At 72.9% G+C, this 112,906-nt stretch carries 102 protein-coding genes, 5 tRNA genes and 2 pseudogenes (2 of these 109 cut by a window edge); 63 read left to right on the forward strand and 46 right to left on the reverse strand.

What is annotated here, in order from left to right:
• Nucleotides 1–230 carry the 3' portion of an ABC transporter ATP-binding protein gene (locus HDG69_RS02190; RefSeq protein ID WP_171782146.1) on the forward strand. The gene continues 604 nt to the left of window position 1, outside the view, so 230 of the gene's 834 nt are visible here — the last part of the coding sequence; the start codon falls outside the window, past its left edge; it ends in the stop codon at nt 228–230.
• A gap of 51 nt (nt 231–281) precedes the next feature.
• Here HDG69_RS02190 and HDG69_RS02195 read toward each other — a convergent pair whose 3' ends face one another.
• On the reverse strand, nt 282–842 hold the full coding sequence (locus tag HDG69_RS02195) for a DinB family protein (RefSeq protein WP_343036210.1): 561 nt from the start codon (nt 840–842) through the stop codon (nt 282–284).
• A gap of 40 nt (nt 843–882) precedes the next feature.
• Here HDG69_RS02195 and HDG69_RS02200 point away from each other — a divergent pair, with 40 nt between their 5' ends.
• Both HDG69_RS02200 and HDG69_RS02205 read left to right on the forward strand, forming a co-directional pair.
• The gene (locus HDG69_RS02200; protein ID WP_171782148.1) at nt 883–1,257 is read left to right on the forward strand and encodes a sterol carrier family protein; all 375 of its coding nucleotides are present in this window, start codon (nt 883–885) and stop codon (nt 1,255–1,257) included.
• A 179-nt stretch (nt 1,258–1,436) separates the two neighbouring features.
• Nucleotides 1,437–4,268: an ExeM/NucH family extracellular endonuclease gene (locus HDG69_RS02205; RefSeq protein ID WP_171782149.1), complete on the forward strand. Its 2,832-nt coding sequence runs from the start codon at nt 1,437–1,439 to the stop codon at nt 4,266–4,268.
• Nucleotides 4,269–4,331: 63 nt separating this feature from the next.
• Here the strand turns inward: HDG69_RS02205 and HDG69_RS19510 are convergent, their stop codons facing one another.
• Nucleotides 4,332–5,150 (reverse strand): CPBP family glutamic-type intramembrane protease, encoded by an 819-nt coding sequence (locus tag HDG69_RS19510; RefSeq protein WP_171782150.1) that lies wholly within the window; start codon nt 5,148–5,150, stop codon nt 4,332–4,334.
• A 102-nt stretch (nt 5,151–5,252) separates the two neighbouring features.
• On the opposite strand from HDG69_RS19510, the gene HDG69_RS02215 reads away from it, so the two are divergent.
• From HDG69_RS02215 to purM, 3 genes are all read left to right on the forward strand, one after another.
• Nucleotides 5,253–5,618, forward strand: coding sequence for a histidine kinase (locus HDG69_RS02215; RefSeq protein WP_171782151.1), 366 nt, complete (start codon nt 5,253–5,255; stop codon nt 5,616–5,618).
• 43 nt (nt 5,619–5,661) lie between these two features.
• The gene (purF, locus tag HDG69_RS02220) at nt 5,662–7,209 is read left to right on the forward strand and encodes an amidophosphoribosyltransferase (protein WP_171782152.1); all 1,548 of its coding nucleotides are present in this window, start codon (nt 5,662–5,664) and stop codon (nt 7,207–7,209) included.
• Nucleotides 7,210–7,278: 69 nt separating this feature from the next.
• The gene (purM, locus tag HDG69_RS02225) at nt 7,279–8,382 is read left to right on the forward strand and encodes a phosphoribosylformylglycinamidine cyclo-ligase (RefSeq protein WP_171782153.1); all 1,104 of its coding nucleotides are present in this window, start codon (nt 7,279–7,281) and stop codon (nt 8,380–8,382) included.
• A gap of 79 nt (nt 8,383–8,461) precedes the next feature.
• Here the strand turns inward: purM and HDG69_RS02230 are convergent, their stop codons facing one another.
• Entirely contained in the window at nt 8,462–8,665 is a 204-nt protein-coding gene (locus HDG69_RS02230; RefSeq protein ID WP_171782154.1) for a DUF3073 domain-containing protein, read from the reverse strand.
• 413 nt (nt 8,666–9,078) lie between these two features.
• Here HDG69_RS02230 and HDG69_RS02235 point away from each other — a divergent pair, with 413 nt between their 5' ends.
• Nucleotides 9,079–9,327, forward strand: coding sequence for a BldC family transcriptional regulator (locus HDG69_RS02235; RefSeq protein ID WP_171782155.1), 249 nt, complete (start codon nt 9,079–9,081; stop codon nt 9,325–9,327).
• A 34-nt stretch (nt 9,328–9,361) separates the two neighbouring features.
• On the opposite strand, the gene HDG69_RS02240 is transcribed toward HDG69_RS02235, so the two are convergent.
• The 5 genes from HDG69_RS02240 to HDG69_RS02260 all read right to left on the reverse strand — a co-directional run bounded on the left by HDG69_RS02240 (nt 9,362) and on the right by HDG69_RS02260 (nt 10,673).
• Nucleotides 9,362–9,688: a DUF3618 domain-containing protein gene (locus HDG69_RS02240; protein ID WP_171782156.1), complete on the reverse strand. Its 327-nt coding sequence runs from the start codon at nt 9,686–9,688 to the stop codon at nt 9,362–9,364.
• Nucleotides 9,685–10,101 carry a phage holin family protein gene (locus HDG69_RS02245; RefSeq protein WP_171782157.1) on the reverse strand — a complete coding sequence of 139 codons (417 nt, stop codon included), beginning with the start codon at nt 10,099–10,101 and terminating at the stop codon, nt 9,685–9,687. Before HDG69_RS02245 ends, HDG69_RS02240 begins: the two co-directional genes overlap by 4 nt.
• A gap of 161 nt (nt 10,102–10,262) precedes the next feature.
• Nucleotides 10,263–10,335, reverse strand: a tRNA-Phe gene (locus HDG69_RS02250).
• A 56-nt stretch (nt 10,336–10,391) separates the two neighbouring features.
• Nucleotides 10,392–10,465: transfer RNA gene (locus HDG69_RS02255), tRNA-Asp, on the reverse strand.
• 135 nt (nt 10,466–10,600) lie between these two features.
• Nucleotides 10,601–10,673: transfer RNA gene (locus HDG69_RS02260), tRNA-Glu, on the reverse strand.
• 59 nt (nt 10,674–10,732) lie between these two features.
• On the opposite strand from HDG69_RS02260, the gene HDG69_RS02265 reads away from it, so the two are divergent.
• The gene (locus HDG69_RS02265) at nt 10,733–11,095 is read left to right on the forward strand and encodes a metallopeptidase family protein (RefSeq protein ID WP_171782158.1); all 363 of its coding nucleotides are present in this window, start codon (nt 10,733–10,735) and stop codon (nt 11,093–11,095) included.
• 17 nt (nt 11,096–11,112) lie between these two features.
• On the opposite strand, the gene HDG69_RS02270 is transcribed toward HDG69_RS02265, so the two are convergent.
• Complete coding sequence (locus HDG69_RS02270; RefSeq protein WP_171782159.1) at nt 11,113–12,288, reverse strand: D-alanyl-D-alanine carboxypeptidase family protein; 1,176 nt, start codon at nt 12,286–12,288, stop codon at nt 11,113–11,115.
• 253 nt (nt 12,289–12,541) lie between these two features.
• On the opposite strand from HDG69_RS02270, the gene HDG69_RS02275 reads away from it, so the two are divergent.
• Nucleotides 12,542–13,123, forward strand: a complete 582-nt coding sequence (locus HDG69_RS02275; protein ID WP_171782160.1) for an antibiotic biosynthesis monooxygenase — start codon at nt 12,542–12,544, stop codon at nt 13,121–13,123.
• Nucleotides 13,124–13,181: 58 nt separating this feature from the next.
• Nucleotides 13,182–14,906, forward strand: coding sequence for a mechanosensitive ion channel domain-containing protein (locus HDG69_RS02280; RefSeq protein ID WP_171782161.1), 1,725 nt, complete (start codon nt 13,182–13,184; stop codon nt 14,904–14,906).
• A 10-nt stretch (nt 14,907–14,916) separates the two neighbouring features.
• Here HDG69_RS02280 and HDG69_RS02285 read toward each other — a convergent pair whose 3' ends face one another.
• Nucleotides 14,917–15,699 (reverse strand): glycerophosphodiester phosphodiesterase, encoded by a 783-nt coding sequence (locus HDG69_RS02285; protein WP_343036211.1) that lies wholly within the window; start codon nt 15,697–15,699, stop codon nt 14,917–14,919.
• 141 nt (nt 15,700–15,840) lie between these two features.
• Here HDG69_RS02285 and HDG69_RS19280 point away from each other — a divergent pair, with 141 nt between their 5' ends.
• A complete protein-coding gene (locus HDG69_RS19280; protein ID WP_171782163.1) occupies nt 15,841–17,550 on the forward strand; it encodes an acyltransferase in 1,710 nt (569 codons plus the stop codon).
• A gap of 29 nt (nt 17,551–17,579) precedes the next feature.
• Here HDG69_RS19280 and HDG69_RS02295 read toward each other — a convergent pair.
• A tRNA-Lys gene (locus tag HDG69_RS02295) sits at nt 17,580–17,652 on the reverse strand.
• Between the two features lie 249 nt (nt 17,653–17,901).
• On the opposite strand from HDG69_RS02295, the gene HDG69_RS02300 reads away from it, so the two are divergent.
• Nucleotides 17,902–18,189 (forward strand): iron-sulfur cluster assembly accessory protein, encoded by a 288-nt coding sequence (locus HDG69_RS02300; protein WP_171782164.1) that lies wholly within the window; start codon nt 17,902–17,904, stop codon nt 18,187–18,189.
• Between the two features lie 82 nt (nt 18,190–18,271).
• Here HDG69_RS02300 and HDG69_RS02305 read toward each other — a convergent pair whose 3' ends face one another.
• Genes HDG69_RS02305 through HDG69_RS02315 form a run of 3 tightly spaced genes read right to left on the reverse strand, consistent with a single transcriptional unit; the run spans nt 18,272 to nt 19,814 of the window.
• The gene (locus HDG69_RS02305; protein ID WP_171782165.1) at nt 18,272–18,514 is read right to left on the reverse strand and encodes a DUF6510 family protein; all 243 of its coding nucleotides are present in this window, start codon (nt 18,512–18,514) and stop codon (nt 18,272–18,274) included.
• The gene (locus tag HDG69_RS02310) at nt 18,514–19,224 is read right to left on the reverse strand and encodes an FAD-binding oxidoreductase (protein WP_343036212.1); all 711 of its coding nucleotides are present in this window, start codon (nt 19,222–19,224) and stop codon (nt 18,514–18,516) included. Before HDG69_RS02310 ends, HDG69_RS02305 begins: the two co-directional genes overlap by 1 nt.
• The gene (locus tag HDG69_RS02315; protein WP_171782166.1) at nt 19,221–19,814 is read right to left on the reverse strand and encodes a molybdopterin-dependent oxidoreductase; all 594 of its coding nucleotides are present in this window, start codon (nt 19,812–19,814) and stop codon (nt 19,221–19,223) included. The genes HDG69_RS02310 and HDG69_RS02315 overlap by 4 nt, the downstream gene beginning before the upstream one ends.
• A gap of 139 nt (nt 19,815–19,953) precedes the next feature.
• Here HDG69_RS02315 and HDG69_RS02320 point away from each other — a divergent pair, with 139 nt between their 5' ends.
• Nucleotides 19,954–20,775 (forward strand): DUF1206 domain-containing protein, encoded by an 822-nt coding sequence (locus HDG69_RS02320; protein WP_171782167.1) that lies wholly within the window; start codon nt 19,954–19,956, stop codon nt 20,773–20,775.
• 18 nt (nt 20,776–20,793) lie between these two features.
• Here the strand turns inward: HDG69_RS02320 and HDG69_RS02325 are convergent, their stop codons facing one another.
• Nucleotides 20,794–21,543 carry a M50 family metallopeptidase gene (locus tag HDG69_RS02325; protein WP_171782168.1) on the reverse strand — a complete coding sequence of 250 codons (750 nt, stop codon included), beginning with the start codon at nt 21,541–21,543 and terminating at the stop codon, nt 20,794–20,796.
• Between the two features lie 233 nt (nt 21,544–21,776).
• On the opposite strand from HDG69_RS02325, the gene HDG69_RS02330 reads away from it, so the two are divergent.
• The 3 genes from HDG69_RS02330 to HDG69_RS02340 all read left to right on the forward strand — a co-directional run bounded on the left by HDG69_RS02330 (nt 21,777) and on the right by HDG69_RS02340 (nt 24,374).
• A complete protein-coding gene (locus HDG69_RS02330) occupies nt 21,777–23,165 on the forward strand; it encodes a DEAD/DEAH box helicase (RefSeq protein ID WP_343036213.1) in 1,389 nt (462 codons plus the stop codon).
• Between the two features lie 62 nt (nt 23,166–23,227).
• Nucleotides 23,228–23,632: a peptide-methionine (R)-S-oxide reductase MsrB gene (gene msrB, locus HDG69_RS02335; RefSeq protein ID WP_171782170.1), complete on the forward strand. Its 405-nt coding sequence runs from the start codon at nt 23,228–23,230 to the stop codon at nt 23,630–23,632.
• Between the two features lie 16 nt (nt 23,633–23,648).
• A complete protein-coding gene (locus HDG69_RS02340; protein WP_171782171.1) occupies nt 23,649–24,374 on the forward strand; it encodes a tyrosine-protein phosphatase in 726 nt (241 codons plus the stop codon).
• Here the strand turns inward: HDG69_RS02340 and HDG69_RS02345 are convergent.
• A complete protein-coding gene (locus HDG69_RS02345) occupies nt 24,343–24,879 on the reverse strand; it encodes a MarR family winged helix-turn-helix transcriptional regulator (protein WP_171782172.1) in 537 nt (178 codons plus the stop codon). The two genes, HDG69_RS02340 and HDG69_RS02345, sit on opposite strands and share 32 nt — an antisense overlap.
• A 239-nt stretch (nt 24,880–25,118) precedes the next feature.
• Here HDG69_RS02345 and HDG69_RS02350 point away from each other — a divergent pair, with 239 nt between their 5' ends.
• A complete protein-coding gene (locus HDG69_RS02350) occupies nt 25,119–26,009 on the forward strand; it encodes an aldo/keto reductase (RefSeq protein ID WP_246255950.1) in 891 nt (296 codons plus the stop codon).
• A 21-nt stretch (nt 26,010–26,030) separates the two neighbouring features.
• Here the strand turns inward: HDG69_RS02350 and HDG69_RS02355 are convergent, their stop codons facing one another.
• From HDG69_RS02355 to HDG69_RS02365, 3 genes are all read right to left on the reverse strand, one after another.
• Entirely contained in the window at nt 26,031–27,638 is a 1,608-nt protein-coding gene (locus HDG69_RS02355; RefSeq protein WP_171782174.1) for an MDR family MFS transporter, read from the reverse strand.
• Nucleotides 27,635–28,087: a MarR family winged helix-turn-helix transcriptional regulator gene (locus tag HDG69_RS02360; RefSeq protein WP_343036214.1), complete on the reverse strand. Its 453-nt coding sequence runs from the start codon at nt 28,085–28,087 to the stop codon at nt 27,635–27,637. The genes HDG69_RS02355 and HDG69_RS02360 overlap by 4 nt, the downstream gene beginning before the upstream one ends.
• A gap of 139 nt (nt 28,088–28,226) precedes the next feature.
• On the reverse strand, nt 28,227–29,681 hold the full coding sequence (locus HDG69_RS02365; protein ID WP_171782176.1) for a sugar porter family MFS transporter: 1,455 nt from the start codon (nt 29,679–29,681) through the stop codon (nt 28,227–28,229).
• 143 nt (nt 29,682–29,824) lie between these two features.
• On the opposite strand from HDG69_RS02365, the gene HDG69_RS02370 reads away from it, so the two are divergent.
• The 4 genes from HDG69_RS02370 to HDG69_RS02385 all read left to right on the forward strand — a co-directional run bounded on the left by HDG69_RS02370 (nt 29,825) and on the right by HDG69_RS02385 (nt 32,440).
• Nucleotides 29,825–30,424, forward strand: coding sequence for a hypothetical protein (locus HDG69_RS02370; protein WP_171783127.1), 600 nt, complete (start codon nt 29,825–29,827; stop codon nt 30,422–30,424).
• 220 nt (nt 30,425–30,644) lie between these two features.
• On the forward strand, nt 30,645–31,265 hold the full coding sequence (locus HDG69_RS02375) for a DUF47 family protein (protein ID WP_171782177.1): 621 nt from the start codon (nt 30,645–30,647) through the stop codon (nt 31,263–31,265).
• Between the two features lie 2 nt (nt 31,266–31,267).
• Nucleotides 31,268–32,272, forward strand: coding sequence for an inorganic phosphate transporter (locus tag HDG69_RS02380; protein ID WP_171782178.1), 1,005 nt, complete (start codon nt 31,268–31,270; stop codon nt 32,270–32,272).
• A gap of 30 nt (nt 32,273–32,302) precedes the next feature.
• Nucleotides 32,303–32,440: a hypothetical protein gene (locus HDG69_RS02385; protein WP_171782179.1), complete on the forward strand. Its 138-nt coding sequence runs from the start codon at nt 32,303–32,305 to the stop codon at nt 32,438–32,440.
• Between the two features lie 88 nt (nt 32,441–32,528).
• On the opposite strand, the gene HDG69_RS02390 is transcribed toward HDG69_RS02385, so the two are convergent.
• Complete coding sequence (locus HDG69_RS02390) at nt 32,529–33,161, reverse strand: TetR family transcriptional regulator (RefSeq protein WP_171782180.1); 633 nt, start codon at nt 33,159–33,161, stop codon at nt 32,529–32,531.
• Nucleotides 33,162–33,258: 97 nt separating this feature from the next.
• Between HDG69_RS02390 and HDG69_RS02395 the strand changes: the two genes are divergently transcribed.
• Entirely contained in the window at nt 33,259–34,179 is a 921-nt protein-coding gene (locus HDG69_RS02395; protein ID WP_171782181.1) for a CPBP family intramembrane glutamic endopeptidase, read from the forward strand.
• A gap of 194 nt (nt 34,180–34,373) precedes the next feature.
• Here HDG69_RS02395 and HDG69_RS02400 read toward each other — a convergent pair whose 3' ends face one another.
• Complete coding sequence (locus HDG69_RS02400) at nt 34,374–35,147, reverse strand: IclR family transcriptional regulator (RefSeq protein ID WP_171782182.1); 774 nt, start codon at nt 35,145–35,147, stop codon at nt 34,374–34,376.
• 84 nt (nt 35,148–35,231) lie between these two features.
• On the opposite strand from HDG69_RS02400, the gene hutH reads away from it, so the two are divergent.
• Genes hutH through hutI form a run of 5 tightly spaced genes read left to right on the forward strand, consistent with a single transcriptional unit; the run spans nt 35,232 to nt 42,279 of the window.
• Entirely contained in the window at nt 35,232–36,800 is a 1,569-nt protein-coding gene (hutH, locus tag HDG69_RS02405) for a histidine ammonia-lyase (protein WP_171782183.1), read from the forward strand.
• Between the two features lie 25 nt (nt 36,801–36,825).
• Complete coding sequence (hutU, locus tag HDG69_RS02410; protein WP_171782184.1) at nt 36,826–38,499, forward strand: urocanate hydratase; 1,674 nt, start codon at nt 36,826–36,828, stop codon at nt 38,497–38,499.
• Nucleotides 38,496–39,707 (forward strand): allantoate amidohydrolase, encoded by a 1,212-nt coding sequence (locus HDG69_RS02415; protein ID WP_171782185.1) that lies wholly within the window; start codon nt 38,496–38,498, stop codon nt 39,705–39,707. The genes hutU and HDG69_RS02415 overlap by 4 nt, the downstream gene beginning before the upstream one ends.
• Nucleotides 39,704–41,056: a formimidoylglutamate deiminase gene (locus HDG69_RS02420; RefSeq protein ID WP_171782186.1), complete on the forward strand. Its 1,353-nt coding sequence runs from the start codon at nt 39,704–39,706 to the stop codon at nt 41,054–41,056. The genes HDG69_RS02415 and HDG69_RS02420 overlap by 4 nt, the downstream gene beginning before the upstream one ends.
• The gene (gene hutI, locus HDG69_RS02425) at nt 41,053–42,279 is read left to right on the forward strand and encodes an imidazolonepropionase (RefSeq protein WP_171782187.1); all 1,227 of its coding nucleotides are present in this window, start codon (nt 41,053–41,055) and stop codon (nt 42,277–42,279) included. Before HDG69_RS02420 ends, hutI begins: the two co-directional genes overlap by 4 nt.
• Here the strand turns inward: hutI and HDG69_RS02430 are convergent.
• From HDG69_RS02430 to HDG69_RS02450, 5 genes are all read right to left on the reverse strand, one after another.
• Nucleotides 42,242–43,288 (reverse strand): NUDIX hydrolase, encoded by a 1,047-nt coding sequence (locus HDG69_RS02430; RefSeq protein WP_171782188.1) that lies wholly within the window; start codon nt 43,286–43,288, stop codon nt 42,242–42,244. The two genes, hutI and HDG69_RS02430, sit on opposite strands and share 38 nt — an antisense overlap.
• Nucleotides 43,289–43,297: 9 nt before the next feature.
• Nucleotides 43,298–45,535 carry an RNA degradosome polyphosphate kinase gene (locus HDG69_RS02435; RefSeq protein WP_171782189.1) on the reverse strand — a complete coding sequence of 746 codons (2,238 nt, stop codon included), beginning with the start codon at nt 45,533–45,535 and terminating at the stop codon, nt 43,298–43,300.
• A 186-nt stretch (nt 45,536–45,721) separates the two neighbouring features.
• Complete coding sequence (gene mshD, locus HDG69_RS02440) at nt 45,722–46,681, reverse strand: mycothiol synthase (RefSeq protein WP_343036215.1); 960 nt, start codon at nt 46,679–46,681, stop codon at nt 45,722–45,724.
• A gap of 115 nt (nt 46,682–46,796) precedes the next feature.
• Entirely contained in the window at nt 46,797–48,803 is a 2,007-nt protein-coding gene (gene acs, locus HDG69_RS02445) for an acetate--CoA ligase (protein ID WP_171782190.1), read from the reverse strand.
• 438 nt (nt 48,804–49,241) lie between these two features.
• Nucleotides 49,242–50,072: an HAD-IB family hydrolase gene (locus HDG69_RS02450; RefSeq protein ID WP_171783129.1), complete on the reverse strand. Its 831-nt coding sequence runs from the start codon at nt 50,070–50,072 to the stop codon at nt 49,242–49,244.
• A 145-nt stretch (nt 50,073–50,217) separates the two neighbouring features.
• Here HDG69_RS02450 and HDG69_RS02455 point away from each other — a divergent pair, with 145 nt between their 5' ends.
• The 7 genes and pseudogenes from HDG69_RS02455 to HDG69_RS02485 all read left to right on the forward strand — a co-directional run.
• Nucleotides 50,218–51,051: a CpaE-like family protein gene (locus tag HDG69_RS02455; RefSeq protein WP_246255953.1), complete on the forward strand. Its 834-nt coding sequence runs from the start codon at nt 50,218–50,220 to the stop codon at nt 51,049–51,051.
• A gap of 20 nt (nt 51,052–51,071) precedes the next feature.
• On the forward strand, nt 51,072–52,253 hold the full coding sequence (locus tag HDG69_RS02460; protein ID WP_171783131.1) for a TadA family conjugal transfer-associated ATPase: 1,182 nt from the start codon (nt 51,072–51,074) through the stop codon (nt 52,251–52,253).
• Entirely contained in the window at nt 52,238–52,903 is a 666-nt protein-coding gene (locus tag HDG69_RS02465; protein ID WP_343036217.1) for a hypothetical protein, read from the forward strand. The genes HDG69_RS02460 and HDG69_RS02465 overlap by 16 nt, the downstream gene beginning before the upstream one ends.
• Entirely contained in the window at nt 52,900–53,526 is a 627-nt protein-coding gene (locus HDG69_RS02470) for a type II secretion system F family protein (RefSeq protein ID WP_246255956.1), read from the forward strand. Before HDG69_RS02465 ends, HDG69_RS02470 begins: the two co-directional genes overlap by 4 nt.
• 100 nt (nt 53,527–53,626) lie before the next feature.
• The gene (locus HDG69_RS02475; RefSeq protein WP_171782191.1) at nt 53,627–53,836 is read left to right on the forward strand and encodes a DUF4244 domain-containing protein; all 210 of its coding nucleotides are present in this window, start codon (nt 53,627–53,629) and stop codon (nt 53,834–53,836) included.
• Entirely contained in the window at nt 53,833–54,183 is a 351-nt protein-coding gene (locus HDG69_RS02480) for a TadE family type IV pilus minor pilin (protein ID WP_171782192.1), read from the forward strand. The genes HDG69_RS02475 and HDG69_RS02480 overlap by 4 nt, the downstream gene beginning before the upstream one ends.
• Nucleotides 54,180–54,533: pseudogene (locus tag HDG69_RS02485) on the forward strand (Rv3654c family TadE-like protein); the annotation flags it as partial. The gene HDG69_RS02480 and the pseudogene HDG69_RS02485, both read left to right, overlap by 4 nt.
• 54 nt (nt 54,534–54,587) lie before the next feature.
• Here the strand turns inward: HDG69_RS02485 and HDG69_RS02490 are convergent.
• On the reverse strand, nt 54,588–55,454 hold the full coding sequence (locus tag HDG69_RS02490; protein WP_425484004.1) for an HpcH/HpaI aldolase/citrate lyase family protein: 867 nt from the start codon (nt 55,452–55,454) through the stop codon (nt 54,588–54,590).
• 16 nt (nt 55,455–55,470) lie between these two features.
• A complete protein-coding gene (locus tag HDG69_RS02495) occupies nt 55,471–58,044 on the reverse strand; it encodes a DEAD/DEAH box helicase (RefSeq protein ID WP_343036218.1) in 2,574 nt (857 codons plus the stop codon).
• A gap of 219 nt (nt 58,045–58,263) precedes the next feature.
• Here HDG69_RS02495 and HDG69_RS02500 point away from each other — a divergent pair, with 219 nt between their 5' ends.
• Together HDG69_RS02500 and HDG69_RS19285 are read left to right on the forward strand one after the other, a co-directional pair.
• Nucleotides 58,264–59,157: an LPXTG cell wall anchor domain-containing protein gene (locus HDG69_RS02500; RefSeq protein WP_171782194.1), complete on the forward strand. Its 894-nt coding sequence runs from the start codon at nt 58,264–58,266 to the stop codon at nt 59,155–59,157.
• Between the two features lie 217 nt (nt 59,158–59,374).
• Complete coding sequence (locus HDG69_RS19285) at nt 59,375–60,181, forward strand: transglycosylase family protein (RefSeq protein WP_216645135.1); 807 nt, start codon at nt 59,375–59,377, stop codon at nt 60,179–60,181.
• A gap of 20 nt (nt 60,182–60,201) precedes the next feature.
• Here the strand turns inward: HDG69_RS19285 and HDG69_RS02510 are convergent, their stop codons facing one another.
• Nucleotides 60,202–61,524: a M18 family aminopeptidase gene (locus HDG69_RS02510; protein WP_171782195.1), complete on the reverse strand. Its 1,323-nt coding sequence runs from the start codon at nt 61,522–61,524 to the stop codon at nt 60,202–60,204.
• A gap of 152 nt (nt 61,525–61,676) precedes the next feature.
• Here HDG69_RS02510 and HDG69_RS19290 point away from each other — a divergent pair.
• Both HDG69_RS19290 and HDG69_RS19295 read left to right on the forward strand, forming a co-directional pair.
• Nucleotides 61,677–61,817 (forward strand): annotated as a pseudogene (locus tag HDG69_RS19290) (DUF4184 family protein); the annotation flags it as partial.
• Nucleotides 61,808–62,143 carry a DUF4184 family protein gene (locus HDG69_RS19295; RefSeq protein ID WP_171782196.1) on the forward strand — a complete coding sequence of 112 codons (336 nt, stop codon included), beginning with the start codon at nt 61,808–61,810 and terminating at the stop codon, nt 62,141–62,143. The pseudogene HDG69_RS19290 and the gene HDG69_RS19295, both read left to right, overlap by 10 nt.
• An 11-nt stretch (nt 62,144–62,154) precedes the next feature.
• Here HDG69_RS19295 and HDG69_RS02525 read toward each other — a convergent pair whose 3' ends face one another.
• Genes HDG69_RS02525 through HDG69_RS02535 form a run of 3 tightly spaced genes read right to left on the reverse strand, consistent with a single transcriptional unit; the run spans nt 62,155 to nt 65,098 of the window.
• Entirely contained in the window at nt 62,155–63,117 is a 963-nt protein-coding gene (locus HDG69_RS02525; protein WP_171782197.1) for a TRC40/GET3/ArsA family transport-energizing ATPase, read from the reverse strand.
• Nucleotides 63,108–63,374 (reverse strand): cory-CC-star protein, encoded by a 267-nt coding sequence (locus HDG69_RS02530; protein ID WP_171782198.1) that lies wholly within the window; start codon nt 63,372–63,374, stop codon nt 63,108–63,110. Before HDG69_RS02530 ends, HDG69_RS02525 begins: the two co-directional genes overlap by 10 nt.
• Entirely contained in the window at nt 63,374–65,098 is a 1,725-nt protein-coding gene (locus HDG69_RS02535) for a carbon starvation CstA family protein (RefSeq protein ID WP_171782199.1), read from the reverse strand. The genes HDG69_RS02530 and HDG69_RS02535 overlap by 1 nt, the downstream gene beginning before the upstream one ends.
• A gap of 216 nt (nt 65,099–65,314) precedes the next feature.
• On the opposite strand from HDG69_RS02535, the gene HDG69_RS02540 reads away from it, so the two are divergent.
• Both HDG69_RS02540 and HDG69_RS02545 read left to right on the forward strand, forming a co-directional pair.
• Entirely contained in the window at nt 65,315–67,603 is a 2,289-nt protein-coding gene (locus tag HDG69_RS02540; RefSeq protein ID WP_171782200.1) for a sodium-translocating pyrophosphatase, read from the forward strand.
• 127 nt (nt 67,604–67,730) lie between these two features.
• Nucleotides 67,731–70,391 (forward strand): M14 family zinc carboxypeptidase, encoded by a 2,661-nt coding sequence (locus HDG69_RS02545; RefSeq protein WP_171782201.1) that lies wholly within the window; start codon nt 67,731–67,733, stop codon nt 70,389–70,391.
• A 6-nt stretch (nt 70,392–70,397) separates the two neighbouring features.
• Here HDG69_RS02545 and HDG69_RS02550 read toward each other — a convergent pair whose 3' ends face one another.
• The 4 genes from HDG69_RS02550 to HDG69_RS02565 are packed head-to-tail and all read right to left on the reverse strand — an operon-like array spanning nt 70,398 to nt 75,809.
• Nucleotides 70,398–71,285, reverse strand: coding sequence for an energy-coupling factor transporter transmembrane component T family protein (locus HDG69_RS02550; protein ID WP_171782202.1), 888 nt, complete (start codon nt 71,283–71,285; stop codon nt 70,398–70,400).
• Entirely contained in the window at nt 71,282–73,072 is a 1,791-nt protein-coding gene (locus HDG69_RS02555) for an ABC transporter ATP-binding protein (RefSeq protein WP_171782203.1), read from the reverse strand. Before HDG69_RS02555 ends, HDG69_RS02550 begins: the two co-directional genes overlap by 4 nt.
• On the reverse strand, nt 73,072–74,049 hold the full coding sequence (locus HDG69_RS02560; protein WP_171782204.1) for a DUF8171 family membrane protein: 978 nt from the start codon (nt 74,047–74,049) through the stop codon (nt 73,072–73,074). The genes HDG69_RS02555 and HDG69_RS02560 overlap by 1 nt, the downstream gene beginning before the upstream one ends.
• A gap of 59 nt (nt 74,050–74,108) precedes the next feature.
• Nucleotides 74,109–75,809: an HAD-IA family hydrolase gene (locus HDG69_RS02565; RefSeq protein ID WP_171782205.1), complete on the reverse strand. Its 1,701-nt coding sequence runs from the start codon at nt 75,807–75,809 to the stop codon at nt 74,109–74,111.
• 144 nt (nt 75,810–75,953) lie between these two features.
• Here HDG69_RS02565 and HDG69_RS02570 point away from each other — a divergent pair, with 144 nt between their 5' ends.
• The gene (locus HDG69_RS02570; protein ID WP_216645136.1) at nt 75,954–76,934 is read left to right on the forward strand and encodes a substrate-binding domain-containing protein; all 981 of its coding nucleotides are present in this window, start codon (nt 75,954–75,956) and stop codon (nt 76,932–76,934) included.
• 141 nt (nt 76,935–77,075) lie between these two features.
• On the opposite strand, the gene HDG69_RS02575 is transcribed toward HDG69_RS02570, so the two are convergent.
• Together HDG69_RS02575 and HDG69_RS02580 are read right to left on the reverse strand one after the other, a co-directional pair.
• Entirely contained in the window at nt 77,076–78,632 is a 1,557-nt protein-coding gene (locus HDG69_RS02575) for an endo-1,4-beta-xylanase (protein WP_343036219.1), read from the reverse strand.
• A 248-nt stretch (nt 78,633–78,880) separates the two neighbouring features.
• Entirely contained in the window at nt 78,881–79,450 is a 570-nt protein-coding gene (locus tag HDG69_RS02580) for a DinB family protein (RefSeq protein WP_216645242.1), read from the reverse strand.
• Nucleotides 79,451–79,517: 67 nt separating this feature from the next.
• Here HDG69_RS02580 and HDG69_RS02585 point away from each other — a divergent pair, with 67 nt between their 5' ends.
• The 3 genes from HDG69_RS02585 to HDG69_RS02595 all read left to right on the forward strand — a co-directional run bounded on the left by HDG69_RS02585 (nt 79,518) and on the right by HDG69_RS02595 (nt 82,746).
• On the forward strand, nt 79,518–80,546 hold the full coding sequence (locus tag HDG69_RS02585) for a hypothetical protein (protein ID WP_171782207.1): 1,029 nt from the start codon (nt 79,518–79,520) through the stop codon (nt 80,544–80,546).
• A 92-nt stretch (nt 80,547–80,638) separates the two neighbouring features.
• Nucleotides 80,639–81,166, forward strand: a complete 528-nt coding sequence (locus HDG69_RS02590) for a hypothetical protein (protein WP_171782208.1) — start codon at nt 80,639–80,641, stop codon at nt 81,164–81,166.
• Nucleotides 81,163–82,746, forward strand: a complete 1,584-nt coding sequence (locus HDG69_RS02595; RefSeq protein ID WP_171782209.1) for a DUF7059 domain-containing protein — start codon at nt 81,163–81,165, stop codon at nt 82,744–82,746. The genes HDG69_RS02590 and HDG69_RS02595 overlap by 4 nt, the downstream gene beginning before the upstream one ends.
• 3 nt (nt 82,747–82,749) lie before the next feature.
• On the opposite strand, the gene HDG69_RS02600 is transcribed toward HDG69_RS02595, so the two are convergent.
• Nucleotides 82,750–83,508: an alpha/beta hydrolase family protein gene (locus tag HDG69_RS02600; protein WP_171782210.1), complete on the reverse strand. Its 759-nt coding sequence runs from the start codon at nt 83,506–83,508 to the stop codon at nt 82,750–82,752.
• A 96-nt stretch (nt 83,509–83,604) separates the two neighbouring features.
• On the opposite strand from HDG69_RS02600, the gene HDG69_RS02605 reads away from it, so the two are divergent.
• Entirely contained in the window at nt 83,605–84,558 is a 954-nt protein-coding gene (locus HDG69_RS02605; RefSeq protein ID WP_171782211.1) for a LysR family transcriptional regulator, read from the forward strand.
• A gap of 87 nt (nt 84,559–84,645) precedes the next feature.
• Nucleotides 84,646–85,548, forward strand: a complete 903-nt coding sequence (locus HDG69_RS02610) for a CAP domain-containing protein (protein WP_171782212.1) — start codon at nt 84,646–84,648, stop codon at nt 85,546–85,548.
• Nucleotides 85,549–85,572: 24 nt separating this feature from the next.
• On the opposite strand, the gene HDG69_RS02615 is transcribed toward HDG69_RS02610, so the two are convergent.
• Nucleotides 85,573–86,985: a TrkH family potassium uptake protein gene (locus HDG69_RS02615; protein ID WP_171783137.1), complete on the reverse strand. Its 1,413-nt coding sequence runs from the start codon at nt 86,983–86,985 to the stop codon at nt 85,573–85,575.
• 134 nt (nt 86,986–87,119) lie between these two features.
• On the opposite strand from HDG69_RS02615, the gene HDG69_RS19515 reads away from it, so the two are divergent.
• The 7 genes from HDG69_RS19515 to topA all read left to right on the forward strand — a co-directional run bounded on the left by HDG69_RS19515 (nt 87,120) and on the right by topA (nt 99,663).
• Nucleotides 87,120–88,160 (forward strand): phosphatase PAP2 family protein, encoded by a 1,041-nt coding sequence (locus tag HDG69_RS19515; RefSeq protein ID WP_343036221.1) that lies wholly within the window; start codon nt 87,120–87,122, stop codon nt 88,158–88,160.
• 182 nt (nt 88,161–88,342) lie between these two features.
• On the forward strand, nt 88,343–90,379 hold the full coding sequence (locus HDG69_RS02625) for a beta-galactosidase (protein WP_171782213.1): 2,037 nt from the start codon (nt 88,343–88,345) through the stop codon (nt 90,377–90,379).
• A gap of 122 nt (nt 90,380–90,501) precedes the next feature.
• Nucleotides 90,502–91,755 (forward strand): sugar ABC transporter substrate-binding protein, encoded by a 1,254-nt coding sequence (locus HDG69_RS02630; RefSeq protein WP_171782214.1) that lies wholly within the window; start codon nt 90,502–90,504, stop codon nt 91,753–91,755.
• 98 nt (nt 91,756–91,853) lie between these two features.
• Complete coding sequence (locus HDG69_RS02635; protein ID WP_171782215.1) at nt 91,854–93,455, forward strand: ABC transporter permease subunit; 1,602 nt, start codon at nt 91,854–91,856, stop codon at nt 93,453–93,455.
• Nucleotides 93,455–94,333: a sugar ABC transporter permease gene (locus tag HDG69_RS02640; protein ID WP_171783139.1), complete on the forward strand. Its 879-nt coding sequence runs from the start codon at nt 93,455–93,457 to the stop codon at nt 94,331–94,333. The genes HDG69_RS02635 and HDG69_RS02640 overlap by 1 nt, the downstream gene beginning before the upstream one ends.
• A 72-nt stretch (nt 94,334–94,405) precedes the next feature.
• Nucleotides 94,406–96,679, forward strand: coding sequence for a glycosyl hydrolase 53 family protein (locus HDG69_RS02645; RefSeq protein ID WP_171782216.1), 2,274 nt, complete (start codon nt 94,406–94,408; stop codon nt 96,677–96,679).
• A 158-nt stretch (nt 96,680–96,837) separates the two neighbouring features.
• Entirely contained in the window at nt 96,838–99,663 is a 2,826-nt protein-coding gene (gene topA / locus HDG69_RS02650; RefSeq protein ID WP_171782217.1) for a type I DNA topoisomerase, read from the forward strand.
• 82 nt (nt 99,664–99,745) lie between these two features.
• Here the strand turns inward: topA and HDG69_RS02655 are convergent, their stop codons facing one another.
• Nucleotides 99,746–100,042, reverse strand: a complete 297-nt coding sequence (locus HDG69_RS02655; protein ID WP_171782218.1) for a hypothetical protein — start codon at nt 100,040–100,042, stop codon at nt 99,746–99,748.
• 61 nt (nt 100,043–100,103) lie between these two features.
• On the opposite strand from HDG69_RS02655, the gene HDG69_RS02660 reads away from it, so the two are divergent.
• On the forward strand, nt 100,104–100,571 hold the full coding sequence (locus HDG69_RS02660) for a MarR family winged helix-turn-helix transcriptional regulator (protein WP_171782219.1): 468 nt from the start codon (nt 100,104–100,106) through the stop codon (nt 100,569–100,571).
• Nucleotides 100,568–101,638 carry a Gfo/Idh/MocA family protein gene (locus tag HDG69_RS02665; protein ID WP_171782220.1) on the forward strand — a complete coding sequence of 357 codons (1,071 nt, stop codon included), beginning with the start codon at nt 100,568–100,570 and terminating at the stop codon, nt 101,636–101,638. Before HDG69_RS02660 ends, HDG69_RS02665 begins: the two co-directional genes overlap by 4 nt.
• Before the next feature lie 34 nt (nt 101,639–101,672).
• On the opposite strand, the gene HDG69_RS02670 is transcribed toward HDG69_RS02665, so the two are convergent.
• Nucleotides 101,673–102,071 carry a pyridoxamine 5'-phosphate oxidase family protein gene (locus tag HDG69_RS02670; protein WP_171782221.1) on the reverse strand — a complete coding sequence of 133 codons (399 nt, stop codon included), beginning with the start codon at nt 102,069–102,071 and terminating at the stop codon, nt 101,673–101,675.
• A gap of 104 nt (nt 102,072–102,175) precedes the next feature.
• Between HDG69_RS02670 and tmk the strand changes: the two genes are divergently transcribed.
• The 5 genes from tmk (at nt 102,176) to HDG69_RS02695 (ending at nt 107,608) form a co-directional block, all read left to right on the forward strand.
• Nucleotides 102,176–102,844 (forward strand): dTMP kinase, encoded by a 669-nt coding sequence (tmk, locus tag HDG69_RS02675; RefSeq protein ID WP_343036222.1) that lies wholly within the window; start codon nt 102,176–102,178, stop codon nt 102,842–102,844.
• Nucleotides 102,841–103,989, forward strand: coding sequence for a DNA polymerase III subunit delta' (locus tag HDG69_RS02680; RefSeq protein WP_171782222.1), 1,149 nt, complete (start codon nt 102,841–102,843; stop codon nt 103,987–103,989). The genes tmk and HDG69_RS02680 overlap by 4 nt, the downstream gene beginning before the upstream one ends.
• A gap of 101 nt (nt 103,990–104,090) precedes the next feature.
• Nucleotides 104,091–105,800 carry an enoyl-CoA hydratase-related protein gene (locus HDG69_RS02685; protein ID WP_246255960.1) on the forward strand — a complete coding sequence of 570 codons (1,710 nt, stop codon included), beginning with the start codon at nt 104,091–104,093 and terminating at the stop codon, nt 105,798–105,800.
• A 41-nt stretch (nt 105,801–105,841) separates the two neighbouring features.
• On the forward strand, nt 105,842–107,392 hold the full coding sequence (locus HDG69_RS02690; protein ID WP_343036223.1) for an alpha/beta hydrolase: 1,551 nt from the start codon (nt 105,842–105,844) through the stop codon (nt 107,390–107,392).
• A 143-nt stretch (nt 107,393–107,535) separates the two neighbouring features.
• Nucleotides 107,536–107,608: transfer RNA gene (locus tag HDG69_RS02695), tRNA-Thr, on the forward strand.
• A 335-nt stretch (nt 107,609–107,943) separates the two neighbouring features.
• Here the strand turns inward: HDG69_RS02695 and HDG69_RS02700 are convergent.
• On the reverse strand, nt 107,944–108,786 hold the full coding sequence (locus HDG69_RS02700) for a hypothetical protein (RefSeq protein ID WP_171782224.1): 843 nt from the start codon (nt 108,784–108,786) through the stop codon (nt 107,944–107,946).
• Between the two features lie 240 nt (nt 108,787–109,026).
• Here HDG69_RS02700 and HDG69_RS02705 point away from each other — a divergent pair, with 240 nt between their 5' ends.
• Complete coding sequence (locus tag HDG69_RS02705) at nt 109,027–109,779, forward strand: hypothetical protein (RefSeq protein ID WP_171782225.1); 753 nt, start codon at nt 109,027–109,029, stop codon at nt 109,777–109,779.
• A gap of 45 nt (nt 109,780–109,824) precedes the next feature.
• Here the strand turns inward: HDG69_RS02705 and HDG69_RS02710 are convergent, their stop codons facing one another.
• Nucleotides 109,825–110,190: a DUF8129 domain-containing protein gene (locus HDG69_RS02710; RefSeq protein WP_171782226.1), complete on the reverse strand. Its 366-nt coding sequence runs from the start codon at nt 110,188–110,190 to the stop codon at nt 109,825–109,827.
• Nucleotides 110,191–110,309: 119 nt separating this feature from the next.
• On the opposite strand from HDG69_RS02710, the gene def reads away from it, so the two are divergent.
• The gene (gene def, locus HDG69_RS02715; protein ID WP_171782227.1) at nt 110,310–110,996 is read left to right on the forward strand and encodes a peptide deformylase; all 687 of its coding nucleotides are present in this window, start codon (nt 110,310–110,312) and stop codon (nt 110,994–110,996) included.
• Between the two features lie 15 nt (nt 110,997–111,011).
• Here the strand turns inward: def and HDG69_RS18640 are convergent, their stop codons facing one another.
• A complete protein-coding gene (locus HDG69_RS18640; protein ID WP_216645138.1) occupies nt 111,012–111,854 on the reverse strand; it encodes a hypothetical protein in 843 nt (280 codons plus the stop codon).
• An 89-nt stretch (nt 111,855–111,943) separates the two neighbouring features.
• Nucleotides 111,944–112,528, reverse strand: a complete 585-nt coding sequence (locus HDG69_RS02725; protein ID WP_171782228.1) for an alpha/beta hydrolase family protein — start codon at nt 112,526–112,528, stop codon at nt 111,944–111,946.
• 68 nt (nt 112,529–112,596) lie between these two features.
• Here HDG69_RS02725 and HDG69_RS02730 point away from each other — a divergent pair, with 68 nt between their 5' ends.
• A protein-coding gene (locus HDG69_RS02730) for a glycoside hydrolase family 43 protein (protein ID WP_171782229.1) crosses the window boundary here: on the forward strand, nt 112,597–112,906 show its 5' portion. The gene runs 725 nt beyond the window's last position; only the first 310 of its 1,035 coding nucleotides appear in the window; it begins with the start codon at nt 112,597–112,599; its stop codon lies beyond the right edge, outside the window.

Consider the following 112,906-nt stretch of genomic DNA (forward strand, 5'->3'; position numbering starts at 1 on the left):
ACCTCGGCGTCCTCTACATCACCCACGACCTGGCCACGGCCCGGCACTTCAGCGACGAGATCGTCGTCATGCTCCGCGGCGACGTCGTCGAGCAGGGACCGAGCGACCAGGTGATCCTCGACCCGCAGCACGACTACACCAAGACGCTGCTGGCCGCCGCCCCCGACCCGTCCCGGCACGGGAGGCTGCGCGACGAGGTGCGCGCCGAGCTCGCGGCGCAAGCCTCCTGACACCGGTCCGTCCGAGGCCGGGCTCCCGCACAGGGACCGCCGTGCGGGAGCTCAGCTCCACCGCGCCCGGTACAGGTCGCGCAGGAGGCACATCTCGGCGCCGTGAGCCATCCCCTCGCGGTTGAGGTGCGCGACGAGCGCCGCCATCGAGTCCTCGGCGAAGTAGCTGCCCTTCGGCCCGAGCGGCCGGGCGAGCTCCTCGTCGTCCAGGGTGGCCACGGCGTCGTACCAGGACCGGTACCCCTCGGCGAGGAGCGCGAGCCCGCCCTCGGCGGTCAGCGGCAGCGGCTCGGGCCAGTGCCGCGGGTCGAACATGTCGGCGTCCTCGGGCGCCGCCGTCGGGCCGAAGAGGGCCCGGGCGCGGCCTCCCCACACGTCACGTCCCAGGTGGGCCATCCTCCAGGCGAGCGTCGTGACCGGTGGGACCGCCGGCTCGGGCTGCGTCTCCTCGATGCGCACGACGCCCGCGGCGTCCGGGCGCAGGCTCCAGCAGCCGTCCACCGGCTCCCACAGGTACTCGTCGTCCGTCAGGCCCTGCAGCCGCGGCCACAGGTTCGACTCCCAGTAGAAGGCCATCTGATCGGTCAGCAGCGTGCGCACCGTCGTCACCACGGAGCCATCATGGTCGGCACCACCGACATAACCTGTGCCCATGCCTGCACGACGACGGACCGACCCTTCCGCCGGGCGCGCCGCGGTGGCCGCCTGGCTCGAGGGCGACCACGCCCGCGCCACGACGACGACGGCGGTGCGGTTCACGCTCGAGGAGCTGGCCGCCGTCGCACCCGGCAACGCGGTCGAGGTGCGCGTCCCGCCGGCCGGTGCCGTGCAGGCCGTCGAGGGGCCGCGCCACACGCGGGGGACCCCGCCGAACGTCGTCGAGACCGACGTCGAGACGTGGCTGGCGCTCGCCACAGGTCGGGCCGCATGGACCGACGTCCTCGCCGCGGGGCGTGTGCACGCCTCGGGCGAACGGGCGGACCTGTCGTCGTGGCTGCCGCTGCAGGCGACGCGCGACCGCGGCTGACGCGGGCACGGCGTCCTGGCCGTCGCCGAGGGTCGTCGGGCGGGCGTCGGTGGGCGGCGGTACCGTCGCGAGCACCGGACTCCTGTCGGCAGCACGTCCGTGACCTGGGGTTCAACCAGGGTTCACACGACCGTGCTTGGCTGAGCCCGCCCTGTCGACCCTGATCGAGGAGGACCAGCGTGGCCACCACGTCACCGACCCGAGGTTCCCGGAAGGTGCGCGCGGCGGTGCTCGCCGCGCTGCTCGTCCCGGCCGCCGCGGTACCCGCCGTCCCTGCTGCCGCGGTGCCGTCGGCGGACGCCGTCGTCGTCATCGACGAGGTCTACGGGGGTGGTGGCAACAGCGGGGCCGTCTACGACCGCGACTTCGTCGAGCTGCACAACCCCGGTGACGCCCCGGTCTCCCTGGACGGCTGGTCCGTCCAGTACGGGTCCTCGACGGGCACCGCGTGGTCCGGGCAGACCGACCTGACGGGCGAGATCCCGGCCGGTGGGTCGTTCCTCGTCGGGCAGGCCTACGGCAACAACACCGACCTGCCGGACCTGCCCGCCCCCGACGTCGAGGGCTCCGTCGCGATGTCCGGCACCGCCGGGAAGGTCGCGCTGGTCAGCTCGACCACGCGCCTGAGCTGCCTCGGGGCGGCCTGCGCCGACGCCGCGGACGTCGTCGACCTGGTCGGCTGGGGCTCGGCCACCAACACCTACCTCGGCAGCGGGCCCGCGCCCGGCACGAGCAACCCGGTCTCGGTGGCACGGGTCGAGCACGTCAACACCGTCGACAACGCCGCCGACTTCGTCGTCGGCACGCCCACGCCGCAGAACAGCGGGACCGACCCGGACCCGGAGCCCACCCCCACCCCGACGGACGACCCCGACCCGGTGACCGTCACCGTCGCCGAGATCCAGGGCACGGGCAGCGCGTCGCCGATCGTCGGGCAGGCCGTCACCACCCGCGGCGTCGTGACCGCGGCCTACCCGACCGGCGGGTTCGACGGGTTGTACCTGCAGACGGAGGGCACCGGGGGCGACCCCGCCGACGACGAGACGCCGGGGGCGTCCGACGCGGTGTTCGTCTACTCGTCGCAGGCCGCCGCCCAGGTCCAGGTCGGCGACCACCTGGAGGTGACAGGCACCGTCGTCGAGCACTTCGGCATGACGCAGGTGACGCCGTCGTCCTGGACCGTGCTCGACGAGCCCGCCGAGGCCGTCAAGCCCACCGTGACCACCTGGCCGGCCACCGAGGCCGAGCGCGAGGCGCTCGAGGGCATGCTGCTCGCCCCCGCGGGGGAGTTCACCGTCACCGACAACTACTCCACGAACTTCTACGGCACCGTCGGGCTCGCCGCCGGTGAGTCGCCGCTGGTCCAGCCGACCGCCGTCGGCCGGCCCGGCTCGGACGAGGCCGCTGCGCAGGCCGCCGACAACGCGGCCCGCGCCGTCCAGCTCGACGACGGCTCCACGCTGAACTTCAACAACCAGGCCAACAAGAGCACCCCGCTGCCCTGGTTGAACGGCACCGACCCGGTGCGGGTCGGTGCGTCGGTCACGTTCACCACGCCGGTGATCCTCGACTACCGGTTCGACGCGTGGAGCCTCCAGCCGCTGGAGCAGCTCACGGCCGCCAACGCCACGACCGTCCAGCAGGCGGAGTTCGAGGACACCCGCACCGACGCGCCCGAGGAGGTCGGCGGCAACCTCCAGGTCGGCACCTTCAACGTGCTCAACTACTTCACCACCACCGGCGACCAGCTCGACGGCTGCACGTACTACACCGACCGCGCCGGCAACCCGATCACCGTGCGGGGAGGCTGCCTCGCCCGCGGTGCCGCGGACGCGGAGAACCTGGACCGTCAGGAGATCAAGATCGTCCGCGCGATCAGCGCCCTCGGCGCCGACGTCGTCGCGCTGGAGGAGATGGAGACGTCCTCGGCCTTCGGCAAGGACCGCGACCAGGCCGTCTCGGACCTGGTGGACGCCCTCAACGACCACGACGGCGCGGACACCTGGGCGTACGTGCCCTCGCCCGCCGAGGTGCCGCAGGACGAGGACGTCATCCGCAACGCCTTCATCTACCGCACCGCGACCGCCGAGCCGGTGGGGGAGTCGGTGATCCTCGACGACCCGGTGGCCTTCGGCAACGCCCGCGAGCCCCTCGCCCAGGTGTTCCAGCCCGCCGGCGGCGCGCAGGCCGACCCGTCCGACGACGTCCTCGTCATCACGAACCACTTCAAGTCCAAGGGGTCGGCGGGGCCGTGGCCCGGCGACGCCGACACCGGCGACGGGCAGGGCAGCAGCGTCGAGTCGCGGGTCCGGCAGGCGACGGCGCTCGCGGGCTTCGCCGAGGACGTCGCGGCCGACGCCGGCACCGACGTCGTGCTGCTGGTCGGCGACTTCAACTCCTACGACCGAGAAGACCCGATGGTGGTGCTCGAGGACGCCGGCTACACCAACCTCGGGGAGATGACGGGCAAGTACTCCTACCTGTTCGGCGGGCAGGTCGGGTCGCTGGACCACGTGCTCGCCTCCCCGGCAGCGCTGGACCTCGTCACCGGCGCGGACATCTGGAACATCAACGCGGTCGAGCCGATCGCGAACGAGTACAGCCGGTACAACTACAACGCGACGATCCTCTACGACGACTCACCCTTCCGGTCCTCGGACCACGACCCGCTCGTCGTCGGGCTCGAGCTCGCCGCCGACGCGCCGGCAGCCCCCGCCTGGGAGGCGGGCACCGTCTACACCGCCGGTGACAGGGTCACCCACGACGGGCGACTCTTCGAGGCGCTGTGGTGGACGCGGGGCCAGACGCCGGGGGAGAGCCCCTGGAGCGCCTGGGCCGAGATCGGCGCGCCGGTCGAGACGGACGCCGGCACCTTCCCGGCGTGGACGCCGTCCCAGGTGTACGTGGGCGGGGAGACCGTCGCGCACGACGGCGAGGTGTGGCAGGCCCGCTGGTGGACGCGGAACCAGGAGCCGGGCGACCCCTACGGCCCGTGGGAGGCACGGGGTTGACCTGACCGTTCGTCATGACCGGTTCCCGGGGCTCCCCACCGCGCGGTGGGGAGCCCCGGGCGCTCAGACGGGGACCGATGCCCGCACGCGGGCCGATCGGCGGAGGACGACGGCGGCGACGGTCGGCATCGCGACCCAGGCCAGGATGTTCGTGGCCCAGAACGTCGTCGGTGCCGCCACCGACGACGCCGTGAGGAGCTGGAGCGAGGACAGAGGCACGGCGTGGGCGAACACCGCCGGCCAGATCGTCCCGCGGCGCTCCACCAGGGCGGCCAGCAGAGGCGCCCAGGCCGCCACGGACAGCGTGGTGGCGATCGCCTCGGCGGTGCTGAGAGTGCCCTGGGCCAGATACGTCAGGTTCAGCGGGACGTGGAACAGCATCCACAGCAGGCCGACGATCGTCGAGGAGCGCCAGAAACCCTGATCGCGCAGCAGGCTCTGCAGCTGTCCGCGCCAGAGCACCTCTTCGCCGACGGTCGAGAGCGCGAAGAGCAGGGTGCCCATCACGATGGTGGGCAGCGCGGCGAGCAGGACGTCGGCCGGCTCGAGCTCGGCACCGAACGCCAGCCCGGCGACGGCGGGGAGCACGAGCGTGGGCAGCATCACGACGAGCGCGAGACCGAAGGAGGCGGCCAGCTCCCGCGGGGACGCCGGCCGCCACCGCCAGAGCCGTGCGAGGTGGTCACGGCCGAGCAACGCCACGACGGCGACGAGGCTGGCGACGCCGGGCAGCAGCCTGCCGAGCAGGACGAACAGGTCGGGGACGTCCGTCCCGCTGATGAGGAACATCAGGCAACCGCCGACCATGGCGGCGAACGAGGCGGCGACGGCGAGCACCGCCGCGCGGAGCTCGGTGCGAGGGAGTGTGGTGTGAGGGGGCACGGAGTTCAGTCTCGCGACGGCCGCCGCCCCCGGGCATCGGGGATGTCCCTGAGGTGCACCCCGGCGTCCGGAGGCTCCCCGGGGTGCGGTTAGGCTCGAGGAGTGAGCAGCACCAGCCCCGAGCACACCCCCGAGCCGTCCGCCGAGCCGTCGCCGTCGTCCGCCGAGGAGTCTTCGGTGGAGCCGACCACTCCCGGTGAGCCCGACGAGCACCTGCTCGTCGACCCGGCCCGGGTCCGGCGGGCACCGCGCTACCGGGGGTTCTTCACGGTCGGCGCGGTCGTCGGCGTCGTCGTCGGGGTCGTGCTGGGCGTCTGGCTGTCCGGCATCGCCACCTCCGAGGGCGCGTTCCTGCTCAAGCCCGGCGTCTTCGTCTCCGTGATCGTGCTCGGCACCACGACGCTGTTCGTCCTGCTGGCGGGCGCTCTCGCCGTGCTCGCGGACCGCCGGAGCCTACGCCGCAGGTGAGGGCGACGATGGCCTGAACCGTCGTCTGTGGGATACTCGGGCCATGCCCTTGCGCCCTGACGGCCGTCTGAACCACGACCTCATGCCCGGCGAGAAGGGGCCGCAGGACGCCTGCGGCGTCTTCGGTGTCTGGGCCCCCGGCGAAGAGGTCGCCAAGCTGGCCTACTTCGGTCTGTACGCCCTGCAGCACCGCGGCCAGGAGTCCGCCGGGATCGCCACCAGCAACGGCGAGCAGATCCTCGTGTACAAGGACATGGGCCTGGTGTCCCAGGTGTTCGACGAGACCGCGCTCAACGCCCTGACCGGTCACATCGCCGTCGGGCACTGCCGCTACTCCACGACCGGTGGCGTCACCTGGGAGAACGCGCAGCCCACGCTCGGAGCGACGGCCTCCGGCACCGTGGCCCTCGGTCACAACGGCAACCTCACCAACTCCGCCGAGCTCGTGGACCTCGTGGCGGAGCGCTACGGCGCCCAGCGCCGCGGCGAGCTCGCCCGCGGCAACACCACCGACACCGCGCTCGTCACCGCCCTGCTGGTCGGCGACGAGGACCACACCCTCGAGCAGACGGCGCTCGAGGTCCTGCCGCGGCTGCGCGGTGCCTTCTCGCTGGTGTTCATGGACGAGCACACGCTGTACGCCGCCCGTGACCCCCAGGGGGTCCGCCCCCTCGTGCTCGGCCGCACCCAGCGCGGATGGGTCGTCGCCTCCGAGACCCCGGCGCTCGACATCGTCGGTGCGTCCTTCGTGCGCGAGGTCGAGCCCGGCGAGCTGATCTGCATCGACGACGACGGGCTGCGCTCCACGCGGTTCGCCCAGCCGGAGCGCGCGGGCTGCGTCTTCGAGTACGTCTACCTCGCACGACCCGACACCTCGATCAACGGCCGGCCCGTGCACGCGGCGCGCGTCGAGATGGGGCGGATCCTCGCCCGCGAGCACCCCGTCGAGGCCGACCTGGTGATGCCGGTGCCCGAGTCGGGGACGCCGGCCGCCGTCGGCTACGCCCAGGAGTCCGGCATCCCGTTCGGCCAGGGACTGACGAAGAACGCCTACGTGGGGCGGACGTTCATCCAGCCGTCGGACACGCTCCGCCAGCTCGGCATCCGCCTCAAGCTCAACCCGTTGCGCGAGGTGATCCGAGGCAAGCGGCTCGTCGTCGTCGACGACTCGATCGTGCGCGGCAACACCCAGCGGGCCCTCATCCGTATGCTCCGCGAGGCCGGCGCGGCCGAGGTGCACGTGCGGATCTCCTCGCCACCGGTGAAGTGGCCCTGCTTCTACGGCATCGACTTCGCCTCGCGCGCCGAGCTGATCGCCAACGGGCTCACCCCGGAGGAGATCGGCCAGTCCCTGGGCGCGGACAGCCTCGGCTACATCTCGACGGAGGGCATGATCGCCGCCACCGAGCAGCCGTCCTCCCAGCTGTGCGCGGCCTGCTTCACCGGGAAGTACCCGATCGAGCTGCCCGAGGCGCACCAGCTCGGCAAGTACCAGCTCGAGCAGGCCGAGCTGCCGCTCGGTGCCCCGGAGGACGGCCTCGTGCAGCTCTCCGTCGGCGTCGGCGGGCAGACCGCGCTCAACCACCCCTGATCATCCTGACCGTGCCGCGGCCGACCACGCTGCGACCGGACCACCCGCACCACCCAGGAGCAAGCCGCCGTGACTGATGGACTGACCTACGCCGCCGCCGGCGTCGACACCGAGGCCGGCGACAAGGCCGTGGAGCTCATGAAGGACGCGGTCCGCCGCACCCAGGGCCCGGCGGTGATCGGTGGGGTCGGAGGCTTCGCCGGTCTCTACGACCTCTCGGCGTTCCAGCGGTACCGCAAGCCGTTGCTCGCGACCTCGACCGACGGCGTCGGCACCAAGGTGGCGATCGCCCAGGCGCTGGACAAGCACGACACCATCGGGTTCGACCTGGTCGGCATGGTCGTCGACGACATCGTCGTGGTCGGCGCGGAACCGCTGTTCATGACCGACTACATCGCGACGGGCAAGGTCGTCCCGGAGCGGGTCGCCGACATCGTGCGCGGCATCGCGCAGGCGTGCGAGGTCGCCGGGACGGCGCTGGTGGGTGGCGAGACCGCCGAGCACCCGGGCCTCCTCGCGCCCGACGAGTACGACGTCGCCGGTGCGGCGACCGGGATCGTCGAGGCCGACTCCGTGCTCGGCCCGGAGCGGGTCCGTGCCGGCGACGTCCTCATCGCGATGGCGTCCAGCGGGATCCACTCCAACGGCTACTCGTTGGTCCGCGCGGTGATCAAGCACGCCGGCTGGGAGCTCGGCCGCCACGTCGAGGAGTTCGGCCGGACCCTCGGTGAGGAGCTGCTCGAGCCCACCAAGGTCTATGCGAGCGACTGCCTCGCCCTGGCGCGTGACGAGGCCGCGCAGGTGCACGCCTACACCCACGTGACCGGTGGCGGGCTCGCCGCGAACCTCGCCCGAGTCCTCCCCGAGGGTGTCGTCGCGACGGTCGACCGGTCGTCGTGGGAGGTGCCGGCCGTCTTCCGCACGGTGCGCGACCTCGGCGCCGTCCCCCGCGGCGACCTCGAGAACACCCTCAACCTCGGTGTCGGGATGGTCGCGGTGGTGGGGGCCGACGGCGCGGACGCGGCGCTGGCGCGACTGGCCGCCCTGGGCGTGGACGCCTGGACGCTGGGCACCGTCGACGAGCACGACCCGTCGAGCACGTCGGAGGACCTCGTGGTGGGGACCAAGGGGGTCCACGCCGGGGCGGTGCGGCTGGTCGGCGACTACCGCTGACGGCCTTCCCTGCGAACGGCTGCGGGGCCGGACAGCTGTCGCCGTCCGGCCCCGCAGATGTTCGTGCTGAAGACGAGACTCAGCGGCGGTCGTCGTCCCACGTGGCGTAGCCGTTGTCGTACGCGGAGTCAGCGCTGTCGCTCCAGCGGTCCTCGGTGACGACGTCGGTCGACTGGCCGGCCTTGAGCTCTTGCTCCAGAGCGTGGTAGTTCGTCTCGGGGCTGTAGTACTTCAGCTCGCGAGCGACCTTCGTGTGCTTAGCCTTCTGACGGCCACGGCCCATGGCTCCGACCCCCTCAACGTAAGAGCGGGGCGGCAACGTCGCAGACGTGCGGCCCCGAGAGAAGATTTCGTCTGTTCAGGTTCTAACGGTACATGCTGTGACCGCATTCCCTCTACTCGGCATGGCGTCACGGCGGGGCGAGATCCATCGAGGTCGGTCCTGGTCAGGCCGCGGAGGCCCCGTTCGTGACCCATCTCACGCCGAGCCCGTGGTCGAGACGCCGTCGGGGGCGCCGCGCGGAGCACCTCGCGGGCGGTGGCGATCCGGACCCACGGGGCGAGCGGGACCTGACGCCCGCAAGCCGTGCTCGGTTCAAGTCGCCTCAATCCCGCTTTCTGCACACAATGGAACGACACGGCCGTGGAGTACTTCGGGCGCCGTCCGAGCCGGTCGCGTACCAGGAGGTGCAGGGGATGTCGTTCCATGGAGACTCCGAGGTCCTGTTGACGCCCGCCGAGGTGGCCAGCCTCTTCCGTGTCGACCCCAAGACGGTCACCCGCTGGGCCAAGGCAGGAAAGCTCTCGTCGATCCGGACGCTGGGCGGGCACCGTCGCTACAAGGAGTCGGAGGTCCGAGCACTGCTCGGCGCCGCCTCCGAGGCTGCCGAGGCCGAGGCTGCGGCGAACGCCGCAGCGGCGGAAGGATCCGACGGCCCGAAGTAGACCGCCGTCGGCCGCCCGGCCGACGGCGGCCGGGTCAGCGGCGCACGGCGCGGACGACGAGGACCGCCACGGCCGCCGCGCCGACGGCGGCCACGCCGAGGAGGATCTTGGCGTTGCGAGACCTGCGCGCGTCGTGGTCGGGCAGGCCGTTGCCGGCGAACAGCCCGCGGACGTCCGTCGCCGCCTGTCGCGTCCCGTGCGCCAGCTGCGCCGCCTGGTAGGAGGGTGACAGCCGGGTGGTGAGCTCGTCGAGCGCGGTGCCGAGCTCACGGCGGGCGTCGCGTACCTGCGCCTCGAGCTCGGCGCGAGACGGTGCCGGCTCCTGGCCCGCCGAGGTGGGGGCTGTGGAGTCAGAGCTCATCGGTTGATCCCTTCCTTGAGCGCGGCGACATCGTCCTTGACGCGGTCGATCGTCTCCGGCCGTCGGGCGGCCTGCTTGAGCTGCCGTACGGCGACGAGCACCATGACGACGGCGAGCAGGACCATCGCGACCCCGACGACGAGGGCGGAGAGCCACAGGGGCCACGCCTCGGCGAGTCCGATGATGGCCGACCAGATCAGGACGCCGACCGCGTAGAGCACGACGACCAGCGCCGCGCCGATCAGGCCGATGCCCACGGCCGAGCGCTTGGCCTTCTCGGCGAGCTCCGCCTTGGCCAGCGCGATCTCGGCGCGGACCAGTCGGGTGGCCTGCTCCGAGAGCTGCTCCACCAGCCGGCCCATGCTGGGGGGTCGGTCCGCCGGTGGCGCGCCCCCGTCGTCCCAGTCCGTCATCGGCTGCTCCGATCCTCGACGAGTGTGTACGTGCGGTCCCCACTCAACCCGTCCTGGCTGGTCCAGGCAATTCCAAAGGTCCGGAGCCGCGCCGGCGGGCCGCTCACAGAGGGCCCTGCACGACGAAGACCCCCGGGCTGCTGCCCGGGGGTCTTCTGCGGTGGCTCCGACCGGCGTCGATCCGGTGACCTTTCGATTTTCAGTCGAACGCTCTACCAACTGAGCTACAGAGCCGTGCCGTGACACGAAAGCCCGGGGCGCCGTTGCCGACGAACCGGGCGCTTCATGCGCGACCCTGACGGGACTTGAACCCGCGACCTCCGCCGTGACAGGGCGGCGCGCTAACCAACTGCGCTACAGGGCCAAGATCGGGGTTGATCTCCCGATCGAGGAGCTCTTTTCGAGCCGAGGAAAAGCGTACCCCATGCTCGGCTGGATCCTGAAATCGGCTCCTGACCAGGCATTTCGTCCAGGTTCCGGCGAGCGGAGACCTCTGGAGTACCCCCAACGGGATTCGAACCCGTGCTACCGCCGTGAAAGGGCGGGGTCCTAGGCCGCTAGACGATGGGGGCCGGTCGGCACAGCATACCGGGAGGCGCGGCGTCGTCCACAGCCGCCGCCGTGAGGGAGGATGGATCGCGTGGTGGAGATGTCGCGGGAGGACTTCGAGGCAGCCGTCTCGGAAGGCCTGGACCAGGTGCCGGCCGAGCTGACGAGGCTCATGGACAACGTCGTGGTGCTGGTCGAGGACGACGCCCCGGCCGACGACCCCGGGCTGCTCGGTCTCTACGAGGGTGTGCCCCTGACCGAGCGGGGGGAGTCGTGGGCGGCAGGGTCGCTGCCGGACCGGATCACCATCTACCGCAACCCGACGCTCGCCTTCTGCGAGACGCTCGACGAGGTGGCGGACGAGGTCGCCGTCACCGTGGTCCACGAGATCGCGCACCACTTCGGGATCGAGGACGACCGGCTGCACGCGCTCGGCTGGGGCTGACCCACGGCGGAGGCGGGTCAGTCGAGCGGCGTGTACTCCCAGTGCCAGGCCTCCGGCTTCGAGCCGCCCGCACGCGCCCAGTCGGGGTTGTCCCAGCCGAACGCCGGGGCGTGCTTGCGCAGCCACGTGTACTGAGGCGTGCCGAAGGACTCGACACCGTCGCTGAGGTCGACCGCGATGCCCCATCCGTGGTTCGAGTGACCCGGCACGGCGGCCATGTGCCCCTTGAGCGCCTTCGTGGCGACCTGCGACTCGTAGGACCGGTAGGTGTCGGTGATCGAGAGGTGTCCGCCGAACTTCGCCTGGTAGGCGACGTCGAGCCGCTCGAGCTGGGCGGCGGCGTCACAGCGCAGCATCTCGCCGCCGGCGAAGGAGAGCTCGCACATCGCGTCGGACGGGATGCGCCCGTTGGCGTAGTCCGCGGTCGACCCGATCTGCCGGGCGAGCTCGGCGGCCGCGTCGGCGGCCTCCTGCTTCTGCGCGGTGAGGATCTCGGCCGGCGTGGCGGGTGCCGCCTCGATCTGGACGGTGCTCTCCGCCTCCTCGAGCAGCTCGGTGAGCTCCTCGGTGGCCGCGGTGAGCTCGGCCTCCGTGGTCGGGGCCTCCTCGGCCGCGGACGGTCGCGCGTCGGTCGTCTCCTCGTCGGCGTCGGCGTCGGCGTCGGGCTCCGGCTCGGTGTCGTTGTCGGCGTCGGGCTCGCTGCTGGCGTCCGTGCCGGGCTCGGGCAGCGCGGTGCGCATGGCCGAGCGGGAGGCAGCGGTCTCCTCGCGGGCCACCAGCATCTCGGTGAGCTGCTCGGTGCGTGCGGTGATCGCGCGCTCTTCCTTGGCCGAGAGGGCGGTCGACTCCGCGGTCACCTGCCGCGCTCGCTGCAGCGCGGCCGTCGCGGCGACCGTGGAGCTGTCGGTGGCAGTGTCGGGTGACGCCCCACCCTGGACCTTCGCCTCGGACGACGGCTCGTCGGTGGTGGGGGCCGCGACGACCGTCGTGGAGCCCGCGCTGGTCGTGCTCTCGGTCAGCGGGGTGACGGCGGTCGCCGTGCCGGCCGTGAGGGCCAGCAGAGCCATGGCGGCGGCGACGCCGGAGCGCGAGGTGCGCGCGGCGTCGACGGTGTGACGGGGGTGGAGGGCGGCGTGCCTGCCAGGCTTGCGGGTCTCGCGCTGCCAGGGCAAGGTGAAGCGACGTGTGCTCAAGGGTGATGTCCTCGGGTCTCGGGGCCGTCGTCCATCGTGGCCCCCGGTTGTGACCGGCCCCTGCAAGGGCTGCGACAGTTGCTCGACCATCTGGCGTGGGATCTGGGTGGTGTCGGTGAAGATCCGGACGGATGCCGCGAGTTGCCCCTTGACAACCGCTGTGATCGCCGCCACGTCCGCATCGTGGGACTGACAAGTCCGGTGCCGGAGAGCGACGCGGCGTGCACGTGCCGCGCACCCAACACTGGCCCGTATGAGCCCCGCCCCCGTCACCGTCTCGATCCACCGTGTCGTCAGCCCCGACCGGGTTCCTGAGGTGACGTCGTGGGTGCAGGCCGGCGTCAACCTCGCCAACCGGTGGCCAGGGTTCCTCGGTTCGGGGTGGATCCGCGCCGCGGAGGGTTCGCACGACTGGGTCATGCTCTACCGGTTCGCGGACACCGACCGGCTCGAGGCGTGGGAGAGGTCGTCCGAGCGTCGGGAGTGGCTGGCCCGCGGCGAGCACCTGGTGACCGAGCGAGGCGTCGCCCGGCGCACGGGGATCGAGGGCTGGTTCGACCCGCCGGTCCGTCAGGACGAGCCCGCCGGCGCGCCGCTGCTGCCCGCGCCGCCGCGGTGGAAGCAGTCCGTGGCGATCTGGCTCGGCTTCTTCCCGGTGAACCTCGTCTTCACCGCGCTCATGGTCTGGCTGCTGCCCGCCTTCCGCGACCTGCCGCTCGTCCTGCAGGTGCTCGTCTCGACGCTCGTGCTCACCCCGATCATGTCCTTCTGGGTGCTGCCGTGGGTCACGGGGCGGCTGCGCGGCTGGCTGCACCGCCCGTCGCGAGGAGCCTGAGCCCACGAGGGGCAGAACCCACAGCGCGCGCCCAGGTCGGCCTCCTTAGTGTGGAGGCATGTTCTCGGACAGCGACTCCCCGATCGACCCCGGCACGGTCGAGTCCGGCGTGGCACTCACCGTCACGCTGGCCTGGGCCGCCGCCGCCCTCGTCGCGGCCTATGTCGTCGTGACCCTGCTGTCGGTGCTGGTGCGGAGGTTCACGGGTCGCCGTCCGCTGCTGCACGACCTGGCGACGCGGCTGCGCCACCCGATGCGCGTGCTGCTCATGATCGTGGCCGTCTGGGTGGCCTTCCGGCTGTCGGCGCACGAGGACGAGGCCTGGTTCCCCGTCCTCCAGCACGGTCTGCTCATCGCGACGATCGTCGCGGGGGCGTGGCTCGTGGGTGCCATGGCGTTCGTGGTGGAGGACCGCACCCTCGCGAGGGTCAGCGGCTCGTCCGACGACCGGCACGCGCGGCGGGTGCAGACGCAGATCTCGATCCTGCGGCGCGTCACCGTGGCGATCATCGTGATCCTGGCCATCGCGGCGGTCCTGCTCACGTTCCCGACGGTGCGGCTGGCAGGTGCCTCCATCCTCGCCTCGGCCGGCCTGCTGTCCGTCGTCGCGGGCATCGCGGCGCAGTCCAGCCTCGCCAACGCGTTCGCCGGGATGCAGATCGCCTTCACCGACGCCATCCGCGTCGACGACGTCGTGGTGCTCGACGGCGAGTTCGGGCGGATCGAGGAGATCACGCTCACCTACGTGGTCGTGCACGCGTGGGACGACCGCCGCCTCATCCTGCCGAGCACGTACTTCACGACGACCCCGTTCGAGAACTGGACCCGGCGCGCGGCCGACCTGCTCGGCACCGTCGAGGTCGACGTGGACTTCAACGTGCCGCTGCCGGCCATGCGTGCCGAGCTCGAGCGCCTCCTCGACGCGTCCACCCTGTGGGACCAGCGCGTCGGCATCCTGCAGGTCACCGCCGCGACGGGGGGCATGGTCCAGGCCCGGGCGCTGGTCAGCGCCGCCGACGCCGGGACGCTGTGGGACCTGCGCTGCCACGTCCGCGAGGGCCTGGTGCAGTGGCTCCAGCGTGAGGCCCCCTACGCCATGCCGCGTCGGCGCTACGAGGACGCGGTGGCCCTGCCCGACGGCGGTGTGCCGGGGCCGTCGGCCGCGTCCGGGCAGGAGTCGCCCGCCGAGCCCGAGCCCCGGCCGGAGCCCCTGGAGCTGCCGGCCTCCGTGGAGCCGTCCGCGGCCTCGGCCGCCTCGGCCGCCTCGGCCGCCTCGGCCGCCTCGGCGGCGTCCGCGCCGGGGTCGCGCATCGGTCGTCGGCCCGGCAAGCCGGTGGTGGTGCCCGGCCGGTCGAGCACGAACCGTCCCCCGCGTCCGTCCGTGCTCCACCGGCAGCGCTCGCGGACCGGGGTGCCGCCGTCGGACCCGGAGGACGGCGCGACGGTGGTGCTCGGCGACGTCCCCGCCCCGCAGCGGGGTGCGGAAAAGACCACCGTGATGCCCCCCGCGCAGCCCGCCGGGCTCTACACCGGCAGCGAGGAGGCCGAGGCCCGGCGGGAGCACTTCGAGGGACCGGGCCAGGACGCGATCGACGAGCGCGAGGCGGTGGCCGAGCGGCGGATGACCGGCGAGATCGAGGTGGACGACGACGGCGAGGTGCGGCCGGCGTCGCGCGGGACGGGCCGGAACCGGCTCGCCCCGGACTCGGGCGACGGTGGGCCCACCGACGGGCCGGGGGAGGGCGGCGGGCCCGGCGACGGGGCGGGTGACGGTGGCCCGTAGCCGCCGCGTCTCAGCGCAGCAGCGTCCCGGAGCGTCCCGCGAGCCAGCCGCGCAGCTCGCCCGGCCGGTCGGTGATGATCGCGTCCACGCCGGCGGCGAGCAGGCCCTCCCACTCGCTGGTCTCGTTCGCCGTCCACGGCATCACGCGCAACCCCTGCGCGTGCGCGGTGGTGACCAGACCGGGATCGGCCAGCACGGCGGCGACCGAGGGATTGACGGCGACGACGCCGAGCTTCTCGGCGACCTGGAAGAGGTCGTGCGGTGCCTCGTTGCAGAGGAAGCCTCGCGGGAGGTGCGGTGCCGCCTCACCGAGAGCCAGGACGGTGCGCCGTCCGAAACCCTGCACGACGGTCCGGCCGGCGAGCCCGGCCCGGTCGATCGTGGCGATCGTGGGGGCGAGCTCGGCGGCCGTCCACTGCCCCTTGTACTCGCACAGCAGGTCCATGCCCGGGCGAGCGGCCACGAAGTCGATCGCCTCGGCGAACGTCGGGATCCGCTGACCGGCGAACACCGGTGAGAACCGGGACCCGGCGTCGAACCCACGGATCGTCGCGGCGTCGAGCGAGCCCACCGCACCGGTGCCGTCGGACACCCGTTCCACGACCGGGTCGTGGATGATCACGGGGACGCCGTCGGCGCTGAGCCGCACGTCCAGCTCCAGGGCCTGCGCCCCGGCGCGCCACGCCGCCTCGAAGGCGGCCAGGGTGTTCTGCGGGGCGACGGCACCGTAGCCCCGGTGGGCGACGACGACGGGTCCGTCCGGGTGGGGGGTGTCGGGCAGGAGCGTGGTCACCTGGCCCATCCTGTCGTGCGCGGGCGGGCCAGGCCAGCAGCGCCGGCGTCCGGTCGTGTCCGTTCCTGATCGTTCGCGCGGCGGGCCTGGGCAGGCGGGCGACGGTGGCCGAGACTCGGAGGTCCCCCACGAAGGAGTGCGATGAGCGACGAGGCGACGACCTCTCTCGACCGCACCGCGGTCGACTACAACCCCTGGACGCTCGCGGAAGCGGCGGGACCGGAGCAGAAGGCGCGCCAGCACGCGCTGCAGCGACGGCTTGCCGCCGAGCGTGGGTTCCGGTTCGGCGAGGGGTGCTTCCTCTCGGAGCTCGCGTCGGTCACGAACGACACGCTCGAGCTCGGTGACCGGACCTATGTGGCCGCGGGTGCCTACCTCACCGGGGACCTCGTCGCCGGCCGCGACTGCTCGATCAACCCCTACACGGTGGTGCGCGGCGCCGTCACGCTGGGCGCGGGAGTGCGCATCGGCGCCCACACCTCGTTGCTGGGCTTCAACCACACGATGGACGACCCGGACGTCGAGATCTTCCGCCAACCGTTGGTCACCGAGGGGATCACGGTGGGCGACGACGTGTGGATCGGCTCGCACGTCGTGGTGCTCGACGGCGTCACCGTGGGGGACAAGGCCGTCCTGGCAGCCGGGGCGGTGGTCACCAAGGACGTCCCGGCCGGCGCCGTCGTGGGTGGCAACCCGGCGCGCCTCATCCGGTGGCGGACCGGCCCGGCCGCCCGCACCGGCAACCGCCCCGGCGACCTCGCGGGTGCCGTGGCCGCGCTCGCGGACTCGGCCAGGGAGCAGGCGGGCCACCTCCTGGACCGCTGCTGGGACGACGGTGCCGAGCTCTTCGTCGACGCCCCCGGCGCGGTGCCGACGGTCCGCGCGCAGTGCGACGCCGTCGAGATCGCCGACCTGCTGCTGGACGGACCACCCCCGCATCGACCGGCCGAGGACGCCGCCGCGCTGCTGCGGTCGTGGCAGGACCCCACCACCGGGCTCGTCGGCGAGCTCGGGGCCGACGGCCGGCCCACCCGGCCAGGAACCTTGCTCGACGACGGCGCCGCGGCGTACCACGTCCTGGCCGTCGGCTACGCGCTCGACCTGCTGAGGAGCCGGTTCGACCACCCGATCGCCGTGGTGGCGGACCTGGACGCGGACGAGGTCGTCGAGACGCTCGCCGCCCTCGACTGGCGGGACGACGCCTGGGCGTGCGGGCACCTGGTCGACGCGCTCGGCACCGCGCTGCACTGGAACCAACGGCTCGGCCGTGCGCACCGCACCGGTGCGACGGAGGCGTTGTTCGGCTGGTTGCTGACGAGCGCCGACCCGCGCACCGGGATGTGGGGTGCCCCGAGCCGGGCTCAGGGTCTGCTCCAGATGGTCAACGGGTACTACCGCGCCGCGCGGGGCACGTTCGCACAGCACGGTCTACCCGTGCCCCACGCCGAGCGCGTCGTCGACACCGTCCTGGAGCACGTCCGTGACCCGCGCTGGTTCCGGCCCGAGCAGCAGAACGCCTGCAACGTGCTGGACGTGGCGCACCCGTTGTGGCTCACCCGCGGTGCGGGGCACCGGGGCGACGAGGTGGTCGACGTCGCCCGCGGGCTCCTGCGTGACGCGCTGGGGACCTGGAGGACGGACGAGGGCTTCGCCTTCCGAGCACCGCACCGCACGACGTCCGGGGCGCAGGGGACGACCCCCGGGCTCCAGGGCACAGAGATGTGGCTGGCCGTCGTCTGGTACCTCGCGGACCTCGCCGGCGTCAGCGACGAGCTCGGCTACCGTCCGCGTGGTGTGCACCGACCGGAGCCGGTTGCCGCCCTCGGCGAGTCGGTGCGCCGGCGCTGGTGAGGTGGTGGCGAAGTGCTTGGTCGGAAGGGTGGGCCCCCCGGGGATCGAACCCGGAACCCGCGGATTAAAAGTCCGCTGCTCTGCCAGTTGAGCTAGAGGCCCGCCGCCCGCTCGGCGTGCGAGCTGCGGCTGCGGGTCAGCCTACGCGGGAGGAGTGCGGGGCGGGACGGGAGCGGCTCGGGGTGTGACCAGCCTCTCGAGGCCCGGAGGGCAGCCTACGTCCGGCCCCGCGACCTGGCAGGGGATGTCTCGTCCTGCGAGAGATCGCGCGGCGATCCGGTCCCCGCGTTGCGTGAAGCCCCGGGTTGCTGCTTCGGTGGAGGCGTCGCGTACCCGACGAGAGGAGCCACCATGCTCACCGTGACGGACAACGCTCGCACCGCCGTCGAGTCGCTGGCCCAGCAGGCCGGCGTCCCGAGCGAGGGCGGGCTGCGGATCGCGCAGTCCACCGACCGACCGGGCAACTTCGAGCTCGCGCTCGTCCCCGCCCCCCAGCCCGACGACGCCGTCGTCGACGACTCCGGCGAGACCAAGGTCTTCGTCGACAACGAGGCTGCCGACGCGCTCGACGCGCTGCAGCTCGACGCCGAGCCCTCGACCGAGGGCCCGGGCTTCGTGCTCACGCCGCAGCAGGCCTGAGCGCCCCTGACTCTGGCGGACGGCGGGTCTCCCCTCGAGGAGGCCCGCCGTCGTGCTGCTGCGTGACCCGGTGGCGCTCCGGTCAGCCGCGCACCCAGGCCAGGCCACGGGCGGACACCTGGACGCCGTCAGGGCGCTCGACCACGACCATCAGCACGCCGCCGCACCCGCGGCATCGGACGACCTGCCCCATGGGATGGTCGAACACGACCGCGCGGGCGAGCACGGCGACGTCTGCGCACCCGGCGCACCGCCCGGTCGCGACCGTCACGTCGAGCGCCCACACCTCGGCCAGCGATCCGGCGAGCACGTTCCCGTCGAGCATCACGCACCTCCGAAACGTTCGGTCCTGACCAGATCAGGATCGTGCCCGGCGTCGAGCAGCAGCGCCGCCGCGGCCTCCACGAACCCCGTGGGACCGCAGACGAAGACGCGCGGACTCTCGCCGGGCGCGAGCACGTGCGCGGCGACGTCGTCGGCCGAGAGCCGCCCCGCCGGGCGGGTGACACCCGGCGGGACCTCGCGGGTGTAGACCCAGGTGGTCTCCACCCCGGGCGACGACGACAGCTCGTCGGCCCAGAAGGCGTCCGCCCGTGTGCGCACGGAGCACAGCAGCCGGAACGGGGCGGGCGAGCCGGCCGCCGCCCGGGACCGCACCATCGCCGCCAGCGGGACGACGCCGGAACCACCCGCGACGAGCTGCACCGGTCCGACGTCGTCGGGCCGCCACACGAAGAAGCCGCCCAGCGGCCCTCGGACCTCCATGCGGTCACCCACCTGCGCGTCGTCGACCAGAAAGCCCGAGACCTCACCACCGGGAATCCGGTCCACCGCGATCTCGACGACCTCGTCGCGGCCGACCCGCGCCAGCGAGTACGCACGGACCGCCTGGTAGCCGTCGGGAGCCGTCAGGCGCAGGTCGACGTGCTGGCCGGCGACGGCCTCCACGAACCCCGGCACCGACAGCGTCAGGGCCCGTGCGCTCGCCGTCAGGCGCTCGACCGCCACGACCTGGGCGACGTGCCACAGGCTCACGAGTAGCGCTGCTCCGACCAGGGGTCGCCGTACAGGTGGTAGCCGTTCTGCTCCCAGAACCCCGGCTCGTCGTGCTCGTGCAGCACCAGCCCCCGCAACCACTTGGCCGACTTCCAGAAGTAGAGGTGGGGGACCAGGAGCCGGACCGGGCCCCCGTGCACCGGCGCCAGCGGCTCGCCCTCGTACTCGAAGACGACCCAGGCGCGGCCGTCCAGCAGGTCGTCCAGCGGCAGGTTCGTCGTGTAGCCGCCGTACGAGTGCGCCACGACGAAGTCGGCGGCCGTCTCGACGTCCTCGAAGAACGCGTCGACCGGTACGCCCCGCCAGTGCGTGTCGTGCTTGGACCAGCGGGTCACGCAGTGGATGTCCACCGTGACGTCCTCGGCGGGGAGCGCCTGGAGGGCCGCCCGGTCCCAACGATGCTCCGTGCCCGACTCCGTGCGGACGGTGAGCTCCCAGCGCGACGCGTCGACGTTCGGTGTCGGGCCCGTCGACAGCACCGGGAAGTCCTGCGTCAGGTGCTGCCCGGGGGGCAGCGGTCGCTCGGGCTCGGGACGGCGGCCGCCGAACCCTCGGGTGAACACGGCCATGACGCCTCCTGGTGTCGAGGTCTCCGGACCAGTGTCGCGCGGCACCGGCCGGTTGGCGCGCGGTGGCGCTGGCGGGCGGCACCGATGTGCGACAGGGTGGCGGCGACGCCGCGAGACCCGTGGCCGACGGAGGTGACCTGTGTCCACAGGAGGACGAACGCACGGCGCGGCCCACCGCGCCCGTCAGAGCACGTGGCTGCGCACCCTGGCCCGTTCCGGCTACGCCGCCTCGGGTGTCGTGCACCTGCTCATCGGCTGGCTGGCGGTCCGGCTGGCGTTCGGTTCGTCCTCGGGCAGCGCCGACGAGTCAGGGGCCTTCCGCGAGCTCGCGAGCACCGCCGGCGGGACGTTGATCCTGTGGGCGGTGACCGTCGGCTTCGCCGCCCTCGCGCTGTGGCAGATCGTCGAGGCGCTGGTCGGGGTGCCCGGCACGGACGACGCGAAGGAGGCCGGTGCGCGGATCAAGGCCGCGGGCAAGGGCATCCTCTACGGCGTGCTGGCCGTCAGCGCCGGCCGTTACGCCGTCGGTGGCGGTTCCGGTGGGGGTGGAGAACAGCAGGAGAGCCTGACGGCGACCGTCCTGGAAACCCCGGCGGGCCGCTGGCTGGTGGCCGCGGGCGGCCTGGTCGTCGTGGGCGTCGGGGTCTTCCACGTGGTCAAGGGGTGGCGCAAGAAGTTCCTCGAGGACCTGCGCAGCACCGGCGGCGGGACGGTCGGTGCCGCCGTCGTCCGGCTCGGTCAGGTCGGCTACGTCGCCAAGGGCGTGGCGCTCGGGGTCCTGGGCGGGCTCTTCGTCGCCGCGGGTGTCACGCACGACGCCGACAAGGCGGGCGGCCTCGACGACGCGTTGCGCACGATCCAGGACCAGCCGTTCGGCACGGCCCTGCTGGTCGTCACCGGCGTCGGCATCGCGGCGTACGGCGCCTACTCGTTCGCGCGGGCCCGGTACGCGAAGGTCTGAGACGCGGCGTGCCGCGGCTCAGGCGGCGACCGGGCCGACGATCCACCCGCCGCCCAGCACGAGGCAGCCGAGCGTGACGAGCCCGAACACGACGACCCACACGAGACCGGGCACGCCGGTGAGGCGACCGAGCTGGTCGGCGTCGGACGACCGTGCCCGCCCGCGGGCCCGCTGCGCCTGCAGCTCGAAGACCGGCCGGACCGCGCCGAGCAGCAGGAACCAGGTCACGGCGTAGGCGACGGCGGACTGCGCGGCGGGCTCGAGCCACCAGGAGACCCCGACCAGTGCCGCCCCGCTGACCAGCACGGACCACAGCCCGAACCAGTTCCGGATCTTGAGCAGCAGCAGGGCCAGCAGCGCGACGAGGAGCCACAGCAGCCCGACGGCGTAGCCCGCCCGCAGCAGCCACGCGGCGCCGAGCCCCACCAGGCCCGGGCCCACGTACCCGGCGAAGGCGGTGAGGATCATCCCGAGCCCGCGGGGCCGTCCCGCGGTGACGGTCAGGCCCGAGGTGTCCGAGTGCAGGCGGATGCCGTCCAGGCGGCGACCGGTGAGCATCGCGACGACCGCGTGCGCACCCTCGTGCGCGATGGTCACCACGTGCCGGGCCACGCGCCACACGGGCCCGACCGCCACGACGGCGAGGGCCACCAGGGCGACGGCGAGCACGACGGTCTGGTCCGGCGGGTCCACCGGGGTGGTGGCCGCGGTCCAGATCTGTCCGAGCACGTCGCCGGCGGTCGTGAAGAAGTCGTCCACGCGCCACATTGGACCATGCCCGTCTGAGTGTCCGCCCTGCTACCTGTGGGGTGTGTCATAGGGGTGCGGGCCGCCTGGCGTGCAACAATCGGTCCGAGAGGGCAGTGCGATCCAGCGCGCCCCACGTCGTGGAGATCCCCCCGGATTGCGTGCGGCGGACCCCGACCCCGGGCGTCGTCCGACGCCCCAGAGAGGCATCTTCCTTGACTACCTTTGCCGATTTCGGCCTGCCGACCCCTGTCGTGAAGCACCTGACGGACGCCGGCATCACTACTCCCTTCCCCATCCAGGCGGCGTCGCTGAACGACACGCTGGCCGGGACCGACGTCCTCGGCCGCGGCCGCACGGGCTCCGGCAAGACGCTGGCGTTCTCGCTGCCGGTCGTGACGCGCCTGGCCCGTGAGACGGCGCAGAACAAGGCCGCAGGCCGTCGCGGGCTGCGCTCGGCGGCGCCTCGCGCGCTCGTGCTCTGCCCGACCCGTGAGCTCGCCAACCAGATCGACGCGGTCATGAAGCCGATCGCCCAGGCGCTCGGCCTGCGCACCGCGACGATCTTCGGCGGCGTCGCGCAGTCGCGCCAGGTCACCGCGCTCAACCAGGGCGTCGACATCGTCATCGCGTGCCCCGGGCGTCTCGAGGACCTGCTCAACCAGCGGCTCCTGACGCTCGACGACATCTCGATCACCGTGCTCGACGAGGCCGACCACATGGCCGACCTCGGGTTCCTCCCGGGCGTCAAGCGCATCATGGACCGCACGCCGCGCGAGGGTCAGCGCCTGCTGTTCTCGGCGACGCTGGACAACGGCGTCGACGTGCTGGTCAAGCGCTTCCTGAAGAACCCGGTGACGCACTCGGTGGACGACGCCGCGGCGCCGCCGCCGCAGATGACGCACCACATCCTCGCGGTGGCGGACAAGGACGCGAAGAAGGAGGTCGTGCACCAGCTCGCGCAGGGGACCGGGCGTCGCGTGCTGTTCATGCGCACCAAGCACCAGGCGAAGAAGCTCGCCAAGCAGCTCACGGCCGCGGGCGTGCCGGCGGTCGACCTGCACGGCAACCTCGGCCAGGGCGCCCGCGAGCGCAACCTCGCGGCGTTCTCCTCCGGTGACGTCAAGGTCATGGTCGCCACGGACATCGCCGCGCGCGGCATCCACGTCGACGAGGTCGAGCTGGTCGTGCACGTGGACCCGCCGGCCGAGCACAAGGCGTACCTGCACCGCTCCGGCCGCACGGCCCGCGCGGGCTCGGTGGGCGACGTCGTGACGGTCATGCTCCCCGAGGAGCGGGGCGACGTGCGCGACCTGACCCGCAAGGCCCGCATCGCCGCCCGCCCGCAGCCGGTGGCTCCGGGCGACCCGGTGATCACCGCCCTCGTGGGCGAGGTGGCGGCGTACGTGAAGCCGGCTCCGCCGGTCGAGCAGCAGCAGCCGGCGCGCAAGAAGCCGCAGGGCCAGCGATCCGGCGGCGGTCAGGGCGGCGGCGGCCGACGGACCGGCCAGGGTGCGGCGCAGACCCCGGGGACGTCCTCGGGCGGTCGCAACCGCCGTCGTCGTGGCCGGGGTGGCCAGGGTGCTGCGGGCGGCCGTGCGACCCAGGGTGCGGCGCAGGGCGCCTCCCGCGGGCGTCGCTGAGAACCTGTGCGTGACGACGGCCGGGCGGGAACACCGCCCGGCCGTCGCCTGTTGACCAGGACATGACGTACGAGGTGTCCAAGAGCGAGGACGAGTGGCGCGTCGAGCTGTCGCCGCAGGAGTTCACGGTGCTGCGGCAGGCCGGCACGGAGCGCGCGTGGACCGGTGAGCTGCTCGACGAGAAGCGCGAGGGCGTCTACCGATGCCGGGCGTGCGGCAACGAGCTGTTCCGCAGCGAGACGAAGTTCGACTCGCACTGCGGCTGGCCGTCGTTCTACACGCCGCTGGCCGGCGAACGCGTCGAGCTGATCGAGGACCGGTCGCTCGGCATGCTGCGGACCGAGGTTCGCTGTGCCCGGTGCGGCTCGCACCTGGGCCACGTCTTCGACGACGCGCCGCAGACGCCGACGGGCGACCGCTTCTGCATGAACTCGGTCAGCCTGTCGTTCGAGCCCGCGACACGGTAGCCGCTACCGTCGGGACATGAGCGTCGAGATCTCCGCCGTCCCCGACCGGCTCGTGAACCTCCGCGACGTCGGGACCGCCTCGCCCGAGCTGCGGACCGGTGTGCTGCTGCGGTCCGACGCGCCCCGCGCCGACGACGTCGTGCCTGCGGACGTGGTGTGGCCACCGCGCACGGTGCTCGACCTGCGTGACGGCGGCGAGGCCCGGGAGGCGCACCCGCTCGCCGAGGTCGCGACGGTGGTCTCCCTGCCGGTGCTGGCCGGTGCCACCACCCGGGCCGAGACGTCGTCGCAGCCGGTCCCCTTCGACCTGGGCCGGCTGTACCTGGAGATGCTCGAGGAGCCGGGCGCGACCCGGCTCGTGGCGGGCGTCCGGGCGGTCGCCGTCGACGACGGCCCGGTGCTGGTGCACTGCACCGCGGGCAAGGACCGCACGGGCGTGCTCGTCGCCCTGGTCCTGGCGCTCGTCGGGGTGGACCGGGCGAGCATCGTCACGGACTACGTGCGCACCGACGTGAACATGCCGCAGGTGCTGTCCCGTGCGCGGGCGACGGCCCGTGCCCCGCGCCGTGACGCGCACGTTATCGCGGCGCTGCCTCCCGAGCTCCTCACGGCGCCCCCGCACGCCGTCGAGGCTGTGCTCGATGCTCTCGCCGCGCACGACGACGGAGCGGTCGGATGGTTCGCCGCGCACGGCGGCGACCAGGCGACGCTCAGCGCGCTGCGTGAGCGTCTGCTGCGCTGAGCCTGAGCTGCGCCGCGCCCTGCTGGCTGCCGAGCCACGCGACGACGTCCGCCGAGTAGTGGTTCAGCAGCCGGGCGAGCTCGGCGACCTCGTCCTTGTCCCACTGCGTCAGTGCGGCCTCGAGCATCGTCACGCGGGCGTCGCGCGCCTTCTGGAAGCGGGCCGCGCCGTCGTCGGTGAGGGTGATCTGCTGCCCACGTGTGTCCTCGGGGTCCGTCTCGCGGTGCACGAGGCCCAGCTCGGCGAGGCGGCTCAGCTGCCGCGACACGGTGGCGCGGCCGACGCCGAAGTGCGCGGCGAGGTCGGACCCGCGCGTGCCCGGGTGCATCGCGATGTGCGCGAGCAGAGGGTAGGCCGACGCCTCCAGCTCCGGGTGGATGAGGCGTGCGGTCAGCGCCGAGGTGGACTGAGCTCGTCGGATGAGAACACGCACCTCACGCTCGAGGGCGCCGAACGGGTCGGTCTGCGGGTCCGGCGGTGCGGGGAGCGGGGCGGTGTCGTGCATGGGCCCATCATGGCCTTCCCTGGAGAGCGCCGGGACCTTTCGCGGGTCACGATTTGAGGTCGAGGGGCTTCTGGGCGGGTGAAATGCGCCCGTAGGCTCGTTCCATGACCCTGTCAGCGCTTTCCCGTGTCCCTCGCCCTGTGTCCGTCCCGGCCCCCGGTGGCCCCGGGTGGTCGCGTCCGTTGCCGACCGGTCTCACCGTCAGCGCCGTGTGCGCCGGGGGGAGCCCGCTGGGTTCCATGCCAGGGGTCTTCGGCTACGGCGTGGCCCCGGACCGGGCCGTGGAGACGGTGCTCGCCGTGCTCGAGTCCGACGTGCGGTTCCTGGACACCGCCAACGGCTACTCCGACGGCGAGAGCGAGCGGCGGATCGGCCTCGGGCTGGCCGCGTACCGCGAGCGCCACGGATCTCTGCCCGAGGACTTCGTCGTGGCCACCAAGGTCGACCCGCGCGACGGGGACTACTCGGGGGACCGGGTGCGCCGGTCGGTGGACGAGTCCCGCGAGCGGCTCGGCCTGGACCACCTGCCCCTGGTGCACCTGCACGACCCGGAGAACTTCGACTTCGCGGAGCTGACGGCGCCGGGCGGTGCGGTGGACGCCCTGCTGGCGCTGCGCGAGTCGGGCGAGATCGGGGCGGTCGGGCTCGCCGGCGGCCCGGTGCCGGAGATGCGGCGCTACCTGGACCTCGGCGTCTTCGACGTGCTGCTCGTCCACAACCGGTGGACGCTCGTGGACCGGTCGGCGGGGTCGCTGGTCGCGGCCGCCGCCGAGCGAGGGACGGGCGTGCTCAACGCCGCGGTCTACGGCGGCGGGATCCTGGCGCAGCAGACGCCGTCGGCGGACCGGCCCAGCGCGACCCGCTACGGCTACCGCGAGGCGCCGCCGGAGACGCTCGCCGCCGTCGACGGCCTGCGCGAGCTGTGCTCACGGCACGGCACCACGCTGGCGACGGCGGCGCTGCAGTTCTCGGTGCGCGACCCGCGGGTGGCCTCGACGATCGTGGGGATCTCGCGACCGGAGCGGGTCGCGCAGACGCTGGCGGCCCTCGACGCACCGTTGCCGCAGGACTTCTGGGACGAGGTCGAGGAGCTGCTGCCCGGGTCGCAGGCCTGGCTCGACGGAGCCTGAGCTGCGACCCGGGCCACCGGGCTACCGCCCGGTGGTGCCCGCCTGCTGCGCGGCCAGGTCCCGGGCCTGCTCGATGCCGGAACGTTCGGACAGCGGGATCTCCCGGATGAAGCAGATCGCCACCAGCGCCACCACGGCCAGGGGCACGGCGACGAGGAAGATCCCGGTGATGCCGTCGGTGTAGGCACCGGCGACGACGTCCACGACGGGCGCGGGCAGCTGCGACATGTCGGGCACGGCTCCGGCGGGACCGCCCACGGCCGAGGCGGGGACGCCGAGCGCGGCGAGGCCCGAGGCGAGGTCGTCCTTGACGTGGCTCGCCAGGACGGCGCCGAGCACGGAGACGCCGACGGCGCCACCGAGCGAGCGGAAGAACGCGACGGTGGCGGTGCCGGCGCCCATCTCGCGCACGTCGAGCGTGTTCTGCGTCGCCAGCACCAGGTTCTGCATGAGTGCGCCGACGGACAGCCCGAGGCCGAACAAGTACACCGAGACGACGACGAAGCTGGTGTCCGTCCCGATGGTCGACATCCCGAACAGCGACGCCGTCAGCACCGCAGCACCGCCGACCATGATCGCCTTGTAGCGCCCGGTGCGGGAGATGATCCGCCCGAGCACGATGCCGCCGAGCATGGTGCCGACCACCATGGGGATGGTGAGCAGGCCGGCCTCGGTGGGGGTCTTGCCGCGGGCGAGCTGCAGGTACTGCGAGAGGAACACCGCGGTGCCGAACATGGCCACGCCCACGGCCGCGGAGGCGACGATGGACAGGACGAACGTGCGGTTGCGGAACAGGTGCAGCGGGATGATCGGCTCGGACACCTTCCGCTCGACCAGCACGGCGACGGCGAGGGAGACGACGGCGCCGCCCACCATCGCGCCCGTCTGCCAGGAGGCCCAGGCGAACTGGTCGCCCGCGAAGGTGACCCAGACCAGGAGCAGCGCGACGCCGAGGGCGATGAGCGTGGCCCCGAGGTAGTCGATGGTGACCTTGCGCCGGCCACGGGCGGGCAGGTGGAGGGTCTTCTGCAGCACGATCAGAGCGGCGACGGCGAAGGGCACACCGACGAAGAACGTCCAGCGCCAGCCGAGGAACGAGTCGGTGATGACGCCGCCCATCAGCGGACCGCCGATCTGTGCCACGGCCATGACGCCGCCCATCAGGCCCATGTACTTGCCACGCTCGCGGGGGCTGATGATGTCAGACATCAGGACGGTGGCGAGGGACATGAGGCCACCGGCGCCGACACCCTGCAGGGCGCGGAACGTGATGAGGGTCCCCATGTCCTGGGAGAAGCCGGCGGCCGCGGCGGACACGACGGTGATCACCAGGGCGACCTGGATGAGCACCTTGCGGTTCGTCAGGTCCGCCAGCTTGCCCCACAGCGGCGTGGACACCGTCATCGTGAGCAGCATGGCCGTGACGACCCAGGTGTAGGAGTGCTGGGAGCCGCCGAGGTCCGCCACGATGCGCGGCAGCGCCGTCGACGTGATGGTGGTCGCGAGCAGCGACACGAAGACGCCGAGCAGGATCCCGGAGAGCGCCTCGAGCGTCTCGCGCCGGCTCATGGCGGGGTTCGCGCCGGCGACGGTGTCGACGAGAGGAGCGGGTCGGGTGGTGTCGGTCATCGGGGCGGGGCCTCCTGGGTCATGGTGCTGAGGGCGGCCGCGACGTTGCGGATCTGGGTGATGGCGTCGGCGAGGCCGGCCGCGGACCAGTCCGCGAAGGCCTCGTCGACCAGCTCGTCGAAGTAGCGGTCGGACTCCGCGGCGAACGCGTGCCCGGCGTCGGTGAGCTCGAGCGTCCGGGCGCGACGGTCGGACGGGTCGACCGTGCGACGGAGGAACCCGGCGTCGACCAGCGCACTCACCTGGCGGCTGGCGACGGAGGCGTCGACACGCAGCACGTCGGCGACCTCGCAGAGCTGGGCAGGGCCTCGCGACCGGAGCATCCGGACGACGCCGAGCCCGGCGCGGGGCCGGTCGAGGTCTCGCGCGATCCGTGCGGACGCCTCGCGCTGGGCGCGCGCGAGGGACTCCAGCGCGCTCACGAGCGCGGTCGCGGCACCTTCCGGCACGACAGCTCCTTTCGTTGCTCCGGGAAACAGTAGGATAGATGCTTGCGTCAAGCAAGTATTGCCCCGGAACATTCCCGCACGACGACGGCGGCCTGCCCCCTCCGCAGGGGGCAGGCCGCCGTCGTGCCGTGGGAGCCGCTCAGCCGCGGTGCCGTACCTCCTCGGTCATGTCCTCCAGCTCCTTGCCCTTGGTCTCGGAGACCTTGAACCAGATGAAGAAGAAGGACAGCGCCGCGAAGAACCCGTACATGCCGTACGGCACCGCCGGGCCGAAGGTCGACAGCATCGGCGGGAACGTCAGGGTGATGGTGAAGTTCGCCAGCCAGTTCGCCGCCGCGCCGACCCCGAGCGCCGCGGCCCGGATCCGGTTGGGGAACATCTCGCCGAGCATCACCCACATCAGCGGGCCCCACGTGGCCCCGAAGAAGACCACGAAGGCGTTGGCCGCGACCAGCGCGATCGTCGCCCACGGGTCGCCCAGGGAGAGCGTCGACTCGCCCGCGGCGTCGACCGTCGTCGTGCCCTGGGTGAACGCCGCCGCCATCGTCAGCAGCGACACCGCCATGCCGGCCGACCCGACGAGCAGCATCGGACGGCGCCCCACCTTGTCGATGAGGGCGATCGCGATGAAGGTCACGGCGATGTTCGTCACCGAGGTGATGGTGGAGACCAGGAACGCCTGGGACTCGTCGAACCCGACCGCCTGCCACAGCGTGGTCGAGTAGTAGAAGATGATGTTGATCCCGACGAACTGCTGGAAGACCGCCAGCAGGATGCCGACCCAGACGATCGACTTCAGGCCGAGGAACCCCTGGCCGCGCAGGGACCCCAGCTGCGCGTTCTTCTCGTCGACGGCGATCGAACGCTTGATCTCCTCGATCCGGTCGCCGACGCCCTCCTCGGGCCCCAGCACCGAGTCCAGCACGCGACGGGCCTCGTCGACGTCGCCCTTCGCGACGAGGTAGCGAGGCGACTCCGGCATCCGCAGCGCCAGCAGCCCGTAGACGATGGCGGGGACCGCCTCGACCAGGAACATCCAGCGCCAGGCCTCCCACCCCAACCACAGCTCGTTCGCCGCACCACCGGCCGCGTCCGCCAGGATCTGGTCGCTCAGCAACGCCGAGAAGATGCCCACCGTGATGGCGAGCTGTTGCAGGGAGGCGAGGCTGCCCCGGATTTTCGCCGGGGAGATCTCCGCGATGTAGGCGGGAGCGATCACCGAGGCGATGCCGATCCCGATACCGCCCAGGAATCGCCACAGCGACAGGTCCAGCGCCGACCAGGCCAGCGCCGACATCACCGCGGAGAAGAGGAACAGGCCCGCGCCGAGCACCATCACCTTGACGCGACCGATGCGGTCGGCGAGCCGTCCCGCGCCCCACGCGCCGAGCGCGCAACCCAGCAGGGCGACGGCGACCACGAGCCCCGTCACCGTCGAGCTCAGGTCGAACTGGCCCTCGATGGCCGAGACGGCGCCGTTGATCACCGACGAGTCGAAGCCGAAGAGGAAGCCGCCGACGGCGGCGGCGAACGACAGCGCGATCGCCTTGCGGTGCGCGGAACGCGCCCCCTCGGACTGCGGTGCAGATGACATCGTGAGAACTCCTCCCGAGCCCCGGGGGCGGGGCCCTCCCTCGGTGATGCTAAGAGCGTCGGCCGCAACGAGCACGGTGAACGCCGCAGCCGACCTGCGAGACTGGCCCGATGGACGATCGACCCAGGTTCCGCCGCCCGGCGATGCTCGACCCGCGCGACGCCGACGCGTTGCCCGGTGCGCTCGACCCCGCCCGCCGCGACGAGGTCGCCCACACCACCGCCCGCGCGGTCGTGCACCAGGCGCGTGCCGCCGAGGACCCCGAGGTGGTGGCCCGCCTCGTGCGGCTCGTCGAGGACGAGGGGCTCGACGTCGTCGCCGAGCTCTGGTCCGACGCCGCGCCGGCCACCCTGCCCGGGGCGCTCTGGAGGCTGTACGCCCTGCGGGAGTGGGTGCGCCGGGACCCTCGCACCATCGGGCTGCGCTACCGGCTGGGCGTCGACGCCGCGCCCGTCCAGGAGGCCGTGGCCGGGGTGCCTCGCCCGCCCACGCCGTCGGACCTGCGAGAGCTCGCCGACACGGTGCTGTCCGGGGTGTACTCCGGCGACCTCGCCGTCGCCCTCGAACGGGCGGCGGCCTTCTGTCGGATCCTGGCGACCGGTGCCGCCTACGACGCCGACGTCCGCGAGGTCGCCGACCCCGACGCCGCGGCCCGGATGACGCGCGGTGCCGCCGACCTGGTGGGGACCGCCCTCGAGCTCGAGCACGCGGCGGCGCTCTGGCGTGCGGGTTCGCTCGACTGACGGTCCCGCCCTTACGATGGACGGGCGGCGTCGGGCCGCGGTAGCCCCGGGCTCCATCTTGAGCCGCTTCGAGCGGCCACGCGCCGAGAGGCGCTCCCGGTCCGGCGTCGCACTCTTCTCCCGTCCGGGGTCGAGCCACTCCGCAGACGGATTTAGCCCGGCCGCGAGGCGGGATCTACTCTGTGACTGACCGAGCGTCCTTCCTCACCGGGAGCCTCACGTGCGCCTGCGCCTCACCCCGCGCGACACCACCTTCTTCGACCTGCTGGCCGTCCTCGCCGGCCACACCGTCACCGGCGCCACGCTGCTCGCCGAGCTCCTCGGTGCGTCGCGTCCCGAACGCGAGCAGATCGTCGAGCGGCTCACGGAGGCGGAGCACGAGGCCGACGAGGCGACCCACTCGATCATGCGGCGGCTCAACAAGACGTTCGTCACGCCCTTCGGTCGGGACGAGATCTACAGCCTGGCGTCCGCGCTGGACGACTGCATGGACGCCATGGACGAGGCCGGGCAGCTGATCGTGCTGTACAAGATCGACGAGCTGCCGATGGCGGTCTCCGAGCAGATCCAGGTGCTGCTGCGCTGTGCCGAGCTGACCGCCGACGCGATGCCTCGGCTGCGCAAGCTGGACGAGCTGCCCGAGTACTGGGTGGAGATCAACCGGCTGGAGAACCAGGGCGACAGGCTGCACCGCACGCTGCTCGCCCACCTGTTCGACCGGGTGGCCGACCCCATCCTGCTGATCAAGCTCAAGGAGGTCGTGGACATCCTCGAGGAGGCCACCGACGCCTTCGAGAAGGTGGCGAACCTCGTCGAGACGATCGTCCTCAAGGAGTCGTGAGCGTGGAGCTCGCACTCGTCGTCCTGGTCGTCGCCGTGGCACTCGGCTTCGCCTACACGAACGGGTTCCTCGACGCGGCGAACTCGGTGGCGACGTCGATCTCGACGCGGGCGCTCACGCCCCGCATCGCCGTCGCGATGGCGGCCGCGATGAACTTCATCGGCGCCCTCCTCGGCACCGCCGTCGCCGAGACGATCGCGACCTCGATCGTGGACCTGGACGGCGTGACGCCCGTGGACTCGCTCGTCGTCGTGCTGAGCGCCCTGCTCGGCGCGATCGTGTGGAACCTCGTCGCGTGGTGGTTCGGCATGCCGACGTCGTCGACCCACTCGCTCGTCGGCGGGCTCCTCGGGGCCGGGATCGCCGGTGGCATGACGGTGCACGCCGACGAGATCCTCGACCGGGTCGTGCTGCCCCTGCTGATCTCGCCCGTCGCCGGTTTCGTCGCGGCGTTCGCGCTCATGGTGGCCCTGCTGTGGATCTTCCGGAACGCGGCGCCGTCGCGCGTGAACCGGCGGTTCCGGATCGCGCAGACCGCCTCGGCGGCCGCCGTCGCCCTCGGCCACGGGCTGCAGTCGGCCCAGAAGACGATGGGTGTCGTCTGGCTGGCGCTGATGACGATCGGCGCGGTGAGCCCGGTCGCCGGGATCCCGCTGTGGGTCAAGCTCGCGGCGGCGACGGCCCTCGCCGCGGGGACCTACGCCGGAGGGTGGCGCATCATGCGGACCCTCGGTCGGCGCATCATCGAGATCGACCCGGCGCGCGGGTTCGTCGCCGAGTCCGTCTCGGCGATGGTGCTGTACGTCAGCTCGATCGTGCTGCACGCCCCGGTGTCCACCACGCACACCATCACGGCGGCGATCGTGGGTGTGGGATCCACCCGGCGGCTCTCCGCGGTCCGCTGGGGAGTGGCCCGGACGATCGCCGCCTTCTGGCTGCTGACCGCGCCGACCGCGGCGCTCCTGGCGGCCGGGGCGACCTGGGCGCTGCTCCCGCTCGTCGGCTGACGCTCAGGGCCCGACATCTCGACTCTGGCGGTGCTCTACGAGCACGGCCTGCTCGGTGGGTGGGTGCGCTCCGAGCGTGGTCACGTCCACGTCCGCCAGGATGCCGTCCCGACCAACGGCTTCAACGGGCCCGCCGGCTCGAAAGCCCCCACGAAGAGCTGGGCGTAGATTTCGCCGCCTTCCATTCGAGGCACGTAGTTGCTTCGGCGCGCTTCGGTTCTCCGCTGAACGGGTCAGTTCGGCGATCTCGCCCAGCTCACTCCGTCCTGGCCGAGGTGTTCCCCGCCGTGGTGGTTCCGTCGAACACCCAGTCGACGGCGATCCGCAGAGTCTCGGCATCGTCGAGAGGGCGGGTCGGTTCGGACGGGAGGGCCTGCGCGATGGAGATGCCGGTGACAACCGTGACGAGGAAGGTGGCCCGCCGGAGGTTGTCGCCCGGCGGGAGCGCCCCCTCGTCCTCGAGTCGGGTGAGGAGGTGCTCGATCCGACGTGCGATCTCGCGCTCGACCGCGAGATACTCCTCCCTCGTCTCGGGGGAGAGTGGCGTCTCGACGTAGCGGGTGAAGGTCTGGCGCCAGGCTTCCGCCGCATCGAAGTTGTCGGTGGGCGCGAGGATCGTGTGCAGGTACGCCATGACGCGGTCGCGCGCCGGGGCCGCGGTCCCGTCGAGGTCGCCCGTGCGCAGCGAGAAGTCGTACACCAGCTTCATCACGGCGTTGATGAGTTCCCGCTGTGTCGGGAAATGGTGTCGCAGCGAGCCGACGCTCACGCCCGCCTTCGCCGCGACCGCGCGAACGCTCAGGGAAGCCCCGGGACCGTCTCCGAGCAATGAGGCCCCTGCCCAGAGGACACGGTCACGACTGTTCAAGCCCTCGGGCATCTCGCTCATGCGGCCCCTCCAATACACCGTACTAGTTTCTGTGGTACGTTCGCTGCTCAGACTAGTACACCGTATTGGTTCTTACGCATTCAGGGAGCAGATCGCCATGGAACACCCCACCACGCCCGTCGAGTACCACCGCGGGCTCGTCAGTGACGAGCGGCGTATCGGCCGCGGCATCCTCGCCATCGCCCTGCTCCTCGGGGGCATGCAGGTCTTCATCCTCGGGCTCGTCATCGTCGCCGCTCTGATCGATGCGGCGCTCGGAACCGAGGCCCGGTCCGGGTACACCCCCCTCGTCAACGCCGCCGGCGCATTCGCGGTCGCGCTGCTGATCCCGTGGAGCATGCTGATCCAGCGCTGGCTCTACGGGGTGCGCGGCGGTTCGCTGTCGTCGGTGCTGGGCCACTTCCGCTTCGACCTCTTCGGTCGCGCCCTCATGATCCTCGTTCCGGTGATCGTCGTGGTCCAGGTCGTCTACTACTGGGCGCCGTTCCCGCAGACGACCTGGGCGTGGCACGACCTCCTCCTTCTCGTCGCGACGGCTCTCGTCCTGACACCGTTCCAGGCCGCGGGCGAGGAGTACGGCTTCCGCGGACTCATCCTCCGCGTCGTCGGCAGTTGGACGCGCAACGCCCGGCTCGGACTCGTGCTCGCGATCACCGTCTCGAGTGTGCTCTTCGCGCTGGTCCACTTCTCCACGAGCGGGCTGCTGAACGTCTGGTACCTCGTCTTCGCGGTCGGCACCGCATGGATCACCTGGCGCACCGGCGGGCTCGAGATCGCCATCGTGCTGCACGCCGTGTTCAACGCGACCCAGTTCGTCATCGACGCGGCGCTCCAGATCGATCCGACCGTCGCGACCGACCGCTCCGCCGGAGCGATCGACCTCAGCGTGCTCATCCCCGTGCCGCTCATCATCGGCGCCGTCATCGTCGTGGCGATCCGCACACGACGCACGGGGACGGTGCTGACGCCCAGCGCGCGCATGCAAGAGGACGGGGTCTCGGGGCATCGGTGGCCCTAGGCAAGTGTCCGGTGAATCGCGGAGCCAGAGCACGGCGGCGTCGTCCTTGACCTGTGCCACGACGAAGGCCACCGGCAGCGAGATGACGGCACCAAGCTGGCCGAGCCGAAGGGTCATCGCAGCAGCCTAGAGGCCGGAGCCGAAGAACCGCCCGGTGAGGCCCTCGTCGCCGCGGAAGGGCTCCACGGGTCAGTTCAACGTCCCCGCGCACCGAGCCGTGCGCTGATCGTCTCGGCCGCCCGGGCGACCTGGCGGGCGAGCCGGTCACGTTCGACGGACCCGTGGTCCTGTGCGCGGAACGTCAGCGCGAGCCCGGCGACGGGCCGGTGGAGGTGGTCGACGACGACGTCGGCCACGGACGCGAACCCGGCTGACACCTCGCCGTCCTCCATGGCGTAGCCACGGCGGCGCGTCTCGCGCAGGACGGCGCGCAGCTCGCTGAGCGAGCGGGGCCCCCGGCCGGTGCGGTCGCTGAAGGAGCCGGCGGTCGGATAGGCGGCCCGGACCTGTGCGGCCGGCAGCCGGGCGAGCACGGCACGTCCCGACGCCGTCAGGTGCGCCGGCAGCCGCACGTCGACGTCGCTCACCAGCGGCGGCCGGCCCGCTGCCCGCTGTTCGATGAGGTAGAGGACCTCGCGGTCGTTGAGCAGGGCGAGATGCCCGTTCTCCCCGGTGGTCTCCACCAGGTGTGCGACGACCGGGCGGGCCAGGCGCGTCATCGGCGCCTGGCGCGCGTAGGCCGAGCCCAGCCCCAGCGTCGCTACTCCGAGGCCGTAGCGGCGCTCCTCGGCGACATGGGTCACGAACCCTTCGTCGGCCAGCACGGACAACAGGTGGTACGTCGTCGACCGGGGCAGCCCGAGGCTGGACGCGATGGCCGAGGCGGGAACCGGGCCGGGCTGGGCCGCCAGGTACGCCAGGAGCCGGACCGCCGAGCGGGCGGCGGGCACGTCGCTGCTACCGGCCATGATCCGCTCCTTGAGTCTGGTATCTCAGACACTATCGCCCCGTCGGGCCTCCTGCGGGCGCCCTCGCAGGTGTGCGATGAGGAGATGAGCCGCATCCCCGCCGTGGTGCTGGACGGCACCGTGCTGACCGTCGAGCAGGTCGTGGCCGTCGCCCGCCACGGTGCCTCCGTCACCGTGTCCGAGCAGGTCCGGGAGTCGATGGCCGCCACTCGCGCCGTCATCGAGGACCTCGCTGACGACACCCGCCCGCACTACGGCGTCTCGACCGGGTTCGGTGCCCTGGCACGTCGTCACATCCCCACCGAGCGGCGCGCCCAGCTCCAGCTCAGCCTCGTGCGTTCGCACGCTGCCGGTTCCGGCCCGGAGGTCGAGACGGAGGTCGTCCGCGCCCTGCAGCTCCTGCGCCTGGCCACCCTGGCCACTGGTCGCACCGGTGCCCGCCCCGTCGTCGCCGAGACCTACGCCGCGATGCTCGACGCCCGCCTGACGCCCGTGGTGCACGAGTACGGCTCCCTCGGCTGCTCGGGCGACCTCGCGCCGCTGGCGCACGTCGCGCTCGCGGCGCTCGGCGAGGGTCAGGTGCGCGACGCCGACGGCGCGCTGCGCCCGGCCGGTGCGGCGCTCGCCGAGGCAGGGATCGACCCGCTGGTGCTCGCCGAGAAGGAGGGCCTCGCCCTCATCAACGGCACCGACGGCATGCTCGGCCAGCTCTGCCTGGCACTGCACGACCTGCGCCGGCTGATGGCCGCGGCCGACGTCGCGGCGGCGCTCAGCGTCGAGGCCCTGCTCGGGTCGGACGCGCCCTTCGCCGCCGACCTCGTCGCCCTGCGACCGCACCCCGGCCAGGGCGTCTCCGCGGCGAACCTGCGCCGGATGGTGGCCGGCTCGCCGCTCATGGCCAGTCACCGCGCAGTGCACGACGACGGCACCCCGGTGTGCACCCGCGTGCAGGACGCGTACTCGCTGCGCTGCGCCCCGCAGGTGCACGGCGCCGCCCGCGACACCGTCGACCACGCCGCCGCCGTCGCGGCGCGGGAGCTCGCCGCCGCGATCGACAACCCGGTGGTCACGGTCGACGGGCGCGTCGAGTCCAACGGGAACTTCCACGGGGCACCGGTCGCCTACGCCCTGGACTTCCTGGCCATCGCCGTGGCCGACGTCGCCGGCATCTCCGAGCGACGGACCGACCGGTTCCTCGACGTCGCCCGCAACGAAGGGCTGCCGCCGTTCCTCGCCGACGACCCCGGGGTGGACTCCGGGCACATGATCGCCCAGTACACCGCGGCGGGCATCGTCTCGGAGCTCAAGCGGCTCGCTGCACCGGCGAGCGTCGACTCGATCCCGTCGTCGGCCATGCAGGAGGACCACGTCTCGATGGGCTGGGCGGCGGCCCGCAAGCTGCGTCGCGGCGTCGACGGCCTGGGGCGCGTGCTGGCGATCGAGATCCTCACCGCCACCCGTGCCCTCGACCTGCGCGGCACCGAGACGGTGCCGGCCGCGGGGACCGCCGCGGTGCGTGACCTGGTGCGCTCGCACGTCGCCGGGCCGGGCCCCGACCGGTACCTGGCCCCCGAGATCGAGGCCGTCGTCCGCCTCGTCACCGACGGCGCCGTCGTCGACGCCGCCGCGGCCGCGGTCGGCGAGATCGGCTGACCACCACCACCCGAGGAGTCCAGCGATGACCACCTACGACCGCGGGACCCCCGTCCCGGTGCGGGCCCCCCGCGGCACGACGCTCACCGCACGCAGCTGGCAGACCGAGGCGCCGCTGCGCATGCTCATGAACAACCTCGACCCCGAGGTCGCCGAGCGGCCTGACGACCTCGTCGTCTACGGCGGCACCGGCCGCGCGGTGCGCGACTGGCCCAGCTATCACGCCATCGTGCGCACGCTCACGGACCTGCGCGACGACGAGACCCTGCTCGTGCAGTCCGGCAAACCGGTCGGCGTGCTGCGCACCCACGAGTGGGCCCCCCGGGTCCTTCTCGCGAACTCCCACCTCGTGGGCGACTGGGCCACCTGGCTCGAGTTCCGCCGTCTGGAACAGCTCGGGCTGACGATGTACGGGCAGATGACCGCCGGTTCGTGGATCTACATCGGTGCGCAGGGGATCCTGCAGGGCACGTACGAGACGCTCGCCGCGGTGGCCGCCCAGCGGGTCGGCGGCACGCTCGCCGGCACGCTGACCGTCACCGGCGGGTGCGGGGGCATGGGCGGTGCCCAGCCGCTCGCCGTCACGCTCAACGGCGGGGTGTGCCTCGTGGTCGACGTCGACCGCTCGCGGCTGGAGCGGCGCGTGCGCGAACGCTACCTCGACGTCGTCGCGGACTCGCTCGACGACGCCGTGCGGCAGGCGCTCGCCGCCAAGGCCGCCGCACGGCCGCTGTCCGTAGGACTGGTCGGCAACAGCGCCGAGGTGCTGCCCCTCCTGCTGCGCCGCGGCGTCGAGGCCGACGTGGTCACCGACCAGACCTCCGCCCACGACCCGTTGTCCTACCTGCCCCTCGGGGTGGACCTGGCGGACTGGCACGAGTACGCCGCCACGAAGCCCGAGGAGCTCACCGACCGGGCCCGCGAGTCCATGGCGCGGCACGTCGAGGCGATGGTCGGATACCTCGACGCCGGCGCGGAGGTCTTCGACTACGGCAACTCGATCCGCGACGAGGCGCGGCTCGGCGGCTACGGGCGGGCGTTCGACATCCCGGGGTTCGTGCCGGCCTACATCCGCCCGCTGTTCGCCCAGGGCAAGGGACCGTTCCGCTGGGCCGCGCTCTCGGGCGACCCGCGGGACATCGCCGTCACCGACGCCGCGGTGCTCGACCTGTTCGACGACGACCACCTGCACCGATGGATCCGGGCTGCCCAGGACAAGGTCGCCTTCCAGGGCCTGCCCGCACGCATCTGCTGGCTCGGCCACGGGGAGCGCGACCGGGCCGGCCTGCGCTTCAACGAGCTGGTCGCCTCCGGCGAGATCAGCGCGCCGATCGTCATCGGCCGTGACCACCTCGACTCCGGGTCGGTGGCGTCCCCGTATCGCGAGACGGAGGCGATGGCCGACGGTTCCGACGCGATCGCCGACTGGCCCCTGCTCAACGCGCTGGTCAACACCGCCTCGGGCGCCACCTGGGTGTCCCTGCACCACGGTGGCGGCGTCGGCATGGGCCGGTCGATCCACGCCGGGCAGGTCACCGTCGCCGACGGCACCGAGCTCGCGGCCCGCAAGCTCGAGCGCGTGCTGTCCAACGACCCGGCGACGGGTGTCCTGCGGCACGCCGACGCCGGGTATCCCGACGCCGTCGCGGCCGCGGAGCGGGGCGGACTCACCCGGCCGATGACGGAGGATCGCCCATGAGCTGCGTCACCGGTCTGCTGAAGGACGTCGCCGACGTCGGACGGGCCACCGCGGGCGGATACGCCAGGTTCGCGTGGACCACGCCCGACCTGGAGCTGCGCGAGTGGTTCGCCGCCGAGGCGGCCGCGCGCGGGCTGGACGTCGTCGTCGACCGGGCGGGGAACCAGTGGGCCTGGTGGGGGGACCCGGACGCGGACGGCCCCGGCGTCGTCACCGGCAGCCACCTCGACTCCGTACCGGGCGGCGGAGCGTTCGACGGGCCGCTCGGCGTCGCCTCCGCCTTCTGCGCGATCGATGCCCTGCGTGCGCACGGCGTGCAGCCGTCCCGCCCGCTCGGCATCGTGAGCTTCTCCGACGAGGAGGGCGCTCGCTTCGGCCTCGCCTGCCTCGGGTCGCGGGCGGTGACCGGCACGGTGGCAGCCGGGCGGCTGCTCGGGCTGCGCGACGACGACGGCGAGACGTTCGGCGACGTCCTGGCGGGCGCCGGCGTCGACCTGGCCCGCTACGGCCGTGACGACGAGGCGCTGGCCCGCATCGGCGTGTTCGTCGAGCTGCACGTGGAGCAGGGCCGGTACCTGGCAGATCTCACCGGCACCGACGAGGCGCCCGTCGCGGTGGCGAGCACCATCTGGCCGCACGGCCGCTGGCGCGTCGACCTGCACGGCGAGGCGAACCACGCCGGCACCACCCCGCTCGCGCACCGCCACGACCCGATGCTGGACCTGGCCGGCGTCGTCCAGGACGTGCGTGCCGCGGCCACGTCCGCCGGGGCCCTGGCCACCGTCGCCAAGGTCGCCGTCGAACCCAACGGGGTCAACGCCATCCCGTCGCGCGTGCGGGCGTGGATCGATGCGCGCGCCCCGCAGGAGGGTGCGGTGCGCGCCGTCCTCGCCGACCTGGCCGGTCACACCCCCGTCGAGGAGTCGTGGACGCCCGCCACCGTGTTCGACCCGGAGCTCGCGGCGCGTCTCGCCGCCGTCGTCGGCCGCCCGCGTTCCGGTGACCCGGCACCCGTGGTCGGGACGGGTGCCGGGCACGACGCCGGCATCCTGGCCGCCGCAGGCGTGCCCACCGCCATGCTGTTCGTGCGCAACCCCACCGGGGCGTCGCACACCCCGGCCGAGCACGCCGAGGACGCGGACTGCGAGGCCGGTGTCGTCGCGCTGACGCGGGTACTGGCCGACCTGCTGCTCGGGGAGGCGCCATGACGTTCTGGTGCGAGCACGCCTGGCTGCCCGGCGGGCTCGCCGACGGCGTGCGCGTCGACGTCCGCGACGGACGGTTCACGGCGGTCACGGCCGGTGCGACACCGAGCGCCGGGGACACGATCCTGGACGGCGTCGTGCTGCCCGGTCTCGCGAACGCGCACTCGCACGCCTTCCACCGGGCGCTGCGCGGCCGCACGCACGACGACGGCGGGTCGTTCTGGACGTGGCGGGAGCGCATGTACGCCGTCGCCGACGTCCTCACCCCGGACCTCGTCGAACGGCTCGCTGCGGCGACGTACGCCGAGATGGCGCTCGCCGGCGTGACGTCGGTGGGGGAGTTCCACTACCTGCACCACGTGCTCGACGGCGGACGCGACGGCGACCCGCTCGCGATGGCGCAGGCGCTGCGCCGTGCCGCGGCGCGGGCCGGGGTGCGCCTCACGCTGCTGGACACCTGCTACCTGCACGGCGGGCTCGACGCCGACGGGTACCAGCCCCGTGCGCCCGCTCAGCGGTGTCTCGGTGACGGCGACCTCGATACCTGGCGCTCGCGGGTGGACGCCCTGCACGCGGCGTGGCGGGGGGCGCAGGACGTGCGGGTCGGCGCCGCCGTGCACTCCGTGCGGGCGGTGGCCCCCGACGAGATCGCGGCGGTCGCGTCCTGGGTGCGCGAGCACGACGCCCCGCTGCACGTGCACCTGTCCGAGCAGCGGGCCGAGAACGAGGCCGCCCTCGCGGCGCTGGGTGCGAGCCCGACGCGGATCCTCGACGAGGCCGGTGCCCTCGGGCCGCACACCACAGCTGTGCACGCCGTGCACCTGGACGCCGACGAGATCGCACGTCTCGCGACCACCGGCACGGCGGTGTGCGTGTGCCCGGCGACGGAGCGCGACCTCGCGGACGGCCTCGCCCCGGTGGCTCGGTTCGCCGCGGCCGGGGTGCCGCTGTGCGTCGGCTCCGACCAGCACGTGACCACCGACCTGCTCGCCGAGGCGCGCGGGCTCGAGGAGCACGCTCGCCTCGGCAGCGGGCGGCGCGGTGTGCTCGCTCCCGCCGACCTGGTGACGGCGGTGACGGCGGCGGGCCACCGGGCGCTCGGCTGGGACGACGTCGGGCTCCTCGAGGTGGGAGCCCGCGCCGACCTCGTCGCCGTCTCCACCGACGGAGCCTCGACGGCCGGGGCCGACCCGGCACAGGTCGTCCTGGTGGCCGGCGCTCACGACGTGCGTACCGTGGTCCGGGACGGCCGGACGCTCGTGCGCGACGGACGGCACGTCGATGTCGAGGTCGCAGCCGCGCTGCGCTCGGTGGTCGCCGAGGTGTGGTCCCGGGTGGAGCAGGCGTCATGACGACCGACGATCGCAGCCTGGTGATCACCGGCATCGGCGAGCTGGTGACGAACGACCCGGCCCACGGCGGGCCGCTGGGAGTGCTGCACGACGCCGCCGTCGTCGTGGCCGACCGCCACGTGGCGTGGGTCGGCCCGGCCTCGCAGGCACCGTCCGCCGACGACCGGCTGGACGCCGACGGCCGGTGCGTGCTGCCCGGGTTCGTCGACTCGCACTCGCACGCCGTGTTCGCCGGCGACCGGTCGGCCGAGTTCACCGCCCGGATGGCCGGTACGCCGTACACCGGCGGGGGGATCGCGACGACCGTCGCGGCGACGCGCGCCGCCTCGGACGGTGAGCTCCGCCGTCGGGCACGGTGCCTGGTGGAGGAGATGCTCGGGCAGGGGACCACGACCGTCGAGATCAAGAGCGGGTACGGCCAGGACGTCGCGACGGAGGTCCGGACGCTGCGCATCGCCCGTGAGCTCACCGAGGAGACCACGTTCCTCGGCGCGCACACGGTGCCGGCCGAGTACGCGCACGACCGCCGCGCCTACCTGGACCTGGTCACCGGGCCGATGCTCGCGGCCTGCGCCCCGCACGCCCGGTGGGTGGACGTCTTCTGCGAACCGGCCGCGCCCACGGCTTTCGACGCCGACGAGGCGCGCGAGGTGCTGCAGGCCGGGCGGCGCGCCGGGCTCCTGGTGCGCGTGCACGGCAACCAGCTCGGCCACGGCCCAGGTGTGCGCCTGGCCGTCGAGCACGGTGCCGCCAGCGTGGACCACTGCACGTACCTGTCCGACGACGACGTGGCCGCCCTCGCGGCGTCGGGCACCGTCGCCACCCTGCTGCCCGCCGTCGAGTTCTCCACCCGGTCGCCGTACCCGGACGCGCGCCGCCTCCTCGACGCCGGGGTCACGGTCGCGCTGGCCACCGACTGCAACCCCGGCACCTGCGGCTCGTCGTCGATGCCGCTGGTCGTGGCGCTCGCGGTGCGGGAGCTGCGCATGACACCGGAGCAGGCGCTGTGGTCGGCGACGGCGGGCGGTGCTGCCGCGTTGCGGCGAGCCGACGTCGGCTCCCTGCGCGTCGGCGCGCGCGCCGACCTCGTGGTGCTCGACGCTCCGACCTTCGTCCACCTCGCCTACCGGCCCGGCGTACCGCTCGTGCACACCGTGCTGCGCGAGGGTCGCCCGACCGGCGGGCTCAGAAGACCGGCGGGGCAACCCTCTCGGCCGCGATGACGCGCGGCCCCTTGGCCGTCGTGGCGACGTGCGCCACGAGCGCCTCGCCCGGCTCCAGGTACGGGTCCCGGCGTGGCAGCGCGTTGGCCACCGCACGGCGCGAGTGCTGCCCGAGCACGTCCAGGACGGTCGGCAGGACGGGTCGGTGCGTGCACAGCACCGACGACCGCCCGGACTCGAGCAGGTCGCGCACGGCCGCCGCGACGCGTGCCGGCGACCGCTCGTGCTGCGCCTCGCCGAGGTTGTCGCTGTACTGGGGCCGGACGCCCGACGCCCGCACGTACGGGTCGATCGTCGTCGCGCACCGCTCCCACCGGCTGGACACCACCGAGTCGACACCGTAGGCCGCGAGGACCGGCACCAGCGCCACCGCCTGGGCGTGGCCGATCGGTGTCAGCGGCCGCTCCTGCTCCTGGCCGTACCAGGACGCCCGGGACAGGGCCCGGCCATGACGGACGATCACGACGGCGTGGGTCGCGAGGTGCCCGTCCCGCGCGGCCTCGACGAGAGCGTCCAGGGGCCCGCGGTCGGTCGCCCGCGTGATCTGCTCGGCGGCGACGTCGGCGTCCACCCACTCGCACCGGTCGATCTCGTGCTTGTCCACCGGGGCCACCGGCGCCCGGGCCGCGAGCGGGTGGGCGTCGTCCTTCGGCGAGGCGCGTCGTGCCGCCCAGTAGTGGACCCGCTTCACGCGACCTTCCGGGGTGAGGTACTGCAGCCCCGGCAGCGGCAGGCCGAGCACGACGGGGCGCCCGGTCTCCTCGGTGACCTCACGCACCGCCGTCGTCGCCAGGGACTCGCCCTCCTCGTGCTTCCCCTTGGGCCACGACCAGTCGTCGTAGCGGGGCCGGTGCACGAGCTGGACCTGCAGCTTCTTGTGCCGCAGCCGCCACACGAGCGCGCCCGCCGTCTCGATGACGGGCGCGTGCTGGACCGAGGTGGCGCCGAGCGGGTCGACGAAGGGCGTCGCGGTGCGCAGCGGACGCGGCGATTGCGCGGCGGAGGTCATCGCGCTCCGTCAGCGGGTCATGCTGGGTCGGCGGCGGTGACGCCGGACCAGCCGGGTCTGCAGGTCCGCCAGCGGCTCGCCCTCCGGACCGGCGGCACGGGTCCACGACCCGTCGGGCTGCAGGTGCCACGAGGCGGTGTCGTCGGACATCGACTCGTTCATCAGCTCCAGGAGCTCCAGCACCTGGTTCTCGTCGCTGATGCGCACCAGCGCCTCGACGCGGCGGTCCAGGTTGCGGTGCATGAGGTCGGCGGAACCGATGAAGACCTCGGGACCCGTCTCGGGGCCCTCCCCGATGGCCGGGCCCGCGGAGTTCGCGAAGGCGAAGATCCGTGAGTGCTCGAGGAAGCGGCCGAGGATGGACCGCACCCGGATGTTCTCGCTCAGCCCGGGGACGCCCGGGCGCACGGCGCAGATGCCGCGCACCACCAGGTCGACCTTCGCCCCGGCCTGCGAGGCGCGGTACAGCGCGTCGATCGTCGCCTCGTCGACCGCGGAGTTCACCTTGATCTTCACCCAGGCGTCGTGGCCGGCACGGGCGGCGGCGGCCTCCCGGTCGATGCGTTCGATCAGGCCGGTGCGGACGGTCCGTGGAGCGACCAGCAGGCGGTGGAACTTCGAGCGCGGTGCGTACCCGGAGAGCTGGTTGAACAGGCGGGTGAGGTCCTGGCCGACGTCCGGGTCGCACGTGAGCAGCCCGTGGTCGGTGTAGAGCCGGGCTGTCTTCGGGTGGTAGTTCCCGGTGCCGACGTGGCAGTAGCGACGCAGCCCGTCCGACTCCTGCCGCACGACGAGGGACAGCTTGCAGTGGGTCTTGAGACCCACGATGCCGTAGACGACGTGCACGCCCGCCTGCTCCAGCTTGCGGGCCCAGGAGATGTTGGCCTGCTCGTCGAACCGCGCCTTGATCTCCACCAGCGCCAGCACCTGCTTGCCGGCCTCCGCGGCGTCGATGAGCGCGTCCACGATCGGGGAGTCGCCCGAGGTCCGGTAGAGGGTCTGCTTGATGGCCAGCACCTTGGGGTCGGCGGCCGCCTGCTCGAGGAAGGTCTGCACCGACGTCGAGAAGGAGTCGTACGGGTGGTGCAGCAGGACGTCCCGTTCCCGGATCGCCGTGAAGACGTTGCCCGGCATGGCGGACTCGACCTCCGCGAGCTGGCGGTGGGTGGTCGGGATGAACGGGGGGAAGTGCAGCTCGGCCCGGTCGATGTCCGCGATGACGTTCAGGCCGGTGAGGTCCAACGGCCCGTGCAGCTCGTAGACCTCCTCCTCGACGACGCCGAGCTCACGGACCAGCAGCTCACGGATCCGCGGGGAGATGCCCTCGGCCAGCTCCAGGCGGACCGGCGGGCCGAACCGGCGTCGCAGCAGCTCCTTCTCCATGGCCTGCAGGAGGTTCTCGGCGTCGTCCTCCTCGACCTCCACGTCCTCGTTGCGGGTGACGCGGAAGGTGTGGTGCTCGCGCACCTCCATGCCGGGGAACAGGTGGTCCAGGTGCTGGGCGATGACCTCTTCCAGAGGGACGAACGACTTCTGCGTGCCCCCCGCCTGGGTCGGCGTCGGAGCGCTGGGTCGCCCCCGGTCGTCGACGGCGATGAACCGCGGCAGCAGCGGTGGCACCTTGACCCGGGCGAAGTGCTCCTTGCCGGTCAGGGGGTTGACCACCACCACGGCGAGGTTGAGCGACAGCCCCGAGATGTAGGGGAAGGGGTGCGCCGGGTCGACGGCGAGGGGGGTGAGCACGGGGAAGATGTGCTTGCGGAAGAACTTGTGCAGCCGCTGCTGCTCCTTGTCGAGCAGCTCGTCCCAGTGCACGATCGTGATGCCCTCGTCCGCCAGTGCCGGCTGGACGTCGGTGCGGAAGACGGCGGCATGGCGCTCCATGAGCCGGTGCGCGCCGGCGCCGATGCCCTCGAGGACCTCGCGCGGGTTCAGCCCGGACGCCGCGGTGACGGCGATCCCGGTGGCGATGCGCCGCTTCAGACCGGCGACCCGGACCATGAAGAACTCGTCGAGGTTCGAGGCGAAGATCGCCAGGTACCGGACGCGTTCCAGCAGCGGCAGGGACGCGTCCTCGGCCAGCTCCAGCACACGCTCGTTGAACGCGAGCCAGCTCAGCTCGCGGTCCGCGAACCGGTCGTCGGGCAGCGCGATCTCCTCCGGGGGGACGACGTCGAGATGGTGCGTGACGTCGTCGGCGTCCTCGGCGATGTGCTCGGCGATGTGGGCGGCGAGCTGGGGGTCCATGCGACGGGGCCCTGCCTTTGCGGTCGTTCGGGTCTCGGAGGTGGCGACGTCCGCCGCGGCGACGAACCGCCCGCGGGAGTCTCGCCGCCGGGAGGGGAGCGGGCTGGACGCAGTCATGTGCCCATGTTGGCACCGAATCATGAACGGTGGGTGACGTGTACGGGTTGGGCGATCGGTGGTCGTGCCTCAGGGAGTGAGGGTCGGTGCGTACTGGACGTCGATCGCAGCGCGGTCGAAGCCGGCGCGACGGTAGGTCGCCACGGCGGCGGCGTTGTCGCCGTCGACGTAGAGCACGGCCCGAGTGCAGCCGACGGCCGCGAGGTGGTGGAGCCCTGCGTCGGTGAGCAGCGCGCCGAGGCCGTGGCCCTGGAGGGCCGGGTCCACGCCCACGGCGTAGATCTCGCCGTCGCGCGTGGCGTCGGGCTGGCCGGTGGCGACCTTGGTCCACACCGAACCGACGAGGCGGCCGTCCGGTCCCTCGAGCAGGAGGAAACCCTCGGGGTCGAACCAGTCCTCCGCGACCCGGGCGTGCAGGTCGCGGACGGTCAGACGCCCCTGCTCGGGGTGGTCGGCGAAGGCCTGCGCGTTGAGCGCGACCCAGGCCTCGTCGTCGGCACCGGGTCGGAAGGCGCGGATCCGGTAGCCGGACGGTGGCGCGGGCGCGGTCGGCGCCTGGTCGAGCTGTCGATCGAGCGGTCGGGCGAGCAGGAGCAGCTCGCGGACGCGTCCGTAGCCCCTGGCCGCGGCGAGATCGCGTGCTGCGGGCAGGTCGCCGTGGGCCCACACCCGCAGCGGGACGCGGCGCTGGCCGGGGGAGCCGGACCGGCCCGGCAGGCGGGCGTCCCGCTCGGCGGTGCGGAGCAGCAGGCTGCCGATCCCGGCACGGCGGTGCTCGGGGTGGACGACCAGCTCGGCGCTCGCGACGTCGCCGCCGCGGTCCACCTGGAGGTAGCCGGTGGTGGCGCCGGACTTGGTCTGCACCCGCACGTGGGTGAGGTCGTGGCTGTCGTCGGCGAGGCGCAGGAGCGGCTGCTCCGACAGGGGAGCCACCCCGTCGTGGGCCGCGGCGTCCGCGGCGAGTCGGCGGACGGCGTCCTGGGCGGCAGGGCTCAGCGGGCCGATCTCGATCGGGAAGGGGAAGCGCACCCGCCCATTGTCCACGCCGACCATGCCCTTGCGACAGCCGACCATGCCCTGACGGCCCGTCCGGCGGTGCGGACGGGCCGTCAGGGCATGGTCGGCTGGTGGCGGCGACGAGCGGTCAGTCGTTGCTGCTGCCCGACAGCCCCGCCTGGATGAGGCCCATGACCGACGAGTCCGCCAGCGTGGTGGCGTCGCCGACCTCACGGTTCTCGGCGACGTCGCGCAGCAGGCGACGCATGATCTTGCCGGAGCGGGTCTTGGGCAGCTCGGCGACCACGAGGATCCGCTTCGGCTTGGCGATGGGGCCGATCTCCTTGGCGACGTGGTCGCGCAGGGTCTTCTCGATCCGGGCCGAGCCCTCGTCGGTGGATGCCTCGTCGGCGTGCCCGCCGCGCAGGATCACGAACGCGACCACGGCCTGGCCGGAGACGTCGTCCGCGGCGCCGACGACGGCGGCCTCCGCCACGAGCTCGTTCGACACCAGGGCCGACTCGATCTCCGTGGTGGACAGCCGGTGCCCCGAGACGTTCATGACGTCGTCGACGCGCCCCAGCAGCCAGATGTCGCCGTCGTCGTCCTTCTTGGCGCCGTCGCCCGCGAAGTAGACGCCGGGGAACCGGGACCAGTAGGTGTCCTTGAACCGCTGCAGGTCCCCCCAGATGCCGCGCAGCATCGACGGCCACGGCTCGGCGAGCACCAGGTAGCCGCCGCCGCCGTCCGGGACCGGGTTCGCCTCGTCGTCGACGACGGTGGCGGCGATGCCGGGCAGCGGCACCTGCGCGGAGCCGGGCTTGGCGGCGGTGACGCCGGGCAGCGGCGAGATCATGATGGCGCCGGTCTCCGTCTGCCACCAGGTGTCCACGATCGGGGTGCGGTCGGAACCGATGACGCGGCGGTACCACATCCACGCCTCGGGGTTGATGGGCTCGCCCACGGAACCCAGCACGCGCAGCGAGGACAGGTCGAACTCGGCCGGGATCTCCTCGCCCCACTTCATGCAGGCGCGGATCGCGGTGGGCGCCGTGTAGAAGATCGAGACGCCGTACTTCTGCACGATCTCCCACCAGCGGCCGCGGTGGGGGGTGTCGGGGGTGCCCTCGTAGATGACCTGGGTGGCACCGTTGAGCAGCGGGCCGTAGACGATGTACGAGTGGCCGGTGACCCAGCCGATGTCCGCGGTGCACCAGTAGACGTCGGACTCCGCCTTGAGGTCGAACACGTTCTTGTGCGTGAACGCCGTCTGGGTGAGGTAGCCGCCGGTGGTGTGCAGGATGCCCTTCGGCTTCCCGGTGGTGCCCGAGGTGTACAGGATGAACAGCGGGTGCTCGGCGTCGACCCAGGCCGGCTCGTGGAAGGTGTCGGCGGCCTCGACGGCGTCGTGCCACCACACGTCGCGCCCCTCGGTCCAGGCGACGTCCTGCCGGGTGCGCCGCACGACGAGCACGTGCTCGACGGTGGTGGCCTCCGCGCCGTCCTTCGGGGCGAGCGCCTCGTCCACGGCGGGCTTGAGGGCGCTGGGCGCACCGCGGCGGTACCCGCCGTCGGCCGTGATGACCAGCTTGGCCCCGGCGTCGGAGATCCTGCTGCGCAGGGCGTCGGCGCTGAACCCGCCGAAGACGACGGAGTGCGCGGCGCCGAGCCGGGCGCAGGCGAGCATCGCCACGACCGACTCGACGAGCATCGGCAGGTAGATGACGACGCGGTCGCCGGACTCGACCCCGAGCGCGGCCAGGGCGTTGGCGGCCCGGGAGACCTCGCGCTGCAGGTCCGCGTAGGTGACGGTCCGGGTGTCGCCGGGCTCGCCCTCGAAGTGGATGGCGACGCGGTCGCCGAGGCCGGCCTCGACGTGCCGGTCGACGGCGTTGTAGGCGGCGTTGAGGGTGCCGTCGGCGAACCACCGTGCCACGGGCGCCCCGGACCAGTCGAGCGTCTCGGTGAAGGGCGTCTTCCAGGTGACCAGCTCGCGGGCCTGGCGGGCCCAGAACTCGACACGGTCGGCGGCGGCCTCGTCGTACATCGAGGGCTGGGCGTTGGCCTGGGCCGCGAACTCGGGGCTCGGGGGGAACGCTCGTGTCTCGTGGAGCAGGTTCTCCAGGCTCGGGCTGGTGGACTGGCTGTCGGTCACTGGTTCCTCCGCGTCGTCGCGTTCCGTCCGTGGGCGTCCCCGAGGGGCCGCCTCTGGGGAGTGTAGACCCGAGTCCTGGCGCAGATCACGCCCAGGAACGACAATAATAAGGGGAACTCACTTATCCGACCGTTCGGTCGCCGACGGCGCCGTCCGGCGAACGGTAGAGCGCTGCGCCCGAACGGTCCGCTCCGTGGTGCGAGCGGCGTCTGCCCACGGTGCCGGCGCACGAGTGCGGCGCCCGGGACCGTGCCACCGAGCGCCGCTCTCGCCGGACGGTCCGCGGGTAGCAGGCGCGTGGTCCTCACGTCGTCGTACCGGGTCCAGCCCGCTCGACGAGTCCTCAGTGGACTGTCTGTGCGTGGGTCCCGCGGCCCCTCCTGACACCTTCCATGGAACGCCTGACCGGCACGATCCGCAACAGGTGTCCGTGAAGATTCAGGCCCGGCGCCGCAGGCGTCGCCACAGCGCCCAGGCGAGACCCGCCAGCGCCAGCGAGCCGACGACGGCGAGCACCGGCGTCGGGCGGATCCGGGGCCGCAGCGCGACCGGGCGCGTGAAGGTGAGCGTGCCCCACCCGTTCTGCGCCGCCAGCCGCCGCAGCGCGCGGTCGGGGTTCACGGCGAACCCGTGCCCGACCGTCGCGAGCATCGGCGCGTCGGTGATCGAGTCCGAGTAGGCGTAGCAGCGCTGCAGGTCGTACCCGCGGGCGGCCGCCAGCTCCGACATCGCCGTCGCCTTGTTCTCGCCGTAGGCGTAGAAGTCGATCTCCCCCGTGAACCGGCCGTCGGCGACCGCCATCCGGGTCGCGACCACGTGGTCCGCACCGAGCATCCTGGCGATCGGCTCGACCAGCTCGGTGCCCGACGCCGAGACCACGACCACGTCGTGGCCCAGCGCGTGGTGCTCCTCGATGAGCGCCACCGCCTCCGCGTAGACGTAGGGGTCGATGTGCTCGTGCAGGGTCTCGGCCACGATCTGCTCCACCGTGGCCACGTCCCAGCCGGTCGCCAGCTCCGACAGGTGCCGTCGCATCCTCTCGGTCTGGTCGGCGTCCGCGCTGCCCGCCAGGTAGAGGAAGTGGGCGTAGGCGCTGCGCAGCACGTCGCCGCGCGTGATCAGCCCCCCGGCGAAGAACGAGCGGGAGAACGCCGCCGTCGAGCTCGTCGCGATGACGGTCTTGTCGAGGTCGAAGAATGCGGCCACCCGGTGCCCGGCCCGGGCCCGCGTCCGCTCCCGCGGCGGGGGCGTGGCCGACGACGAGGAGATCACCCGACGAAGCCTATCGGGACCCGCCGGGACCACTGCCGGCCCGACGCGCCGCCGTCAGGACGCCACCCCCAACCGGCGCCGCTGCACAGCCGCGCCCACCGTCGGCGCGCGGTGGGGCCGCCGCACCCCAGGATCGGGCGCCATGAGCACAGCCCACCCCACGACGGCGACACCCCGAGCGGTGCACCCCCCTGCCCCGGAGCCCCGCCCCACGACGACGCCGTCCGGCGCCGTCCGGATGGTCGCCGTCCTCGGTGCCCGTGGTGGTGCCGGCACCAGCCTGCTGGCCGCCGCGCTCGCCCGTGCCCTGCGGCGCCGCTCCGGTGCCGCGGCCCTGGTCGACCTGGACGTGCCCGGAGGAGGGCTGGACGTGCTGCTCGGGATCGAGGACGTGCGCGGTGCCCGCTGGCCCGACCTCACCCACGCCCGAGGGGCGCTCGACGGCGACGGCCTGGTGGCCGCCCTGCCTCGCTGGGGAGCCGTACCGGTGCTGTCCGGGACCCGCAGCGCCGACGGGCAGCGCGCCCCCGACCACGGCGTCGTCCTCGACGTGACCACCGCGCTGCTGCGGTCGGGCCACCCCGTGGTCCTCGACGTGCCGCGTCCGAGCGCGTGGCGCGAGGCGACCCGTGCCCTGGTCTCGGCCGCCGACGCGGTGGTGCTCGTGGTCCCGCTCACCGCCCCCTCCGTGGCCGGGGCCGTCGCGAGCACGGCACTCCTCGACGAGCTCGGTGCGGGGCCCGTGCACGTCGTGCCCCGTCGCCCCGCCCCCGGTCGCGTCGACACCGCCGGTCTCGAGGTGGCCCTCGCGCGGCCCGTGGCGGCCACCCTCGGCTGGGACGGCCGCCTCGCGGCCGCCGTGGAACGTGGAGACGGGCCGCGCGTCGGCCGACGCAGCCCGCTCGGGACCACCGCCGCGCGGTTGGTGGAGCTGCTCGACCGCCGTCCGGTCGCCACGACGGGGACCGGCACGTGAGCACCGCCGCAGGTCCCCTGATGCCCGGCCACCGCGCACCCCTCGGCCCCGGGCTCCTGGCCGAGCTGCGGACCCGGCTCGGCGGCACCGCCGGCGGTGGCACCCCGCCCGACGACGCCGCGGTCGCCGAGGCGCTCCGTGCCAGCGGTCGGGTGCTCGGTTCCGAGGCGCTGGCCGACCTCACCCGCGAAGCCCGCGCGGAGCTGTCAGGTGCCGGCCCGCTGCAGCCGCTCCTCGAGGAACCCGGGGTCACGGACGTGCTCGTCAACGGACCGGACGACGTCTGGGTCGACCGCGGTGACGGGCTGCGGCGCAGCGACGTCGGGCTGCCCGATGCCGCGTCCGTCCGGGCGCTCGCGGTCCGCATGGCCGCCGTCGCGGGAGCCCGGCTCGACGACGCCAGCCCGGTGGTGGACGCGCGCCTGCCCGACGGCACCCGCCTGCACGCCGCCGTCGAACCCGTCGCACCGGCCGGCGCCGTGATCGCGTTGCGAGTGCTGCGTCAGGCCGTGCTCGACCTGTCGGCCCTCGTCGCCGGCGGCGGGGTGCCGACCGCCTGGGAGCCGCTGCTGCACGACCTGGTCCGACATCGCGCCAACCTGCTCGTCACCGGCGGCACCGGCACCGGCAAGACGACGCTGCTCGCGGCGCTCCTCGGGCTCGTCCCGCCGGACGAACGGCTGCTCACCGTCGAGGAGGCCCGCGAGCTCGCACCCCTCCACCCGCACGTGGTGGCGCTCGCGGCCCGCCGGCCCAACGTCGAGGGCGTCGGGGAGGTCACGCTGACCGATCTCGTCCGCGGTGCGCTGCGGATGCGCCCCGACCGGATCGTGCTCGGGGAGTGCCGCGGCGCCGAGGTCCGGGAGCTGCTGCTCGCCCTCAACACCGGGCACGACGGCGGGATGGCCACCGTGCACGCCAACGCGGCCGAGCACGTCCCGGCACGCCTGGAGGCGCTCGCCGCCCTCGCCGGGATGCCCCGGCCCGCCGTCGCCGCGCAGGCGGCCGCTGCGCTCGACGTGGTGCTGCACCTGCGCCGCCGTGGTGGTTCCCGCTACCTGGCACAGGTCGCCGTCGTCGGTCTGGGCGGCCCGGGCGACCTGGCGGTGCGGCCGGTTGCCTCGTGGGACGGTCCCGGCTCGGGGCAGCCCCGCACGTCGGACGGCTGGGACCTGCTGCTCGAGCGGTGGTCGACGTGCTGACGCCGGTGGTGCTGGCCGTGTCCTGCGCGGTGTGGTGCGTCGTCGTCCCCGGTGGCCGACGGGCGAGCGCGCTCGCCGCCGACGGCGGACGGCCCGGCCGACGGGGCATGACGGCGTTCCTGCGAGCGCTACGTCCTCGCGAGCCCCGGCCCGACCAGGTCCGCGTCGCCGTCGCACAGGTCGGGGCGATGCTCCGTTCCGGTGCCGCGCCGGCCACGGCCTGGTCCCGGGCGCTCGGGGTGCCCGTCGACGCCGAGGGCATCCCCGAGGCCGACGCGCTGGCGCGGGCCGTGGGCGGCGCCCGTCCGGCAGCGGCAGTGATCGCGGCAGCCCGGCTCGCCCGCGAGGTGGGCGCACCCCTCGGCCGGGTCCTGGAGGCGGTCGGGGACGCGCTGGTCGCGCAGGCGGAGGCGGACGCCGAGCAGGAGGCGTCGCTCGCCGGTCCGCAGACGACCGCGCGGGTCCTGCTCTGGCTGCCCGTCCTCGGGGCGGTGCTCGGCACGGTCCTCGGTGCGGATCCTGTCGCGACCGCGACCGACGGAGGGGCCGGCACGGCCGCCGTGCTGCTCGGTGTGCTGGCGCTCCTGGCCGGGCGCACGTGGACCCGCCGGCTCGTGGACGTGGCTCGCGCGGCGGGACAGGCTCGATGAGCGTCCTGGCGGTCGGGCTGGTGGTCGCCCTGCTCGCGCTCGCCGGCACCGCGCCGTGGCGCTGTGCACAGAGTGCCGCGAGCCGCCGACTGCCCGCGCTCGGCTCGGCCCGGGACCTGTCCGGTGCCGCCTCGGTGCCCGAGCCCGCACCACCGGGCGTCGAGGTCTCCTGCCTCCTGGAGCTGGTGGCGGCGGCCGTCCGTTCCGGCGCGGGAGTGCCTCGGGCGCTGACCGCCGTCGGTGCCGCCGTCGGAGGGCCGGACGGACGGGCCTTGGCTCGGGCCGCCGCCGGGCTGAGGCTCGGTGCGGGGTGGGACGCCGCCTGGGCGGCGGCCGGCGAGGACGGTGGTGGTCCGTCCGGTGAGCCCGGCTGCCCTCCCCGGCTCGACGTGCTGCGTCGTGCGCTGCGTGGCGCGTGGGAGGACGGCGCGGCTCCCGGTGAGGCGCTGCGGGCCGCCGCGGCGGAGCACCGGCACGAGCGCCGGGCCGCCGCCCGGACCGCGGCCGCCCGCCTGGCCGTCCGTCTCGTGCTGCCGTTGGGGACGTGCTACCTGCCGGCCTTCGTGCTCGTCGGGCTCGTGCCCGTGCTGCTCGCGCTCGGTGTGGACCTGTTGTCCGGCTGAGCGTGCCCGTCCGGGCCGGTCGGCGCGGACGGACTCCCCCGGGACCAGCCGGTCGCGGGGCCACGAACCGGGCAGGAGCCCGGAGGAGAGAGGAACGACCATGACCGTCCGAACGAGGCCCGCGAGCACCGTCGTGGACCGGCCGAGCGGCACCCCGGACCACGACCCCGAGGCCGGGCTCGCCACCGCCGAGTACGCGATCGCGACGATCGCCGCCGTCGGGTTCGCCGGCCTGCTGATCCTGGTGCTCCAGAGCGACACCGTGCGCGGGATGCTCGAGTCGATCATCGGCTCGGCGCTGTCGGTATGAGACGCCGCGGCCGGGCGGAGCGCGGGTCGGTGACGGCGGAGCTCGCCGTCGGCATGCCGGTGGTCGTCCTGCTCCTGGTCGCGGTGCTCACGCTCGCGGCCGCGTCCACCGCGCAGATGCGCGCGGCGGACGCGGCCCGGGCGGGCGCCCGGCAGGTCGCCGTGGGGGAGGACCCTGCCGTCGTGCGGTCCGTCGCCACCCGGGTGGCGGGTCAGGGCGCCGACGTCACCGTGACGCAGGACGGTGAGTGGGTGCGGGTCGTGGTCACCCGCCCGGTCGTGGGCGGGTGGTTCGCCCCAGGCCCGCTCCGCGCCACCGGAGAGGCCGTGGCCTGGGTGGAACCATGACCGGTCGGTGCGACACCTTCGGCGAGGACGAGCGGGGGGCGGGGACCGTGCTCGTCCTCGGGCTGGCGGCCGTGGTCGTGGTCCTGTGCGTGGCGCTCGCGGCGCTCGGCGCCGCCCAGCAGGCACGGTCGGTCGCCCGGTCGGCCGCGGACCTGGGGGCCCTCGCGGGAGCCACCGCGCTGCGGTGGGGTCACGACCCGTGCTCGACGGCGACGGAGGCGGTGGGACGTCACGGGGCGCACGTGGTGTCCTGCGAGGTCCGGCACGGCGGGGTCGTGGGGGTCACCGTGGCCCGGTCCGCCGTCGGGCCGGCCTCGTGGTCGAGGCTCGGCACCGCGGAGGCGACCGCGTGGGCCGGTCCCCGGCCCGCGGCGCACGCCTCGCCGGGGTTCGACGTCGGACGATCAGCTCGGTTCGATGCCGAACAGCTCGGCGCGCTGGTTGATGAGGCGGGCGCGCGCCAACCGGGGCTTGTCCGAGCCGTCGCGGATGACCGACCCGGAGGCCTCGAACTCCGCGAGGAAGTCGATCGCCCACGCGACGTCGGCCGGCGCGGGGGAGAGGACCTCGTTGACCACGGCGGGCTGCTCCAGGTCCAGGCAGAGCCGTCCGGTCATGCCCATCGCGACGGCGTCGCCCGACTGCTCGCGCAGCAGTGGGTGGCTGGAGCCCACCGTGGGGCCGTCCACCGGGCCGGGGAGCCCCCCGATGCGGCTCGCCGTGACGAGCCGGGAGCGGGGATAGGCCATCGCCAGCGGCTCGTTGGCGGCGCCGGTGTCACGGCGGTAGTCGCCCGAGCCGAAGGCGAGCCGGAACGACCCCGGGGTGCGGGCGATGCTCACGGCGTCCTCGATGCCCAGCGCCGACTCCACGAGGGGCATGACGGGGACGTGACCGCCCAGTCGTTGCGCGGTGTCCACCACCTGGTCGGGGCTCTCGGTCTTGGCCAGCATGACGCCGCACAGGCCCTCGACGTCCCGGAAGGCGCGCACGTCGTCGGACCAGGCGTCCGACCCGCGTTCGTTGATCCGCACCCACGCGCGCCCCCCGTCGGCGAACCAGCCCAGGACCCCGTCGCGCGCCTCGTCCTTGCGCGACTCGTCCACGGCGTCCTCGCAGTCCAGCACGAGCTGGTCGGCGCGGGAGAGCTGCGCGGCGTCGAAGTCCTGCGTGCGCAGGGCGTTGAGCAGCAGCCAGGAGCGAGCGTTGGCGGCGTCCACCCGCCGCGACTCGCGGTGGTGGCGGAGGGCGGTCAGGTCGTCGGTGGTCACGCGACGATCGTAGGCGCTACGGCCGGGCGGGCACGGTCGGGACCGGCTCCGTCGCCTGGTCGCTGCCGGGGGCGTGCCGCAGCAGGGCGTCCAGCACGCGCACGGAGGCGGCCTTGTCCAGCGGCGAGTTGTCGTTGCCGCACTTGGGCGACTGGACGCAGGCGGGGCACCCGGCGGCGCAGGGGCAGGCGGCGACGGCGTCCCGCGTGGCGCGGACCCACCGTTCGGCGAGCTCGAAGCCCCGTTCGGCGAAGCCGGCACCACCGGGATAGGCGTCGTAGACGAAGACGGTCGCCTCGCCGGTGTCCGGGTGCTGCGCCGTCGAGACCCCGCCGAGGTCCCACCGGTCGCAGGTGGCGAGCAGCGGCAGCAGGCCGATGGCGGCGTGCTCCGCCGCGTGCAGCGCGCCGGGGGTCGCGTCGTCGTCGACGCCGGCGGCGCGCAGCACGTGGTCGGGCACGGACCACCACACGGCCGTGGTGCCGAGGGTGCGTGACGGCAGATCGAGCGCCTCGGTGTCGAGCACCTGCATGTCCGGGATGCGACGCCGCTGGAAGCTGACGACCTGGCTCGTCACCTCCACCGGGCCGAGTCCCCAGGTGATCGGGCCCCACGCGCGCTGCTGCGGGGGCCGGGAGCCCTCCGGGGCGGGGTGGTCCGGGTCGCCGGGCTCTTCGAGGGAGATCTCCATGACGTCGCGCGACCAGGTCGCATGGTCGACGTCGCGGCGTGCCACGAGTGCCACGTGGTCGGTGAGGTCGAGGTGGTCGACCACGTAGGTGGCGCCCTGGTGGACGTACACCGCGCCGTCGTGCACCTGGCCGTCGGCGGACGAGGCGTCGACCGTGCCGAGCAGACGGCCCGTCGTCGCCTCGACGACGCGGACCGGTTGCCCGCCGGCGCCGCGGAGGTCGGCCATGGCGGCGGCGGGCTGCGCGTGCGTCCAGTACCAGCCGGAGGGTCGACGTCGCAGCAGGCCGCGGGCGACGAGGACGCCGAGGACCTCCCGCACCCGGTCGGGCTCCCCGAACCGTGCCAGCTCCTCGGCGCGGACGGGTACCTCCTGGGCGGCGGCGCAGAGCTGGGGGGCGAGCACGTACGGGTTGCCGGGGTCGAACACGGTGGCTTCCAGGGGCGCGTCGAACACCGCCTCGGGGTGGGTGACCAGGTAGGTGTCCAGCGGGTCCTCCCGGGCGACGAACGCCACGAGCCCGTCGGCACCGGCTCGCCCTGCCCGGCCGGCCTGCTGCCACAGGGACATGCGGGTGCCGGGCCAGCCGGCCACGAGCACGGCGTCGAGCCCCGAGATGTCGACGCCGAGCTCCAGGGCGTTCGTCGTGGCGAGGCCGAGCAGCTCCCCGGTGCGGAGCGCCCGCTCGAGCTCGCGCCGTTCCTCGGGCAGGTAGCCGCCCCGGTACGCCGCCACCCGCGCGGCGAGCTCGGTGGAGACGGGCCGAAGATGGTCGCGGACCTGCTGGGCCACGGACTCCGCACCGCGACGGGACCGCGTGAAGGCCAGCGTCCGGGCGCCGTGCGCGGCGAGGTCGGCGAGGAGGTCGGCGACCTCGGCGGTCGCGGACCGGCGCGGGTGCTCGGCCTTCCCCTCGGTGGTGAGCACGGCGTCGGACTCGTTCGCCGCGGGATCGAGGGGGTCGGGGAGCGTCCAGGGGTCGGAGGCGTCGTCCGCTGCGCCGTCCGAGCGCTCGAACGCCGGGCCGGTGATCTCGGGTGGCTGCCACAGGACGACGGTGCGCCGGCCGGCGGGCGAGCCGTCGTCGCGGACCTCGGTGACGGCGTCGGGGACGGTGCCGAGCAACCGTGCCACGCTCACGGCGGGCTCTGCCGTGGTCGCGCTCGCGACGACGAACGTCGGGGCGGTGCCGCCGTAGTGCTCGGCCAGCCGGGCCAGACGGCGCAGCACGAGGGCGACGTGCGCCCCGAAGACCCCGCGGTAGGCGTGCCCCTCGTCGACGACGACGTACCGCAGGCCGCGCAGCAGCCGTGACCACCTGCGGTGACCGGGCAGCAGCGCGAAGTGCAGGAAGTCGGGGTTGGTGAGCACGACGTCGGCGTGGTCCTGCACCCAGCGACGCTCGTCGGGCGGCGTGTCACCGTCGCAGGTCGTCGCCCGGACGTCTCGGGTCCCGGCGGCGTCGAGGAGCCGGCTCAGGGCGGCGAGCTGGTCCGCGGCCAGCGCCTTGGTGGGGGACAGGTACAGGACCGTGCCGGGCCGGGAGGAGGACTCGATGCGGTGGCGGTCGTCCTGCGAGGCGGCACGCGTGGCGCGTACCGCGGTCAGCGCCGGCAACCAGAAGGCCAGGGACTTCCCGGATCCTGTCGAGCTCGCGAGGGCGACGTGCTCGCCGCGCCAGGCGGCGTCGGCGGCGGTGACCTGGTGGGTCCACGGGCGATCGACGCCGAGGGCGCGGTACCCGGCGACCAGGGGGTCGTCGGCCCAGGCGGGCCACTCGGCGTGCCGGGCGGGGCGCGCGGGGAACGTGCGGGAGTGGAGGAGGCGGTCGGCGCGGGAGCCTCGGGCGGTGAGCACGTCCAGCAGCGGGTGAGCGGCAGGCGCGGGGTCGGGTGCCACGCGGACAGTGTCGCACTGGTGCCCGCGTCGACTTTCACCCGAGCTTCTACCACAGGTGGGTGTTGCTCGCAGACCGAGGTCGCTATCATCGGTCATCGATCCATCAGCCCGGCATCGGTACCGTGTCATGACTTCACACACATAACGTGCATCCCAGGCGGTGGCACCGCTCTCACGGATCTGGCTGCCGGCCGGGCGCCATCTCGACGAAGGACCTCCATGCGCAAGCTCTCGACCACGGCGCTCGCCGCCGCTCTCGTCCTCACCCCGGCATCGCTGGCCTGGGCAGGCGGGTCGGACGCACCGACGCCGTACGACGTGACGGCGGAGGGCATCCGGCTGCACCACGGCACGTTCGAGGACAACGATCACGTCAACGTCACCGGGACGTTCGGCACGGTGAACCTCCACCTGGAGAGCAAGTACCAGGACCGCGACCACGCAGAGTGGCGGAACCTCCCGTTCGACCCGGAGAACCCCCAGGGCAAGTACATCGGGAAGTCCTTCGTGCCGTGGAGCGCGTTGACCGACGCCGAGGACTTCTGCATCACCTGGGTCCAGGTGCACGGCGTGAACCAGCACTTCGGAGAGGGCGGGCAGGAACCCGTCTGCACCGGCTCGCCGTCCGAGACCTCGGACGACGCGGACGAAGGCGAGACCCCGGACGAGACCGAGACCCCGGACGAGACCCAGGGACCTGACGAGACGGACGAGACCGAGCCCCCGGCCGAGACCCCGGGCGACTCCGACGAGACCCCGGACGAGACGGACGAGACCGAGGGCTCGGAGGGGTCCGAGGAGACCCCCGGCGGCACCGAGCCCCCGGCCGAGACCCCGGTGGACCGGGAGACCGTGCCGTCCGAGGCCACCGAGACCGAGGACACCGACTCGACCATCGGCCGTCCCCAGCAGGTCGTGGACATCTCCGCGGACGACGACGCCGCGGCGGACACCGCGGAGGCCGAGGAGGTGCGGGCCCAGACGACCGCCGAGGAGCTCCCGCAGACCGGTGCGACCGTCACCGGCATCCTGCTGGCCGCCGGTGCCCTCGTGGCAGGTGGCGCGGGCTTCCTGCTCGTGCGTCGCCGTCGGGCCGCGCTGCAGCAGGCCTGACCGGTCGACCTCACCGTCGGGCGCCCGGCAGGGGTGCCCGACGGCGGGGACGGACGACATGTCCCGGATCGCCCGGCGCTGGGCCGGATGCGCGGTCCGGGCGGTGCAGGAGGCTCGTCCCTGATTGCGCCATCGAGTTGCGGTCCCGCGGTGAAGGTCTTGCGAGGAGTCGCCGGACGAGGCCGTGATCTGATCGTGACCATCGTTCCCTGGTGTCATGCCCCTCACCAGATCTCGGCGGCTCGTTGCTGCCCTCGCGGCGGCCACGGCGGTCACGCTCGCCCCGCTGACGGTCGCCCCTGCGCAGGCCGCCCCTGCCGCCCCCGCGGCGGCGAACGCTCCTTCCTCGGCGAGCCCCGCCGTCGGAGGTCTCGCGACCGCCCCGCAGCGCGCCGTGCGCTGGGTGAAGGTCGACCGCGCCAGAGTCACGGTGAAGCGTGACCGGTCCAGCCGGACCGTCGCCCGTCCGGGTGCCGGCACACGGCTGGTGGTCCTGGACCGCAAGCCTCGGCTGCTCGAGGTGCGGCTGCCCGGTGGCAAGGTCGGCTGGGTCGGCAAGCGCGCGGTGACGTCCGTGCCGCTCCAGGGCACCAGCGGCAAGCGGTTCACCACGGGACGGGTGGCCGTCAGCCAGCACGTGCGGCCGGCGTCCCGCTCCGTGGAGCGCGCGGCGCTGGGCACGAAGGTCGTCAAGCTCGCCCGCACGACGGGCCGCGACGTCGACCGTGTCAAGGTCAGGCTGCCGAACGGGAAGTCGGGCTGGGTGTCCGAGAAGAAGCTCCGCAAGCGCGACGTGTGGGGTCAGCTCGCCCAGTGCGAGTCGGGCGGCCGGCCCCACATCGCCACGGGGAACGGCTACTACGGCATGTACCAGTTCACGGCCCGCACCTGGCGCTCCGTGGGCGGCAAGGGCCTGCCGCACCGGAACAGCGCGAAGGAGCAGACCGAGCGTGCGCAGATCCTGCAGGCCCGGGCCGGGTGGGGGCAGTGGCCGCACTGCTCGCGCAAGCTCGGTCTGCGCTGAGGGTCAGCCCGCGCCGAGGGTCAGTGCACCAGCACGGCGCTCATCGCACGCGTCAGGTACCAGGGGTCGACGACGGCGGTCAGCTCGCGTGCGGAGTGCATCGACAGGATGGGCACGCCCACGTCCACCACGCGGATGCCGAGCCGTGTCGCGGTGATCGGACCGATGGTGGAGCCGCAGGGGATCGCATTGTTCGAGACGAACTCCTGCGACGGCACGCCGGCCGCCTCGCAGGCCGCCTGCCACAGCGCCGCCCCGTGCGCGTCGGTCGAGTAGCGCTGGTTGGCGTTGATCTTGAGGATCGGACCGCCGCCGGCGTGCGGGTGGTTGGCGGGGTCGTGACGTTCCGGGTAGTTCGGGTGCACGGCGTGCCCGACGTCGGAGGAGACGCACAGCGAGGCGGCCAGGGCTCGACGGCGTTCCTCGCCCCGGGCCCCCAGTGCGCGTGAGACGCGACCCAGGACGTCGGCGAGGAACGGCCCGGCGGCGCCCGAGCGGGACTCCGACCCGATCTCCTCGTGGTCGAAGGCGGCCAGGACCGCGATGCCGGTCAGGTCCTCCGGCGCCGCGGAGAGCAATGCCGTCAGGGCGGCGTGCGTGGACAGCAGGTTGTCGAGCCGGCCGGACGCCCACAGGGATCGGCCCGTGCCGAACGCCCGGGGCGCCTGGGTGTCGGCGACCACCACGTCGTAGCCGAGGACGTCCTGCGCCGCGACGGTCGCTCCCTCGACGCGGGCTGCGAGTTCGGCCAGGACGTCGGCGTCGCTGACCTCGCCGAGCCCGAGCACCGGCTGGGTGTGCCGCTGCTTGTCGAGGGTCAGACCGTCGTTGACCGCGCGGTCCAGGTGGATCGCGAGCTGGGGGATGCGGGCGAACGGCCCGGTGCGCACCAGGTGCTCGGAACCGTCACGGGTGACGAGTCGCCCGGCGAGCTCGAGCTCGCGGTCGAGCCAGGAGTTGAGCAGGGGCCCGCCGTACACCTCGACGCCGGCCTGGACCCAGCCGTCGCGCCCGGTGGTCGGCTTCGGCTTGAGCTTGAAGCCGGGAGAGTCCGTGTGCGTGCCTAGCACGGTGAACGGCATGGTCGGACCGGCCGACGGCGGCACCACGAAGGCGATCGCCGAGCCGTCGCGCACGACGACGTAGCGGCCTGCGGGGACGACCTCCCACGCGTCGGTCTCGATCAGCCGGATGAACCCGGCCTCCTCGGCGCGACGGGCCACCTCCGCGGCGGCGTGGTAGGACGACGGCGAGGCGGTGACGAACGTGCCGAGGTCCTCGGTGTGCGTGCGGGCCGCGTCGGGGACCTGGGACAGGGCGGTGACGGGGGTGTGCTCCGGCATGGGGAGATCCTCGCACGGCAGGGCGACAGCACGGCCGGTCGGCTGGACGACCGGCCTGCCCCGGTGCCTCCTGATGCCACTAGTGTTCCGCCATGCCGTTCACGCCTGCCCACGCCGCCGCGGTCCTCCCGCTGGGGCGGACCGCCCTGCCGATGAGTGCGCTGGTCGCAGGCTCCGTGGCGCCCGACCTGCCGATGTTCCTCCCCGGACGGCCGGGCTACGAGGTCACCCACAGCCTGTGGGGCGTGGTGACGGTCGACGTCCTGGTGGCGATGGCGGCGCTGTGGCTCTGGTTCGGGCTCGTCCGGGACCCGTACGCCGACGTCGTGCCCTGGGTGCGCGACCGGGTCCCGGCGGCGACCTCGCTGACGCGGACTCGGCGACGCACCCGGGCCGGTGGATCGTCGAGCGCGTCGAGTGGCTGCAGACCCCGCATGCGGGGCTGCTCGGCTCGCAGTGGGCGCAGTACGTGTCGGGCGTGCTCGGCGTGGCGGTCCTGGTCGGCTACACGGTGTGGTGGCTCCGCCGCCGCCCGGTGACCCGACGAGAGCCGCGTGTGCGACACGCGACGACGTGGGCCCTGGCCGCGCCGGCCGTCCCGGTGGCCGGCACGCCCTGACGGCGTTGTCCTCAGAGGTGGGCGGCCAGCGACACCAGCGCCGCCTCGCCGACGGGTTCGGCGGCGAGCAGCGGCACCTCGTCCACGGGCAGGTGCCCGAGGTCGTCACGCAGGGTCAGCAGGTGCTGTGCCTCGGCGGCACGGCGCGCCGCCAGGAGCTCCCCGGCGTCGGCGGGGGACCGCTTGTTCACGACCAGCCCGCCGACGTCCACGCCGAGCTTCTCGAGCCGGCGGGCCAGCTCGACCGTCTCCAGCACGGGCAGCCGCTCGGCGGCGAGGACGACGACGAAGGTGCAGGCCTCGTGGTCGGTGAGGACCTCGCGCAGGCGGGCGAAGCGCTCGCGGCGCCGGGTCAGCACGGCCCGGATCTCCGCGTCCCGGCGGGCCGTGGCCTCGCCCCGCCCGCCGAGCATCTGGGCGGCGGCCCCGAGCCGGTCTGAGCGGTCGCGCCGGCGCAGCAGCCCGTCGGTCCAGGCACCCATGGTCTCCGGCAGGGACAGCAGCCGGGCGGTGTGCCCGGAGGGCGCGGTGTCGAGGACGACCAGGTCGTAGTCCGCCGTGCCGGTCTCCACGAGGTCGGCCACCCGCTCCAGGATCGCGGCCTCGTGCATCCCCGGGGCCTCGCGGGCCAGGTCCAGGTGCCGGTCGACCTCGCCGCCCAGGTGCTCCGGCATGAGACGTCGCAACGTGGCCCGGACCGCGGACAGGTGGGCCGCCGTCGTACGCTCCGGGTCCACCTCGACCCCGTCGAGGTAGCCCTCACCGGTGGCCGTGGCGAGCCGCACGACGTCGTCGCCCACGCTGCGCTGCCACAGGTGGCCGAGGTTGTGGGCGGGGTCGGTGGAGACCACCAGCACCCGTCGCCCCGCCCGGGCCTGGGCCAGGGCGACCGCCGAGGCGATCGAGGTCTTCCCGACGCCGCCCTTGCCACCGAGGAAGACGACGCGTCGCCGGGCGGCGAGGTCTAGCAGCACGAGACGTGCTCCAGCGGTGAGCGGTCCAGGCCCATCCGGGTGTGCCACTCGTGCACACGGTCGGCCACGAGCGGCAGCATCTCGACGGTGTAGTAGGAGGCGGGGTCGGGCACCCCGAGCGCCTCGGCGAGCACGACCAGGGTGAACAGGTCGTCCTCGTCGCGCCGGGCGCGAGCCATCGTGCGCCGGTAGGGCGCCTCGTAGAACTCACGCAGCCCGGCCGAGAGGGAAGCCAGGACGCTCGGGGTGCCGACCATCAGGAATCCTGCGAGGTGTCGGCCCCGGCTCCCACGGTCCCGCTGGGGACCGGCTCGTCCGTCTCGGGGTCGAAGGTGCCGCGGCGGGCCGCGTTCATCGCGGCGACCGCCTCCACCGCGACCCACAGCGACGCCACGAGGATGATGACGTCGAGTCCCAGCAGCAGCCAGTTCTGGTCGGACCAGAACGTGCCGAGCTGCACGATCAGGGCGTAGATCGACATCACCAGGACGAAGACCAGCGGGATGAGTACGGGCACCGGGTTGCGCTTCTTGCGCAGCAGGATGACGGCCACGACCGCCAGCGTGAGCGACGCCAGCAGCTGGTTCGTGGTCCCGAACAGCGGCCAGATGAGCAGACCGCCGTCGCCGTCGCCGCCGGAGCTGAAGACCAGCCCCATCGCGACGACGAGCACGATGACGGTACCGACGAGCTTGTTGACCCGGATGCCCGCCAGCTCGCCCGCCTCCTGGACGACGAACCGCTGCAGCCGCACACCGGTGTCCATCGTGGTGGCGGCGAACAGCACCGCCATGGTCGCCAGGATCGTCGCCGACAGCGAGGCGGGGATGCCCAGGCCGCTGTTGACGATCGCCGCACCGCCGTCGACGAACGCGCCCACCCCGTTGACGGCGAACGAGGAGTAGACCGCCTCCCAGTCCGCCAGGGTCCGGAAGCCCGCCGTGGTGGCGATGATCGCGCCCAGGGCCAGCATGCCCTCGCCCACCGCGCCGAAGTAGCCGACGAACCGGCCGTCGGTCTCCTTGTCGAGCTGCTTGGAGGAGGTGCCGGACGAGACCATGCCGTGGAAGCCGGAGATCGCGCCGCAGGCGATGGTGACGAAGAGCAGCGGGACCAGGCTCGGGGTGTCCGCGGGGACGTTCTCGTTGTAGGCGGGGGCCACGATCGTCGGGCTGGAGAACAGCACCGCGCCGTAGAGGATGCCCAGGCCGATGAAGAGCTGGACGCCGTTGATGTAGTCGCGCGGCTGCAGCAGCACCCAGACCGGCAGCAGCGAGGCGATGCCCGCGTAGAGGAACAGGGCCACGATCCAGAACGTGGCCGGGGACATGCCGAGGATCGGGTCGGGCAGGACCACCGGGAAGCGGTCGCCGACGAGGATGAGCGAGTACAGCGCGACGACGCCGATGACCGTCGTCACGAGCAGGTTGATCTTCCAGCGGTAGATCATCTGGCCGATGATCAGCGCCACCACGATCGCACCCCACACCGGGATGACGGACGACGGCGTCGCGATGAGCAGGTTCTTGATGACCACGGCGAAGGCCGCGATGACCATGAGCAGCAGCAGGAAGATCACGACGAGGAACAGCCCGCGGCCGCGTGCGCCGATGTAGCGGCCCGACAGCATGCCCATCGACCGGCCCTTGTTGCGTACCGAGGCCCACAGCGCGCCCATGTCGTGCATGCCCGCGAAGAAGACCGTGCCGAGCGTGACCCAGAGGAACGCCGGCACCCAGCCCCAGACGACCGCGATGGCGGGGCCGACGATCGGCGCCGCGCCGGCCACGGACGTGAAGTGGTGGCCCCACAGCACGAACTTGTTCGTCGGCACGTAGTCGACGCCGTCGCGCATCTCGTGGGACGGCGTGCGGAAGCCCTCGTCCAGCTTGTAGATGCGGTGGGCCAAGAACTTCGAGTAGAGGAAGTACCCGGCGAGGACCATCGCCAGGCCCACCACCATCAGCACCAAGGAGTTCACGTCGCGCTCCGATCCAGTCGTCGTTGACCTTGTGGCGGGGAGTCTACGACTCCCACCTGGCTGCCCGGAGCACCTGCCGGTTCGTGACAGCCGTCACACGTGAGTAGACTCACGCGCATCCCGCCGTCAACGGCGACGGCGGGGTCTCAGGTAGACGCTCCCGCCCTGGTCGACGGCGACCCGGACGTGGTGCGCAGCACACGTCGAGGAGGACGGATGCTCACACTCGGGTCCGACAGCATCACCATCGTCGCGGTCATCGCCGTGATCGCCGTGGCGGCTCTGGTCTGCGCGGGGACGCTGCGTCGGCAGGTGCTCGCCGCGGAAGAGGGCACCGACAAGATGCAGGACATCGCCCAGGCGGTCCAGGAAGGGGCCTCGGCCTACCTGAGCCGGCAGTTCCGGACGCTGGCGCTGTTCGCTGTCGTCGTGTTCGCCCTGCTCTTCCTGCTTCCCGGCGACGGCGGCGTCCGCATCGGCCGATCCGTGGCGTTCCTCGTCGGGGCCGGTTTCTCCGCGGCCATCGGCTACCTCGGGATGTGGCTCGCCGTGCGGGCCAACGTCCGTGTCGCGGCTGCCGCCACCCGACCCGACGGACGCCGGGTCGGCGCCCGCATCGCCTTCCGTACCGGCGGCGTCGTCGGTATGTCGGTGGTCGGGCTCGGCCTGCTCGGAGCCGCCGGCGTCGTCCTCGTCTACCGGGGCGACGCCCCCGCCGTCCTCGAGGGGTTCGGCTTCGGTGCGGCGCTGCTGGCGATGTTCATGCGCGTCGGTGGCGGCATCTTCACCAAGGCAGCCGACGTCGGCGCGGACCTCGTCGGCAAGGTCGAGCAGGGCATCCCCGAGGACGACCCGCGCAACGCCGCCACCATCGCGGACAACGTCGGTGACAACGTCGGCGACTGCGCCGGCATGGCCGCCGACCTCTTCGAGTCCTACGCCGTGACGCTGGTCGCCGCACTCATCCTCGGCAAGGCCGTCATGGGGGAGCAGGGCCTGGTGTTCCCGCTCGTCGTCACCGCCGTCGGCGCCTTCGTCGCCCTGCTGGGCGTGATCATCACCCGCATGCGGGAGAACGAGTCCGGGCTGACCGCCATCAACCGCGGCTTCTACGTCTCCGCCGTCGTCGGCGCGCTCCTCGCCGCCGTCGCGGCCTTCGTCTACCTGCCGAGCTCCTTCGCGGGGATGGGCGGCACCGCCGACCTCGACGGCGTGACCTCCGACCCGCGCGTGGTCGCCTCGCTGGCCGTGCTGATCGGCATCGTGCTGGCAGGCGTCATCCTGTGGATCACCGGCTACTTCACCGGGACCGACTCCAAGCCGACCAAGCACGTCGCCGCCACCTCGCGCACCGGCGCGGCCACCGTGGTCCTGTCCGGCATCGGGATCGGCTTCGAGTCGGCCGTCTACACCGCCGGTGTCATCGCCGCCGCGATCTGCGGCGTCTTCCTCCTGGCCGGCGGGTCGATCTGGCTGTCGCTGTTCCTCGTGGCGCTCGCCGGCTGCGGGCTGCTCACCACCGTCGGCGTCATCGTGGCCATGGACACCTTCGGGCCGGTGAGCGACAACGCGCAGGGCATCGCCGAGATGAGCGGCGACGTCGACGAGGAGGGGGCGCAGATCCTCACGGACCTCGACGCCGTCGGCAACACCACCAAGGCGATCACCAAGGGCATCGCGATCGCGACGGCGGTGCTGGCGGCCACCGCGCTGTTCGGCTCCTACGCCGACGCGGTCGAGAAGGCGGTCGCGGAGGTCGCGACGGTCGGCGGCGGGCTCGTGGGCTCGATGCTCAGCTACGAGATCATCTCGCCGGTGACGCTCGTCGGCGTCATCCTCGGCGCGGCCACTGTGTTCCTCTTCTCCGGGCTGGCGATCGATGCCGTCACCCGTGCCGCGGGTGCCATCGTCTACGAGGTGCGACGCCAGTTCCGCGAGCACCCGGGCATCATGACCTACGACGAGCGGCCCGAGTACGGCAGGGTCGTCGACATCTGCACCAAGGACTCGCTGCGCGAGCTCGCCACCCCCGGCCTGCTCGCGGCGTTCGCCCCCATCGCGGTCGGCTTCGGCCTCGGCGTCGGGCCGCTGGCCGGCTTCCTCGCCGGGACCATCGGAGCGGGCGTGCTCATGGCGATCTTCCTGGCCAACTCCGGCGGGGCGTGGGACAACGCGAAGAAGATCGTGGAGGACGGCGCCTACGGGGGCAAGGGTTCGCCCGCACACGAGGCCACCGTCATCGGGGACACCGTGGGCGACCCGTTCAAGGACACCGCGGGCCCGGCGATCAACCCGCTCATCAAGGTCATGAACCTGGTCTCCCTGCTCATCGCCCCCGCGGTGGTCATGCTGAGCGTGCCGGAGGACGCCAACCACGTGCTGCGGATCTCCATCGCCGTGGTCGCCGCCGGGATCGCGATGGGAGCCGTCGTGCTCTCCCGTCTGCGGGCGGCGCGGGTGGACCGCGAGGCGGAGGAGAACGAGCCCGCCGTGGTGCGGCGCTGACCGGACGGCGTTCGCAGAAAGTGTGTCGCCGGTCACACCGATGAAACATCGATGCTCCAGGCTGAGCGTGTGGGGTCGGCGCCCGAGGCGCCGACCCCGCCCCACTGCTCGTCACCGAAGGGGTCTCATGAAGCTGCAGCGCGTCATCGCAGGACTGGCGGCAACGGCCGTCGCGGTCTCCACGCTCGCCGCGGGGGCCGCCGTCGCCGACGACCACGACGAGAGGGTCGCGGCGGGCCAGTCGAGCGGTCGAGGGCCGGACCGGGAGGGGCCTCCCGGGTCGGCCCGCGCGTTCGCCGAGCTGGTCGAGGCGGCTGCCGGCAGGCCCGCTGCGAAGGCCACGGACGGCGCCATCGACATGCCGGCGTCCTACCCGCACCAGCCGAGGCTCACGGTGCACCCCGCCGACCCCGACGACGCGACGCGCCTCAACGAGACCATCGCCTACTCCGAGCTGGCGCCCCGGCTGAACGCCCTCATGGCGGCCAGCGACCGCGTCTCGGCGCAGGTGGTCGGGCAGTCCACCGAGGGGCGTGACCTCTACCTGGTCACGCTCACCGCGCCGGAGAAGCGCGGCGAGACGTCGAAGCAGACCCGCTGGCGCGAGCAGATCCGCACCGCCCCGCAGCGGGCGGCCCGCGACAAGCAGCTCGCGGCCGGCTACAAGACGCCGATCTGGATCAGCTCGAACATCCACGGCAACGAGTGGGAGGGCACCGACGCCTCGATGCAGCTCATCGAGGAGATGGCCACCTCCGACGACGCGGCGGTGACCGAGCTGCTCGCGCAGCACCGCGTCTACTTCTCCGTGTCGCTGAACCCCGACGGCCGCACGGCGGCGACCCGGGCCACGTCGCTGGGCCTGGACGCCAACCGTGACATGGTCACCGGCGCCACCCCGGAGGCGACGTCGTTCATCGCCACCGCGCAGGCCTTGCAGCCGCTGTACGCCGCCGACTTCCACGGGTACACCAACGTGCTGCAGATGGAGCCGTGCGGTCCCCCGCACGGGGAGAACTACGAGTACGACCTGTTCGTCCCGCACGGCTACGCCCTGGCCCTGCAGGTCGAGGCCGACGTCACCGCCGCCCAGATCCCGGGGAACACGTACTACGACACCACCACGGGGCAGGTGACCACGCGCAACACCGGCAACATCAAGATCCCGTACCGGGACACGCCCTCCGGCTGGGACGACTATCCGCCGATCTTCACCGCGCAGTACGCCGCCTACCACGGTGCCGTCACCGCGACCGTGGAGCTGCCTCGCGGCCGGACGGGTCCCACCACGACGCCGGCGAACGCGGTGATCAACACCGCGGTCGCCAGGACCACCATGGAGTCGATCCTCGACTACGTGTCGGCGAACAGCGACGCGATGCTCGCCGACCAGATCGAGCTCTTCCGGCGCGGTGTGGCCGGCGAGCCCAAGGCGGCCCTCACCGCCGACGACGTGGCGGCCGTGCCCGGCCCCGACCAGTGGAAGGAGCACTGGGACGCTGCCGACGACCAGAACCCTGTCGACCTCCCGGCGGCGTACGTCGTCCCGGTCGGTGACGGCCAACGCTCCTCCTCCGACGCGGAGGCGCTCGTGGACGCGCTGCTCCTCCACGGCGTCGAGGTCGGCACGCTGCCACGCGCGACACGGGTCGACGGCGTGACCTACCCGGCCGGCTCGTTCGTCGTGGACATGCACCAGCCGCGGCGAGGGCTCGCGAACGTGCTGCTCGACCTGGGCACCGACATCTCCGGCCAGATCCCCTCGATGTACGACATCTCCGCGTGGAGCCTGGCCCACACGTGGGGCGCGACCGTCGACAAGGTCGGTTCCGTGGAGGGCCCGCGGGTCCGGCCGGTGGTACCGCTGAAGCGGGTGCCGAGCGACGGCACGCTGCCTCGGAGGGCCGACCACGTCGCCTTCGACGTGGCGGGGGTCGAGGACTACCGGGCGCTCAACCACCTGCTCGGCGAGGACGCGCCCGTCTGGCTGCTGGACGACGGCAGGGCCGTCGTCGGGCCGGAGGGCCTGCCGGTGGCCGCGGAGGTCGTCGTGGAGTACGACATCGCCTTCGAGAAGGTGTCGCGCGACGTCGTCGTCTCGCTCGACGACGACGCACGCCTCGAGGACCTCACCGTCGCCGTCGCCGGGAACCAGGACGACGTGCTGTCCCTGACCGCGCTGGGCTTCGACGACCTGGTCCGCGTCACGGCGGCCGGGGTCAACGCCGGGGCGGCGACCGCGACGACCGGCCTGGAGGGCGCCGACGTGCTGTGGGTCGGCACCTCGTTCAACCTGGCCGCCGGTTCGGCCGGCCGAGCCGCCGTGGCCGACTGGCTCGACGACGGCGGCGCGATCGTCGGCCGCACGAACCAGGCGTTCACCGTGGCGTCGTCCTTCGGGCTGGTCGCGGGAACCGTCGTGGCCGGCAACGGCTCGGGCAACGGCATCGTCGACGTCGACACCCCCGGGTCGTCGATCTTCGCGGCCCACCCGCAGGACACGTCGTTCATCTACCCGGCGTACTGGTTCACGGACCTGGGCGAGGGGACGACGGCGGAGCTGCGGTACGACGCCGAGCAGCCGTTCCTGGCGGGGCACTGGCGCGGGACGGGCAGCGGGGCGAACGGTCCCGTCGCGGCCGCCGGGCAGGCGGCCGTCATCTCGGGGGAGAGTGCCTCCGGGGCGCGGGCCGTCGTCTTCGGGACGTCACCGTTCTTCCGCACCCACCCGAAGGGGCCGATGAGCCAGGCGGCCTCGGCGATCTTCTGGGCGGCGTCCGGCGACTGAGCAGGGCTACAGCAGCACGAGGACGGACACCCCGATCCCCAGGGTCACGAGCAGCAGCGTGGCGTCGGCCCAGGTGAACCGGAGGTGTGCCAGCCGGAGCCGCCGGCCGGGGTCGTCCGTCCCCGTGGGCGAGAATCCGCGAGTCTCCAGCGCCTCGACCGTCGTCCGGGTCCGCTTGGCCGTGTTGAGGATGAGCGGGTAGAAGGCCTGCACGGCGATGGTCCCGATCCGGACGGCGGTCCTCCAGCCGAGGAATCCGTGGCCCCGGGGCGGGGCGCCGCGCAGGCGGTGCCCGTCGACGATGGTCTGGAACTCGTCGATGAGCAGCGGCACCATCCGGTAGCCGTAGCTGACGCCGAACCCGAGCACGGCCGGCGCCCGCAACGCCTGGAGCCCGTCGGACAGCTTCTCCGGGTCGAGGGAGACGAACGCGGCCATCGACGCCAGCGAGATCGCACCGAGCTTGAGAGAGATCTGCAGCAGCCCGTCGATCGCCGCGGCGTTCCCGCCGAGCACGAAGACCAGCACGAGCACGTAGGCGGCCTGCCCGAGCAGGCCGAGCGTGAACAGACCGAGCAGCAGCGGTCCGATGCGCGCTGCCAGCGCGCAGGCGAGAGCGAGGACGAAGAACACCGCGAGGGCGGGGGTCGAGTAGGTCAACCAGGGCACCACGGCGCACACGAGGTACCACCCCAGGACGGCGCGAGGGTCCCGGCGGGCCAGGAAGCCGCCTCGGGTGGCGTAGGCGACCCGCATCAGCTCGAGCTTGACCCACTCGACCGTCACCCGGTCGAACCCGGAGCGGACGGACTTCCGTCGGCCACCGCGCTCGGCAGCGGCGGGGCCGTCCGCAGGGGTCGGGAGGGTCGGGCGGTCGGTGGCGACGGCGGTCATGCGGTCTCCTCGGCAGGGCGGGACGAGGCCTGGCGGACCAGCTCCTCGACGGTCAGGGGCAGCACCGGGAGCCTCAGCGCGGCACCCACCTGGGTCACCTGGGGCGGGACGAGGCGGGCCTGGTCGAGCACGTCGGGCGAGGAGAACAGCGTCCGTGGGTCGGTGTCGGCGATGACGCGCCCCTGGTCGAGCACGACGACGCGACTCGCCCACTCGGCGACCAGGTGCATGTCGTGCGTGGCGACCACGGTGCAGCGGATGTGGTCGCTCAGGGCGTCGAGCATCCCGATGACGTCGTCGCGCGAGGCGAGGTCCAGGCTCGACGTCGGCTCGTCGAGCAGCAGCAGCCGCGGGCGCATCGCGAGTCCGATCGCGAGGGTGGCCCGGCGCTGCTGCCCGCCGGACAGGAGCCTCCCGTCGCGGTCCGCGAACCGGCTCAGGTCGACCCTGGCCAGCACCTCCTCGACGAGCTCGTCGGCGTCAGAGGCCCGGCGTCCGCGCGGATGCATCGCGACGTCGGCCCGGACCGAGTCCTGGAGGAACATCTCCTCCGGGCGTTGCACGAGGTAGCAGACGGTGTCGGCGAGCGAGGCCGCGGGGACCGAGCGGGTGTCGCGGCCGTCGACCTCGACGGTGCCGGCGCGCGGGACGGCGAGGCCGGACAGGACGGAGAGCAGGCTCGACTTGCCGGCTCCGTTCGAGCCGACGAGCGCCACCCGGTCGCCGTCGTGGAGGTCGAGATCGAGGTCCCGCAGCACGGTGTGCCGGTCGCCGGAGACCGTGCGGTAGCCGTGCTCCACGCCGACCATGCGGGCCACCAGCGGCCTGCCGACCTCGTCGGCCGGCGGGAGACCGTCCGGGCCCGACGGCGCGGGTCCGTCCTGCGCAGAGGTGCGCACGGAGGGCCGGAGCAGGTCGGCGCACTCGTCGACGGTGATCGGGACGGGGCGCTCGCCGCGCGCGATCTCGGGGACCAGCGCGCGGCTCAGCGCGACCACCTGGGGGTCGGGGACGTGGGCCTCGGCGAGGTCGTCGCGGCGCGCCAGCGCCTCGCGGACGGGCAGGTGCCAGCGCACCCGTCCGTCGGACATGAGCACCACACTGCGTGCGTAGCGCGCGATGAGCTCGGCGTGGTGCTCGATGACCACCACCGTGATGCCGTGCTCCTGGTTGAGCCGGGTCAGGTGCTCGTACACGACCGCGGCGCGGCGCGGGTCCACCTCGGCGGCGGGCTCGTCGACGACGAGGACCGAGGGTGCGAGGGCCAGGGCCCCGGCCAGGGCGGTGAGGTGCTGCTGGCCGCCCGAGAGCTGCCAGGTGTGGGTGGCGGCCACGTCACCCAGGCCGAGGGAGGCCAGTGCGCGGTCGGTCCGGTCCGCCCAGTCCTCGTGCCCGAAGTTCAGGGGGCCGAAGGACACGTCGTCGCGCACCGTGGGCCGCACGAGCTGGTTGCCGAAGTCCTGGAAGACGTACCCGACGTCGTGCGAGATCTCGCCGACGCTGCGCCGGGCGGTGCTGCGCCCGTGGATCCGGACGCGCCCGGTGATGTCCCCGTTCCAGAAGTGCGGGACGAGTCCGTTGAACGCCTTGCACAACGTGGTCTTGCCCGAGCCGTTGCCGCCGACCACGGCGACGAAGTCCCCCGGCTGGATCGCCAGGTCGACGTCGTGCAGCGAGTCCTGCGAGGCCCCGGGGTAGCGGAAGGTCAGTCCCTGCACCTCGATCGCCGGGGTGCCGGTCGTCGAGTCGGCCGGGGGGACCGCCGTCACCGTGGTCGGCGCCGGCATCAGAAGCTCGCCTCGTCGTCCTCGGCGGTGCTCGCGGCGGGCGTCTCGGCGTCACGGGACCGTCGTGCCCTGAGCGCGGCGACGACCACGAAGAGCCCGAGGCCGACGGTGAGGGCGACGGCGCCGGCCACCCACATCCACGCCTCGCCGAACTGGTCGACGAAGTCCGGCTCGAACGAGCCGAGGGTCGACAGGCCTTCCTCACGCCCGACGAACTCCTCCCAGGTGGCGAACAGGGCGACGGCCCCGGCGGCGAGCAGGGCGAGGAGCGCGATCGGCCAGAAGCGCATCCCGGACGGGCCGGTCAGGCGCGGAGGGTCGTGGGGGTCGCGCGGGCGCAGGCCCATGATCGGCTCGATCTTCCCGTAGAGCCGCGGGGTCAACCACAGGGCGGGCAGCGCACCGAAGAGGATGCCGGAGAACACGACGGTCACCACGATGTCGAGGCCCTCGGCGAGGAGGAACGCCCCGAGGAGACCGTCCGCCTCCTCGAGAGACTCGGGGTCGATCCCGATGACGACCTTGAGGATGTCGACGATGCCGCCGCTGACCTTGTCGACGAGCACCATGACGACCGGCGCGAGGGCGACCTGCACCCGGTTCAGCGGGTTGCGCACCAGGCATCCCGCGACGTAGATCGCCAGGGCCGTCTGCAGGAAGCCCTCGAGCTCGCTGAGGCCGCCGAAGTCCCCCAGCAGCATGTCCGAGAAGACGAGCTCGCCCAGCGGGGCGCCGAGCGCCACCCAGAACGGTGACAGCAGGGCCGCGAGCACCACGGCGATGAACGCGAAGTAGGAGACGCCGAGCTCGAGAGGCCCGACCTGGACCTCGGGCACGACGTTGGCGACGATGTCGCCCACGCCGTACAGCGTCATGGACAGCACGAGGATCATGAGCTTCTGGGGGCCGGAGAGCTGTTCGGACCGCGGCAGCCTGCTGCGGGCCTTGTCGACCGTGGCGGCGACGTTGCTGGACATGAGTGCCTTCCTCGAAGGTTCGTCTCGGGTCTTCCAGGGCGACCGGCGGGTGCCGGCGATCAGGGGGTGGGCGCAGGACGCGACGTCCGCTCCCGCAGGAGCTCGGCGGCAGCGGCCATGTCGGGGGCGAGGTGGTCGGGCCGGAGAGGGGCGTCGGCTCCGAGCGCGTCGAGCTGCTCGTCGGACGTGGCACCGCCACGGACCAGGACGACGGTGCCGACGCCGGCAGCCCGGGCCGCGGCGACGTCGCGGTGCGGCTTGTCGCCGACGAACACGGCGCGGGCGGCGTCGGCGTCGAGGGCCGTCAGGGCGGTGCGGACGGTCGCGGGGTCGGGCTTGCGCAGCCCCAGCTCGTCGGAGTAGACGTGCGCGCCGACCAGGTGGTCGAGGCCGTGCTCGACGAGCTCGGCGCGCACGGCCCGCCCGCACACCGTGTTGGACACGACGGCGACGGGGACGTCGGCGTCGTGGGCGGTGGCGAGCAGCTCGCGCACGCCGGGTCGCAGCACGGGCGTGGACTTGGTGCGTGCGTAGTCGACCATGAGGGCGTGCGCCTCGGCACGCAGCCAGTGCCGCACGCCGGGGCCGTGGTGGTCGAGCAGGGGGCCGACGAGCTCCACCCAGAACGTCGTCGCGTCGATCTCGGCGACCCGGGTGCCGCCGTCGGGCGCGACCTCGTGGCGCTTCTTCCAGGACTTGTGGGCGGCGCGGGCCCGGTCCAGGACGTCGGCGGCCTCGTCGACGCCGGTCGGGTAGCCCGCTGCGGTGAGTCCGGCGGCGAGCTGCGCGGCGAACGCGCGACGGGTGGCGTCGTCGGGCCGCGAGACCGCGATGACTCCGCCGTGGTCGAGCAGGAGCGCGCTGACGCCACGTGGCGAAGGCCTCGTCGCGCCGTCGGCGACGCGCGCGCCGTCGGCGGGCGAAGCCTGGCCGGCGTCGCGGAGCAGGTCGACCAGGCCCGTCGGGTCCTCCAGGACGAGGTCCGGCTGCTCCGTCACAGGGAACGGCGAGCGGTCGGTGTGGTGGTCGCGGGTGAGGACCAGCCCGGCGACGGCGGCGCGTCGCCCGGCGACGACGTCGCGGTCGAAGGTGTCCCCGACGTACCAGCAGTGCTCCGGCGTCGTGCTCAACGCCTGCGCGGCGAGCTCGATCATGCCGGGGTGCGGCTTACGGATCCCGACCTCGTCGGAGTAGACCTGCACGGCGAACGCGTCGGCGATGCCCTGCTCGGCGAGGATCGCGCGGTGCGCGCGGCCGGAGTGGGCGTTCGACACGATGCCGACCGGGACGCCGAGGTCGCGGGCGAGGGCCAGCAGCTCGCGCACGCCGGGGCGCACGGTGTGGTCGGTGAGCGTGCGGGTGATCGTCTCCTGAAGCTGTCCGGCGGACCCGGCGAGCACCTCCCGCTCGGCCGGGGTCAGCGGCGAGCCGTAGAACTCCCGCCAGATGGTGCGGTGGTCGAGCTCCTCGGGTGCGAGGCGACGTGACGCGGCGTTCTTCCAGTCCTTGAGCGCCGTCTTGCCGCCGCGCAGCACGGGCACGAGCTCGAGCGGCGTGCGGCGGTGGCCGGCGCGGGCCAGGACCTCGGCGACGTGCTCGGCCATGAGCTCCAGGCCGCCCGGGCGCTTGCTCGTGGTGAGCACGACGCCGCCGAAGTCGAGCAGGAGCGCGGCGGGCCGGGTACGCAGCGCGGCCGGCACCTCGGCGGGGCGGGGCAGAGGCTCGGGCAGGGAGGTCTCGGGGCTGGGAGCGATCGTCACGACGGTGACGCTAGGGACGGGCAGCGACCGGGCGGCGTCGTGCCGGTGGCCTGACGGTGAACGAGGATCGAACATCTGGAACGTTCCAGATCGATGCCGAGCGATGGTTTCGCGGTCACGCCCTCAGGTGGGCAGGATGAGCCTGTGCCCCCCGCCTCCGCCCGCCCGCGCCCCACCCTGGTCGACGTCGCCTCCGCGGCCGGGGTGTCCAAGTCGCTCGTCTCCCTGGCGCTGCGCGGCGACGCCGGCGTCTCGGAGAGGACCAGGGAGCGCATCCTCGTCGTCGCCGAGCGGGTCGGCTACCGGCCCTCGCTGACCGCGCGGACGCTCAAGCAGGGCCGGTCGATGATGCTCGGCGCCGTCATCTCCAGCCTCGACAACCCGTACCACACGGAGATCGTCGCCTCGGTGGAGGCCGCCGCCGAGGACTCCGGACTCTCCGTGCTCCTCGCCCACGGCTCGCGCGACCGCGGGCGCCTCGCTGACCGTGTCCAGCAGCTGCTGGACCTCGGGGCCGACGGGTTGGTCGTGGTGTCCTCCTGGGTGCCCGAGGAGGTGCTGGTGGCCGCCGCGCGGCGAGCACCCGTCGTCATGGTCGGGCGGACCGCCGAGCCCGTGAGCGGCATCGACTCGGTGAACAACGACGACGAGCACGGCGCGGCGCTCGTCGTCGAGCACCTGGTCGCACGTGGGCACCGGCGCATCGCCCACGTGACGTCGTCCACGCGGCCTGCCGGGATCGCCCGGCGCCGCGGCTACGAGGCGGCCATGCGCGCCGCCGGGCTCGACGACGAGGTGCGGGTCGTGGCCCCGGACCCGGTGGCGCTCGGCGCACTGCTGGACGACGGCACCTCCGCGGTGTTCGCGCGCAACGACGTCGAGGCGGTCGACGTCCTCGACCACGCCCTCGACGCGGGGCTGCGCGTCCCGGACGAGCTCGCCGTCGTCGGCTACGACGACACGGTGCTCGCCCGCCGGGCCCGGCCCGCGCTGACCACCGTGCAGCAGCAACGGGACGTCATGGGTTCGCGGGCCGTGGCCCTCCTGCGTGAGCGCCTGGACGGCAGGGCCGAGGACGTCCATGAGGTGCTCGAGCCACGGCTGGTGGTCCGGTCCTCGAGCTAACACCGCTGGGGGTGCTCACCCGGCCCTGAGGGGGCGGAACGACAGATCCCCACCTCCGGGACCGCGGGGGGCGGAACACCCGGAGATGGGGATCGGTGTCCTCCCACGGACCGGTCGGTTCGCGGGAGAGCTGTCAGGCCGTCAGGCGGTGGTGCAGGTGGCGGTCGGGGTGGTGGTGTTGCCGTTGGAGTACAAGGTGATGCCGAAGGAGTTGCCGTTGCCGTTCGGTGTGGCGGTCAGGGTGCCGCTGGTGCCGGAGACGCTGGCGTTCCAGGAGTTCTGCAGGCTCTGGCCGTTGCCGGTGTTGATCCGGACGGTCCAGGCGTCGCTGCCGGTGACGGTGAACGTGGTGTTGAACCGGTCGCCCCAGGAGTCGCCGGAGGTCGCGGTGACCGAGCAGCCGCTGTCGCCGCCGGACGCCGACGAGCAGGTGGCGGTCGGGGTGGTGGTGTTGCCGTTGGAGTAGAGGGTGATGCCGAAGGAGTTGCCGTTGCCGTTCGGTGTGGCGGTCAGGGTGCCGCTGGTGCCGGAGACGCTGGCGTTCCAGGAGTTCTGCAGGCTCTGGCCGTTGCCGGTGTTGATCCGGACGGTCCAGGCGTCGCTGCCGGTGACGGTGAACGTGGTGTTGAACCGGTCGCCCCAGGAGTCGCCACGGGTGACCGTCACCGAGCAGGTGCCGTCACCGGGGTTGCCAGGGTTTCCGGGGTTGCCCGGCTCGCCGGGGTCGCTCGGGTTGCCGTCGCCGCTGTTGAGCTGCTCCAGCACTGCGTGGTACGCGGCCTTCTTGCCGCCGTTGCCGTCGAAGAGCAGCGGGGTGCCCTGGGCGCGCCACGAGTCGGTGTCTCGCACGCCCCAGACCGAGATGCCCGTGCAGCGCGCCACGGACATGCAGGCCTGGTGCACACCGCGGAACTGCTCGGCCTGCGAGGTCCCGGAGCCTTCGATGTCGAGCTCGGTGATCTGCACGTCCACGCCGAGGTCGGCGAAGTTCTGGATGGTCACGTGGTAGTCGCTCGGCACGGGGTTGCCCGAGTTGAAGTGGGCCTGGAGGCCGACGCAGTCGATCGGGACACCACGGGACTTGAAGTCGGCGACCATGGCGTGCACGGCCCGGGTCTTGGCGTGGTTCCAGTTGTCGATGTTGTAGTCGTTGTAGCAGAGCTTGGCCTGCGGGTCCGCAGCGCGGGCGGCGCGGAAGGCCGCCTCGATCCAGTCGTTGCCGGTGCGCTGCAGGTTGGAGTCACGCCGGGCGCCAGAGGATCCGTCCGCGAACGCCTCGTTGACGACGTCCCACGAGTGGATCTTGCCGCGGTAGTAGGTGGCGACCTGGGTGACGTGGTCCAGCATGGCCGTGCGCAGCGACGACCCCTCCATGGACTGCATCCACCCGGGCTGCTGGGAGTGCCAGGCGAGGGCGTGACCACGGACCTGCTTGCCGTTCTGCAGCGCCCAGTCGACGATCCGGTCACCGCTGGCCCAGTTGAAGTTTCCGCGCTGCGGCTGCATCGCGTCCATCTTCATCTCGTTCTCGGCGGTGATCATGTTGAACTCGGTGTTCGCGATGTTCATGTACTGCTGGTCGTTCATGCGGCTGGCGGCGATCGCGGTGCCGTAGTACCGGCCCGTCTCGGCCGCCGCGTCCTGCAGGGTGGACCCTGCTGCCTGGGCGGAGCCGACGCCGAGACCGGTGGTGACCACCAGGGCGGCGAGTGTCGCGAGCGCTGACGTACGGCGCCTCGCCTTGCTTCTCGGGGGTAGTGCTCGGGTCATCATTGATCCTGTTCCTCCCTGGACGACCGCCGTTGGTCGTCCGATCGAAAAGGTTTTCGAGATCGAACGTAGCGGCTCCGGGAGGGCTTCGCAATCGTTTTCGAAGACTGGATCGATTCACCCGGGCAACTTCGTGGACCGCGCGACGGCCCCCGGACCTGCCGGAACGGTCCGGATCAGAGCCCGGTGCGCCCGTCGATGCACTCGCGCAGCAGGTCGGCGTGCCCCATGTGGCGGGCGTACTCCTCGACCATGTGGATGATCACGTCGCGCACCTCGACGGTGCCGCCGTCGAACGGCACCTCACGGCCGAGCTCCTCGCGGACCAGCTGCTCGTCGGCCGCCTCCACGGCGGCGTGCCAGGCCTCCCACGCCTCGCCGACGCACTCGTCGGTGGGATAGGCCTCGTCGAAGTCGACGTCGACCGCACGCGGGCGCTCGAACGGGCCGGGAGCGACCGTGCCCTGCAGCACACGGGTGAACCAGTGGTGCTCGGCGTTGGCGAGATGACGCACGAGGCCCAGCAGGGACAGGTTCGACGGCGGGACGCTGCGCCGTGAGAGCTGCTCGGCGTCCAGGCCCTCGCACTTCATGACGAGCGTCATGCGGTAGCGGCAGAGGTACTCCCAGAGGGTCTCCTTCTCGCCGACCGGGTCGACCCCGGTCGTCCGGGGGTCCTGCTCGGGTGCGACCCACATGCCCGTCATCGTTGCGCTCACCCGCACAATCTGGTGCTCGACGGGCATCCAGGTCAAGGCCGCGGAGGCAACGATCTGGACACCTTCGGCGTGTCATTGGGTAGCCTTCGCGATCATGAGGCGGAGAACAGCGGACGACGACGCGCTGCCGCCCGACGACGGCTGGCCCGTCCCCGCACCTCAGGGCGGCTTTCCCTTCGCGCCGGTCGGCGGTGGCGGAGCTGCCCCGGCGAGCCCCTGGGAGAGTCCACCGCCCTTCCCCGGCGGCCCCCCGACCGGCCCCGCCGGCCACGGTGACCACGGTGACCACGCCGAGCCGGCCGAACCGGCGGCGGGCGCCCTGCCCTGGGCGAGCGCCGTCCCGACCGACGTCCCGGCGCTCGACGACGTCTTCGGTGGGTCGGCCGACAGTGCGGCGAGCCCGGAGGGTGCGGACGCCCGGCCCACGGCCTCCGGCCGGGGCCGGCGCAAGGGAACGAAGAAGCGCAAGAGCTCGGGCAGGCGCAGCGCCGAACCGGCCTCGCCCCCGAGCCCGAGCCCGAGCTCGCGGACCTCACGGCGGCGGAAGGGCGACGACGAGGTCGCCGTCAGGGAGAGCGGCACCGTCCGTGTGCTGACCGACCGGGCACGGACGGCAGTCACCTCCGCGATGCGCGGGAGGCGAGCGACCGGGCTCTTCGCGCGTCGCGCCACCCTGTTCGTCGCCGGAGGGCTGGCCCTCGTCGCGGGGGTGGGCGCGGGCGCCGCGGCGGACCTGCTCGGTCGCGACGCCGAGGCGAGCACCGACGCCGCGACCGCCGCCGTCGTCGAGGTCACCCCCGAGGTGTGCGCCGCGGCGCAGGTCGCCTGGTCCCGCGCGGCGTCCGCCCAGGTGCGCATGGACGTCGAGTCGCCCCGGTCGTTGCGCACCGGCTTCGTCGGCGCCCGCGACGCGCTGAGCAAGGTGGACCCGCCCGGCGCCGTCATCACGGACTGGGCCACGGTGCTCACCTATGTCACCACCGCGGCGGACGCGACGCAGGACGTGGAGGACGACGAGGTGGAGGATGCCGTGGCCGGTGCCCTCGCCGAGCTCGACACCGACAAGATGACCGCCGCGTCCCAGCGCATCACCGAGTACCTCGGCGGCGACTGCGCGCCCTGACTCGTCCGTCTCGTCCGGTCTGCCGCGTGAGACGTCTCACGAGGCAGACGCTCGATTTCCCGACCTCGACGGATCTGGGTCACCATGGTGGGATGCTGTCCCTCCGTCTGCGCACCCGTCGTGCCGTCGCCGCCCTCGTGGTGACGCTCGCGGTCGGGACGACCCTTGGTGCCTGCAGCTCCTCCGAGGGGCCCTCCTCGGCCGCCCCCGAACCTGCTCCGGCGGTCTCGGTGGACTCCGGGCTCGCGATGAGCAACGAGGGCGACCCCGCGCCGTCGTCGACCCTCAGCGAGGAGTGCGCCGAGCTCCAGGAGGCGTGGGCCGCGACGAACCGGGCGCTGGCCGGGATCGACGAGGAGCACCCGCGACTGCTGGTCGCCGGTTTCCGGGAGGCGTACCGCTCCATCACGTCGGTCGAGGACACCGAGGACGTGCCGGGCTGGGACGGGATGACCACCTATCTCGACAAGGCCGTCGGCGCGTTCGAGGACATCGACACCGACGACGCGCAGGCGGTCGCCTCGGCGGTGACGCTGGCCCTCTCCGACGTCGACACGGCACGCGCCACGACCGCGCACGGGTCGGTGACCGAGTACCTCGACGCGGGCTGCCGCCGGTGACCTCACCCCCTCCGCCGGCCGCCACCGGTCCGGCCGTCGCCGCCCTGCGCGCCGCCCTGGAGACGACCGGGTTCACCGTCGACGGTGTCGAGGAGCTCCTGGGCGAGACGGCCTCCGGCGCGCTGCACCGCGAGCAGACCCTGCCCGCGCGCCGGGCGGCGGCCGGCAGCGACGACCCCCGGGCCACGCTCGCCGCACTGTTCCTGCTGGGGGTCGACGTCGCTCGTGCGGCGTTGGACAGGGCCCTCCCCGGCGTCGGGGCCGACGGCGCCGTCGGTCTCGGCCTCGTCGAGACGGCGGGACAGGGCAGCGACGACCCGGTGCGCGCCGTCGTCGACCTGCGGCCGTACGCCGCCACGGACGCGAACGGCCCGGTCTCCTGGTGGCTGACCAGCGACCTCGGTGAGACGGCCACCGGGCGTCGCCTGGCGGTCGACCACGTGCTCGGCGCCGGCGGGGCGTCGACCACGCTCGCGCAGGTGACCGTCCGTGACCAGGTCGGACGGGTGCTCGACCTCGGCACCGGCTGCGGCATCCAGGCGTTGCACGCGGCGAGGCACGCCGGGTCCGTCGTGGGGACGGACATCTCTCGACGCGCCCTCGCGTTCGCCCGGTTCAACACCGTGCTGAACGTGCCTGACGCCGACCTGACGCTGCGGCACGGCTCGATGCTGGAGCCGGTCGCGGACGAACGCTTCGACCTGGTGGTCTCCAACCCGCCGTTCGTCATCACGCCGCACGCGGGGGAGCCCGGCGCCGCCGTGACGGAGGCGCTCGGCGAGTTCGAGTACCGCGACGGCGGCCGGTCCGGCGACGATCTCGTGCGTGACCTCGTCACCGGCGTCGGATCCGTCCTCGCCCCGGGCGGGGTGGCGCAGATGCTCGTCAACTGGGAGCACCGGCGCGGCGAGCCGTGGACCGAGCGTGTCGGGGCGTGGCTGGACGCCTCCGGCCTGGACGGCTGGGTGATCGAGCGCGAGCTCCTCGACCCGGCCGAGTACGCCGAGACCTGGATCCGCGACGGCGGCACCACGCCCGAGCGGGAGCCCGCCGCCTGGGCGTCGGCGTACGGCGCCTGGCTGGACGACTTCGCCTCCCGCGACGTCGAGGCGGTCGGCTTCGGCATCGTCACCCTGCGCCGTCCGTCCGACGTCGGCACCACCGCCGGACGCGTGACGTTGCGGCGGCTGGAGGAGCACCACGGTTCCCTCCGGCAGCCGCTCGGCGGTCACCTCGCGGCCTCGTTGGCCGCGCACGACTGGCTGGAGGCGCACGACGACGACGCGCTGTCCTCCGCCCGGCTCCTCGTGTCGGCGGACGTCACCGAGGAGCGCTACCTGACGCCCGGGGCCGCCGACCCGAACGTGGTGATCGTGCGCCAGGGGGACGGACTGGGGCGAGGGATCCAGGCCTCGACGGCCCTGGCCGCGTTCGTCGGGGTGTGCGACGGCGAGCTCACCGTGGGCCAGACGGTCGGCGCGCTGGCGGCACTCCTGGACGTGCCGCCGTCGGACCTCGCGGGCGAGCTGCTGCCCGCGGTGCGCGGTCTGGTCCGCGACGGGTTCCTCGGCCCCGCCTGACCGTCACTGCCCCAGGTAGGGGTCCGCCCAGGCGCTGACGATCCGCGCGGCGCGCCGCGCCTGGCCAGGGCGGGTCAGCAGATGGTCTGAGCCTTCCAGCGACACGAAGCTGCGCGGGTGCCGTGCAGCGCGGAAGATCTCGCTGGCGTTGTCGATCCCCACGGTGTTGTCGGTGGGGGAGTGCATCACCAGCAGCGGCAGGCCCAGCTCGGGGATGCGGTGCGCGAGGTCGGCGGCCCGGACGTCCTCGACCATGCCGCGCTTGAGGTTCAGGCGCTTGCCGCCGACCTGCCACACCGCGTTGCCCTCCTCCAGCACCTGGTCGACCAGGCCGTCGTAGTGGTGCTCGGCGTGGCTGGGGTCGAAGGGTGCGCAGGCCGTGGCGACCGCGCGGGCGGTGGGGATCTCGGGGGCGGCGGCGATCGCGGCCGCCCCACCCCAGGAGTGCCCGGCCACGAGCTCGACCGGGGTGCCGCGCTCGGCCATGAGCGCGGCGGCCAGGACCGTGTCGGCCACCTTCACGGTGAAGGACCCGTCGCCCCAGTCGCCCTCGGAGTCGCCGAGCCCCAGGTTGTCGTACCGCAGCATGCCGATGCCCTCCGCGGCGAGCTGCTTGCACAGGCGGGAGGCGGCCGGGGAGTCCTTGCCGAGCGTGAAACCGTGGACGAACAACCCCCACCCCCGCACCTCGCCCTCGGGCTCGTCGATGATGCCGGCGAGCCGTGGTCCGGTGCTGGACGCGAACGTCACCCGTTCTGCCATCGTGGTCCCTCTCTCGGTACTGCTCGTCGTGGTCCCGTGGTCCGGTGTGACCGACGGGGCATCCCACCGATGCTCTGGGGGAGATATCTTCTCGGTATGGAGATCGACCTCCGGCACTTGCGGCTGGTGTCCGTCGTCGCCGACCAGGGCAGCGTCACGAAGGCGTCCGCCGCCCTCGGCATGGCCCAGCCCGCGTTGTCCGCACAGCTCAACCGTATCGACCAGGCTCTCGGCGGCCCGGTCTTCGTCCGTGACCGGCACGGCGCGCGCCCCACCCCGTTGGGCGAGCTCGTGCTGCGTCACGCGCGCGTGCTGCTGCCCGCGATGGAGGCCTTCCACGACGACGTGCGCCGGCACGTCCTGGACCGTCCCGACGTCGCGACGTCGTTGCGCGTCGGGACGGTGGCGACGGTCCTGGGGGGCATCTTCCTCAGCCGGCTGCGGGCGGACCTCGCCGGCGTGAACGTCACGTCGTTCACGTCGTGGTCCGCCGACGCGGTGGCGTTGCGGCTGGCCGACGGCACGCTCGACATCGCCCTCGTGGGCGCGTGCGGCGACGCCGTCCTGCCGACCGAGGGCGGGGTCGAGTGGACCCAGGTGCGGACCGACCCCGTCTTCGTGCTGGTGCCCGAGCGCCATCGGTTCGCCGATGCCGACGAGGTGCCGCTCGGGGAGCTCGCGAGGGAGAACTGGCTCTCCGCGCCGGGTGACGGCTGCTTCGAACGGTGCTTCGTCGCGGCGTGCGCTCACGCAGGGTTCACGCCGCGCGAGGTCAGCGAGACCGAACGGGCCTCCGCGGTCGAGCAGGTCCGGGAGGGGCACGCCATCGCGCTCGTCCAGCCGCTGCTGCTCGACCACCCCGGGGTGCGTGCCGTCCCGTTGCAGGCGGAGCCGCTGCGCTGGACGCAGTACGTGGGGTGGCGCGGCGATGCGGGCGAGCGCTTCGACGTCGACCTCGTCCGCGCGGCGGCCGTCTACTCCCACGCCGAGGCCGTGCGGCGGTCGCCCGCCTACGAGCGCTACGTGGTCGCGCAGGGGTCCGCGCGGTAGGCGCCCCGGGCTCCTTGCCGGGTCCGCGGTGCCGGGCGGGCGGATCGTCCCTTTCGTTCCGTCCGGGCGCACGCTACGGTTCCAGGGATGACCCGTCGACGAGGAACCGCGTCCCCGGTGCGCCAGCTCGCCGCGCTCCTGGCGACCTTCACCCTCGGTCTGGGCCTGGTGGTGGTGGCGGCCGAGGTGGCTCCGGGATCGTTGCGCATCGCGAGCTACCTGCCGGACGGGGCGGCACCGGGATCTCCGACGGCCACGAGCGAGGAGCCCGTCGAGCCAGGCGCTCGAGCCGCGGCAGGCGAGAGCGCCGCGCGGGGCGCGCCGGAACGGGCCGGCGGGAGGTCCGGTGATGTGGGGGGCGAGGACCCGCAGGACGCCGGTGCCGACGCCTCTGCCGAGCCTGACGACGCCGAGAGCCCGGACGCCTCTGCCGAGCCTGACGTCTCGGAGAGCGCGGAGAGCCCGGACGCCTCCGCCGAGCCCGACGTCTCGCAGAGCCCGGACGCCCCCGCCGAGCCCGACGTCTCGGAGAGCCCGGATGTCCCGGAGACCGTGGAGCGCCCTGACGGCCCGGCCCCGTCCGCCGCCGCGGCCGCGCCGTCGTCGTCCCCCGACGGGACGGACTCGGCGCTGGTGCTCGAGCTCGTCAACGCTGAGCGAGCGGCTGTCGGTTGCGGCGCGCTGCGGGCGGACGCGGGGCTGGACGACCTGGCGCTGAGGCACTCCGAGGACATGGCGGCCCGGGGCTACTTCGCCCACACGACGCCCGACGGGCTGACACCGTGGGACCGGGCGGCGGCGGCGGGGGTGCAGGGCGCGGCTGCCGAGAACATCGCGCGTGGTCAGCAAGATGCCGCAGAGGTGGTCAGGGCGTGGATGGACAGTCCTGGCCACCGGGCCAACATCGTGAACTGCGAGCTGACGCGCCACGGGCTCGGCGCGCACCGCGCCGACGGGGGGCCGTGGTGGACGCAGGTGTTCGGGCGCTGAAGGGTCGCGCGCCCTCGGTGGCCGTCAGCCGATGATCACCGCGGACTCCGGGCGGCGGTAGAGCTTCTGCCGCTGCCGCAGTGCCAGCCCGGTCCCGAGGGTGATCGGGCCGAGCCGGCCGAGGAACATGAGCACGGCGAGCAGCACCTGGTGCCAACCTGCGAGCTCCGCGGTGATGCCCGTCGAGAGCCCGGTGGTGGTGAAGGCGGAGATCACCTCGAACAGCACCCGGTCGAGCGGGAGGACCGTCGGCGACACGGTGAGGGTGATCGCGAGCGTGGAGACGACGACGGCGGCCACCCCGACGAGAGCGACGGTGAGCGCCTGGCGCTGGGTGGCGCGGGCGAGGCGCCGGTCGAACACGGTGACGTCGGGGTCTCCGCGCAGCTCTGACCAGATGATGAACGCCAGGACGGCGAACGTGCCGACCTTCACTCCTCCGGCGGTGCCGGCGCTGCCGCCACCGATGAACATCAGCATGTCGGTGAAGAACCAGGTGCCGTGGTTGAGCTCGGAGGTGTCGATCGAGTTGAAGCCGGCGGTGCGGGGCATCACCGACTGGGTGAACGCGGCGAGCACCTTGCCCGGGACGCTCAGCGGGCCGAAGGTCTGCGGGTTCGCCCACTCGACCACGAGGAAGAAGGCCGTGCCGACGGCCAGCAGCACCGCCGTCGCCCCCAGGGTCAGCCGCGTGTGGATGCTCCACCGCGAGGGGTCCCGCAGGGCGGATCGACGACCGTCGCCGCGTCGTGATCGCGACAGGCGCCACAGCTCGAGCAGCACGGGGAACCCGATGCCGCCGATGATGACGGCCAGGCAGATGGGCAGGCAGACCCACGGGTCGCTGACGAACCGCATGAGGGAGTCGCCGTAGATCGAGAACCCGGCGTTGTTGAAGGCGGACAGCGAGTGGAACAGGCCCGACCACGCCGCGTGGCCGAGGCTCTCGCCGTACCCGACCACGAGGCGGACGGTGAGGACGACGGCGAGGACCAGCTCGGCGACCACGGTGAACCGCAGGGCTCCCAGCATCACTCGTCTCACGTCGCCGAGGCCGACGGTGTGGGTGGCCTGCGCAGCCACCATGCGGGTGCTCAGGCCCAGGCGGCGGGACAGCAGGAGACCCAGCAGCGAGGCCACGGTCATCACGCCGAACCCGCCGATCTGGATCAGGACCAGGATCACGGCCTGCCCGAACGGCGACCAGAACGTCTCGGTGTCCACGACGACGAGCCCGGTGACGCACGCCGCCGACGTCGCGGTGAAGAACGCCTCGACGAGGCTCGCCCGTTCCCCGGTCGTGGAGACGGGGAGCAGGAGCAGGCCGGTGCCCACCGCGATCGCGGCGAGGAAGCCGAGGGTCACGACCTGGGCCGGACGACGGCGCAGGCTGGCGGGGGAGGGGCCCGGATCGTGCGGCGAGCGCCGCGAGGGCATGTGCACGAGGAGCCAGTGTGGCACCACGGGACGGGTCGCGCACCGGGGTCGCCGTCGCCGGCGCAGATCCGCAGGGCTCGCGCCCTGACCGCACGGCGTGTCCACGAGCACACCGAACGGATACGGTGACCTGCGTGAACGGCGACACTCGGAAGTTCTCGGCGGCGGTCCCCCCAGCGGGTCCGCCGTCGATCCCGCCCGGCCGCGCCCCGGCAGCCGGGGTGCCGACTCCTGAGCGCGGGGTCACGCCGGTCGCGGCCGTGACGGCCCCACCACGGCCGCGGGTGCGCCCGGGGGCGCAGGCGGTCGCGGCCGTCGTGGCGGTGGTCGCCGTCGTCGCCTTCTGGGCGACCTACCGGTACTTCGTCACCACCGTGTCCGGGCAGACGCTCGACGAGCTGGCCTTCTTCGGCGCGAACTACGGGCAGGGCCGGCTCTGGCAGGTCGCGGAGCCGGTGCTCGACGTGGTCTCCGTCGCGTTCGTGGTGGGTGGCATCGGTGCGGCGATGGCGGTGGCCCTGGCCAGACGCCGGTGGGTCCTGGCGTTGCAGGTGGCCGTCCTCGTGGGTGGTGCGAACCTGACGACCCAGCTGCTCAAGCACCAGGTGCTCTCGCGCCCGGACCTCCTGCCGGGCTGGAACGGGGGGAACACCCTTCCCAGCGGGCACACGACCGTCGCGGCGAGCGTCTCGGTGGCGTTGCTGCTGGCCACACCACGGGCGTGGCGTCCGACCGTGGCCCTCCTCGGTGCCGTGTACACCGGAGCGACCGGGGTGTCGACCCTCATCGGTCAGTGGCACCGGCCGTCCGACGTGGTCGCAGCGCTCTTCGTGGTCCTGGCCTGGGGCGCCCTGGTGTGCGCGATGACTCCCGCGAGCTCGCTCGACGTCGCCCCCCGTGGGCGGCGTCTGCCGTCCGGCCTGCCACGGCCGAACGCCTTCCACTCCCCGGGGTCCTCGGTCGTGGCGTGCCTGCTGCTGCTCGGTGGGGCCGTCGCGGGAGGCCTCGCGATGGTCGCGGCCCTGCGGATCCTGGAGGCGGACACCGTACCGATGGCGGACGACGTGACGGCCTACGCGGCCGGGGTGCTCGGGGTGCTGGCTGCCACCGCGGTGACGTTCGGGCTGCTGCTGCTGGTGCGCCAGGCGACGGCTCGTCCGCGCCAGGCGCCCTGAGCCACCCGGCACCCACAGCGGTCATGGGGGAGCGCCGGGGCGGGTTGGCGAGCGGGCCGTGCGCGGTCACAGTTCGGTGACGAACAACGTCCGACTGCTTGATGCCAGAGCATCCATGCCTATGCTGTGACCGTTCACAGCACCGAGCGCCATCGGCGGCGCGCAGGAGGATCCACCGCGACATGGCAGTCACCGGCACCTGGCCCACGGGCCGCACCCTCGGCTTCGGCGGTGACTACAACCCCGAGCAGTGGCCCCGCGAGGCGTGGGACGAGGACGTCCGGCTCATGCGCGAGGCGGGCGTCAACTACGTCAGCGTCGGCATCTTCTCCTGGGTGCTGCTCGAACCGCGCCAGGGGGAGTACGACTTCACGTGGATGGACGACCTGCTCGACCTGCTCCACTCCCACGGCATCATGGTCGACCTCGCCACGCCCACCGCGGCCCCGCCCGCCTGGTTCTACGCCGCCCACCCCGAGGCGCGGGTGGTCACCCGCGACGGGGTCGCCCTCGGCCCCGGTTCGCGTGGTGCTGCGTCGCCGTCGCACCCGGCCTACCAGGCCGCCGCGCGCAGCATCGCGAGCCGGATCGCCGAGCGCTACGCGGACCATCCCGCCGTCGTCATGTGGCACGTCCACAACGAGTACGGCGCACCCGTGGGCGAGGACTTCTCCGAGGCTGCCGTCGCCGCGTGGCGAGCCTGGCTGCAGCAGCGATACGGCACCCTCGACGCCCTCAACGAGGCCTGGGGCACCCGCTTCTGGGGCCAGGTCTACGGCGACTGGGAGCACGTCACCGCACCCGGGCCGACCGCGTCGACCGTCAACCAGGCCCAGAGGCTCGACTACGCACGGTTCACCGACCACCAGCTCCGGGCGCTCTTCGTCGCCGAGCGCGACGCCATCCGTGAGCACTCGGACAAGCCGGTGACCACGAACTTCATGGCCAACGAGTGCCCCACCACCGACCTGTGGGCGTGGGCGCGAGAGATCGACATCGTCTCCAACGACCACTACCTCACCGCGGCCGACCCGCGCGGGCACGTCGGCCTCTCGCTCGCCGCGGACCTCACGCGGTCCGTGGCCCGCGGCAAGCCCTGGATCCTCATGGAGCACTCCAGCTCCGCGGTGAACTGGCAGCCGCGCAACATCGCCAAGCGGCCGGGCGAGATGGCGCGCAACTCCCTCGCGCACGTGGCCCGGGGCGCCGACGTCGTCGGATTCTTCCAGTGGCGCGCCTCCCGGTACGGGGCCGAGAAGTTCCACTCGGCGATGCTGCCGCACGCCGGGACCACGTCGCGGGTCTGGCGCGAGGTGGTCGGGCTCGGGCGCGACGTCGCCGCGCTCGCCGAGCTGCAGGGGTCCACGGTGCAGGCCGACGTGGCCCTGCTGTGGGACACGGAGTCGTTCTGGGCGCAGGACCAGGAGTGGCGCCCGTCCGTCGACCTGCAGCACAAGGAGCGGATGCGCGCCTACTACGAGCGCCTGTGGCGTGACGGGGTGACCGTCGACTTCGCGCACCCGACCCAGGACCTCTCGGGGTACCGGCTCGTCGTCGCTCCGGCGTCGTACCTGCTGACCGCCGAGGCCGCCGCCCACCTCACGCGCTACGTGGCCGACGGCGGCACGCTCGTCGTGTCCTGCTTCTCGGCGGTGGTGGACGCGCACGACGCCGTCCACCCCGGCGGGTACGCCGCGCCGCTGCGCGAGGTGCTCGGTCTGCGGGTCGAGGAGTTCCTGCCGCTGCGGGACGGCGAGGTGACGACGGTCCGGTGGACCCGGGACGGGGCCACCACGCTGTGCGCCGACGTGTGGGCCGAGGACCTGGTGCTCGACACGGCCGAGGTCGTCGCGCACCACGTCGACGGCCCGGCCGCGGGGTCGCCCGCCATCACGCACCACGCTCACGGCGCCGGCCACGCCTGGTACGTCTCCACCCGGCTCGGCGTCGACGGTCTCGCGCCCGTGATGCGCGCGGCATACGCCGACGCCGGTGTCCTCGCGGCCGACCTGCCCGAGGACGTCGAGGTCGTGGTGCGGCGTGGTGACGCGGCCGACTACGTCGTGGCGATCAACCACTCGGAGGCCGCGGCCACGATGCCGGACGTCGCGGGCACGGAGCTGCTCTCCGACACGGCCGTCGGCCCCGACCTCAAGGTTCCCGCCGGCGGCGTCGCCGTCGTCCGGGTCTCCCGCGAGGGTGGAGGTACCTCCCGCTGACCCTCACGGCGTCGGGCCCGTGCCCGTCTCCGCCCCCCACGAAGTCTGAGCGCCGCTCAGCTCGCAACGTCGCGATCACCGTCCTGTCGAAGGCATCGCGGCCCCGTCCGGAAGGAAGAGTCATGCGCAAGACCACGTTGTCGGTCGCCGCCGTCGCGGCCGTCGCCCTGCTCGCCGCGTGCAGCGGCGGAGACCCCGAGCCCGCCGAGAACGCCGCCACCGAGGAGGCCGCGGCCGCACCCGAGGCCGCCGGTGAGCTCGTCATCTGGGTCGACGAGAACCGTCAGCCGGCCGTCGCCGCCGCCGCGGAGGACTTCACCGCCGAGACCGGCGTCGAGGTCGAGCTCGTCGTGAAGAACTTCGAGGACATCCGCGCGGACTTCCTCGCCCAGGTCCCCACCGGCGAGGGGCCCGACCTCACGGTCGGCGCCCACGACTGGCTGGGTTCCTTCATCGTCAACGGCGTCGTGGACACGGTGGACCTCGGCGGCCAGGAGTCGGCCTTCGAGGACGTCGCGATCGAGGCGCTGACCTACGACGGCCAGCTCTACGGCCTGCCGTACGCACTGGAGTCGGTGGGGCTCGTGCGCAACACCGAGCTCGCACCGGACCCCGTGCCGGCGACCTTCGACGAGATGATCGCCGAGGGCGAGGCGAGCGGGGCCAAGCTGCCCTTCGTCATCAACACCGCCGGTGCTGACGGCGACGCCTACACGTACTACGCGTTCCAGACGTCCTTCGGTGCGCCGGTGTTCGTCCAGAACGAGGACGGCTCGTACACCAACGAGGTGGGCATGGGCGGCGACGGCGGCTACGCGTACGCCGAGTGGCTCGCGGAGCACGGCCAGGCCGGTGACGGCTTGCTGAGCACCGACTGGACCTACGACATCGCCAACCAGGAGTTCGCCGACGGCAACGCGCCGTACACCGTGGCGGGACCCTGGGCGGTCCCGACGTACACCGAGGCCGGCATCGAGGTGGCCGTGGACCCGATCCCGGCCGCGGGCGGCGAGACCGCCGCGCCGTTCGTCGGCGTGCAGGGCTTCTACCTGTCGGCACGCAGCGACAACGCGCTGGTCGCCACGAGCTTCCTGACGAACTACATCTCCACCCCGGAGGCGATGCAGGCGCTGTACGACGCCGACCCGCGCATCCCCGCGCTCAGCGAGGTGGCGGAAGCCGTCGCCGAGGACCCGGTCGTGGCAGGCTTCCTCGCCGCCGCCCAGAACGGCGCCCCGATGCCCTCGATCCCCGAGATGGGTGACGTGTGGGACCACTGGAACGCCGCCGAGGCGTCCATCATCTCCGGCGACGCCGAGCCGGAGGCCGCGTGGGACAAGATGCTCGCCGACCTCGACGCGACGCTGAACGGCTGACCCACCCCTCACGCCGAGCAGGAGGTTGAGCCCGCTTTCGCGGGACATTGCGGGCTCAGTCTCCTGCTCGGCACCGACCGTCGTTGACCGGAGGATCGATGTCGACCGACACCACCGCGGCTCCCCGGGAGTCGCACGCCCGTGCCTGGGAAGGCTTCGGCTGGGGTTTCGCCGCGAAGCTCGTGCTCATGGCGGCCGTCAACGCCGTCGGCCTCTACGTCGCCTGGTCCGCGTGGGACGTGGAGCAGTGGGGCGTGCTGGTGGTCTCGCTCGCCCTCGTCGCCGTCGCCGACGTCGTGTACTTCTCCCGCCGCCGGCTGGCCGGCAAGTACATCTTCCCCGGTCTGGTCTTCCTGCTCGTCTTCCAGGTCTTCACCATGGCGTACACGGTGTACGTCGCGACGACGAACTACGGCACCGGGCACAACAGCACCCAGGACCAGGCCGTCGACGCGCTGCTCATCCAGAACGAGCGGCCGGTCGAGGGCGGGGCGACCTACCCGTTGACGATCCTCATCTCCGACGACGGGCCCGGGTTCGCGGTCGTGGGCGAGTCCGGCGAGGTGCTCGCCGGCACCGCCGAGGAACCGCTCGCCCCGGTGCCCGGCGCCGCGGTCGACGGCGAGCGCGTCACCGCGGTCCCGGGCTACGACGTCGTCGACCTGCCCACGCTGCTCGCCGACACCGACCTGCAGCAGGACGTGCTCGAGCTGCGGGTGCCCGTCTCCGAGGACGCCGACGACGGTTCGTTCCGTACGCGCGAGGGCAGCCGGGCGACGGTCTACGCCTCGTCCCTGGCGTGGGACGAGGACGTGCAGACCATGACGGACACCACCACGGGGACCGTCTACCGCGCCGACCAGGACACCGGCAACTTCCGCGCGGACGACGGGTCGACGCTGCCCGTGGGCTGGCGGGTCGGCGTCGGGCTCGACAACTTCACCAAGGCGTTCACGGACACGAACTACTCGGGACCGTTCTGGAAGATCACGGCCTGGACGTTCTCGTTCGCGTTCCTCACGGTCGCCTCGAGCTTCCTGCTCGGGCTGGCGATCGCCCTGCTCTTCAACGACACCCGCATCCGCGGCCGGGCGGTGATGCGGACCCTGTTCATCCTGCCGTACGCCTTCCCGGCGTTCCTGTCCGCCCTGCTGTGGCGCGGGATGCTCAACTCGAACCCTGACTACGGGATCATCAACAGCCTGTTCTTCTTCGGGCAGCGGATCGAGTGGCTCACCGACCCGACGCTCGCGAAGCTCGCGATCCTGGGCGTGAACCTGTGGCTGACGTTCCCGTACTTCTTCCTCGTCTGCACCGGCGCGCTCCAGTCGTTGCCGACGGACATCGAGGAGGCGGCGCGGATCGACGGGGCGGGTCGCTGGCGGCAGTTCCGCGCGATCACCCTGCCCCTGCTGCTCATCTCGACGACGCCGCTGCTCATCGCGAGCTTCGCGTTCAACTTCAACAACTTCGTGATCATCTACATGCTCACCGGCGGGGGGCCACGGTTCACCGACACGTCGGCACCGCTGGGACACACGGACATCCTCATCACGATGATCTACCAGATCTCCGGCGTCCAGGGCGGCAGCGCCGACTACGGGCTGGCGAGCGCGCTGTCGATCATCGTCTTCATCGTGGTGGGCGCCGTCTCGGCCGTCGCGTTCCGCCGTACCCGCAAGCACGAGGAGGTCCTGTGATGTCCGGATCCGACGCCACTCGCACCTCTGCCCGCCGTCGGCGCTGGTGGGCGGAGGTCGGCTGGAAGTACCCGCTGGCCGCGCTGGTGATCTTCTACGCCGCGTTCCCGCTGGCCTACGTGCTCTCGGCCTCGTTGGCGCCGTCGGGCACGCTCACCGGGAGCACGAGCCTGTTCCGCGAGATCTCGGGGCAGAACTTCACCGCGCTCGGCGACACCCGGTTCTGGCAGTGGGCCGCGAACAGCATGGTGATCGGGGTCAGCGTCGTGGTCGGGGCGGTCCTCATGGGTGCCGCCGCGGCGTACGCGTTCAGCCGGTTCCGGTTCACCGGGCGGCGGCTGTCGCTGACCTCCTTGCTGATCGTGCAGATGTTCCCGCAGATGCTCGCGTTCATCGCGATCTTCCTGCTGCTGATCACTCTGGGCAGCGTGGTGCCGGCCCTCGGGCTGAACTCGAAGATCGCCCTGGTGTGCGTCTATCTCGGCGGCGCGCTGGGGAGCAACACGTTCCTGATGTACGGGTTCTTCAACACGATCCCGCGCGAGCTGGACGAGGCGGCGAAGATCGACGGCGCGACGCACGCCCAGACGTACTGGACGATCATCCTGCGCCTGGTCACCCCGATCCTCGCGGTCGTCGCGCTGCTGACCTTCGTGGCGACGTTCGGGGACTTCATCCTGGCCCGGGTCATCCTGACGTCCGAGCAGAACTGGACGCTCGCCGTGGGCATGTACGCGTGGGTCTCGGACCAGCTCAACGCGAACTGGGGGCTGTTCGCCGCGGGCGCCGTGATCGCCAGCCTGCCGATCCTCGCGCTGTTCCTGTTCCTGCAGAAGTACATCGTGGGGGGCCTGACGGCGGGTTCCGTCAAGGGCTGAGGGTCCGCGACCGGGCCGCCCGCCGGCTCCCACCATCGTCAGATCACCGTCGATCGAGAGAAGGAAGCCGACATGCATCTCCTGCACCGCAGACTGGGAGCGGTCACAGCCGTGGCGCTCGCCGGCACGTTGCTCGCCGCGCCCGGCACGGCCGCTGCGCCCGCCACCGCGGCCGCGGCCGCCACGGGCGCCACCGCGGCCGTCGAGCCCGACAGCCCTGTCGAGGCGGGCATCACCGTGCCGAAGGTCGAAGGCCTCGCCGAGGACTTCGTGCACGGGGTGGACGTCTCCTCCGTGCTCTCCCTGGAGGAGAGCGGCGTGACGTTCTACGACGCCGACGGCGCCGAGGCGGACCTGTTCGCCGTCCTCGCCGAGCACGGGGTCACCGACGTGCGTGTCCGGGTGTGGAACGACCCGTGGGACGCCGACGGCAACGGCTACGGCGGTGGCAACACCGACGTGCCGCGCGCCGTGGAGATCGGCCAGCGGGCCACCGCGCACGGCATGCGGGTCCTCGTGGACTTCCACTACTCCGACTTCTGGGCCGACCCCGGCAAGCAGCAGGCCCCCAAGGCCTGGGAGCACCTGGACGTCGACGGCAAGGTCGCCGCGACCCGTGAGTTCACCGCCGACGCGCTCGAGGAGTTCGTCGCCGCCGGCGTCGACGTCCGCATGGTGCAGGTCGGCAACGAGACCACCAACGCCGTCGCCGGGGTGTCCGCCTGGCCGGACCGGGCGCAGATCTTCGCGGCGGGCAGCGCCGCAGTCCGCGACGTCCTGCCCGACGCGCTCGTCGCGGTGCACTTCACCAACCCCGAGCGCGCGGGGAACTACGCCACCTTCGCCCGGCAGCTCGACGAGAACGGCGTCGACTACGACGTGTTCGCGTCCTCCTACTACCCGTTCTGGCACGGCAGCCTCGACAACCTCACCAGCGTGCTGAGCCACGTCGCGGACACCTACGGCAAGCAGGTCGCCGTCGTGGAGACCTCCTGGGCGTACACGCTCGAGGACGGCGACGGGCACGAGAACACCGTGCACACCTCCTACCCGCAGTACCCGATCTCCGTGCAGGGGCAGGCGCTCGCGGTGCGTGACGTCATCGCGGCCGTGCACGACGTCGGTGAGGCCGGCATCGGCGTCTACTACTGGGAGCCCGCGTGGCTGCCCGTCGGGCCGCCGGAGGACCTGGAGGACAACCGGCTGCTCTGGGAGGAGCACGGCTCCGGCTGGGCGACCTCCTACGCCTCCGGCTACGACCCGCACGACGCCGGGCAGTACTACGGCGGGACGTCCTGGGACAACCAGGCGCTGTTCGACGTCGACGGGGAGCCGCTGGAGTCGCTCCGGGTGTTCGAGTACGTCCGCACCGGGGCCGTCGCCGAGCGTGAGGTGCTCTCGGTGACGCCCGTCGAGGTCACGCTGACCGAAGGCGAGCCCGTCGAGCTGCCCGCCACCGTCGAGGTGACCTGGACCGACGGCACCGCCGGCCCGCAGCCGGTCACCTGGGACGCGGCCGACCTGGCCGCCGTCGCCGGGCCTGGCACGTACCGGGTGGCAGGTGTGACCGACGGCGGGGTCGAGGTGACCGCGACCGTCGTCGTGCGCACGGTCAACCACCTCGTCGACGGCTCGTTCGAGGACGGCGGCACGGCGTGGGCCGTCACCGGGACCGGCGCTGCGGTCCAGGGCACCGCCGACGCCGCCGACGGCGACCACGCCGTGCACTTCTGGGCGGCGGACGACTACTCCTTCTCGGTGAGCCAGACGGTGACGGGTCTGGCCCCGGGGGCGTACCGCGTCTCGGCCACGACCCAGGGCGGCGACAGCCCGGCCGAGGACGCCCGGGTGCTGCGACTCGAGACGGCCGGCGGTGCCACGGAGGCCCCGCTCCAGCTCGCCGGCTGGCAGCAGTGGCGCACGGCCACGACCGACGCGGTGAGCGTGGGAGCCGACGGCGCGGCCACGGTGACGGCGTCGTTCGCGCTGACGGGCGGTGCCTGGGGGACGTTCGACGACGTCGTGCTCGAGCGCGTGGGGGACACGCAGCCCGGTGCGCCCACCTGGGAGGAAGGCGCCGTCTACACCTCCGGGGACCGGGTCACGGTGGACGGGCGGACGTTCGAGGCGCTGTGGTGGACCCGGGGTCAGGAGCCGGGCGCCTCGGCGTGGGGGGCGTGGCAGGAGATCGCCGAGGCGCCGGACGGCACCGCGATGTGGACCCCGTCACGCGTCTTCGTCGCCGGGGACGTCGTCGAGCACGGCGGCGCCCGGTACGAGGCGCGGTGGTGGACCCGCGCCCAGGAGCCCGGTGACCCGCACGGACCCTGGGAGCGCCTCGGCTGACTCGAGAACCCGTGGGAGGGTGTGGACCACGCGGAGCCGGCGGCGGCACTCCTCGGTAGAGTGCCGCCGTCGTCGTCCGTGTCGTACCGTGACAGGACGCCGCACCCAGGGTGCGCCTCAGCGCCGCCGCCCCACCACATGTCGGAAAGCAGGAACGGATGCCACAGGCCCGCAAGCTCGTGATCGTGGAGTCTCCCACCAAGGCTCGCAAGATCCAGGGCTACCTCGGCGACGAGTACGTCGTCGAGGCGAGCGTCGGCCACATCCGTGACCTGCCGCAGCCCTCGGACCTGCCGGCGGAGATGAAGAAGGGCCCCTACAAGAAGTTCGCCGTCGACGTCGACAACGGGTTCGACCCCTACTACGAGGTGTACGCGGACAAGAAGGCCAAGGTCCGCGAGCTGAAGGCTGCGCTGAAGGAGGCCGACGAGCTCTTCCTCGCCACGGATGAGGACCGCGAGGGCGAGGCGATCGCCTGGCACCTCATCGAGGCGCTGAAGCCCAAGGTGCCGGTGCACCGCATGGTCTTCCACGAGATCACCCGCGAGGCCATCGCCCGCGCCCTGCAGAACACCCGCGAGCTGGACTCGGACCTCGTCGACGCCCAGGAGACCCGGCGCATCCTCGACCGGCTCTACGGCTACGAGGTCTCCCCGGTGCTGTGGCGCAAGGTCCGCCAGGGCCTGTCGGCCGGGCGCGTGCAGTCGGTGGCGACGCGCCTCGTGGTCGAGCGTGAGCGCGACCGCATGGCGTTCGTCACCGCCGACTACTGGGACGTCACGGGATCGTTCGCCCCGCAGGACGGCGACGACGCCGGACAGCTCTTCCGCGCTCGCCTCACCGGTCTGGGTGGGGATCGCGTCGCCTCGGGCCGTGACTTCGACGACCGCGGGCGCCTCAAGGTGCGCACCGGCGTCGTGCACCTCGACGAGGCGGAGGCGCACGCCGTCGTCTCCGGGCTCGACGACGCGTCGTTCGCCGTCCGCTCGCTCGAGACCAAGCCGTACTCGCGCAAGCCGGCCGCCCCGTTCACGACGTCGACGCTGCAGCAGGAGGCGAGCCGCAAGCTGCGCATGGCCTCGCGCCAGACGATGCGCACCGCCCAGGCGCTGTACGAGAACGGCTACATCACGTACATGCGGACCGACTCGCCGGCGCTGTCGGCCGAGGCGACCGACGCCGCCCGCCGCCAGGCCGCCGAGCTGTACGGCCCCGAGTACGTGCCCGGTGCACCGCGGCTGTATGCCTCGAAGAACAAGGGCGCCCAGGAGGCGCACGAGGCGATCCGTCCCGCAGGTGACTCCTTCCGGACGCCGGCGCAGGTCGCCCGCGAGATCTCCGGTGACCAGTTCAAGCTCTACGAGCTCATCTGGAAGCGCACGGTCGCCTCGCAGATGGCCGACGCCAAGGGGTCGACGGCGTCCGTGCGGCTCGCCGCGACGCTCGGCTCGGGCGCGGGGGAGCGGGCCGGCAACGACGCGGTGTTCTCGGCGTCGGGCACGGTCATCACGTTCCGCGGCTTCCTCGCGGCGTACGAGGAGTCGCGCGACGTCGAGGACGCGGAGAGCGCCGGCGGCCCGGCGGCCGGCAGCGGCTCCGGTGCGGCCAAGGAGAACCGGCTGCCGCGCATGGCCGAGGGTGACGCCCTGGCGGGCACGGAGCTGGCGGCCGAGGGTCACTCCACCTCGCCGCCCGCCCGGTACACCGAGGCGTCGCTCGTCAAGGCGCTCGAGGAGCTCGGCATCGGCCGTCCCTCGACGTACGCGGCCACGATCTCCACGGTCCAGGACCGCGGCTACGTGCGGACCAAGGGTCAGGCCCTGGTTCCTACCTGGCTGGCGTTCGCCGTCGTGAAGCTGCTCGAGGAGCACTTCGGCCGTCTCATCGACTACGACTTCACCGCCGCGATGGAGGCGGATCTCGACGAGATCGCCGCGGGGGAGCGCGAGCGCGTGGCGTGGTTGACCCGCTTCTACTTCGGGGACGGCACCGAGGGTGCCGCAGCGGCCGGGGGTGCCGGGTCTGACGGTGGTGCCGCCGGGTGGGGCCTGCGCGACCTGGTGGCCGACCTGGGCGAGATCGACCCCGTGGCGATCAACTCGGTCGAGATCGGTGAGGGGATCCGGGTGCGGGTGGGCCGGTACGGGCCGTACCTCGAGGACCTGCGGGCCGAGCCGGACAAGGAGGGCAAGGCCCCGCGTGCCTCGGTCCCCGAGGACATCGCACCGGACGAGCTGACCGTGGCCAAGGCACGCGAGCTCCTCGCCGCCGGTGCCGAGGACGGCCGGGTGCTGGGCGTCGACCCGGGGTCGGGCAACGAGATCGTGGCGAAGAACGGCCGCTACGGTCCGTACGTCACCGAGGTGCTCGACCTGCCGGAGATCGACCCGGACCTGTCGGCCGCGGCGAAGAAGAAGGCGAAGGCCGCTCAGCCCAAGCCCCGCACGGGCTCGTTGCTGAAGTCGATGGCGCTGGAGTCGGTGACCCTCGAGGACGCGCTGAAGATCCTGTCGCTGCCGCGCGTGGTCGGCAAGGACCCGGAGTCCGGTGACGAGATCACCGCGCAGAACGGCCGCTACGGTCCGTACCTGAAGAAGGGCACGGACTCGCGCACCATCGCCTCCGAGGAGCAGCTCTTCACCATCACGCTGGACGAGGCGTTGAAGATCTACGCCGAGCCCAAGCGCCGGGGCCGGGCGGCGGCCGCACCGCCGCTGCGCGAGCTGGGCGACGACCCGACCAGCGGCAAGCCGATCGTCGTCAAGGACGGCCGGTTCGGCGCCTACGTGACCGACGGCGAGACGAACCGGACGCTGCCGAAGGACCTCACGCCGGAGTCGATCACGCCGGACCGCGCGATCGAGCTGCTGGCGGAGAAGCGGGCGCAGGGACCGAAGAAGCGCAAGGCGCCCGCGAAGAAGGCTCCTGCCAAGAAGCCGGCCGCGAAGAAGGCACCGGCGAAGAAGTCGACGTCCACGAAGTAGCAGCCGGTGCGTGCCGACCTGCGGGGGACGTCGGTGGATGCCCTCGCGGGCGAGTACGCCACGCTGCTCGGGACGGAAACGGTCATCGCTCCTGCTGATCAGGGGGCGGGTCCAGTGGTTCTGCGCGACGCGGGCTGAGACCCTGCTCGTCGTGCGTGGGCCGCTCGCCCTGGCGCTCGACGACGTACGAGTGCCCGTCCGGTCCCGTGACGCGCTCGAAGGTCTGGCGGAGCCGTGCCTCGCGTGCCTGGTCCTCTGCGCTCGGAGGGACGGCCGGGCCGCGTCGGATGTTGGCAGGGCCGAAGATCGGCAGGAAGCTCTCGGTGAACCGCATGCCCCAGGTGCGGTCATCGCCGGGTCGGCGTCTGAACAGTCCCATCGTCACTCCTTGGTGCGCCAATGATTGGTACACCAAGTGTATCCGGACCTACGCTGTCCCCATGAACCAGCCGCAGGACCCGCTCGCGCTCGAGGCGCAGGTCTGCTTCGCCCTGTCCGCCTCCGCGCGGGCGATGGTCGCGCTCTACCGGCCGATCCTCGAACCGCTGGGGATCACCCACCCGCAGTACCTCGTGCTCCTCGGGCTCTGGGAGGACGCCGGGGCGGGGCGGACGACGTCGGTCACCGGTCTGGCCGCCCGCCTCTACCTGGACCCGGGCACGCTGTCGCCGCTGCTCAAGCGGCTCGAGCAGCAAGGGCTCGTCGAGCGGCGGCGTGGCACCGCGGACGCCCGGGTCGTCGAGGTGCACCTCACCGAGGCGGGGGCCGCGTTGCGCGAGGAGGCGCTCCAGGTGCCCGGACGCGTGGTCGAGAGCAGCGGCCTGAGCCTCGACGAGCTGGAGCAGGTCAAGGCCGCCGCGGACGCCGTCGTCGCCGCTGCCCACGGTCCCGCTACCGTGGGCGCATGACCGACACCGCCGCCGTCGACCCGGCCGCCTATGCCGCCCGCCTGACCACCGCCGACCTCGACGGGACGGTCCCCGAGCTCCTGGACGCGCCCGCGATCCGCTGGGGGGTGCTCGGCGCGGGCAACATCGCCGCCTCGTTCTCCGACGGGGTGCGCGAGCGCACCGCCGCCCGCGTGACCGCCGTCGGCTCCCGGTCGGTGGACAAGGCCCAGGCGTTCGCCGACACGCACGCCCCCGGCGCCCGTGCCCACGGCAGCTACGAGGCGCTGGTGACCGACGACGAGGTCGATGCCGTCTACGTCGCCACCCCGCACTCGCACCACCTCGAGCACGCGCTGCTGGCGATCGAGGCCGGCAAGCACGTGCTCGTCGAGAAGCCGATCACCCGTTCCGTGTCCGAGTCGCGCACGCTGCTCGACGCCGCCGAGGCTGCCGGCGTGTTCTGCATGGAGGCCGTGTGGACGCGGTTCCTGCCGCACGTCGCGGCGATCCGCGGCGCGATCGCCCGTGGGGAGATCGGCGAGGTGCGCACCGTCATCGCGGAGTTCGACGTCGCGTTCGCGTTCGACCCCTCGCACCGGCTCTTCGCCCCGGAGCTCGCCGGCGGCGCGCTGCTCGACCTGGGCATCTACCCGATCACGTTCGCCCACGACCTCCTCGGGGCGCCGGACACCGTGCTGACGCACGGCACGCTGGCCGAGACGGGCGTCGACGACCACGTGAGCATGATCCTCGGGTACGACGGCGGCGCACAGGCGATCCTGCACACCTCCTCGGGGGCGTCGGGCGGGGCCGGGGCGCGCATCATCGGCACGCGTGGCCGCATCGAGATCCCGTCGTTCTTCTTCGGGCCCACGGCTTTCGAGGTGGTGCGCGACGACGGCCCCTCGTGGTCGTTCACGTCGCCCGAGGGGGAGGGCAAGGCCTACGAGGCCGCCGAGGTCGCCCGCTGCCTAGCCGCCGGGCGGACCCAGAGCGGGCGGATGCCGTGGTCCGACACCCTCGAGGTGATGGCGGTCCTCGACCAGGTGCGTGCCGAGCTCGGGGTCGTCTACCCGGGCGAGTGACGCGTTCGTCCCTGGACGGTCGGCGGGTCGGCCGTCAGCGCGTCAGCCGGCGTCCCGTGACGGTGGTCGGCGTGATGCGGACCCAGACGTCCTTGCCGTCGTCGAGGTAGGAGACCAGGCCGGTCGCCTCCGCGGCGGCCACGTCGGCATCGCGGTCGAGGATCTCGGCCGTGCCCTTGACCACCACGCTCGTGGCGACCTCGGGCGTCCACTCGTCGGCCTCGAAAGCGACCCGGGCGTTGACCGCGACCTCGACGAGCTTGCTGCCGGGGTGCGTCCGGAACACGACGTGCCGCTCGGCGACGGCGAAGGAGATCGGGAAGATGTCCGGCTCGCCGGCCACGGCGGTGGCGAGGCGCCCCACCGGCCGGTCGCCCAGGAACTCCCAGCACTCGTCGGCGGACAGTGTCGTCGTGGACGCCTTGTCGGTCATGTGCGTCTCCCCTCGGGCCGGTGGTGCACCCATCGTCCCACGGGGTGACGCACCGGGGCAGGTCCGGCGCTCGCGTGTGGGCGGCCGCGGCTAAGGTGGCGGCCGTGAGCACTGCACGGGGGTACTTCGTCTCGTTCGAGGGTGGCGACGGCGTCGGCAAGACGACGCACATCAGCCTGCTCGGTGACTGGTTGGGCGAGGTCACCGGCCGCGAGGTCGTGCTGACCCGTGAGCCGGGCGGCACCGAGCTGGGGTCGACCCTGCGGCAGGCGGTCCTGCACGGCGAGGACCTCGACCCGCGCACCGAGGCGCTCCTGTACGCCGCCGACCGCGCGCACCACGTCGCCACGGTGGTGCGGCCGGCCCTGGCCCGGGGTGCCGTGGTCGTCACCGACCGCTACCTGGACTCGTCGGTCGCGTACCAGGCCGGTGGGCGGGAGCTGGCCGAGCAGGAGATCGAGGACCTGTCCCGGTGGGCCACGGGGAGCCTGCTCCCCGACGTCACGGTGCTGCTCGACCTCGACCCCGTCGAGGCCGCCGGACGGCTCGGGGGCCCGCCCGACCGCCTGGAGCGCGCCGGCAGCGACTTCCACCGCCGGACCCGGGAGGCGTTCCTGCGGCGGGCCGCGGCGGACCCGGACCGCTGGATCGTCATGGACGCCTCCGCACCCCGTGAGGACGTGCAGGCCCAGATCCGGGTCGACGTCGCAGCGCGCCTGGGTCTCACGCCGGCGGTCCCGGCGCACCACCCGGCCGAGAGGGAGTCACCGTGAGCGTGTGGGACGACGTCGTCGGGCAGCCGGAGGCCGTGCGCGTCCTGCAGGCCGCGGCCACCGACCCGGCCGCCATGACGCACGCCTGGCTCGTGACCGGACCGCCCGGGTCCGGGCGGTCCGTCGCGGCCCGGGCGTTCGCCGCCGCGCTGCAGTGCGCGGCCACGGACGAGGTCCCCGGCTGCGGGCGCTGCCAGGCCTGCACCACCACGCTGGCCGGGACGCACCCGGACCTCACCGTCGTGGCCACGGAGAAGGTGGTCATCACCATCGACGAGGTCCGCGACCTCATCACGAAGGCCTCTCGGTCCCCGTCCGGGGGCCGGTACCGGGTCATCGTCATCGAGGACGCCGACCGGATGGCCGAACGCACCACCAACGTGCTCCTCAAGTCGATCGAGGAACCGCCCCCGCACACGGTGTGGGTCCTGTGCGCCCCGAGCATCCAGGACGTGCTGCCCACCATCCGCTCCCGCTGCCGTGCGGTCGTCCTCCGGGTGCCGCCCGCCCAGGACGTCGCGGACCTGCTCGTCCGCCGTGACGGCGTCGAGCCCGGGCTCGCCCTCGACGCGGCGCGGGCAGCGCAGTCGCACGTCGGCCTCGCCCGTCGTCTCGCCCGCGACCCCGAGGCGCGCGAACGCCGCAGCGCCGTCCTCGAGGTCGCCCGGAGGATCCGCGGCGTGCCGGACGCCGTGCTCGCCGCGGCGGAGCTCGTGGACGTCGCCAAGGCGGAGGCGGCGGCCGCCACGGTCGAACGGGACGCGACCGAGAAGGCCGAGCTGCTGCGGGCCCTCGGTGTCGGCGACGGGGACACGCTGCCGCCCAAGCTGCGCTCGCAGCTCAAGCAGCTCGAGGACGACCAGAAGCGACGCGCCACCCGGCGCCAGCGGGACGTGCTCGACCGCGCGATGGTCGACCTGCTCTCGCTCTACCGGGACGTCCTGGTGGTCCAGCTCGGCGCCGAGGTGGAGCTGGTCAACACCGCGCACGCCGATGTCGTGAGGTCGTTGGCCCGCGACGCCACGCCCGAGCAGACCGTGCGCCGGATGGACGCGATCGGCCAGGCGCGCGAGCGGCTCGAGGGCAACGTCGCGCCGCTGCTGGCGCTCGAGGCGATGACCGTGGCGCTGCGTCCGCAGGGCTGAGCCGCGCCCCGATCAGAGCCCGATGTCAAGAGGGGCCTTGCGTTTTCACCCGCTTTGCTCTGTGATCGTCCGTGGCGTTCCATCCGGGCACGCCACCGACGATGAGGATGATGATGCGGATCCTGCTGCTGGTCTCGGCGTTCAACGGTCTGACACAGCGCGCCTGGTGCGCGCTCACCGACGCCGGTCACGACGTCGGCGTGGAGATCGCGCCGGCGTTCGACACCCCGGAGGCGCTGACCGCGGCCGTGGCGGAGGCGGACCCGGACCTCATCCTGTGCCCGTTCCTCAAGCACCGGGTGCCCGAGGAGGTCTGGGGCCGCTGGACCACGGTCGTCGTCCACCCCGGACCGGTCGGTGACCGCGGGCCCTCCTCGCTGGACCACGCCATCCTGACCCGTCAGGAGCGATGGGGGGTCACCGCCCTGTCCACCGTGGAGGAGATGGACGCCGGGCCGGTGTGGGCGACGTCGACGTTCCCCCTGCCGGACGTCCCGGTGGCCAAGAGCGCGCTCTACAACGGTCCGGTGGCCGACGCCGCGATGGCCTGCGTCACCGAGGTGGTGCGGATGGTCGCCGCCGGCGAGGAGCCGGTGCCGGCCGACGACCTGCCCCGCGACGTCCCGGGGACGGGCGAGCTGCCGCTGCTGCGCCGGCCCGCGTTCGCGGTCGACTGGTCGCTGCCCGTCGAGGAGCTGGCGCGCCGGGTCGCGGCCGCCGACGGCGCCCCGGGGGCACCGGCCGAGATCGCCGGCGAGCGGTACTGCCTCTTCGACGCGGTCGCGACGCCGGAGGTGCTGGACCCGCAGGCCGCACCGGGCGCCGTCGTCGGCCGCGACGTCGACGCGGTCGCGCTCGCTGCCACCGACGGCACCCTCTGGGTCGGCTACGCGGCCACGCTCGGCGAGCGGCGCGGCACCAAGCTGCCCGCCCGCAGCGTGCTGGACCCGCACACGGCATCGCCACGACACGACGCACCCGGCGAGCTGGCCGAGTGCCGCTACGAGCGCGACGGCGACGTCGGCATCCTGACGTTCCGCTCCTACAACGGGGCGATGCACACCGAGCAGTGCCGGCGCCTCACCGCCGCGGTGCAGGCCGCCCGCCTGGACGACACCGCCGTGCTCGTGCTGCGTGGCACCGACAGCCTGTTCTCCAACGGCATCCACCTCGGTGTCATCGACGCCGCGCAGAACCCGGCCACCGAGGCCTGGGCGAACATCCAGGCCATCGACGACCTGTGCGAGGCCATCGCCACGGCGGACCAGCTCACCGTGGCGGCCTTCACCGCCAGCGCCGGAGCCGGCGGCGTCATGACCGCCCTGTGCGCCGACGTCGTGCTCTCCCGCGACGGGGTGGTGCTCAACCCCTACTACGACATGGGGATCTACGGATCCGAGCTGCACACCTGGTCCGTCGAGGCGCGTGTCGGGCAGGAGGTGGCGGACCAGCTCCTCACGGGCTGCCTGCCCGTCTCGGCGCCCCGGGCCGCCGACCTCGGACTGATCGACGGCGTCGGCCCCCGCGACGCGGGCGAGTTCGACGCCTGGCTCGCCCAGCGGGCGGCCGAGCTCGTGAGGCCGACCGAGCGGGCGACGGCGGAGCAGGCGGCACGACGCCGGGCCCCCGCGCGGCCGCTGTCCTACCACCGCACCATCGAGCTGGCGGAGATGGCCCGCGACCTCTTCGACGACCGGCACGGCTTCGCAGCCCGCCGGCGCGGCTTCCTGCGCAAGACGGCGGCGGCCGAGACGCCCGCACGGCTGCGCTTCACGACGAGGTCGACGGCGGCGCTCGCGGAGGTTCGGTGAACGGCGGCAGGATGCCTGGCCCGGCCGGTAGGTTGGGCTCCGTGATCTCCGCCCGCCGCCGCTCGTCCGTCGTCCGCTCCCCCGTCCTGGCGGCGTCGCTCGCCGTCCTCCTCGTGGCCACCGGGTGCACGGCGGGCGCCCCGGGCAAGGACCAGTCGCCTGCCGGGGAGGGGACGGCACCGGTGGATGCCGGAGCCCCCGAGGGCTTCGAGTCGTTCTACGGCCAGGACGTCGTGTGGACCGAGTGCCGGTCCGACTTCGAGTGCGCCACCGTCGCGGCACCGCTGTCCTGGAGCGACCCCGACGCCGGGGAGATCGAGCTCGAGCTCATGCGGACCCGCGCGACCGGGGACAAGATCGGCTCGCTCCTGGTGAACCCGGGGGGTCCGGGCGGGTCCGGGATCAGCTACCTCGAGGCGGCCGCCGGAAGCCTCGGGGAGCGCGTGCGCGAGTCGTACGACGTCGTGGGTTTCGACCCGCGGGGTGTGCGCAGCTCGACCGAGGTGGCCTGCTACGACGACGCCGCGAAGGACGAGTACCTCAGCGAGGACGCCGACCTGTCGACCGACGAGGGCCTGGAGGCGGCCGGCGAGTCGAGCGCCGCGTGGGCCGAGGCCTGCGCCGAGAACACCGGCGAGCTGCTCGGCAACGTCGACACCCAGAGCGCGGCCAAGGACATGGACATGCTCCGTGCCGCGCTCGGTGACGACGAGCTGCACTACCTCGGCTTCTCCTACGGCACCAGCCTGGGGGCCACCTACGCCGGGCTCTTCCCCGACCGTGCGGGGCGACTGGTGCTGGACGGCGCCATCGACCCCCGGATCGACTCGGCCGAGATGTCTGCCGGGCAGGCGGTCGGGTTCGAGAACGCGCTGCGGGCCTACGTGGGCGACTGTCAGGCCGGGCCCGACTGCCCGTTGTCGGGGTCGGTGGACGACGGGATGCAGCAGGTGCGCACCGTGCTCGACCAGGCGTACGACCGCCCGTACCCCACCGACGGCGACCGGGTCGTGACCCAGACCCTGGCGTTCTACGGGATCGCCGTCACGCTCTACGACGAGCAGAGCTGGTCGCTGCTCAGCCAGGCGCTGGACGAGGCCATCAACAGCGGGACGGGGTCCACGTTGCTGTTCCTCGCCGACTTCTACAACGACCGGAACGCCGACGGGTCCTTCGCCACGAACTCCACCGAGGCCTTCACCGCGATCAACTGCCTGGACTACCGCAGCTCCGACGACGTCGACGTGATGCGGGAGGAGGCTGCCGCGATCGAGGAGCAGGCGCCGACCATGGGGTCGTTCTTCGGCTACGGCGGCCTGACGTGCGCCGCCTGGCCCTACCCGCTGGCGGAGCGCGAGTACGACCTGGCCGCGCCCGGTGCGGCGCCCATCGTCGTCATCGGCACCACCAACGACCCGGCCACGCCGTACGTGTGGTCCGAGGGCATGGCCGAGGCGCTCGACTCCGGCGTGCTGGTGACCTACGAGGGCGAGGGGCACACCGCTTACGGCCGCTCGAACGACTGCATCATGGACGCCGTGGACGACTTCCTCGTCGACGGGACCGTGCCCGAGGACGGCCTCACCTGCTGACCTGAGGCGCGGGGGACCGGCCGTGCGCCGCTGTGATCGACGCGACGGCGCCGGGCCCGGGATCCTTTTGGAGTCCGGGCCCGCGGTCGGGTACTGTGGGCGCGCCCGCTGATCGAGGTCCTGCCTCGGTCGCGCTCGGGCACGCCGCCTTAGCTCAGTCGGTAGAGCGGTTCACTCGTAATGAACAGGTCGTCGGTTCGATTCCGACAGGCGGCTCACCAGGCGTCAGGCCCGGAACCTCAACGGTTCCGGGCCTTCGCATTTCCCTCCCGGGTTGGCGCCGCGTGAGGTTCAATCCGGCCAAGTGTCCGGCCAACTCGCGTCAGCCTCGATCTGGCGCTGCGCCTCGCCAGCAAGCGAGTCACGCACGAGCACGCCGTCACGCTGGCGCACGTTGGCACGATTCTGACGAACCGAGACCTGCCCGCGATCCAAGCCAGCCCGGAGCGGTTGTGGAGGATCGAACGAGTCAGGCTCGAGGAGCAGATCGAGCAGGAGTGCGCCGCCACGAGGGCCGCCGTTGAGAGCCGTGACAGGGCGCCCGGCCGCGGCTACGGCGTCACGAACCACACCTCATCTTCAGAGGTCGGATCGTCTTCAAGCACCTGAGCATCTATCGCCAGTGCAGCACTGACATCCCGTGCGACTTCCGGGGAGGATGCCATAGTCACTGAGAGGCGGTTGACCATCTCGTCCGCGCCGCCCGTCAGGGCGAACGCTCGCTCGAGAATGGCTCGAACCTGCTCATGGTCCGGGCGGCGGGTGACGGCGCCTTCGAGGGTGCGCCGCTGGTATGCCGCACGCTCGGCACGAAGCCTTGCTTCCTCAACGGTGGCGTTCGCTTCGGCTACGCGCGCTTCGTTCTCGGCACGTCGGGCTTCATGCTCCGACCGGTTCGCCCACCACCAGCGCCCGGGATCGACGATCGCCCGCATCATCGCGCGCAAGGTTTCGGCAAGTGGGCCGCTCTCCAACTTGATCGAGATGGCGCTTCCGTAGTGGATCGTCCGCACTGCTAGTACGTTCTGGGCCGCTGCGGCGACCAGCCAGCTGACCGGGATTGCGCGAGGAGCGGCGTTCGCCTCCTGCAGAAGCAAGGAGAGTCGAGCCTCGTCCAACCCGGATGCGGCACCGTACTCAAGTGCCGCCCGCTCGCGGCTGGCCAACCTGGACGCGACAACATCCAGCTCGGGCGAGGTGCCTAGTGGCAGTTGTCCAGATCCGGTTCGGCGGTCGGATTCTGGCCACTGGATTCCATAGAGGCCGACCTCAGAGGCGAGTACAAGCTGCCCGGCGGCCAGCACAGCTGCAGTGTTCACCAGGGCGGTTGGGATGTAGGTTGCCGCGGCGGCCGAGAGCCCCGCGGGTGCAGGCACTTCGACCGTGAAGCTCATGCTCGGAATGCTAGGGAGGTGCCCCATGACGGCGGTAGTGCTTCTACGGGTGAACTCGCGGTTCGTGCTGCTTCCGCCCGAGTGAGGCTTCCCGAAGTCGAACCCGGTTCAGCCAGGTGGGATGGCGGTCCGGCCGCGCTCGTCGCCGTGCGGCCCATCATGCCCGCGCGGGCCTACCTGCTACGTCGGTGGCAGGTGAGATCCTCCGCCCGACAGGCCCACTAGGCGACAGGAGGACGGATGCTGGATGCGATGAGGTCGATCCCGGAGACGCTCAAGAACTGGAGCGAGAGTCGAGACTTGGTCTATGGCGTCGTAGCGAGCATCGCAGCATTTCTTGTAGTGATCGCGGTCACGACCGGCTCGCGCCCTACTGACTCACTCGCAGTGGTAGCCCACGGGTTCGGGTTGTCGTCGCTCTCTGAGTGGCTGACAGAAACCGCACCGCCGTTCGTCGCTGCGCGAGCCCCGGGCGTGCATGAGGTGTTGCTGGTCGCTACCTCCCTTCTGTTCACGTTCATGATTTTCGTGCCGTTGCTTCGTAACCTTCACGCGGACAGCAACGTATTCACCGAGTCGTGTCTTCGCCTCATTGGGTCGCCAGCGGCCGCGACGGTCTGGGTGTTGCTGGCCGTCGCCGCGCAGCACGGTGACATCACTCCCATGCTGGCCCGTTGGGCGCAGGCCAGCTTTGCGATCCTCCTGTCACTGATCGGGGGACTTTTCGCGGCAGGGATCCTTTACCTCCTCGCCCATAGGAGGGAGTCCGAAGTGGTGCGTGTGTTGAGGTGGCCAGCAGTGGTGATGTGGCGCGCTTGCTACGGCGGCCTGCTGGCGTTCCTAGCCGTCATGTTCGCGGCCATCGCCCTGCCGCTGTCATTTCTTGGGTGGTTCGCTGACCTCGAGTCAGATCACAGCCGCAAGGCCCGTGCTGCGAGAGCCAAGGAGCGAGCCGCACACGGATCCAGACCCACTGGGGCGAGCGCAACTTGACCGCTCCTGGCAGCGATGCCGCAGTGGCGGGTATGGACCACGTCGTCAGCCGCGCGGGTGCGAGCTCGTGCGCTGGTACCGCTCCGGCGGGGAGGGTTCGGCGGCGGTCTGCGGGGTCGCCTTGCCGCCTCGGCGGGTCCCGTCGGGCGCGGACCCGGCGTCGGGGTCGCCGCCCGAGGGCTCGGCGCCGGCACGCAGCTCTTCGAGGCGTTGCTCGAGGACGGTCAGGACGGGAACACGGCGGCCGTGCGCCCGTTCGTAGGCGATCACCTTCTCCAGCCCGTCGGCGTCGAGCTGGCGCACCCGGTGGGCGAGCGTCCCCACGGGGAGGTGGTCGTAGTCCGGCAGCGGCAGGTCGTCGCGGTCCGGCGCGGTGTTCTCGTGGGCCTGGTCATCGGTCCGGTGGGTCATCGTGTCCTCCCTCGCGCTGGCGGTGGTGGGCCCCACGACCGTAGGCACGCTGCGGGTCTTCACGCATCCGCGGTCCGTCCGGCCGCGGGGGCGTCTCGCGCGCCGGTACCCTCGTGGGCATGGCTTGGAGCTTCGGTCGGCGGCGTCCCACCACGTATCTGCTCGGTGAGGCGGTCGACCCGTACCCGGCCCAGGTGCCCGAGGGTCGCCGTGGCAGGGTGCAGCGGATCACCGAGATCGGGGAGCCGGTGCTGCACACGCCGGCCCGGAAGGTCGAGGAGTTGTCGACGCCGGAGCTGGCGCGGCTCGTGGAGGACCTGTTCACCACGATGGAGGTGGCGCAGGGAGTCGGGCTGGCCGCCCCGCAGATCGGTGTCGACCTGCGGGTCTTCGTCTACGACCTCACCGACGAGCGCGGCGACCGGCACGTGGGTCATGTCGTCAACCCGGAGCTCGAGATCGACACCAGCGCCGACCTGATCACCGAGGAGGAGGGCTGCCTGTCCGTCCCGGGGGCGTACGTGCCGCTGGCGCGTCGCGGCGCGGCGTCGGTCCGGGGGGTGGACCAGCACGGCGGCCCGGTCCAGCTCGAGGCCGTCGGGTTCCTGGCGCGATGCTTCGTGCACGAGGCGCAGCACCTGGACGGCACGCTCTACTGGGACCACCTGTCGGCGGCCGACCAGCAGGACGCGCTGCGTCAGCGCGACGAGGAACGTGCTGAGGTGCTGGCCTCGCGGCGGGAGATCGCGATCGAGCTGGGAAAGCGTCCCGCGGAGTACCCGGACCGTCCTGCCGGCGGTCGCTGAGGCGGTCGGGCCCGCCTACTCCGGTCCGCGACGCGTGCGCCAGACGACGATCCCGCCGGCGGTCAGGCCGACGACGGCCAGGCCGAGGCCGCTCGCGGCCCACAGCTCGCCGTCGGACACGCGGTCGCTCCGTGAGGCGGCGAGCTGCTCGTCGATCACCGGGAGATCGTTGCGGAAGCTGCGCCTGAGCGCCTCGAACTGCTCGGCGCGCATCGCCTCGGCCGCAGCGACGGCGGAGTGCGACGGTGAGGGCGTCGGGGACGGTGTCGGCGACGGGCTCGCGGTGGGGGTCGGCGTCGGTGACGGCGAAGGGCTCGGGTCCGGGCTCGCCGACGGTCCGGGGCTGGAGGCTGCCGCCTCCGGCTCGTCGGTCGGTTCCTCGGGCTCGTCGCTCGGCTCGGCGGAGGGCTCGGGTGTGGCGGCGGCCTTCGAGGGCCGCGCGCTGGGCGAGGTGCTGGGTTCCGCGCTGGGCGCCGCCGTCGTCGGGGCTGCGGCCGGCTCGGTGCAGCGTCGGTTCCCGGAGGACTCGTGCCACTCACCGACACCGGGCACGCGGACGTAGGTGACGCAGTACCCGTCCGGCATCTCGGCCGTTGCGCTGCTGAAGGCGACGTAGCCGCTGCTCCCACGGAGCGGCTCGGTCAGCCAGGCGTAGCGCCACCCCTCGGCGCTGCGGATCGAGTAGCCGACCTGCTGGTGCCGGCCCTCGCGCTCGACCTGCCGGCCGTCGAAGGACACGCCGTCGGTGGTGACGGTCAGGTCGTCGTCGGCGGTCGCCGGTGCCTGTGTCGCCGTGACCAGGATCGCCCCGAGGGCAGCGCCGAGCAGGGCACGGACCGCAACGTGGGCGACGCGCACGCGTGACCTTCCGACGCTGGGAGCCGGGGATCCGGCGGGGCGAACCACATCGTAGAGGACGGCTCGGCGGCGTCGGTCGCGGGTTCCGTTCAGAGGGAGGCGCACCAGTCGGCGACCGCGGCGGCGACGGCGGCGTCCTGGTTCCGCAGGTCATGAGCGCCCGGAAGCGTGATGGTCGTGACGGGTCCGGGGATGGCGGCGCTGTGCTCGGCGAGCTCGGCGGGACTGCCGAAGGGGTCCCGGTCGCCGGAGACGAACAGGACGGGGACGTCGAGGTCCCCGAAGTGCTCGACCCGCAGCTTCTCGGGCTTGCCGGGCGGGTGGAGGGGGTAGCTGAGGAGCACGAGCCCGGCAGCCGGAAGACCTTCGGCCACCGCCATGGAGCACATGCGCCCGCCGTAGGAACGGCCGCCGAGCAGGATCCGGTCGGTCCCGACGCCGAGGCGTGCGGCGAGCTGTTCCGCCTGGTCGCTCAGGTGGGGGATCGCCACCGCCGGCCGGTCCGGCATGCGTCGGCCGGCGAGCCGGTACGGGAAGTCGATGCGCTCGACGGTCAGCGCCGTCGTCGTGGAGACGTGGCCGGCGACGGCGCGCAGCGCGTGGTGGTCCCGGTCGGCCCCGGCACCGGGGGTGAGCAGGAGCCCGGCGGGTGCGGGGTGTGAGGGGGTGGGCATGGACCCAGTCTCGCGCAGGGGGTAACCTCTGATCTTCTACATCGTTGTACACGCAAACCGAGGACACCATGACGGACCAGGTCATCAGCAACCCGATCGTGCTCCAGCGCGCCGACCCTCACGTGCTGCGGCACGACGGGCAGTACTACTTCACCGGTTCGTACCCGGCGTACGACCGGGTGGTGCTGCGGCGCGCCGAACGCCTCGAGGACCTGCAAGCAGCCGAGGAGGTGACGATCTGGACCCGCCACGAGTCCGGCCCGCAGTCGCACCTCATCTGGGCGCCCGAGATCCACCGGGTCGACGACGCCTGGTACGTGTACTACGCCGCGGCCCCCGACGACCAGGGCCGGGCCGACGCCCCCAGTGCCAACGAGA

The sequence above is a fragment of the Isoptericola halotolerans genome (assembly GCF_013149785.1).
Classification (GTDB): Bacteria; Actinomycetota; Actinomycetes; order Actinomycetales; family Cellulomonadaceae; genus Isoptericola; species Isoptericola halotolerans.

Coding starts and splice junctions, on each gene's coding strand:
- purF (WP_171782152.1), top strand. CDS start 5,662: ATGCCCTTGCGCCCTGACGGCCGTCTGAACCACGACCTCATGCCCGGC.
- HDG69_RS02610 (WP_171782212.1), top strand. CDS start 84,646: ATGACCCGTCGACGAGGAACCGCGTCCCCGGTGCGCCAGCTCGCCGCG.
- msrB (WP_171782170.1), top strand. CDS start 23,228: ATGACGTACGAGGTGTCCAAGAGCGAGGACGAGTGGCGCGTCGAGCTG.
- HDG69_RS02280 (WP_171782161.1), top strand. CDS start 13,182: ATGTTCTCGGACAGCGACTCCCCGATCGACCCCGGCACGGTCGAGTCC.
- HDG69_RS02700 (WP_171782224.1), bottom strand. CDS start 108,786: ATGAGCTTCACGGTCGAAGTGCCTGCACCCGCGGGGCTCTCGGCCGCC.
- HDG69_RS02200 (WP_171782148.1), top strand. CDS start 883: ATGCCTGCACGACGACGGACCGACCCTTCCGCCGGGCGCGCCGCGGTG.
- HDG69_RS02630 (WP_171782214.1), top strand. CDS start 90,502: ATGCGCAAGACCACGTTGTCGGTCGCCGCCGTCGCGGCCGTCGCCCTG.
- HDG69_RS02415 (WP_171782185.1), top strand. CDS start 38,496: ATGAGCTGCGTCACCGGTCTGCTGAAGGACGTCGCCGACGTCGGACGG.
- HDG69_RS02665 (WP_171782220.1), top strand. CDS start 100,568: ATGACCGACACCGCCGCCGTCGACCCGGCCGCCTATGCCGCCCGCCTG.
- HDG69_RS02615 (WP_171783137.1), bottom strand. CDS start 86,985: ATGCCCTCGCGGCGCTCGCCGCACGATCCGGGCCCCTCCCCCGCCAGC.
- HDG69_RS02510 (WP_171782195.1), bottom strand. CDS start 61,524: ATGCCGGAGCACACCCCCGTCACCGCCCTGTCCCAGGTCCCCGACGCG.
- HDG69_RS02590 (WP_171782208.1), top strand. CDS start 80,639: ATGCTGTCCCTCCGTCTGCGCACCCGTCGTGCCGTCGCCGCCCTCGTG.
- HDG69_RS02300 (WP_171782164.1), top strand. CDS start 17,902: ATGCTCACCGTGACGGACAACGCTCGCACCGCCGTCGAGTCGCTGGCC.
- HDG69_RS02435 (WP_171782189.1), bottom strand. CDS start 45,535: ATGGACCCCCAGCTCGCCGCCCACATCGCCGAGCACATCGCCGAGGAC.
- HDG69_RS02365 (WP_171782176.1), bottom strand. CDS start 29,681: ATGTCATCTGCACCGCAGTCCGAGGGGGCGCGTTCCGCGCACCGCAAG.
- HDG69_RS02240 (WP_171782156.1), bottom strand. CDS start 9,688: ATGAGCTCTGACTCCACAGCCCCCACCTCGGCGGGCCAGGAGCCGGCA.
- HDG69_RS02230 (WP_171782154.1), bottom strand. CDS start 8,665: ATGGGCCGTGGCCGTCAGAAGGCTAAGCACACGAAGGTCGCTCGCGAG.
- HDG69_RS02540 (WP_171782200.1), top strand. CDS start 65,315: ATGCTCACACTCGGGTCCGACAGCATCACCATCGTCGCGGTCATCGCC.
- HDG69_RS02460 (WP_171783131.1), top strand. CDS start 51,072: ATGCCCGGCCACCGCGCACCCCTCGGCCCCGGGCTCCTGGCCGAGCTG.
- HDG69_RS02315 (WP_171782166.1), bottom strand. CDS start 19,814: ATGGCCGTGTTCACCCGAGGGTTCGGCGGCCGCCGTCCCGAGCCCGAG.
- def (WP_171782227.1), top strand. CDS start 110,310: ATGGCTTGGAGCTTCGGTCGGCGGCGTCCCACCACGTATCTGCTCGGT.
- HDG69_RS19285 (WP_216645135.1), top strand. CDS start 59,375: ATGCCCCTCACCAGATCTCGGCGGCTCGTTGCTGCCCTCGCGGCGGCC.
- HDG69_RS02345 (WP_171782172.1), bottom strand. CDS start 24,879: ATGCACGACACCGCCCCGCTCCCCGCACCGCCGGACCCGCAGACCGAC.
- HDG69_RS02660 (WP_171782219.1), top strand. CDS start 100,104: ATGAACCAGCCGCAGGACCCGCTCGCGCTCGAGGCGCAGGTCTGCTTC.
- HDG69_RS02605 (WP_171782211.1), top strand. CDS start 83,605: ATGGAGATCGACCTCCGGCACTTGCGGCTGGTGTCCGTCGTCGCCGAC.
- HDG69_RS02475 (WP_171782191.1), top strand. CDS start 53,627: ATGACCGTCCGAACGAGGCCCGCGAGCACCGTCGTGGACCGGCCGAGC.
- HDG69_RS02395 (WP_171782181.1), top strand. CDS start 33,259: ATGGAACACCCCACCACGCCCGTCGAGTACCACCGCGGGCTCGTCAGT.
- HDG69_RS02625 (WP_171782213.1), top strand. CDS start 88,343: ATGGCAGTCACCGGCACCTGGCCCACGGGCCGCACCCTCGGCTTCGGC.
- HDG69_RS02245 (WP_171782157.1), bottom strand. CDS start 10,101: ATGACGGACTGGGACGACGGGGGCGCGCCACCGGCGGACCGACCCCCC.
- HDG69_RS02455 (WP_246255953.1), top strand. CDS start 50,218: ATGAGCACAGCCCACCCCACGACGGCGACACCCCGAGCGGTGCACCCC.
- HDG69_RS02635 (WP_171782215.1), top strand. CDS start 91,854: ATGTCGACCGACACCACCGCGGCTCCCCGGGAGTCGCACGCCCGTGCC.
- HDG69_RS02480 (WP_171782192.1), top strand. CDS start 53,833: ATGAGACGCCGCGGCCGGGCGGAGCGCGGGTCGGTGACGGCGGAGCTC.
- hutI (WP_171782187.1), top strand. CDS start 41,053: ATGACGACCGACGATCGCAGCCTGGTGATCACCGGCATCGGCGAGCTG.
- topA (WP_171782217.1), top strand. CDS start 96,838: ATGCCACAGGCCCGCAAGCTCGTGATCGTGGAGTCTCCCACCAAGGCT.
- HDG69_RS02350 (WP_246255950.1), top strand. CDS start 25,119: ATGCCAGGGGTCTTCGGCTACGGCGTGGCCCCGGACCGGGCCGTGGAG.
- hutU (WP_171782184.1), top strand. CDS start 36,826: ATGACCACCTACGACCGCGGGACCCCCGTCCCGGTGCGGGCCCCCCGC.
- HDG69_RS02340 (WP_171782171.1), top strand. CDS start 23,649: ATGAGCGTCGAGATCTCCGCCGTCCCCGACCGGCTCGTGAACCTCCGC.
- HDG69_RS02655 (WP_171782218.1), bottom strand. CDS start 100,042: ATGGGACTGTTCAGACGCCGACCCGGCGATGACCGCACCTGGGGCATG.
- HDG69_RS02325 (WP_171782168.1), bottom strand. CDS start 21,543: ATGTGGCGCGTGGACGACTTCTTCACGACCGCCGGCGACGTGCTCGGA.
- HDG69_RS02670 (WP_171782221.1), bottom strand. CDS start 102,071: ATGACCGACAAGGCGTCCACGACGACACTGTCCGCCGACGAGTGCTGG.
- HDG69_RS02550 (WP_171782202.1), bottom strand. CDS start 71,285: ATGACCGCCGTCGCCACCGACCGCCCGACCCTCCCGACCCCTGCGGAC.
- HDG69_RS02600 (WP_171782210.1), bottom strand. CDS start 83,508: ATGGCAGAACGGGTGACGTTCGCGTCCAGCACCGGACCACGGCTCGCC.
- HDG69_RS02580 (WP_216645242.1), bottom strand. CDS start 79,450: ATGCCCGTCGAGCACCAGATTGTGCGGGTGAGCGCAACGATGACGGGC.
- HDG69_RS02235 (WP_171782155.1), top strand. CDS start 9,079: ATGTCGTTCCATGGAGACTCCGAGGTCCTGTTGACGCCCGCCGAGGTG.
- HDG69_RS02305 (WP_171782165.1), bottom strand. CDS start 18,514: ATGCTCGACGGGAACGTGCTCGCCGGATCGCTGGCCGAGGTGTGGGCG.
- HDG69_RS02390 (WP_171782180.1), bottom strand. CDS start 33,161: ATGAGCGAGATGCCCGAGGGCTTGAACAGTCGTGACCGTGTCCTCTGG.
- HDG69_RS02470 (WP_246255956.1), top strand. CDS start 52,900: ATGAGCGTCCTGGCGGTCGGGCTGGTGGTCGCCCTGCTCGCGCTCGCC.
- HDG69_RS02420 (WP_171782186.1), top strand. CDS start 39,704: ATGACGTTCTGGTGCGAGCACGCCTGGCTGCCCGGCGGGCTCGCCGAC.
- HDG69_RS02710 (WP_171782226.1), bottom strand. CDS start 110,190: ATGACCCACCGGACCGATGACCAGGCCCACGAGAACACCGCGCCGGAC.
- HDG69_RS02555 (WP_171782203.1), bottom strand. CDS start 73,072: ATGCCGGCGCCGACCACGGTGACGGCGGTCCCCCCGGCCGACTCGACG.
- HDG69_RS02725 (WP_171782228.1), bottom strand. CDS start 112,528: ATGCCCACCCCCTCACACCCCGCACCCGCCGGGCTCCTGCTCACCCCC.
- HDG69_RS02275 (WP_171782160.1), top strand. CDS start 12,542: ATGAGCCCCGCCCCCGTCACCGTCTCGATCCACCGTGTCGTCAGCCCC.
- HDG69_RS02560 (WP_171782204.1), bottom strand. CDS start 74,049: ATGTCCAGCAACGTCGCCGCCACGGTCGACAAGGCCCGCAGCAGGCTG.
- HDG69_RS02265 (WP_171782158.1), top strand. CDS start 10,733: ATGGATCGCGTGGTGGAGATGTCGCGGGAGGACTTCGAGGCAGCCGTC.
- HDG69_RS02355 (WP_171782174.1), bottom strand. CDS start 27,638: ATGACCGACACCACCCGACCCGCTCCTCTCGTCGACACCGTCGCCGGC.
- HDG69_RS02545 (WP_171782201.1), top strand. CDS start 67,731: ATGAAGCTGCAGCGCGTCATCGCAGGACTGGCGGCAACGGCCGTCGCG.
- HDG69_RS02640 (WP_171783139.1), top strand. CDS start 93,455: ATGTCCGGATCCGACGCCACTCGCACCTCTGCCCGCCGTCGGCGCTGG.
- HDG69_RS19280 (WP_171782163.1), top strand. CDS start 15,841: ATGAGCGACGAGGCGACGACCTCTCTCGACCGCACCGCGGTCGACTAC.
- HDG69_RS02400 (WP_171782182.1), bottom strand. CDS start 35,147: ATGGCCGGTAGCAGCGACGTGCCCGCCGCCCGCTCGGCGGTCCGGCTC.
- HDG69_RS02370 (WP_171783127.1), top strand. CDS start 29,825: ATGCTCGACCCGCGCGACGCCGACGCGTTGCCCGGTGCGCTCGACCCC.
- HDG69_RS02500 (WP_171782194.1), top strand. CDS start 58,264: ATGCGCAAGCTCTCGACCACGGCGCTCGCCGCCGCTCTCGTCCTCACC.
- HDG69_RS02585 (WP_171782207.1), top strand. CDS start 79,518: ATGAGGCGGAGAACAGCGGACGACGACGCGCTGCCGCCCGACGACGGC.
- HDG69_RS02645 (WP_171782216.1), top strand. CDS start 94,406: ATGCATCTCCTGCACCGCAGACTGGGAGCGGTCACAGCCGTGGCGCTC.
- HDG69_RS02705 (WP_171782225.1), top strand. CDS start 109,027: ATGCTGGATGCGATGAGGTCGATCCCGGAGACGCTCAAGAACTGGAGC.
- hutH (WP_171782183.1), top strand. CDS start 35,232: ATGAGCCGCATCCCCGCCGTGGTGCTGGACGGCACCGTGCTGACCGTC.
- HDG69_RS02685 (WP_246255960.1), top strand. CDS start 104,091: ATGAGGATGATGATGCGGATCCTGCTGCTGGTCTCGGCGTTCAACGGT.
- HDG69_RS02430 (WP_171782188.1), bottom strand. CDS start 43,288: ATGACCTCCGCCGCGCAATCGCCGCGTCCGCTGCGCACCGCGACGCCC.
- HDG69_RS02530 (WP_171782198.1), bottom strand. CDS start 63,374: ATGGTCGGCACCCCGAGCGTCCTGGCTTCCCTCTCGGCCGGGCTGCGT.